This window comes from Streptomyces sp. NPDC059852, assembly GCF_042731455.1.
Lineage (GTDB): Bacteria > Actinomycetota > Actinomycetes > Streptomycetales > Streptomycetaceae > Streptomyces.
In genome coordinates this window covers 114,677-206,283 of the sequence record NZ_JBHWJK010000012.1, presented here as the reverse complement: position 1 = coordinate 206,283, position 91,607 = coordinate 114,677, and the positions used below count along the sequence as shown (strand labels likewise).

General features: G+C 70.4%; 90 protein-coding genes. 45 read left to right on the top strand and 45 right to left on the bottom strand.

Annotated elements, in window-relative coordinates; genetic code table 11:
• Positions 1 to 48: 48 nt before the first annotated feature.
• On the bottom strand, positions 49 to 834 hold the full coding sequence (gene nagB, locus ACFV46_RS18305; RefSeq protein WP_376729100.1) for a glucosamine-6-phosphate deaminase: 786 nt from the start codon (positions 832 to 834) through the stop codon (positions 49 to 51).
• A gap of 666 nt (positions 835 to 1,500) precedes the next feature.
• On the opposite strand from nagB, the gene ACFV46_RS18300 reads away from it, so the two are divergent.
• Positions 1,501 to 2,967, top strand: a complete 1,467-nt coding sequence (locus ACFV46_RS18300; protein ID WP_361926246.1) for a PAS domain-containing sensor histidine kinase — start codon at positions 1,501 to 1,503, stop codon at positions 2,965 to 2,967.
• Positions 2,968 to 3,201: 234 nt separating this feature from the next.
• Here ACFV46_RS18300 and ACFV46_RS18295 read toward each other — a convergent pair whose 3' ends face one another.
• Positions 3,202 to 3,459, bottom strand: a complete 258-nt coding sequence (locus tag ACFV46_RS18295; protein WP_003992873.1) for a WhiB family transcriptional regulator — start codon at positions 3,457 to 3,459, stop codon at positions 3,202 to 3,204.
• A 317-nt stretch (positions 3,460 to 3,776) separates the two neighbouring features.
• Entirely contained in the window at positions 3,777 to 4,745 is a 969-nt protein-coding gene (locus ACFV46_RS18290; RefSeq protein WP_062668216.1) for a diacylglycerol kinase family protein, read from the bottom strand.
• Between the two features lie 146 nt (positions 4,746 to 4,891).
• Between ACFV46_RS18290 and ACFV46_RS18285 the strand changes: the two genes are divergently transcribed.
• Positions 4,892 to 5,338 (top strand): hypothetical protein, encoded by a 447-nt coding sequence (locus tag ACFV46_RS18285; RefSeq protein ID WP_283286237.1) that lies wholly within the window; start codon positions 4,892 to 4,894, stop codon positions 5,336 to 5,338.
• A gap of 22 nt (positions 5,339 to 5,360) precedes the next feature.
• Here ACFV46_RS18285 and ACFV46_RS18280 read toward each other — a convergent pair whose 3' ends face one another.
• From ACFV46_RS18280 to ACFV46_RS18270, 3 genes are all read right to left on the bottom strand, one after another.
• The gene (locus ACFV46_RS18280; protein ID WP_361925932.1) at positions 5,361 to 6,491 is read right to left on the bottom strand and encodes an RNA polymerase sigma factor SigF; all 1,131 of its coding nucleotides are present in this window, start codon (positions 6,489 to 6,491) and stop codon (positions 5,361 to 5,363) included.
• Between the two features lie 17 nt (positions 6,492 to 6,508).
• Positions 6,509 to 6,922 carry a hypothetical protein gene (locus ACFV46_RS18275; protein ID WP_055624136.1) on the bottom strand — a complete coding sequence of 138 codons (414 nt, stop codon included), beginning with the start codon at positions 6,920 to 6,922 and terminating at the stop codon, positions 6,509 to 6,511.
• A gap of 270 nt (positions 6,923 to 7,192) precedes the next feature.
• Positions 7,193 to 7,453: a UBP-type zinc finger domain-containing protein gene (locus ACFV46_RS18270; RefSeq protein WP_361925934.1), complete on the bottom strand. Its 261-nt coding sequence runs from the start codon at positions 7,451 to 7,453 to the stop codon at positions 7,193 to 7,195.
• Positions 7,454 to 7,587: 134 nt separating this feature from the next.
• Between ACFV46_RS18270 and ACFV46_RS18265 the strand changes: the two genes are divergently transcribed.
• Positions 7,588 to 9,183, top strand: coding sequence for a Na+/H+ antiporter (locus ACFV46_RS18265; protein ID WP_385498867.1), 1,596 nt, complete (start codon positions 7,588 to 7,590; stop codon positions 9,181 to 9,183).
• 48 nt (positions 9,184 to 9,231) lie between these two features.
• Here the strand turns inward: ACFV46_RS18265 and ACFV46_RS18260 are convergent, their stop codons facing one another.
• Positions 9,232 to 10,146, bottom strand: a complete 915-nt coding sequence (locus tag ACFV46_RS18260) for a 1-aminocyclopropane-1-carboxylate deaminase/D-cysteine desulfhydrase (RefSeq protein ID WP_385498866.1) — start codon at positions 10,144 to 10,146, stop codon at positions 9,232 to 9,234.
• Between the two features lie 27 nt (positions 10,147 to 10,173).
• A complete protein-coding gene (locus ACFV46_RS18255) occupies positions 10,174 to 10,764 on the bottom strand; it encodes an N-acetylmuramoyl-L-alanine amidase (RefSeq protein ID WP_376729104.1) in 591 nt (196 codons plus the stop codon).
• A 301-nt stretch (positions 10,765 to 11,065) separates the two neighbouring features.
• On the opposite strand from ACFV46_RS18255, the gene ACFV46_RS18250 reads away from it, so the two are divergent.
• The 3 genes from ACFV46_RS18250 to ACFV46_RS18240 all read left to right on the top strand — a co-directional run bounded on the left by ACFV46_RS18250 (position 11,066) and on the right by ACFV46_RS18240 (position 14,593).
• Positions 11,066 to 12,472, top strand: coding sequence for a family 2B encapsulin nanocompartment shell protein (locus tag ACFV46_RS18250; RefSeq protein ID WP_361925941.1), 1,407 nt, complete (start codon positions 11,066 to 11,068; stop codon positions 12,470 to 12,472).
• Between the two features lie 124 nt (positions 12,473 to 12,596).
• Complete coding sequence (locus ACFV46_RS18245) at positions 12,597 to 13,724, top strand: family 2 encapsulin nanocompartment cargo protein polyprenyl transferase (protein WP_385498865.1); 1,128 nt, start codon at positions 12,597 to 12,599, stop codon at positions 13,722 to 13,724.
• Positions 13,725 to 13,999: 275 nt separating this feature from the next.
• On the top strand, positions 14,000 to 14,593 hold the full coding sequence (locus ACFV46_RS18240) for a GNAT family N-acetyltransferase (RefSeq protein WP_361925945.1): 594 nt from the start codon (positions 14,000 to 14,002) through the stop codon (positions 14,591 to 14,593).
• Positions 14,594 to 14,635: 42 nt separating this feature from the next.
• On the opposite strand, the gene ACFV46_RS18235 is transcribed toward ACFV46_RS18240, so the two are convergent.
• Complete coding sequence (locus ACFV46_RS18235; RefSeq protein ID WP_385498864.1) at positions 14,636 to 15,226, bottom strand: TetR/AcrR family transcriptional regulator; 591 nt, start codon at positions 15,224 to 15,226, stop codon at positions 14,636 to 14,638.
• A 123-nt stretch (positions 15,227 to 15,349) separates the two neighbouring features.
• On the opposite strand from ACFV46_RS18235, the gene ACFV46_RS18230 reads away from it, so the two are divergent.
• Genes ACFV46_RS18230 through ACFV46_RS18215 form a run of 4 tightly spaced genes read left to right on the top strand, consistent with a single transcriptional unit; the run spans position 15,350 to position 16,814 of the window.
• Positions 15,350 to 15,934: a dihydrofolate reductase family protein gene (locus ACFV46_RS18230; RefSeq protein ID WP_385498863.1), complete on the top strand. Its 585-nt coding sequence runs from the start codon at positions 15,350 to 15,352 to the stop codon at positions 15,932 to 15,934.
• A 26-nt stretch (positions 15,935 to 15,960) separates the two neighbouring features.
• Positions 15,961 to 16,224 (top strand): hypothetical protein, encoded by a 264-nt coding sequence (locus tag ACFV46_RS18225; protein ID WP_385498862.1) that lies wholly within the window; start codon positions 15,961 to 15,963, stop codon positions 16,222 to 16,224.
• Between the two features lie 45 nt (positions 16,225 to 16,269).
• Positions 16,270 to 16,602 carry a DUF952 domain-containing protein gene (locus tag ACFV46_RS18220; RefSeq protein WP_361925953.1) on the top strand — a complete coding sequence of 111 codons (333 nt, stop codon included), beginning with the start codon at positions 16,270 to 16,272 and terminating at the stop codon, positions 16,600 to 16,602.
• Positions 16,599 to 16,814, top strand: coding sequence for a hypothetical protein (locus tag ACFV46_RS18215; protein WP_385498861.1), 216 nt, complete (start codon positions 16,599 to 16,601; stop codon positions 16,812 to 16,814). Before ACFV46_RS18220 ends, ACFV46_RS18215 begins: the two co-directional genes overlap by 4 nt.
• Here the strand turns inward: ACFV46_RS18215 and ACFV46_RS18210 are convergent.
• Both ACFV46_RS18210 and sodN read right to left on the bottom strand, forming a co-directional pair.
• The gene (locus ACFV46_RS18210; protein WP_385498860.1) at positions 16,801 to 17,541 is read right to left on the bottom strand and encodes a VOC family protein; all 741 of its coding nucleotides are present in this window, start codon (positions 17,539 to 17,541) and stop codon (positions 16,801 to 16,803) included. The two genes, ACFV46_RS18215 and ACFV46_RS18210, sit on opposite strands and share 14 nt — an antisense overlap.
• Before the next feature lie 245 nt (positions 17,542 to 17,786).
• The gene (sodN, locus tag ACFV46_RS18205) at positions 17,787 to 18,182 is read right to left on the bottom strand and encodes a superoxide dismutase, Ni (RefSeq protein WP_020136639.1); all 396 of its coding nucleotides are present in this window, start codon (positions 18,180 to 18,182) and stop codon (positions 17,787 to 17,789) included.
• Positions 18,183 to 18,327: 145 nt separating this feature from the next.
• On the opposite strand from sodN, the gene sodX reads away from it, so the two are divergent.
• Positions 18,328 to 18,762: a nickel-type superoxide dismutase maturation protease gene (gene sodX / locus ACFV46_RS18200; RefSeq protein ID WP_361926249.1), complete on the top strand. Its 435-nt coding sequence runs from the start codon at positions 18,328 to 18,330 to the stop codon at positions 18,760 to 18,762.
• Here sodX and ACFV46_RS18195 read toward each other — a convergent pair.
• Positions 18,666 to 19,295, bottom strand: coding sequence for a CGNR zinc finger domain-containing protein (locus ACFV46_RS18195; protein ID WP_361925959.1), 630 nt, complete (start codon positions 19,293 to 19,295; stop codon positions 18,666 to 18,668). The genes sodX and ACFV46_RS18195 overlap by 97 nt on opposite strands.
• A gap of 98 nt (positions 19,296 to 19,393) precedes the next feature.
• Here ACFV46_RS18195 and ACFV46_RS18190 point away from each other — a divergent pair, with 98 nt between their 5' ends.
• On the top strand, positions 19,394 to 20,170 hold the full coding sequence (locus ACFV46_RS18190) for a methyltransferase domain-containing protein (RefSeq protein ID WP_376729110.1): 777 nt from the start codon (positions 19,394 to 19,396) through the stop codon (positions 20,168 to 20,170).
• Positions 20,171 to 20,246: 76 nt separating this feature from the next.
• Here ACFV46_RS18190 and ACFV46_RS18185 read toward each other — a convergent pair whose 3' ends face one another.
• The 3 genes from ACFV46_RS18185 to ACFV46_RS18175 are packed head-to-tail and all read right to left on the bottom strand — an operon-like array spanning position 20,247 to position 22,938.
• Entirely contained in the window at positions 20,247 to 21,008 is a 762-nt protein-coding gene (locus ACFV46_RS18185) for an amino acid ABC transporter ATP-binding protein (RefSeq protein WP_361925963.1), read from the bottom strand.
• The gene (locus ACFV46_RS18180; protein WP_361925965.1) at positions 21,005 to 21,949 is read right to left on the bottom strand and encodes an amino acid ABC transporter permease; all 945 of its coding nucleotides are present in this window, start codon (positions 21,947 to 21,949) and stop codon (positions 21,005 to 21,007) included. The genes ACFV46_RS18185 and ACFV46_RS18180 overlap by 4 nt, the downstream gene beginning before the upstream one ends.
• A gap of 35 nt (positions 21,950 to 21,984) precedes the next feature.
• Positions 21,985 to 22,938: an ABC transporter substrate-binding protein gene (locus ACFV46_RS18175; protein WP_376729111.1), complete on the bottom strand. Its 954-nt coding sequence runs from the start codon at positions 22,936 to 22,938 to the stop codon at positions 21,985 to 21,987.
• A 662-nt stretch (positions 22,939 to 23,600) separates the two neighbouring features.
• Here ACFV46_RS18175 and ACFV46_RS18170 point away from each other — a divergent pair.
• The 4 genes from ACFV46_RS18170 (at position 23,601) to ACFV46_RS18155 (ending at position 26,936) form a co-directional block, all read left to right on the top strand.
• On the top strand, positions 23,601 to 24,824 hold the full coding sequence (locus ACFV46_RS18170) for an NADP-dependent malic enzyme (RefSeq protein ID WP_361925969.1): 1,224 nt from the start codon (positions 23,601 to 23,603) through the stop codon (positions 24,822 to 24,824).
• Between the two features lie 251 nt (positions 24,825 to 25,075).
• On the top strand, positions 25,076 to 26,038 hold the full coding sequence (locus ACFV46_RS18165) for a zinc-binding dehydrogenase (protein WP_385498859.1): 963 nt from the start codon (positions 25,076 to 25,078) through the stop codon (positions 26,036 to 26,038).
• A gap of 125 nt (positions 26,039 to 26,163) precedes the next feature.
• Complete coding sequence (locus tag ACFV46_RS18160; protein ID WP_003997975.1) at positions 26,164 to 26,373, top strand: helix-turn-helix domain-containing protein; 210 nt, start codon at positions 26,164 to 26,166, stop codon at positions 26,371 to 26,373.
• Positions 26,373 to 26,936: a Clp protease N-terminal domain-containing protein gene (locus ACFV46_RS18155; RefSeq protein ID WP_385498858.1), complete on the top strand. Its 564-nt coding sequence runs from the start codon at positions 26,373 to 26,375 to the stop codon at positions 26,934 to 26,936. Before ACFV46_RS18160 ends, ACFV46_RS18155 begins: the two co-directional genes overlap by 1 nt.
• Before the next feature lie 78 nt (positions 26,937 to 27,014).
• Here ACFV46_RS18155 and ACFV46_RS18150 read toward each other — a convergent pair whose 3' ends face one another.
• Both ACFV46_RS18150 and ACFV46_RS18145 read right to left on the bottom strand, forming a co-directional pair.
• Positions 27,015 to 28,115, bottom strand: a complete 1,101-nt coding sequence (locus ACFV46_RS18150; RefSeq protein ID WP_385498857.1) for a helix-turn-helix transcriptional regulator — start codon at positions 28,113 to 28,115, stop codon at positions 27,015 to 27,017.
• Between the two features lies 1 nt (position 28,116).
• Positions 28,117 to 29,106: a DUF4097 domain-containing protein gene (locus tag ACFV46_RS18145; RefSeq protein WP_385498856.1), complete on the bottom strand. Its 990-nt coding sequence runs from the start codon at positions 29,104 to 29,106 to the stop codon at positions 28,117 to 28,119.
• Between the two features lie 169 nt (positions 29,107 to 29,275).
• On the opposite strand from ACFV46_RS18145, the gene ACFV46_RS18140 reads away from it, so the two are divergent.
• Entirely contained in the window at positions 29,276 to 30,121 is an 846-nt protein-coding gene (locus tag ACFV46_RS18140) for a hypothetical protein (protein ID WP_361925978.1), read from the top strand.
• A 15-nt stretch (positions 30,122 to 30,136) separates the two neighbouring features.
• Here ACFV46_RS18140 and ACFV46_RS18135 read toward each other — a convergent pair whose 3' ends face one another.
• Entirely contained in the window at positions 30,137 to 30,319 is a 183-nt protein-coding gene (locus ACFV46_RS18135) for a DUF6104 family protein (protein ID WP_055624112.1), read from the bottom strand.
• Between the two features lie 135 nt (positions 30,320 to 30,454).
• Here ACFV46_RS18135 and ACFV46_RS18130 point away from each other — a divergent pair, with 135 nt between their 5' ends.
• Entirely contained in the window at positions 30,455 to 31,444 is a 990-nt protein-coding gene (locus tag ACFV46_RS18130; protein ID WP_385498855.1) for a hypothetical protein, read from the top strand.
• 62 nt (positions 31,445 to 31,506) lie between these two features.
• Here the strand turns inward: ACFV46_RS18130 and ACFV46_RS18125 are convergent, their stop codons facing one another.
• From ACFV46_RS18125 to ACFV46_RS18110, 4 genes are all read right to left on the bottom strand, one after another.
• Complete coding sequence (locus tag ACFV46_RS18125) at positions 31,507 to 35,286, bottom strand: multifunctional oxoglutarate decarboxylase/oxoglutarate dehydrogenase thiamine pyrophosphate-binding subunit/dihydrolipoyllysine-residue succinyltransferase subunit (protein ID WP_385498854.1); 3,780 nt, start codon at positions 35,284 to 35,286, stop codon at positions 31,507 to 31,509.
• A gap of 290 nt (positions 35,287 to 35,576) precedes the next feature.
• A complete protein-coding gene (locus ACFV46_RS18120; RefSeq protein ID WP_376729120.1) occupies positions 35,577 to 36,683 on the bottom strand; it encodes a sensor histidine kinase in 1,107 nt (368 codons plus the stop codon).
• Complete coding sequence (locus tag ACFV46_RS18115; protein ID WP_030956984.1) at positions 36,680 to 37,417, bottom strand: response regulator transcription factor; 738 nt, start codon at positions 37,415 to 37,417, stop codon at positions 36,680 to 36,682. The genes ACFV46_RS18120 and ACFV46_RS18115 overlap by 4 nt, the downstream gene beginning before the upstream one ends.
• Positions 37,418 to 37,549: 132 nt before the next feature.
• Positions 37,550 to 38,227 (bottom strand): spermidine synthase, encoded by a 678-nt coding sequence (locus ACFV46_RS18110; RefSeq protein ID WP_376729121.1) that lies wholly within the window; start codon positions 38,225 to 38,227, stop codon positions 37,550 to 37,552.
• Between the two features lie 266 nt (positions 38,228 to 38,493).
• Here ACFV46_RS18110 and lon point away from each other — a divergent pair, with 266 nt between their 5' ends.
• Positions 38,494 to 40,908 carry an endopeptidase La gene (gene lon / locus ACFV46_RS18105; RefSeq protein WP_361925988.1) on the top strand — a complete coding sequence of 805 codons (2,415 nt, stop codon included), beginning with the start codon at positions 38,494 to 38,496 and terminating at the stop codon, positions 40,906 to 40,908.
• Between the two features lie 69 nt (positions 40,909 to 40,977).
• Here the strand turns inward: lon and ACFV46_RS18100 are convergent, their stop codons facing one another.
• A complete protein-coding gene (locus tag ACFV46_RS18100) occupies positions 40,978 to 41,817 on the bottom strand; it encodes a lysozyme (protein WP_385498853.1) in 840 nt (279 codons plus the stop codon).
• Between the two features lie 226 nt (positions 41,818 to 42,043).
• On the opposite strand from ACFV46_RS18100, the gene ACFV46_RS18095 reads away from it, so the two are divergent.
• Positions 42,044 to 42,535: a MarR family winged helix-turn-helix transcriptional regulator gene (locus ACFV46_RS18095; RefSeq protein ID WP_376729122.1), complete on the top strand. Its 492-nt coding sequence runs from the start codon at positions 42,044 to 42,046 to the stop codon at positions 42,533 to 42,535.
• A 14-nt stretch (positions 42,536 to 42,549) separates the two neighbouring features.
• Here ACFV46_RS18095 and ACFV46_RS18090 read toward each other — a convergent pair whose 3' ends face one another.
• The gene (locus tag ACFV46_RS18090; protein ID WP_376729123.1) at positions 42,550 to 43,320 is read right to left on the bottom strand and encodes a protein phosphatase 2C domain-containing protein; all 771 of its coding nucleotides are present in this window, start codon (positions 43,318 to 43,320) and stop codon (positions 42,550 to 42,552) included.
• A 406-nt stretch (positions 43,321 to 43,726) separates the two neighbouring features.
• Between ACFV46_RS18090 and ACFV46_RS18085 the strand changes: the two genes are divergently transcribed.
• Genes ACFV46_RS18085 through ACFV46_RS18065 form a run of 5 tightly spaced genes read left to right on the top strand, consistent with a single transcriptional unit; the run spans position 43,727 to position 49,330 of the window.
• Positions 43,727 to 46,540 carry a nitrate- and nitrite sensing domain-containing protein gene (locus ACFV46_RS18085; protein ID WP_385498852.1) on the top strand — a complete coding sequence of 938 codons (2,814 nt, stop codon included), beginning with the start codon at positions 43,727 to 43,729 and terminating at the stop codon, positions 46,538 to 46,540.
• Positions 46,537 to 47,040, top strand: coding sequence for a roadblock/LC7 domain-containing protein (locus tag ACFV46_RS18080; protein ID WP_361925997.1), 504 nt, complete (start codon positions 46,537 to 46,539; stop codon positions 47,038 to 47,040). The genes ACFV46_RS18085 and ACFV46_RS18080 overlap by 4 nt, the downstream gene beginning before the upstream one ends.
• On the top strand, positions 47,037 to 47,456 hold the full coding sequence (locus tag ACFV46_RS18075; protein ID WP_062668248.1) for a DUF742 domain-containing protein: 420 nt from the start codon (positions 47,037 to 47,039) through the stop codon (positions 47,454 to 47,456). The genes ACFV46_RS18080 and ACFV46_RS18075 overlap by 4 nt, the downstream gene beginning before the upstream one ends.
• On the top strand, positions 47,437 to 48,051 hold the full coding sequence (locus ACFV46_RS18070) for an ATP/GTP-binding protein (protein ID WP_192806207.1): 615 nt from the start codon (positions 47,437 to 47,439) through the stop codon (positions 48,049 to 48,051). The genes ACFV46_RS18075 and ACFV46_RS18070 overlap by 20 nt, the downstream gene beginning before the upstream one ends.
• 25 nt (positions 48,052 to 48,076) lie before the next feature.
• On the top strand, positions 48,077 to 49,330 hold the full coding sequence (locus tag ACFV46_RS18065) for a styrene monooxygenase/indole monooxygenase family protein (protein ID WP_361926001.1): 1,254 nt from the start codon (positions 48,077 to 48,079) through the stop codon (positions 49,328 to 49,330).
• 24 nt (positions 49,331 to 49,354) lie between these two features.
• Here the strand turns inward: ACFV46_RS18065 and ACFV46_RS18060 are convergent, their stop codons facing one another.
• From ACFV46_RS18060 to ACFV46_RS18045, 4 genes are all read right to left on the bottom strand, one after another.
• Positions 49,355 to 50,398 (bottom strand): NlpC/P60 family protein, encoded by a 1,044-nt coding sequence (locus ACFV46_RS18060; protein WP_385498851.1) that lies wholly within the window; start codon positions 50,396 to 50,398, stop codon positions 49,355 to 49,357.
• Positions 50,399 to 50,499: 101 nt separating this feature from the next.
• Positions 50,500 to 50,802 carry a hypothetical protein gene (locus ACFV46_RS18055; RefSeq protein ID WP_361926005.1) on the bottom strand — a complete coding sequence of 101 codons (303 nt, stop codon included), beginning with the start codon at positions 50,800 to 50,802 and terminating at the stop codon, positions 50,500 to 50,502.
• A gap of 10 nt (positions 50,803 to 50,812) precedes the next feature.
• On the bottom strand, positions 50,813 to 51,457 hold the full coding sequence (locus ACFV46_RS18050; RefSeq protein WP_361926007.1) for a helix-turn-helix domain-containing protein: 645 nt from the start codon (positions 51,455 to 51,457) through the stop codon (positions 50,813 to 50,815).
• A 45-nt stretch (positions 51,458 to 51,502) separates the two neighbouring features.
• Entirely contained in the window at positions 51,503 to 52,441 is a 939-nt protein-coding gene (locus ACFV46_RS18045; RefSeq protein WP_361926009.1) for a diiron oxygenase, read from the bottom strand.
• 126 nt (positions 52,442 to 52,567) lie between these two features.
• Between ACFV46_RS18045 and ACFV46_RS18040 the strand changes: the two genes are divergently transcribed.
• On the top strand, positions 52,568 to 53,671 hold the full coding sequence (locus ACFV46_RS18040) for a ferritin-like domain-containing protein (RefSeq protein WP_385498850.1): 1,104 nt from the start codon (positions 52,568 to 52,570) through the stop codon (positions 53,669 to 53,671).
• 10 nt (positions 53,672 to 53,681) lie between these two features.
• On the opposite strand, the gene ACFV46_RS18035 is transcribed toward ACFV46_RS18040, so the two are convergent.
• From ACFV46_RS18035 to ACFV46_RS18010, 6 genes are all read right to left on the bottom strand, one after another.
• Positions 53,682 to 55,157 carry a penicillin-binding transpeptidase domain-containing protein gene (locus tag ACFV46_RS18035; RefSeq protein WP_361926012.1) on the bottom strand — a complete coding sequence of 492 codons (1,476 nt, stop codon included), beginning with the start codon at positions 55,155 to 55,157 and terminating at the stop codon, positions 53,682 to 53,684.
• Positions 55,154 to 56,575 (bottom strand): FtsW/RodA/SpoVE family cell cycle protein, encoded by a 1,422-nt coding sequence (locus tag ACFV46_RS18030; RefSeq protein ID WP_361926014.1) that lies wholly within the window; start codon positions 56,573 to 56,575, stop codon positions 55,154 to 55,156. The genes ACFV46_RS18035 and ACFV46_RS18030 overlap by 4 nt, the downstream gene beginning before the upstream one ends.
• Positions 56,576 to 56,618: 43 nt before the next feature.
• A complete protein-coding gene (locus ACFV46_RS18025; RefSeq protein ID WP_385498849.1) occupies positions 56,619 to 57,137 on the bottom strand; it encodes an SH3 domain-containing protein in 519 nt (172 codons plus the stop codon).
• Between the two features lie 170 nt (positions 57,138 to 57,307).
• Positions 57,308 to 58,543 carry an ATP-binding protein gene (locus ACFV46_RS18020; RefSeq protein ID WP_376729130.1) on the bottom strand — a complete coding sequence of 412 codons (1,236 nt, stop codon included), beginning with the start codon at positions 58,541 to 58,543 and terminating at the stop codon, positions 57,308 to 57,310.
• Entirely contained in the window at positions 58,540 to 59,259 is a 720-nt protein-coding gene (locus ACFV46_RS18015; protein WP_385498848.1) for a hypothetical protein, read from the bottom strand. Before ACFV46_RS18015 ends, ACFV46_RS18020 begins: the two co-directional genes overlap by 4 nt.
• A 94-nt stretch (positions 59,260 to 59,353) precedes the next feature.
• Complete coding sequence (locus ACFV46_RS18010) at positions 59,354 to 59,860, bottom strand: dual specificity protein phosphatase (protein ID WP_361926022.1); 507 nt, start codon at positions 59,858 to 59,860, stop codon at positions 59,354 to 59,356.
• Between the two features lie 114 nt (positions 59,861 to 59,974).
• Here ACFV46_RS18010 and ACFV46_RS18005 point away from each other — a divergent pair, with 114 nt between their 5' ends.
• On the top strand, positions 59,975 to 60,781 hold the full coding sequence (locus tag ACFV46_RS18005; RefSeq protein ID WP_376729132.1) for an NERD domain-containing protein: 807 nt from the start codon (positions 59,975 to 59,977) through the stop codon (positions 60,779 to 60,781).
• A 27-nt stretch (positions 60,782 to 60,808) separates the two neighbouring features.
• Here the strand turns inward: ACFV46_RS18005 and ligD are convergent, their stop codons facing one another.
• A complete protein-coding gene (ligD, locus tag ACFV46_RS18000) occupies positions 60,809 to 61,690 on the bottom strand; it encodes a non-homologous end-joining DNA ligase (RefSeq protein ID WP_376729133.1) in 882 nt (293 codons plus the stop codon).
• Between the two features lie 70 nt (positions 61,691 to 61,760).
• Between ligD and ACFV46_RS17995 the strand changes: the two genes are divergently transcribed.
• Positions 61,761 to 62,837, top strand: a complete 1,077-nt coding sequence (locus ACFV46_RS17995) for a Ku protein (RefSeq protein ID WP_376729134.1) — start codon at positions 61,761 to 61,763, stop codon at positions 62,835 to 62,837.
• Positions 62,838 to 62,852: 15 nt separating this feature from the next.
• Here ACFV46_RS17995 and ACFV46_RS17990 read toward each other — a convergent pair whose 3' ends face one another.
• Positions 62,853 to 63,602, bottom strand: coding sequence for a thioesterase II family protein (locus ACFV46_RS17990; protein WP_385498847.1), 750 nt, complete (start codon positions 63,600 to 63,602; stop codon positions 62,853 to 62,855).
• Between the two features lie 466 nt (positions 63,603 to 64,068).
• Here ACFV46_RS17990 and ACFV46_RS17985 point away from each other — a divergent pair, with 466 nt between their 5' ends.
• On the top strand, positions 64,069 to 64,887 hold the full coding sequence (locus tag ACFV46_RS17985; protein ID WP_361926031.1) for an SAM-dependent methyltransferase: 819 nt from the start codon (positions 64,069 to 64,071) through the stop codon (positions 64,885 to 64,887).
• A gap of 208 nt (positions 64,888 to 65,095) precedes the next feature.
• On the opposite strand, the gene ACFV46_RS17980 is transcribed toward ACFV46_RS17985, so the two are convergent.
• On the bottom strand, positions 65,096 to 66,007 hold the full coding sequence (locus ACFV46_RS17980) for a helix-turn-helix domain-containing protein (RefSeq protein ID WP_385498846.1): 912 nt from the start codon (positions 66,005 to 66,007) through the stop codon (positions 65,096 to 65,098).
• A gap of 275 nt (positions 66,008 to 66,282) precedes the next feature.
• Positions 66,283 to 66,513, bottom strand: a complete 231-nt coding sequence (locus ACFV46_RS17975) for a DUF397 domain-containing protein (RefSeq protein WP_055624080.1) — start codon at positions 66,511 to 66,513, stop codon at positions 66,283 to 66,285.
• Positions 66,514 to 66,710: 197 nt separating this feature from the next.
• Here ACFV46_RS17975 and ACFV46_RS17970 point away from each other — a divergent pair, with 197 nt between their 5' ends.
• Together ACFV46_RS17970 and ACFV46_RS17965 are read left to right on the top strand one after the other, a co-directional pair.
• A complete protein-coding gene (locus tag ACFV46_RS17970) occupies positions 66,711 to 67,292 on the top strand; it encodes an ATP-binding protein (protein ID WP_385498845.1) in 582 nt (193 codons plus the stop codon).
• 10 nt (positions 67,293 to 67,302) lie between these two features.
• Positions 67,303 to 67,641 carry a YciI family protein gene (locus ACFV46_RS17965; RefSeq protein WP_385498844.1) on the top strand — a complete coding sequence of 113 codons (339 nt, stop codon included), beginning with the start codon at positions 67,303 to 67,305 and terminating at the stop codon, positions 67,639 to 67,641.
• A gap of 128 nt (positions 67,642 to 67,769) precedes the next feature.
• Here ACFV46_RS17965 and ACFV46_RS17960 read toward each other — a convergent pair whose 3' ends face one another.
• Positions 67,770 to 70,172 (bottom strand): hypothetical protein, encoded by a 2,403-nt coding sequence (locus ACFV46_RS17960; RefSeq protein ID WP_385498843.1) that lies wholly within the window; start codon positions 70,170 to 70,172, stop codon positions 67,770 to 67,772.
• A 797-nt stretch (positions 70,173 to 70,969) separates the two neighbouring features.
• Between ACFV46_RS17960 and ACFV46_RS17955 the strand changes: the two genes are divergently transcribed.
• The gene (locus ACFV46_RS17955; RefSeq protein WP_385498868.1) at positions 70,970 to 73,000 is read left to right on the top strand and encodes a TerD family protein; all 2,031 of its coding nucleotides are present in this window, start codon (positions 70,970 to 70,972) and stop codon (positions 72,998 to 73,000) included.
• Between the two features lie 936 nt (positions 73,001 to 73,936).
• On the opposite strand, the gene ACFV46_RS17950 is transcribed toward ACFV46_RS17955, so the two are convergent.
• The 6 genes from ACFV46_RS17950 to ACFV46_RS17925 all read right to left on the bottom strand — a co-directional run bounded on the left by ACFV46_RS17950 (position 73,937) and on the right by ACFV46_RS17925 (position 82,727).
• Positions 73,937 to 77,053, bottom strand: a complete 3,117-nt coding sequence (locus ACFV46_RS17950) for a type I restriction endonuclease subunit R (RefSeq protein WP_385498842.1) — start codon at positions 77,051 to 77,053, stop codon at positions 73,937 to 73,939.
• On the bottom strand, positions 77,050 to 78,243 hold the full coding sequence (locus ACFV46_RS17945) for a restriction endonuclease subunit S (RefSeq protein WP_385498841.1): 1,194 nt from the start codon (positions 78,241 to 78,243) through the stop codon (positions 77,050 to 77,052). The genes ACFV46_RS17950 and ACFV46_RS17945 overlap by 4 nt, the downstream gene beginning before the upstream one ends.
• On the bottom strand, positions 78,240 to 79,013 hold the full coding sequence (locus tag ACFV46_RS17940) for a hypothetical protein (RefSeq protein WP_385498840.1): 774 nt from the start codon (positions 79,011 to 79,013) through the stop codon (positions 78,240 to 78,242). Before ACFV46_RS17940 ends, ACFV46_RS17945 begins: the two co-directional genes overlap by 4 nt.
• A gap of 22 nt (positions 79,014 to 79,035) precedes the next feature.
• Entirely contained in the window at positions 79,036 to 80,616 is a 1,581-nt protein-coding gene (locus ACFV46_RS17935; RefSeq protein ID WP_385498839.1) for a type I restriction-modification system subunit M, read from the bottom strand.
• A gap of 789 nt (positions 80,617 to 81,405) precedes the next feature.
• A complete protein-coding gene (locus ACFV46_RS17930) occupies positions 81,406 to 81,642 on the bottom strand; it encodes a hypothetical protein (RefSeq protein ID WP_385498838.1) in 237 nt (78 codons plus the stop codon).
• Entirely contained in the window at positions 81,639 to 82,727 is a 1,089-nt protein-coding gene (locus ACFV46_RS17925) for a DUF1152 domain-containing protein (protein ID WP_385498837.1), read from the bottom strand. The genes ACFV46_RS17930 and ACFV46_RS17925 overlap by 4 nt, the downstream gene beginning before the upstream one ends.
• 84 nt (positions 82,728 to 82,811) lie before the next feature.
• Here ACFV46_RS17925 and ACFV46_RS17920 point away from each other — a divergent pair, with 84 nt between their 5' ends.
• From ACFV46_RS17920 to ACFV46_RS17860, 13 genes are all read left to right on the top strand, one after another.
• Entirely contained in the window at positions 82,812 to 83,552 is a 741-nt protein-coding gene (locus ACFV46_RS17920; RefSeq protein WP_385498836.1) for a GntR family transcriptional regulator, read from the top strand.
• A 277-nt stretch (positions 83,553 to 83,829) separates the two neighbouring features.
• Positions 83,830 to 84,267: an ATP-binding protein gene (locus tag ACFV46_RS17915; protein WP_385498835.1), complete on the top strand. Its 438-nt coding sequence runs from the start codon at positions 83,830 to 83,832 to the stop codon at positions 84,265 to 84,267.
• An 89-nt stretch (positions 84,268 to 84,356) separates the two neighbouring features.
• Entirely contained in the window at positions 84,357 to 85,085 is a 729-nt protein-coding gene (locus tag ACFV46_RS17910; RefSeq protein WP_385498834.1) for a GntR family transcriptional regulator, read from the top strand.
• Between the two features lie 130 nt (positions 85,086 to 85,215).
• Positions 85,216 to 85,566, top strand: coding sequence for a hypothetical protein (locus ACFV46_RS17905; protein ID WP_384602806.1), 351 nt, complete (start codon positions 85,216 to 85,218; stop codon positions 85,564 to 85,566).
• A 5-nt stretch (positions 85,567 to 85,571) separates the two neighbouring features.
• Positions 85,572 to 86,945: an FtsK/SpoIIIE domain-containing protein gene (locus tag ACFV46_RS17900; protein WP_385498833.1), complete on the top strand. Its 1,374-nt coding sequence runs from the start codon at positions 85,572 to 85,574 to the stop codon at positions 86,943 to 86,945.
• An 81-nt stretch (positions 86,946 to 87,026) separates the two neighbouring features.
• On the top strand, positions 87,027 to 87,656 hold the full coding sequence (locus ACFV46_RS17895) for a DUF2637 domain-containing protein (RefSeq protein ID WP_385221548.1): 630 nt from the start codon (positions 87,027 to 87,029) through the stop codon (positions 87,654 to 87,656).
• A gap of 18 nt (positions 87,657 to 87,674) precedes the next feature.
• Complete coding sequence (locus ACFV46_RS17890; RefSeq protein WP_283286110.1) at positions 87,675 to 87,866, top strand: hypothetical protein; 192 nt, start codon at positions 87,675 to 87,677, stop codon at positions 87,864 to 87,866.
• Positions 87,866 to 88,057, top strand: a complete 192-nt coding sequence (locus tag ACFV46_RS17885; RefSeq protein ID WP_385498832.1) for a mobile element transfer protein — start codon at positions 87,866 to 87,868, stop codon at positions 88,055 to 88,057. Before ACFV46_RS17890 ends, ACFV46_RS17885 begins: the two co-directional genes overlap by 1 nt.
• Positions 88,058 to 88,067: 10 nt before the next feature.
• Positions 88,068 to 88,262 (top strand): hypothetical protein, encoded by a 195-nt coding sequence (locus tag ACFV46_RS17880; protein WP_062674447.1) that lies wholly within the window; start codon positions 88,068 to 88,070, stop codon positions 88,260 to 88,262.
• Between the two features lie 14 nt (positions 88,263 to 88,276).
• Positions 88,277 to 88,534: a hypothetical protein gene (locus tag ACFV46_RS17875; RefSeq protein ID WP_062674445.1), complete on the top strand. Its 258-nt coding sequence runs from the start codon at positions 88,277 to 88,279 to the stop codon at positions 88,532 to 88,534.
• A gap of 132 nt (positions 88,535 to 88,666) precedes the next feature.
• Positions 88,667 to 89,989: a replication initiator gene (locus ACFV46_RS17870; RefSeq protein ID WP_385498831.1), complete on the top strand. Its 1,323-nt coding sequence runs from the start codon at positions 88,667 to 88,669 to the stop codon at positions 89,987 to 89,989.
• On the top strand, positions 89,962 to 90,156 hold the full coding sequence (locus ACFV46_RS17865) for a helix-turn-helix transcriptional regulator (protein ID WP_381808415.1): 195 nt from the start codon (positions 89,962 to 89,964) through the stop codon (positions 90,154 to 90,156). Before ACFV46_RS17870 ends, ACFV46_RS17865 begins: the two co-directional genes overlap by 28 nt.
• Positions 90,153 to 91,526, top strand: a complete 1,374-nt coding sequence (locus ACFV46_RS17860) for a tyrosine-type recombinase/integrase (protein ID WP_385498830.1) — start codon at positions 90,153 to 90,155, stop codon at positions 91,524 to 91,526. The genes ACFV46_RS17865 and ACFV46_RS17860 overlap by 4 nt, the downstream gene beginning before the upstream one ends.
• Positions 91,527 to 91,607: the final 81 nt, after the last annotated feature.

Here is a 91,607-nt window from a genome sequence, read left to right as displayed (position 1 = left end):
CGCCGGCCCCCTCCGAGGGGGCCGGCGCCTTCGTCATGGGCGACGGGCTCAGATGCCCTGCCAGTCCGGCTTGTCGGCGTACGTGTGCCGGAAGTAGTCCGCCAGCTTCAGCTTCGAGGCGGCCGCCTCGTCGACGACGACCGTGGCGTGCGGGTGCAGCTGCAGCGCCGACGCCGGGCACACCGCGGCGACCGGCCCCTCGACGGTCGCGGCGACCGCGTCCGCCTTGCCCTCGCCGGTGGCCAGCAGCACCAGGTGCCGCGCCTCCAGGATCGTCCCGATGCCCTGGGTGATCACGTGGTGCGGGACCTGCTCGATGTCGCCGTCGAAGAAGCGCGCGTTGTCCACCCGGGTCTGCTCGGTGAGCGTCTTGATCCGGGTCCGCGAGGCCAGTGACGAGCAGGGCTCGTTGAAGCCGATGTGGCCGTCCGTGCCGATCCCGAGCAGCTGGAGGTCGACCCCGCCGGCCGCCGCCAGGGCCTTGTCGTACGCCTCGCACGCGGCCTGCACGTCCTCGGCCGTGCCGTCCGGGCCCATGAACGCGTCCATGCCGACGCCCAGCGGCTCCAGCACCTCGCGGCGCAGCACCGAACGGTAGGACTCCGGGTGCTCGGCCGGGAGCCCCACGTATTCGTCGAGCTGGGCGACGCGCGCCCGGGAGGCGTCGACGGCGCCGGAGCGCACCTTGGCCGCGAGCGCCGTGTAGATGGGCAGCGGTGTCGACCCGGTGGCCACACCGAGCAGGGCGTCGGGCTTGCGTCGGAGCAGCTGGGCCATGGCCTCGGCTATCAGCTCGCCACCCGCCTGGGCGTCCGGAACGATGACAACTTCCACGCTGGGCCTGCCGATCTCAGGAGGGACTCGAAGGGCACCCTGAAGGGAGCATGTGGTTTAGACCAATCTAACAGAGCGGGGCCCTCCGGCCCAGGTGGGCGCGGCCCGCGGGTCGCCGTTCCGGCACCCCTGTCCAGGGTCCTCCCGCAAGCCGTGTGACCCGGTACGACCACCCCGAACCGGGCATGCCGGGACGAACCGGCGGTCGCCCGCTGGAATTGCCCCGGTCGACCCGCCCCGACATGAACCCACACGGGTTAGGCTGCGTGATGTATGCCAGGGCGACCGACCGGCTCGCGCCGGTCCGAGAGCCCGCCCAGAAGCGCCAACAGCGAACAAGCTCCCACGCATGGACACACCCGAGTGGTCTAGTCCACAATGCCAGGGAGTGCGTAGAACGACATACGCACCGACTTCCGTCTTCCCCGCACAGGAAGGCGGACCGAGGAACCGGAGCTCTCTGCCCTGACTGCCCCGGGTCCTCATCCTCGGCCGACCGGGACCGCACACCCCACGGCCGATATTGCTCCGGGCTGCGGTGCCGGGAGGGTTGAGGGTCCCTCTCAGGCGCCGCGGCCCGCGGGTGTCTCCGGGGCCGTACGGCCTCCCGAGGGCGGCATGCCGGCCCCGTCCGTAACCCCAGGTACGCTCGGCCTCGTGCCCTCCATGAACGAACTCGTACGCCAGCACACGGCCCTCGACGACACCGACCTCGAGTGGCTCCATCTGCTGGTCTCGGAGTGGCAGCTGCTCTCCGACCTCTCCTTCGCCGACCTCGTGCTGTGGGTGCCCACCAGCGACGGCACCCGGTACGTCTCCGTGGCGCAGATGCGGCCCAACACCGGCCCCACCTCCTACCAGGACGACATGGTCGGCCACCTCGTCCCGCGGGGCCGCCGCCCGATGCTGGACGCCGCGCTCGACGAGGGGCGCATCGTGCGCGAGGGCGACCCGGAGTGGCGCGAGGAGGTCCCGGTCCGCGTCGAGTCGATCCCGGTGCGCCGGGAGGGCCGCGTCCTCGGCGTCATCGCCCGCAACACCAACCTGCTCACCGTCCGCACCCCGAGCCGTCTCGAGCTCACCTATCTGCAGAGCGCCTCGGACCTCGCGCAGATGATCGCGGCCGGCTCGTTCCCGTTCGCCAACCAGCAGGTCGACATGGACGCCTCGCCGCGGGTCGGCGACGGCCTGATCCGCGTGGACGCCGACGGCGTCGTCCAGTACGCCTCCCCGAACGCCCTCTCCGCCTACCACCGCCTCGGCCTCGCCGCCGACCTGGTCGGCCACCACCTGGGCCGCACCACCGCCGAACTCGCCCCGACCCACGGGCCGGTGGACGAGGCGCTCGCCAAGGTCGCCAGCGGCTGGGCGCCCCGCGAGTTCGAGATCGAGTCCGACGACGGCGTCATCCAGTTCCGGGCGATCCCGCTCAAACCCAAGGGCATCCGCATCGGTTCGCTGGTACTGCTGCGGGACGTCACCGAACTGCGCCGCCGCGAGCGTGAGTTGATCACCAAGGACGCGACGATCCGGGAGATCCACCACCGGGTCAAGAACAACCTCCAGACGGTGGCCGCCCTGCTGCGCCTCCAGGCCCGGCGCATCGAGTCCGACCGCGGCCGCGAGGCCCTGGAGGAGGCGGTCCGCCGGGTCGGCTCGATCGCCATCGTGCACGAGACGCTCAGCCAGAACCTCGACGAACGCGTCGAGTTCGACGAGATCGCCGACCGGGTGCTCGCGATGGTCGCCGAGATCTCGCCCGGCAAGGTGACCGGCCGGCGCACGGGCCGCTTCGGCATCCTGGACGCCGAGGTCGCCACCCCGCTGTCGATGGTCCTGACCGAGGTCCTGCAGAACGCGCTGGAGCACGGGTTCCGCGACGGCGACACCGGCACCGTCGAGGTGTCGGCGGTCCGCGGCGGGACGACCAAGCAGGCGCGCCTCCTGGTCACCGTCCAGGACGACGGCGTCGGCCTGCCCGAGGGCTTCGACCCGCACACCGCGGGCAACCTCGGCCTGCAGATCGTACGGACGCTCGTCGAGGGCGAGTTGGGCGGCTCCTTCGACATGGTCCCCGCGCCCGAGCGCGGCACCCGGGTGATCCTCGACATCCCGGTGCGGGCGACCAAGTAGCCCCGGCCGGGGGAGCGGCCGGCGGGGGAGCGCGGACAGCAAAGAGCCCCGGACCAGAAGGTCCGGGGCCAGTGCTCATTGCTGCTCGTCAGCAAGGCGATGGGTACCCCCTGCTCGACCGGGGCCGAGGGACGGGGGAGCATCGGGGGTACTGCGCGCTGCGGCTCGGGGGCGGGAGATGCGTACGCGCTGTACGCGCCGCCAAGCTCAGGCTGTTGCTGCGGGGTGGGAGTGTCAGGCGGAGGCCTGACGAGCCCGGTTGCGGGCGGCGCGGCGCTTCATGGCACGGCGCTCGTCCTCGCTGAGACCACCCCAGACGCCGGAGTCCTGACCGGACTCGAGCGCCCACTGCAGGCACTGCTCGATAACCGGGCAGCGACGGCAGACGGCCTTGGCTTCCTCGATCTGCAGCAGCGCAGGACCGGTGTTGCCGATGGGGAAGAAGAGCTCGGGGTCTTCCTCGCGGCAAACGGCGTTGTGACGCCAGTCCATGGCTGCTACCTCTCCTTGATTACATGCGGGTTGCTTGTGAATGTGAACGCTTTCACGAATCCCTCAACAAGTGAAGGGCCTACCGCCAGGTTTCCCGGCGTGGGTCCTGTGAGTTGAAGGGGATTCTGGTGATCAGTGGAGGCCGGTCTTGCGGGCCGTCCCGATCGCCATGTAGAGACTCGCAAACCTCGGCGGCGGATACAACCCCTTCCGGAAAGTTTTTTTTGATTCCTCGGTGTCGACTAGGTCACAGCCGTACTTCCATGGGGTGGATCCTGGCCTAAACGTTCGAGTGAAAGGACTTTCGCCCGTTCCGCTCACACAATCACACGCAGTGCACGGCGTACGCCTGTGAACGTCACGCTCGTACGCAGCCCCAGATGGTCGCCGTCCATCTGAAGGGGCAGGGGGACCTTCGAATGCAAGGTGAACCGGTCCAGATCGTGCAGGGAGACCGCGTGCTTGCCATGGGGTCCCCGCTCGGGGGACGAAGTGAGCAACTGCGTCGCATACCGGGCAACCGCGACCGTGGACATCCGGCTGAGACCGAGTACGTCGAGACCGGTATCGAACGAGGCCTTAGGTGCCGCGTACACGGGGCGATTGAGCAGATACGTCCACGGAGCGGTGTTGCAGACGATGGACAGCACCAAATCGGTCACCGGGTCCTCGCCCGGCCGCTCCAGCGTGATCGTGCCGTGCCGGCGGTTGGGCTCCTGGAGGAACTGGCGCGCCACCTGGCGCAGATACAGGGCGTGCGTGGACCTCCTGCCCTGCTCGCGCTGCTGCTCGACCCGGCCGACGACCCCCGCGTCGAAGCCGAGCCCCGCGCAGAAGGTGAACCACCGGCCCGGCACCGCCTCGTCGGCGGTCCCCGGGGTGCCGGCGGCTATCCCCATGCCGACCGTGCGCTCGCTGCCCTCGCGCAGGGCGTCCAGCAGGGCGCCGGTCGCCTCGACGGCGTCGTTCGGCAGCCCGAGGGCGCGGGCGAAGACGTTCGTGGAACCGCCGGGGACCACCGCGAGACGCGGCAGTCTCTCCGGATCGGGGCCCTTGTGCAGCAGACCGTTGACGACCTCGTTCACCGTGCCGTCGCCGCCGAGGGCGACCACGAGGTCGATGTCGTCGCTGTCCGCCGCCTGCCGGCCCAGGTCGCGCGCGTGTCCGCGGTACTCGGTGGTGACCGCCTCCAGCTTCATCTCGCTGGCGAGCGCATGGATCAGGACATCGCGCGTACGTGCGCTTGTGGTGGTTGCCGCCGGATTGACCACGAGAAGTGCACGCATGACTGGCAGGGTACCTACTGGGGGGTACCGGGCACAGGCCGAGGTGGCGATCGACCGGGGCGACCCGCGTGAGCCTCGCCACGGGGAACCGGGGAGAAGGCACCTCGGCCGGAAAGGGGCCCCGCCCGGACGGCTACCCTTCAAGGGTGACCAAGCAGCAGACCCCCGCTCCCGAGGAAACCGCCGGTCCGCGCCCGCGGCGGCTGACCTACGCCGCCGTGCTCACCGCCCTGGAGGGGCTGGGACTGGCCGTCGGCGGTGTCTGGGTGCTGGTGCTGGGACTGACGGGGGACCCCGACGACCGTCAGCAGGCCGTCACTCTCGGTGTCACGCTCGTCGTCCTCGCCCTGCTGCCGCTGCTCGCCGCGCGCGGACTGCTCGCCCTGCGCAGCTGGAGCCGGGGACCGTCCGTGATCACCCAGATCCTGGCGCTGCCGGTGGCCTACAGCCTGCTGCAGGCCGACAGCATCGCCATCCCGGTGGGCATCGCCGTCGCCGCCGCCGCGATCGCCACGCTGGTCTTCCTGCTCAGCCCGTCGACCACGCAGGCCCTCGGCATCCGGCGGCCCGGCGCCGAACCGGGCGAGCGGTAACCGGCCCGCCCGGAACCGGCCGTCACTCCTCCACGAGGAGCTTCTCCCGAAGCTGCGCCAGCGTGCGCGCCAGCAGACGCGAGACGTGCATCTGGGAGATGCCGACCTCCTGCGCGATCTGCGACTGGGTCATGTTGCCGAAGAAGCGCAGCAGCAGGATGCGCTTCTCGCGCGGCGGAAGGTCCTCCAGCAGCGGCTTGAGCGACTCGCGGTACTCGACGCCCTCCAGCGCCTCGTCCTCCGCGCCCAGGGTGTCCGCGACCGCCGGGGACTCGTCGTCGGTGTCGGGGACGTCCAGGGACAGCGTGGAGTAGGCGTTGGCCGACTCCAGGCCCTCCAGGACCTCCTCCTCCGAGATCGCCAGCTTCTCGGCGAGCTCGTGGACCGTGGGCGAGCGGCCGTGCAGCTGGGACAGCTCCGCGGTGGCCGTCGTCAGCGCGAGGCGCAGCTCCTGCAGCCTGCGCGGGACGCGGACCGCCCAGCCCTTGTCGCGGAAGTGCCGCTTGATCTCGCCGACGACCGTCGGCGTCGCGTACGTCGAGAACTCCACGCCGCGGTCCGGGTCGAAGCGGTCGACCGACTTGATCAGCCCGATGGTGGCGACCTGGGTGAGATCGTCGAGCGGCTCGCCGCGGTTGCGGAAGCGGCGCGCGAGGTGCTCCACGAGCGGCAGATGCATCCGGACCAGCCGGTTGCGCAGCTCCGCGTACTCCGGGGTGCCGTCCTGCAGCCCGCGCAGCTCGATGAACAGGGCGCGCGCCCCGCTGCGGTCCTGCGGGTCGTGGCGTGTGGCCTGCGCGCCGCGCGCGCCGGCCGCCCGGTCCTCGGCGTATCGCTCGTGCTCGCTCATCGTCCCGCCCGTCGCCCTCTCCCGAGCCCTCGCCGCCGGCCGGGCCGGGGAGACCCCGTTGCGCCCGGGTGCGGGCGCGCCCTGCACGGCACCCTCGTCATCCCGCCCGTCGTCCAGGAGGCCGGTCGCCACGGAGTCGTCCTCCGGGTGCGGCCGGGCCTGCTCGGGGATGCCGTCGATGCCGTCCGCCATGCGGCGGGAACCGCTCGGGCCGCTCGGGCCCGCCCCCAGGCTCCCGGCTCCGTCGGAGCAGGGGGAGGTGCCGTCCGGCAGCTCCCGTGTGCCGCGCTCTTCGTCCCGCACCGGCCCGTCCCCGTCCCTCACGCCGGCCCGGGTCCCGCGCCGCGCTGTTTGTAGAGGCTGATCGACACGGTCTTGTCCTCGTCCACCGCCGAGGAGACCTTGCCGGCCAGGGCCGACAGGACGGTCCAGGCGAAGGTGTCCCGCGACGGGGCGTGGCCGTCCGTCGTCGGGGCCGAGACGGTGACCTCCAGCGAGTCGTCGACGAGCCGGAACACGCAGCTGAGCACCGAGCCGGGCACGGCCTGCTGGAGCAGGATCGCGCAGGCCTCGTCCACCGCGATGCGAAGGTCCTCGATCTCGTCGAGGGTGAAGTCCAAACGGGCGGCGAGGCCGGCAGTCGCCGTACGCAGCACCGACAGGTAGGCACCCGCAGCCGGCAGCCGGACTTCCACGAAGTCCTGGGTCACGGGCTCGCCTGCGATCTGGGACACCCTCACCTCCAAGGTGGTACAAGCTTCTCGGGGCCGAGGGTCGCCCCCCGGGGTAACGCGATCTGTGGTTCAGCGGTGACGCTACCGCGCTTCGAAGTTTCCTGTCCCCAGGACCCCAACCCCTTGCTGTCACTCATAGTAAACACACGGATACGCTCCGTGGCTAGGGGGTCTGCGGGCCCAATTGGGAAGAGCGCGCGCCGGTTTGACGTACCCAGACGTCAGACGGTCGAACCGTCCGGTTCCGGCGCCGTCCAGCCTACGTCCCCGTCACACGAGAACATGGTCCACGAAGCACCAGCGCCAGTTCTCCCCGGGCTCGAAGGTCCGCATGACCGGATGCCCGGTCTCCTTGTGGTGCGCGGTGGCGTGCCGCCTGGGGGAGGAGTCGCAGCAGCCGACGTGACCGCAGGTCAGGCAGATCCGCAGCTGTACCGGATGCGTGCCCTCCGCCAGACACTCCGGACACGTCTCGCTCAGCGGCTCGGGTTCCGGGTGCGGCAGCCCGTCGGCGTGCGTGCACTGTTTCATGATTGCCAGGTTACGACGGCCGCGCGGGGCCCCGCGCGCGAGAATCATGGCCGGGGAGCGCGGGTGGCGCCGTCCCCGGGCACGGCGAGCGGGCACGCGCGAGCGTGGGCGACGGACGAGGGTGGGCGAGAAGCATGGACGTGATGCCGCTGCTGCTGCTGGTGGCGGGAAGCGCGGCGGTGGCCGCCCTCGCCCGGCGGGTCCCCGTCCCGGCGCCCCTGCTGCTGGTCGCGGCCGGGCTCATGGTGTCGTACGTGCCCGGCGTGCCCGACTACACCCTCGACCCGCACATCGTGCTGCCCCTGATCCTGCCGCCGCTGCTCTACACGGCGGCCACCGACAGCTCCTACCTCGACCTGCGCGCGCAGCTGCGTCCCGTGGCGCTGCTGTCCGTGGGCTACGTCCTGTTCGCGACCCTCGTCGTGGGCTACGCCGCCTACCTGCTGGTCCCCGGGCTGCCGCTGACCGCGGCGCTGGTGCTGGGCGCGGTCGTGGCGCCGCCCGACGCGGTCGCGGCGACGGCCGTCGCCCGCCGGGTGGGCCTGCCGTCGCGGATCACCACGATCCTCCAGGGCGAGTCCCTGGTGAACGACGCCACCGCCATCACCGCCTACCGGGTCGCCGTCGCCGCGGCGGTCGGCGAGGGCGCCACCTGGGCCGGCGGCATTCGCGAGTTCCTGCTGGCCGCCGTCGGGGGCGTCGTCGCCGGACTGGTGCTGATGGTGCCCATCCACTGGCTGCGCACCCACCTGAAGGAGGCGCTGCTGCAGAACACACTGTCGCTGCTGACCCCGTTCGTGGCGTACGCGGTCGCCGAGCAGGTGCACGCCTCCGGAGTGCTCGCCGTCGTGGTGGTCGCGCTCTACCTCGGGCATCGCGCGTGGGAGGTCGACTTCGCGACGCGGCTCCAGGAGGAGGCCGTGTGGAAGATGGTCGCGTTCGTGCTGGAGTCGGCGGTGTTCGCCCTGATCGGCCTGCAACTGCCGGTCGTCCTCCGAGGCCTCGGGGAGTTCGAGGGCTCCACCGCCGCCTGGTACGCGACCGCCCTGTTCACCGTCGTCGTCGCCTCGCGGTTCCTGTGGGTGTATCCGGCGACCTTCCTGCCACGGATGTTCTCGGCCCGGATCAGGGAGCGCGAGGAGAACCCGACCTGGAAGGCGCCGTTCGTCATCTCCTGGGCGGGGATGCGCGGCGTGGTCTCCCTCGCCATCGCGTTCTCCATCCCGCTGACGATGCAGGAGGGCGAGCCGTTCCCCGAGCGCAACCTCATCCTCTTCCTGACCTTCACCACGGTGATCGGCACCCTCGTCGTGCAGGGCGTGACGCTGCCGCCGCTGATCCGCCTGCTGAAGCTGCCCGGGCGCGACCCCCAGGCCGAGACCCTCGCCGAGGCCAACGCCCAGGCGCAGGCGTCCCGGGCCGCCGACAAACGCCTGCGGGAACTCCTCGCCGACGAACGCAACACCCTCCCCGAGCCCCTGGTCGAGCGCCTGCGAGCGGTCCTGGAACGCCGGCGCAACTCCGTCTGGGAGCGCCTCGGCCAGGCCAACCCGATCACCGGAGAGTCTGTCGACGACACCTACCGGCGGCTGTCCCGGGAGGTGATCGGCGCCGAACGCGCCGTCTTCGTCAAGCTGCGCGACGGCCGCTACATCGACGACGAGATGCTGCGGACCCTGCTGCGCAGGCTGGACCTGGAGGAGGCGGCGGCCTACCGCGAGGCGGACTGACCCGGCCGCCGGGTCGGCTAAGGTCGCGGACTCATCCGGCTCCCGGACTCACCCGGTGAACGGCGCCCCCGTGACGACGGCCGCGACCGTCGTCCCGCGCGCGAAGGCGCCCTCCTCGGCGAGGGCCACGAGCGCGTACAGCATTTTGGCGACATAAAGACGCTCGACGGGTATCCCGTGCCGGTCCTCGAAGTCGGCCGCGAAGGACTCCAGAGCGGGCGTCGTACGCGCGTACCCGCCGAAGTGGAAGCGCTCCTCCAGCGACCAGTCCCCGCGCGGGCCCCCGAACGCCGCGGACTGCAGGGCGCGCACCTCGGTACCGAGGAATCCGCCCCGGAGCACCGGCACGCCCAGTGCCCGCGCGCCCGGCCCCAGCCCGGCGGCCAGACCCGCCAGGGTCCCGCCCGTGCCGCACGCCACCGCGACCACGTCGGCCCGCCCGCGCAGCTCCTCGCCGAGCGCCCGGCACCCCTGGACGGCGAGGGCGTTGCTGCCGCCCTCCGGGACCACATGGGCGTCCTGGGCGCCCGCCGCGCGCAGCACGGCGGCGAGCGTCGAGGGCTCGCTCTTGCGGCGGTACGTCGACCGGTCGACGAAGTGCAGCCGCATCCCGTCGGCCACGCACCGGGCCAGCGACGGGTTGAGGGGACGTTCCGCCAGCTCCTGGCCGCGCACCACGCCGACCGTGGGCAGGCCGAGGAGCCGGCCCGCCGCCGCCGTGGCCCGCAGATGGTTGGAATAGGCGCCGCCGAAGGTGACGACCGTGCGTCCGGCCGCGGCCGTCAGGTTCGGCGCGAGCTTGCGCCACTTGTTGCCGATCAGCTCCGGGTGGATCAGGTCGTCCCGTTTGAGCAGCAGCCGCACCCCGCGCCGCTCCAGCCGCCCGTCCGCCGACTCGCACAGCGGCGAGGGCAGCAGGGGCCGCAGGGCGGCGAGGTCGGGTACGGCGTCACGGCTGGTCACCCGGCCATTGTGACCGGCGCGGCGCCGCTACTTCAGCCGCTCCTTGATACGCCCGCGCATGGACGCCATCGTGAACCCGCGCGGGTCCACCTTCCCGGGCTGCCACTCCAGGTGCCCGATCACCGAGCGCTCGTTCCAGCCGTGATGCCGGCAGATGGCGGCCGACACCCGCTCGATCGCCTCCAGCTGCGCCTCGGGCCAGGGGTCCTTGCCGTCGCCCAGGTTCTCGCACTCGAAGCCGTAGAAGTGGCGGTTGCCGTCGGTGTTGGCCTCGTTGTCGGGCGGCAGCGCCTTCTCCGCGATGACCGCGCGCAGCACGTCGTCGTCGCCGAGCCCGGCGTGGTTGGCGCGGCCGTAGCCGACCAGGTGGACCTTGCCGTCCTTGGTGATCACTCCGTGGCAGAGCGGGCCGGGCAGCCCTTCGTAGCCCTTGCGGCACAGCTCCACGGTGTGCGCGCTGCCCTTGGTCACCGAGTGGTGGATCATCACCCCGTGCACGGGGCCCCAGGGCCCCACGTGGTCGCGGTTGTGGTGCTCCCAGTCGCCGACCTCGACGACCGTCACGCCCTCCGCGCGCAGCCTCTGCAGGAATCTGCTCGCGGACATGGGAGTGGCCATGTACGCCTCCTCGCGCCGTGGGGCGGCCGCCGGATGCGGCCGCCTCGTACCGGTGCTTTACCGGAAACGGAGGAAAGGACTCCTTCTCGCTTCCCCGCTCGCACGGTGAGCGAGCCGTTTCGGCCAGTCCGCGGGCCGGTACGGATCGACAGAAGACCGCCATCTGCCCAGCGAGCCCGTGATCCATTCCCCCTCGTTCGTGTAATAGCACCAACACGTTCCGTGATGAAAGCCTGGTCAGGCAGATCGCTACGCGTGGCGCCACGACGGCGCCGGTGCACGACCGGGAGGGCAATTCCATATGTCGGTAGGCGAAGAGGTCCGTACGGAGCAGGCCAAGTCGCAGCAGAGTCTCGGCACGGCGGCCGCACGGAACCTGGCCACCACGACCAAGTCAGCACCTCAGATGCAGGAGATCAGCTCCCGCTGGCTGCTGCGCATGCTGCCCTGGGTCAACGTGCAGGGCGGCACGTACCGGGTCAACCGGCGTCTGACGTACGCCGTGGGGGACGGCCGCGTCACGTTCGTGAAGACCGGCGACCGGGTCGAGGTCATCCCCGCCGAGCTGGGCGAACTCCCGGTGCTGCGGGACTTCGAGGACGAGGACGTGCTCTCCGAGCTGGCCCAGCGCTGTGTGCAGCGGGAGTTCGCGGCCGGCCAGGTCATCGCCTCGTTCGGCAGCCCGGCCGACGCGGTGTACCTGCTGGCGCACGGCAGGGTGGAGAAGATCGGCCCCGGCCCCTACGGGGAGGACGAGCTGCTGGGCGTCCTCGCCGACGGCGCCTACCTCGGCGAGCAGGCGCTGCTCGACCCGGACGCCATCTGGGAGTACACGGCCCGCACGGTCACCGCCTGCACCGTCCTGGTCCTGGACCGGCGGGACTTCGAGCAGATCGCGGAGCGCGCCGAGTCGCTCCAGGGGCATCTGGAGCAGCTGCGGTCGATCCCCGCGCAGCGCACCAACAAGTACGGCGAGAAGGCGCTCGACCTGGCGGCCGGCCACAGCGGCGAGCCGGACATCCCGCACACCTTCGTGGACTACGAGGCCCGGCCCCGCGAGTACGAACTGAGCATCGCCCAGACCGTGCTGCGCATCCACACACGCGTGGCCGACCTGTACAACCAGCCGATGAACCAGACCGAGCAGCAGTTGCGGCTCACCGTGGAGGCCCTGAAGGAGCGCCAGGAGCACGAACTCGTCAACAACCGCGAGTTCGGCCTGCTCCACAACTGCGAGTACGACCAGCGGCTCCAGCCGCACGACGGCGTGCCCAGCCCCGACGACATGGACGAGCTGCTGAGCCGGCGGCGCGGCACCAAGATGTTCCTCGCCCACCCGCGCGCGATCTCCGCGTTCGGACGCGAGTTGAACAAGCGCGGACTGGTCCCGGAGACCATCGAGATGGGCGGCAACCGCATCCCGACCTGGCGGGGCGTGCCCATCTTCCCGTGCAACAAGATCCCGGTCACCGAGGCCCGGACGACCTCGATCATCGCGCTGCGCACCGGCGAGGCGGAGCAGGGCGTCATCGGGCTCCAGCAGGCGGGCATCCCGGACGAGATCGAGCCGAGTCTGTCGTGCCGCTTCATGGGCATCAACGAACAGGCCGTCATCAACTACCTGGTCACGGCGTACTACTCGGCCGCGGTCCTCGTCCCGGACGCCCTCGGTGTCCTGGAGAACGTCGAGATCGGCCGATGGCGATGACCTCCGCCGGCGGTACGCCGTGTTCCGCGCAGTCCGCGTGGGTAGACCCACGGCGTAGGCGTCCCAGCTGGAGCGGAAGGGTCACCGTGGGCCGACTCATCGAGGCGAGGCCGTGGGTGAGTTCATGACGGAGACACAGCACCGCCCCGCGGGGGTACCGCGTGCGACCGAGCCGCCCGAGGGGCGCGGGCCCGTCCTGACCGGTCGGCCGGACCGCCCAGGACCGGCCGACCCGCCCGAGGCGGCGGCGATCCTGGAGGGCACCCGGGCGTCCGTCGACCCCGAGATGCGCGCCGCGATCGAGTCGCTGCCCCCCTCCATGCGCAGGATCGCGCTCTACCACTTCGGCTGGACCGACCCGGACGGCACCCCGGCGACGGGCGGCGCGGGCAAGGCCATCCGGCCCGCCCTCGTCCTCACCGCCGCGGCGGCGCTCGGCGGCCCACGGGCCCGGGCGGCGGCCCTGCGGGCGGCGGTCGCGGTGGAACTGGTCCACAACTTCACGCTGTTGCACGACGACGTGATGGACCGGGACACCACCCGCCGGCACCGGCCCACCGCGTGGACCGTGTTCGGCGACGCCGACGCGATCCTCGCCGGGGACGCCCTGCAGGCGCTGGCCCTGCGTCTGCTCGCCGAGGACCCGCATCCGGCGTCCTCCGCGGCCGCCTCCCGGCTCGCCGACTGCGTGGTCGAGCTGTGCGCGGGCCAGCACACCGACACCGCGCTGGAGAAGCGGCACCCCGGCGAGGTCTCCCTCGACGAGGTGCTCGCCATGGCCGAGGCCAAGACCGGCGCGCTCCTCGGCTGCGCCTGCGCGCTCGGGGCGCTGTACGCGGGCGCCGGCGACGACGAGGTCCGGGCGCTGGACGCGTTCGGCCGTGAGGCCGGGCTCGCGTTCCAGCTCATCGACGACGTGATCGGCATATGGGGAGACCCGAGCCGTACCGGCAAGCCGGTCGGCGCGGACCTCGCCGCCCGCAAGAAGTCGCTGCCCGTCGTCGCGGCGCTCACCTCGGGCGGCCCGGCGGCCCGGGAGCTGGCCGCGCTGTACGAGGTGCCCTACGACCAGGAGGACCTTCAGCGCACCGCGCTCGCCGTGGAACGGGCGGGCGGCCGTGACTGGGCGCAGGCCCAGGCCGCGGACCGGATGGCCCGTGCCGTTCAGGCGCTCGCCCGCGCGGTGCCCGACCCGGAGGAGGCGGGTGGACTGCTGGCGCTGGCCGAGTTCGTGACCCGGCGCAGCGCCTGAACGACGGCCGCGGGCAGGGCGCCGCGGCCATGAGGACCCCGGAGCCACCGGGGCCGTACGGCTCCTGACCCCGTACGGCGCCATCGTGGCTCCGGCCCGGCGGGTCCCGCACATCCCCACGGTGTGCGGGGCCCGTCCCCCGTCCCCCTCCGTACGCGGGTGCCCCTCTCCGCCTCCTCGAGGCGAACGGATCACGTCAAAGTCGTCCCCGGTACGGCAGCGCACGGTCAACCGACCTACGATCAAGGCCGGTTGAGACGAAGGGGCGCGGACTCATGGGCGTGGCGATCCGGACGGCGGGCGAGGCGGACCGGGAGCTGGTGGTGGGGTTGCTGGACGCGGCCTTCCAGGACGACCCGGTCAGCAGCTGGGTCTTCCCCGGCGAGGAGCACCGCCGCACCACCCACCCGAAGCTGATGGCCGCGTTCACCGATGTCGTCCTGGCCCACGGCCGGATCGACGTCACCGAGGACGGCACGGCCTGCGCGCTGTGGATGTCCGTCCCCGCCGACGCGCCCGAGCAGGACGACGAGGGTCCCGCCGAGCTGCGCGCGGCCGTCGACCCGGACAACGAGCGCGTCGAACTGATCGGCCGGCTGACCGCCGGTGCACATCCGGCCGGGCGGGCCCACGAGTACCTGTGGATGATCGGCGCGGCCCCGGAGCGGCAGGGGCAGGGCCTGGGCACGGCCCTCATCACCTCCGTCCTCGACCGCTGCGACCGGGAGGGCCTCGGCGCCTATCTGGAGGCGAGCAGCGCCCGCAGCCGTGTGCTGTACGAGCGCCTCGGCTTCACCCTGGAAGGACGCCCCCTCGACCTGCCGGACGGCCCGCGGATGTGGCCGATGTGGCGCGACCCGCGCGCCTGAGCCCCGCCACCCATCCAGCCGCCCGCCCCTGGCCGTCCGGGTCTACTCCTGCGGCACCACCATCGCCGTGATGGTTTCCACCAGCCCGTCCGGGACGGTCACGCCGGGCAGGACGCCGTCCAGGACGTCCGGCAGGGTCAGGTGCTCCACGAGCAGGCCGAGCATCGCCAGATAGAGCACGGTGACGACCGCGTCGCCGCCGGGCAGCTCGGCGGAGCGGTGGAAGGCGAGGCCCTCCTCGAGATCGCCGCGCACCGACTTGGTGAACGAGGCGCGCAGTTCGGGGCGCCGTGTCGCCTCCAGGCGCATCTCCAGCAGCGCCAGATAGCCCGTGCGGTCGCGGGTCGCGCGGCCCATCAGGTCGTGCATGAACGCGGTGACGAGCGAGCGGTCCTTCGGCCGTTCGAGCAGCCCGGCCAGGACCTGCGGGTCCGGCGCGAGCCGCACATGCAGCCGGGCGTCGATCTGCCGGAGCAGATCCGCGCGCCCGGTGAAGTAGTTGGAGGCGGTGCCGACCGGCACCCCGGCCTCGGCGTCCACCGCCCGGAAGGTCAGCCCCCGCGCCCCCTCGCGCGCCAGCACCTCGACACCCGCGTCGACGAGAGCCGCCCGCCGCTCCGGATTCCCCGCCATGCGGAATCCCCTCTCTCAGTTGAAGTCCTCAGGGAAAAACCCTTGCGACCACTACAGTCGGAGTACTACAACTGAAGCACTACAACCGAAGTGGTTGAGGTCAGCCTACGAAAAGAGACCGGCTTGCGAAAGCTCACGTACTTCATCGCCTGCTCCCTCGACGGCTTCATCGGGGACACGGCCGGCGACGCCTCGGACATGTTCCGCTTCGTGGACGAGGAGTTCCTGGCGTACCTCGCGGAGCAGTACCCGGAGACGGTGGCGACCCAGGGCCGCCGGGCCCTCGGCCTCGACCACCTGGAGAACAAGCGGTTCGACACGGTGATCCAGGGCCGCGGCAGCTACGACGAAGCCCTGAAGGTCGGCATCACGAGCCCGTACGCCCACCTGCGCCAGTACGTCGCGACGCGCTCCCTGCCCGAGTCGCCCGACCCCGAGGTCGAGTTGATCAGGGACGACGTCGTCGGCAGGGTCCGGGCGCTGAAGGCGGAGGAGGGCGGCCTGGGCATCTACCTGTGTGGCGGCTCGCAGCTCGCCGGTGTCCTGTTCGACGAGATCGACGAACTGGTCATCAAGAGCTACCCGGTCGTCTACGGCACGGGCATGCCGATGTTCGGCTCGGATCTCTCCGTCACCGAGTTCGCCCTCGACGAGGTCCGCGCCTTCGGCAACGGGACCGTGGTCCGTACGTACAGCAGGAAGCGCTGAGCCCCGAGCCGCCCTACCCTGGGCACATGGGCAGCGAAGAGCACGTCTGTCCCGACTGCGGACAGCCCGTCGAAACGGTCGTCCGGCGTCACAAGACGCTGGGCGCATGGGTCCCGACCTGGGTCGCCGGCCCCTGCCGGAACCCCGATTGCTCCGGGCACTCGGAGGAGCCGGCCGAGCAGCGGCATCACGACCGGCCCGCCCCGCCCGGACAGCCCTCTCCATCCGCCCCGCCCGGACAGCCCGCTCCGGCCGGCCGGCCCGAGAAGACCACCGCGACCGAATCCTGACCTCCGACGGGGAAGCCGGTCCGCCCCGGACCGTAGGGTCGCCGTATGTCCGAACGCACGTACATCCTCCACCTCACGGAGCGCTCGCTCTGGGAGGCCGCCCGCGAGCGCGGGGCCTACGAGATCTCCACCCGTGGCCGCACGCTCCAGGAGGAGGGCTTCATCCACTGCTCGACCCGCGCCCAGCTCCCGGCCGTCGCCGCCTTCCTCTACGGCTCCTACGACGGCCCCGACGACCTGGTCGTACTGGTCGTCGACCCGGAGCGGCTGGACGTGCCACTGCGCTACGAGGCGGTGAAGCCGGGCGGCGAGGAGTTCCCGCATGTGTACGGGCCCCTGCCGGTGAGCGCCGTGGTCGACGTGGAGCGGTGGGCGTGACGGGGCGGACGAGCCGCCGGTCATGGCGGTGGATCGTGGCGGTGTGGCTGGTCCTGGTGGCCGTCGCGGGCGGCGTGACGCTGTGGCTGCGGGACGCGACCGAGTCGCCGGGGCCGTACCGCTGGGAGAACGCGACGACCCCGGCACTCCCGCCGGAGTGCACGCCGCCCGCGCCGGGCGAGGACGCCCTCTGCTTCGTCAGGTCCCGCTGAGCGCGCCCGTGCCCGGATCGCGAGCCGTCAGGCAGTAGACGCCGCCCGCCGGGTCCCGCATCACCGTCCAGTGCGCGCCCTCCGCGACGAAGGAGGCGCCCAGCTCCTCGTGCCGGGCCCGGGCCGCGGCCACGTCCGCGCAGGCGAGGTCCACATGGGCCGAGGCCGGGCGCTCCTCGCCGAGCCGCTGGATCAGGACGCGGACCGGCAGCCCGGCCGGGGGACGCAGCACATGGAAGCCGGGGCGCGAGCCGGGCCGGGACTCCCAGCCGTCCAACAGCACGGTGAAGAAGGCGACTTCGGCGTCGAACGCGGAGGGCGGGACGTCCAGGCAGACCTGGTCGAGACGGCTCCCGTGCACGACGGGCGGCCGGACCGCCTCCCCGGCCCACGGCACCACGCAGAACGGCACCCCCGCGGGCGTGCGCAGCACGGCCCACCCGTCGTGCTCGGCGACCGGACCGGCCCCGCGCTCCGACGCGCCGTCCACGAAGGCCCGTACGTCCTCGACGGCGAAGTCGAAATGCGCGCCCCCGGCCCCGGATCCGACCCCCTGCACCTTGACGCAGGGGTCCGCCCCGTCGCCGGGCAGCAGGGTGACGAACTCGTCCCCATCGCCCCGGAAGGCCGACAGACGGCTCTCCGTCACCGCCGCCCAGAAGCTGTGGGCCGGCTCGAAGACGGCGGCGGGCCGGTCCACGAAGGCGTACGTCCAGCGGATGCTCATGGGGTGATCGTAGGCCGGGCCGCCGCACCTCCCCCGGGCGGCCGCCGCCCGCGCAAGGGCCAGTGCGGCCGGCACCCTCGGCCGGAGCGCCCGGACGGCCGCGCCCGGCGCGGTGCCGATCAGCGGCGCGGGACCCTGACACGCATGGACGGCCCGTCGCCCGCCCCGACCGACACCGAAGGGGCCCGCCCGGCGAACCGGCCGAGCCCCTTCGGGCGTCGGGAGAACGACGAACAGACCTGGGTTCAGGCCTTCTTGGTCTCCCAGAAGATCTTGTCGATCTGGGCGATGTAGTCCAGAGCCTTCTGGCCCGTCGCCGGGTCCGTCGACGCCTTGGCGGCCGAGAGGGCCTTCAGGGTGTCGTTGACCAGCTGGTGCAGCTCCGGGTACTTCTCGAAGTGCGGGGGCTTGAAGTAGTCGCTCCAGAGCACCGAGACGTGGTGCTTGGCCAGCTCGGCGCGCTGCTCCTTGATGACGGTGGCACGCGCCTGGAAGTGCGGGTCGTCGTTGGCGGCCATCTTCTCCTGGACGGCCTTCACCGACTCCGCCTCGATGCGGGCCTGGGCCGGGTCGTACACACCGCAGGGCAGGTCGCAGTGTGCGCTGACCTTGACCTTGGGGGCAAACAGGCGGGAAAGCATGGAGCATTCCTTCCTCGTGATCGTCTTCTCAGGTGGGACATTACTCCCTGCAAGACCGGATTTCGCGAGTGCCCCCGTGGGCTTAGGACAAAAGTCCAGGGTGAGACTGAGACTGGTGGAGGACCGTACCGGGGAGGTGCCGGGGATGCCGGAGTTGTCGCAGGAGACCGAGCGCGGGCGGGCCGGGCGGCCCTTCGGGTGGGCCGAGGTGACCGGTCCGTCCATGGTGCCCACGCTGTACCACGGCGATCTGCTCGTGGTCTCGCACCGGGGCCGCACCCGGCCCGGTGACATCGTCGTCCTGCGCCACCCCTTCCAGCAGGACCTGCTCGTCGTCAAGCGTGCGGCCGAGCGCCGCGAGGGCGGCTGGTGGGTGCTGGCCGACAACGCGTTCGCCGGCGGCGACAGCACCGACTACGGCGTCGTCCCGGACGAGCTGATCCTGGGCCGCGTACGGCTGCGGGTGCGGCCGCGCAAGCCCGGTCAGCGCTCCCCGTGGGCCGTGCTGCGCTGGGCGCTGTCGGCCGTGCGGCCGGTGCTGGCCGACCGGTCGGCCTCCAGGCGCTTGCGGGCCCGGTAGGCGGCGACGTTGGCGCGGGTCGCGCAGCGGTCCGAGCAGTAGCGCCGGGAGCGGTTGGTCGAGGTGTCCAGGTAGGCGTTGCGGCAGGGCGACGCCTCGCACAGCCCCAGCCGGTCGACGCCGTACTCCGTCAGATGGAAGGCCAGGCCCATCGCGGCGATGGCCGCGTAGCCGGCGGTCGCGTTCGACGGATGGTCGGCCAGGTGCATGTGCCACAGCGGGCGCCCGTCCTCGTCCCGGACGTCGTGCCCGGAGATCTGCGGGCTCACCGGGAACTCCAGGAGCAGGGCGTTCAGCAGGTTCACCGCGGTGGACTCGTCGCCCCCGTCCGCCGCCTCGAAGACCGACCGCAGGCGTGCGCGGACCGAGCGGAAGCGGGTCACGTCGGCCTCGGTGGCGCGCCGGGCCGCCTCCTGGCCGCCGCCGAAGAGGTCGCGGACGGCCTCGACCGAGGTCAGCGAGTCCTTGCCCCGGGCCGGGTCCTCGCTGTTGACGAGGCGCACGGCGTAGTCCGAGTAATAGGCCAGTTCCACTTGTAGTCCTTACGGAGACGTTCTATCGTCGTCGTGCGGTCGGGTAATGGGCGATCGTGTATCCAGGGTATTACGCAATCCTGTGACGGAGGGGCCCGATGACGGACTTGGACAGCTCGGCGACCACGGCCACGGCGGACTGGGCCGGCTGGCAGCGCAGCTGGGACCGGCAGCAGGAGTGGTACATGCCCGACCGGGAGGACCGCTTCCGGATCATGCTGGACATGGTCGAGGCCCTCGTCGGCCCGGCCCCGCGCGTGCTCGACCTCGCGTGCGGCACCGGAAGCATCTCGGCCCGGCTGCTCGCTCGGTTCCCGGAGGCCACCAGCACCGGCGTCGACCTCGACCCGGCGCTCCTCGCCATCGCCGAGGGCACCTTCGCGGGCGACGAGCGGATCTCGTTCGTCACGGCCGACCTCAAGGACCCCGACTGGCCGGCCCGGCTGCCGTACGACTCCTACGACGCCGTCCTGACCGCCACGGCCCTGCACTGGCTGCACCGTGAACCCCTCGTGGCCCTCTACGGTCAGGTCGCGGAGCTCGTCCGTGACAGCGGTGTCTTCATGAACGCGGACCACATGATCGACGAATCGACGCCCCGGATCAACGCCGCCGAGCGCGCCCAGCGCCACGCGCGCATGGAGGCGGCCAGGGCGGACGGTGTCCCCGACTGGTCCGAGTGGTGGCGGCTGGCGGCCCAGGACCCGGCCCTCGCCGAGCCGACGGCCCGCCGCTTCGAGATCTACGGCGACCACGCCGACGGCGACACGCCCTCGGCCGCGTGGCACGCGCGCGTCCTGCGCGAGCAGGGCTTCGCGGAGGTTCGGCCGGTCTGGTGCTCCCCGTCGGACACGCTGGTGCTGGCGCTGAAGTAGCGCATGAGAGAGGGGCGGTACGGATCACCCGTACCGCCCCTCCGTCTGTCCTCGGTCCTCGGTTCTCTGTCCTCGGTCAGAGGACCTTGGAAAGGAACGCCTGCGTCCGCTCGTGCTGCGGGTTGGTCAGGACCTCCCGCGGATCGCCGGACTCGACGACCACACCGCCGTCCATGAAGACCAGGCTGTCGCCGACCTCGCGGGCGAAGCCCATCTCATGGGTGACGACGACCATCGTCATGCCGGACTCGGCCAGGTCGCGCATGACGTCCAGGACGTCGCCGACCAGCTCTGGGTCGAGCGCCGAGGTGGGCTCGTCGAAGAGCATCAGCTTCGGGTCCATCGCCAGCGCACGGGCGATCGCCACGCGCTGCTGCTGGCCGCCGGAGAGCTGCGAGGGGTAGTTCCCGGCCTTGTCGGCCAGACCGACCCGGTCGAGGAGCTCGCGCGCCCGCTCCCGGGCCTGGGCCTTCGCGACGCCCTTGACCTGGATCGGCGCCTCGATGACGTTCTCCAGGGCCGTCATGTGCGGGAACAGGTTGAACCGCTGGAACACCATGCCGATGTCCCGGCGCTTCAGCGCGACCTCGCTGTCCTTGAGCTCGTACAGCTTGTCGCCCTTCTGGCGGTAGCCGACCAGCTCGCCGTCGACGTACAGCCGTCCGGCGTTGATCTTCTCCAGGTGGTTGATGCACCTCAGGAAGGTCGACTTGCCGGAGCCCGAGGGACCGATGAGGCAGAACACCTCGCCCTGCTTGACCTCGAGGTCGATGCCCTTGAGGACCTCTACGGGGCCGAAGGACTTGTGGACGCCCTCGGCCTTGACCATGGCCGTCATGCCTTGCCTCCTGTCGGCTTCGCGCGGCTGGACAGGGACAGCACGTTCGCCCTGATCTTCTGGAACGGCGTGGCCGGCAGCGACCGGCTCGAACCGCGCGCGTAGTAGCGCTCCAGGTAGTACTGGCCGATGCTGAAGACCGAGGTCAGCAGCAGGTACCAGGCGGCGGCCAGGAACAGCATCTCGGCCGGGGCGCCGGAGGTCTGGCCGATGTCCTGGGCCGCGCGGAACAGCTCGGGATACTGGACGACCGACACCAGCGAGGTCGTCTTCAGCATGTTGATGACCTCGTTGCCCGTGGGCGGCACGATCACGCGCATGGCCTGCGGGATGACGATGCGGCGCAGCGTCTTGACGTGGCTCATGCCGAGCGCGTGCGAGGCCTCCGTCTGGCCCTCGTCGACCGCGAGCAGACCGGCACGGCAGATCTCCGCCATGTACGCGGCCTCGTTGAGGCCGAGGCCGAGCAGCGCCGTCAGGAACGGGGTCATGAAGTCCGACCACTCGTTCTTGTAGAACGGGCCGAGGTTGATGTACTCGAAGACCAGGCCCAGGTTGAACCAGACGATCAGCTGGACCAGGACCGGGGTGCCGCGGAAGAACCAGATGTAGAACCACGCGATCGACGAGGTCACCGGGTTCTTCGACAGGCGCATCACGGCGAGCAGGACGCCGCCGATGATGCCGATCGCCATGGACAGGATCGTCAGCAGCAGGGTCCTGCCGACGCCGTCGAGGATGCGGTCGTCGAAGAAGTAGTCCGGGATCGCACCCCAGTTGATCTTGCCCTGGGAGAACGCGTACACGACGGCGCCCAGCAGGGCGAGCGCCACGACGGCGGAGACGTACCGTCCGTAGTGGCGGACCGGGATGGCCTTGATGGCCTCCGGACCGGCCGGCGGGGTGCCCGCCGGCCCGTCCTTCTTGTCGATGTCAGTCACAGGTGTTGCCTTTCAGTGCCCGCTGTCCGGCGCGGTCACTTGCCGCCGTTGACGGTGGCTTCCTTCACCGCACCGTCCTCGACGCCCCACTTCTTGACGATCTTCTCGTACTCGCCGTTCTCGATGATCGCGTCGAGGGCCGCCTTGAGGGCGTCGCGCAGCTGGGTGTTGGTCTTGGCGACCGCGATGCCGTACGGGGCGGCCTCGACCTGCTCGCCGACCAGCTGGAAGTCGTTGCCGCCGCCGGAGGTCTTCACGGCGTACGCGGCGACGGGGAAGTCGGACGAACCGGCGGCGGCGCCACCGGCACGCAGGCGGGTCTGGGCCTGCTGGTCGTTGTCGAAGGCCTCGATGGTGATGGTCTTGCCACCGGAGCACTTCTTGGCCTCGGCCTTGGCCAGGTCCTCGGAGACCGTGCCGCGCTGTACGACGATCTTCTTGCCGCACAGGTCCGACCACGTCTTGATGTCGGTGTTCTTGCCCTTCTGGGTGTAGATCGAGACACCGGCCGTGAAGTAGTCGACGAAGTCGACGCCCTCACCGACCTTCTTGCCGGTGTCCGAGTCGATGCCCTCCTGGCGGTCCTTGGTGTCCGTCATCGCCGACATGGCGATGTCGTAGCGCTTGGAGCGCAGACCGGTGATGAGGCTGTCGAAGGTGCCGTTCTCGAACTGGAACGTCACGCCGAGCTGCTTGCCCATGGCGGCGGCCAGGTCGGGGTCGATGCCGACCGTCTTGCCGGAGTCGTCCTTGAACTCGACCGGGGCGTACGCGATGTCCGAGCCGACCTTGATGACGCCCTTGTCGCGGATCGCCTGCGGCAGCTTGTCGGCGAGCGGCGCCGCGCTCTTCGAGCCGGAGCTCTCCGAGCTGCTGTCGGTCTGGTCACCGCAACCGGTGAGAATCAGTGCGCCTGCGACCGCGATCGAGCCGACCACTGCCAACCGGGAGCGAGCGGCGGTCGTACGACGGGTGGTGCGTGCGGTCATGGTGGGTTCCTCCGGCGGATGGGTGGAGTTGCCGATGGGGCGGGCGCCTGCCGGTGACCGGCAGGGGCCTGGAGTTGCTCAGGTCGACGAGAGCACACGCCTTCGAGTGTCGCGACCCTGTGTGATTACGGCATCTTGCCATTCGGACTGCGCCATTCAGGGCGCCCGCCATGTCAAAATCGGATAACGGGTTACCCCCGAACCGCCGCAGGTCGGTCCATCCAGACCGCACCTCTTGCGGGAATCCATCCTTCCGGCCGGAAGATCTTCGGTGTTTCACGGGATACGGGCCGGTCGTGTGCGGGGTACGTGAGGGTCATCGGCCATTCATGATGTTTGGTGATGATTGTCCGCCCATTTCGGCACGATTCACACCGGTGGCGCCCTCGCGTCGTGTCCGATTCGTATCCATGGGTGAGGAAGTCTCCCCATGCGTCATGTGATCTTGCACGTATTGGACTCGTCCCGGCGCGGTCCGTCCGGTAAGAAGGTTCTTTACACCCCTCATCCGGGGCTTCAGGGCGCGTGTGCGGCGCGCCCGTCGCGTATGGGCCGTACGTCGTACGTCGTACGTATCAACGAGCAGGGCCATACGCGTCCCCGCCCACTTCTCACCAGGAGTGGTTCCACCCTCAACCAGAACACCTAAGGGGTCAGACAAAGTGGCAGCGGAGATCGTCAATCCTCGCAGCGGGGGCAATACCGATCAGGACGGCGGGGTCGAACCCCTCGATTCCTTCGATCCGGCATTCGCCCTGCACCGCGGCGGCAAGATGGCCGTGCAGGCCACCGTGCCGATCCGCGACAAGGACGACCTGTCCCTGGCGTACACGCCCGGCGTCGCGAAAGTGTGCAGCGCGATCGCCGAGCAGCCGGACCTCGTCAACGACTACACGTGGAAGTCGTCCGTCGTCGCCGTCGTCACCGACGGCACGGCCGTGCTGGGGCTCGGTGACATCGGCCCCGAAGCCTCCCTCCCGGTCATGGAGGGCAAGGCGATCCTGTTCAAGCAGTTCGGCGGAGTCGACGCGGTCCCGATCGCGCTCGACTGCACCGGCGTCGACGAGATCGTCGAGACCGTGGTGCGCCTCGCGCCGTCCTTCGGCGGGGTGAACCTGGAGGACATCTCGGCGCCCCGGTGCTTCGAGATCGAGCGCAAGCTGCAGGAGCGGCTCGACATCCCGGTCTTCCACGACGACCAGCACGGCACCGCCGTCGTCACACTGGCGGCGCTGCGCAACGCGGCGCGGCTGACCGGCAAGGGCCTCGCGGACCTGCGGGCCGTCATCTCCGGCGCCGGAGCGGCCGGGGTCGCCATCGCCCGGATGCTGGTCGAGGCCGGCATCGGCGATGTCGCGGTGGCCGACCGCAAGGGCGTCGTGTCGGCCGACCGGACCGACCTGACGGACGTCAAGCGGGAGGTGGCCGGTTTCACCAACAAGGCCGGGCTCACCGGCTCGCTGGAGTCGGCCCTGGCCGGCGCGGACGTCTTCATCGGCGTCTCCGGCGGCACGGTGCCCGAGGAGGCCGTCGCCTCCATGGCAAAGGGCGCGTTCGTCTTCGCCATGGCCAACCCGAACCCCGAGGTCCACCCGGAGGTCGCGCACAAGTACGCGGCGGTCGTCGCCACGGGCCGGTCGGACTTCCCGAACCAGATCAACAACGTGCTGGCCTTCCCGGGCATCTTCGCCGGGGCGCTCCAGGTGCGGGCCTCCCGCATCACCGAGGGCATGAAGATCGCCGCCGCCGAGGCGCTCGCCGGTGTCGTCGGTGACGACCTCGCCGCCGACTACGTGATCCCGTCCCCGTTCGACGAGCGGGTGGCTCCCGCGGTCACCGCGGCCGTCGCCGCCGCCGCGCGCGCCGAGGGCGTCGCGCGCCGCTGACCCGGACGTCGCATGGACGGCCCCGCCCGGCTTCCGGGCGGGGCCGTTTCCTTGCTCCGCCGGTGGGTGCCGTCTCTTTACCCGGCCGCTCGCCCGTCCGGGTGAGCGGGGAGGGCGGGGCCGGCGTGTCGCGCGGAGGGGGCGGGGAGGGTGCGGAAGGCCCGCGGGGGTGGTCCGCGGCTTGGCAAGAGGGCGTGTCTCACAACGCCCCACCGTTCCGCCGGCCGGGCGCGGAGCCTATCGTCAAGGTCATGTTCGCTGTCTACGCCGCCCGAATCGACCGCGACCAGCCGCTCTCCGGCCTGGAGTTGGGGGACCGCCCGGTCCCCGAGGCCCGCCCCGGCTGGAGCACCATCGACGTCAGGGCCGCCTCCCTGAACCATCACGACCTCTGGTCCCTGCGGGGCGTGGGCCTCCCCGAGGAACGGCTGCCGATGATCCTCGGCTGCGACGCCGCGGGCGTCGACGAGGACGGCAACGAGGTCGTCCTGCACTCCGTCATCGGCCAGAGCGGGCACGGGGTCGGCCCCCGGGAGCCCCGCTCCATCCTCACCGAGCGGTACCAGGGCACCTTCGCCGAGCGGGTCGCCGTCCCGACCTGGAACGTCCTGCCCAAGCCCAAGGAGCTCTCCTTCGAGGAGGCCGCCTGCCTGCCCACCGCCTGGCTGACCGCGTACCGGATGTTGTTCACCAACGCCGGTGTACGGCCCGGGGACTCGGTGCTGGTGCAGGGAGCCGGCGGCGGTGTCGCCACGGCCGCGATCGTCCTCGGCAAGGCGGCGGGGCTGCGTGTCTTCGCCACCAGCCGGGACGAGGCCAAGCGCAAGCGCGCCCTGGAGCTCGGCGCCGTGGAGGCCGTGGAGTCGGGGGCCCGGCTGCCGCAGCGGGTCGACGCCGTGATCGAGACCGTCGGCGCCGCCACCTGGTCGCACTCCGTGAAGTCGCTGAAGCCCGGCGGCACGCTGGTCATCTCCGGTGCCACCAGCGGCGACCGGCCCTCGCACGCCGAACTCACCCGGATCTTCTTCCTGGAGCTGAAGGTCGTCGGCTCCACCATGGGCACGAAGGACGAGCTGGAGGACCTGCTGTCCTTCTGCGCCGCGACCGGGGTGCGCCCGGTGATCGACGAGGTGCTTCCGATGGACCGGGCCCGTGAGGGCTTCGAGCGGATGGCGTCCGGCGAGCAGTTCGGGAAGATCGTGCTCACCAACTGACCTCACACGTCATGCCGTTCACGGCGGGTCCGGTCCTGACTCCGGGCCCGCCGTTCGCGTTCCCGCGTGCCCACACATGTCAACTGGGGTTGACATGCCGAGGTCTGTCAACCAACATTGACAGCATGACCGAGGCAACGGATCTCGCCGAGCGGGCGGGAGATCGCGATCCACGTGTGGGCCTGCGGGCCGTCGCGGCACTGCGCCGGCTGCTGGAGCAGTTGGAGGCGGTGCAGGTGCGCAGCGCGCGCAACCAAGGGTGGTCGTGGCAGGAGATCGCCGCGGAACTCGGGGTCAGCAGGCAGGCCGTGCACAAGAAATACGGGAGGCGTTGATGTTCGAGCGGTTCACGAAGGACGCCCGCGCGGTGGTGACGGGCGCGGCGGAGCACGCCGAGCGGGACAGGGCGCCGGCCGTCGGAGCCGAGCATCTGCTGCTGGCGCTGCTCGACCGGGAGGGCAGCCGGGCGTCGTTCGCCCTGGCGGCGCTCGGCGGCGGGGAGTGGATCGACTCCGTACGCCGGGCGCTCGGCGACGCCCGGCGGCGGGGCGGGCTGTCGCAGGCCGAGACGGAGGCGCTCGCCGGACTCGGTATCGACGTCACGGAGATCGTCGCCCGCGTCGAGGAGGCACACGGTGTCGGGGCGCTCGCCGGGGACCGCCGGCGCGGAACCGGGTGGTCCGGACACCGCCCGTTCAGCAAGGAGGCCAAGGATGTGCTGACGAGGTCGCTGCGCATGGCCGTCGCCCGCCGGGACCGGCACATCGGCGACGAGCATCTGCTGCTGGCCCTCACCAGCCGCCCCGGAGTGCCCGCCGAGGCCCTCGCCGACCACGGCGTGACCCATGAGTCCGTCACCCGGGTGCTGTACGGCGGCCCGGAGACCAAGGCCGGCTGAGGGGCCGCCGCCGTCCGGGCGCACGCGGGGCCCAGCGCATGACGGGCGGGCGGCACGGCCGTACCGCCCCCGGCTGCCTCAGGGCTTGGGCGCCCGCAGCACGGCCCCGATATGGGCCGCCGCCGTCGACAAGTGGCGCCGGACGTCCCGGAACTGATCCGGTGTCACGCCGTGGTCGCGGGCCGCGTCGCGGATGTCGTCGCGGAACCGGTCGAGCAGTCGGTCCAGATCACGCGCCGGGTCGCCGGTGCCGGTCTCATGGGCCCAGGTGGGCTCGTAGCCGGCCGGGAAGTCGTCGGGGGTCTCGGAGTACTCGGGCGGCCGGGTGTACTCGGCGGCGGGCGCGTGCTCGGCTGCCGGGGCCTGTCCGGCCCGGTCGGTCCCGGGGGAGGAGGCGTCCTGGCGGCCGAAGCCGAAGTCCCGGCCGAACCCCTTGCCGTGCTCCTTGCCGAAGTCGCCGAACTCCTTCGCCAGTTCCGTCAGGCCCTCGCGCAGCCCCGTCGGCCAGTCGCCGCGCGTGAAGTGGTCCTGCACCTGCTCCTGGACCCGGCGGGCGATGCGCTGGACCTCCTCCTGAGCCTGGGCCCGGGCGCGGTCCTGCGCCTCCTTGGCCTGGCGCCGGGCGCGCTGGGCCTCCTCGCGGGCGCGACGGCTCTCGTCCTTGGCGCGGCGGGCCTGCTCCTTCCACTCCTGCTTGGCCCGGCGCATCTCCTCCTTGGCCGCCCGCCACGCCTCCTTGTCGGTGACGTCCGCATGGTCGCCGAAGGAGGTCTCCGACCGGGAGCCGCCCTTGCGGGCCTCGGAGGCGGCGGCCCGCATCTCACGCCGCAGATCCCCGGCCGCGCCGCGCACATCGGCCTGCATCTCGGCGGCCAGCTCGGCGACCGACTCCCGGATCTCCAGCTCCAGGTCGGCCAGTTCACCGCTGCGGTCGGCCAGTTCGGCGCGGCCCGCGTCCGTGATGGCGTAGACCTTGCGGCCGCCCTCGGTGGTGTGGGTGACCAGGCCCTCGGCCTCCAGCTTGGCCAGGCGCGGGTAGACGGTGCCTGCGGACGGCGCGTACAGCCCCTGGAAGCGCTCCTCCAGGAGGCGGATCACCTCGTAGCCGTGGCGGGGAGCCTCGTCCAGCAGCTTCAGCAGATACAGGCGCAGACGGCCGTGGGCGAAGACGGGGGGCATGTCAGAGCACCTTCTTGTCGGTCGTGCCGTCGGCCGGGCGGGGTGTGGGGGCGTCGGACGGGTCGTCGCCCTGGCCGGAGAGGGAATTGTCCCCCGGTGCGCCCGCCGGACCGTCCACCGGGCCGGCGGGCGCACCGGGGGTGGGGCCCGGCTTCTCGCCGGTGCGCCCCTCCCACGGCTCCTCGTCGCGTGGCGGGCGGCGCAGCAGGGCGATCGAGCCGGAGACCGTCGTCGCCCGGAGCTTGCCGGTGCCGGCGCCCAGCCGTCCGGTGATCTTGTGGGCGCCCCACTGGCCGTGCACCCGCAGGTCGTCGAAGGCGTTGGAGATGGTGCCGCTCGCGGTGTTGGCCTCGATGTCCGCGTCCGCCGGGGCCGGCAGACGTATGGCGATCTCGCCGGAGACACTGGTCAGCCGGACGTCCGTCGGGCCCTCCGGGTCGAGGTCGACGATCATGGACCCGCTGACCGAGTCCGCCTTCACCGAGGAGCCGGCCCCCTCGACGACCGTCAGATCGCCGGAGACCGAGTTGAAGCGCAGGTCGCCGGTGACGGCCTGCGCCTCCAGGTTCCCCGAGACGGTGTCCGCGCGGACCGGGCCGGACAGGCCCACGAGTGTGGTGTCGCCGGTGACGCCCTTGATCACGGACGGCCCCCGCAACCCGGAGACGAACGCGCTCGCGCCGACCACGCCCACCTCGACCCGGGTGCCGGCCGGCACCGCCAGGGAGACCACCGCGCTGCGGCGCCAGCCCTTGCGGTCCAGCCACTTGAGGAACCCCTTCCAGGGCAGGTCCTCGTAGGCCACGGTCAGGGTGCCGTGCCGCTGGGTCACCACCAGGGGCGGGCCCTCCAGCTCGGAGACCTCCAGGCGGGCGGAACCCTCCTCGGTGCCCACGACGTTCACCGTTCCGTTGACGACGCGGACGTGCAGGTCGCGCACCGGCTCGTCGAAAGTGAGTTTCCTGGGCTCCGTGACGGACCACTCGGGCATGGTGCGGACCTCCTGGCTGACCGGGCGCGGCTCGCGGGCCGGACCTGAACACGACACGCCATATCGCGTCTTCCGTAAAACACGATATATCGCGGGCAGGGAAAGTCAAGGCACTCGTTCTGGTGATCACAAATCCCGCCGACGGGACAATCCGGCCTAGCGTGGGGACATGTCGACGGAACAGTCCCGGTCCGCCCGCGAGGCCCAGCCGGCCCCGGGCGCCCTGCTCCTGTGCCGGGCGGAACCCGACGCCGTCGCGCCCGTGGCCCGGCTGCTGCGCGCGGACCTGCTGATCGCGCCCGCCGGCGCGGGGTGGAGCGTCCTAGTCCCCGAGGGCAGGCCCTGGCAGGACGGCGGCGAACCGGTCGACCGCGTCCTCTCCGGCTGGGCGCTCGCCCTGGCCGTCGGCGCCCCCTGGCCCGCGCTCGCCCTGTGGTGGGACACCGAACGCGCCGGGTTCTCCCTCGCCTCGGGCTTCCGCCGCCCGGTCGGCTACGAATGGCTCGCCAACGGCACCCCGGCGGGCGTGGACGAGGCGATGCACACCTTCGCGGGGCGGCTCGGCCTCGACCCCGTGCTCGACGTGCAGTCCCTCGACGAACTGACCCGCCCCGACCCCGCCTCCGACGCGCGCTCCCGGCTGCGCGGCCTGCTCGCCGTCCTCCAGCGCGCGGGCGTGGACCTGCCCGACGGTCTCGCCCCGGGCGACAGCGCCGAGCTGCTGTGCGCCACCGCGCGCGCGTGGCCGCGCCCGGGCCCGGCGCAGGGTGGGGACCGGCCGGGAAGCGAAAGCGAGGAACGGCACGGGACACACGAGGACCGCCCCGGCCCCTGGCCGCCCTGGGCCGCCGGGCCGTGGGGCCGCGTCCTCTCCCTGGCCCAGATCGCGGCCGGTCTGCCCCTCACCGCCTGGGGACTGCACCGCCGCAGCGGCGGCTGGACGGCGGCGGGCGCGCTCCTGCTCGCCCACGGCGTGCTCGGCCTCGCCTGGGCGCCGGTCAGGCCGCTGGACTGACGCCCGCAGGCGTCCTCAGATGTCGTCGTCCTCGTCGTCCAGCCGGGCCAGCCACGTCGCCAGCCGCTCCACCGGTACCTCGAAGTCGGGGTTCAGGTCGACGAAGGTGCGCAGCTGCTCGGCCAGCCACTCGAAGGTGATCTCCTCCTCGCCGCGCCGCTTCTCCAGCTCTTCGATGCCTCGGTCGGTGAAGTACATGAGGTGAGGATATGTCCTGTCCGCCACGGCTGCGTCCCGGGCCGGAGCCGTCCCCGCCGGCTCCGTGACCCCGCCCCCCTCCCGGCAGTTCTCGGGACGGCGCGCGGTAGACCCACCCCACGGAGGCGGAACGACATGAGCACCCACTTCGACCCGGTCCCCCTCGTCGGCACGGGAGTTGAACCGGCCGCGGACATCGAGTTCTGGCTGGCCTCCCCGCCGGTCCGCGCACTGGTCGAGGCGTTCGCCCGCACCGGCCAGGACCACGAGCTGGCCCGCGACCTCGCGGCGGGGAAGGGCGACGCGGCGGAGCGGCTGGCCCGGCTCGACGTGTTCACCCGGCGCTGGGACACCCGGCGGGGCAGGGAACGCAACCTCGCCGACGAACTGCCCGTGCGGCCCGAGCAGCAGCAGCTCGTGCTTGCCGCGGCCGAGGCACTCGGCCTGTGCGGCGGCACCCGCCTGCGCTACGCCCACTACGAGCACGTCCTGGTGCTGGGCGGCCTCATCCGGGCCTGCCTGGCGCGCACGGCCTACGCCGCCCAGCTGATCCGCACCGGGCGGGTGACGACCGGCTCCGTCACCGCCCTCGGCGGCCACCGCCCTTTCGTGGGCGACGAGTTCGAGCTCGCGGCGCTCGCCGGGGCACCCGAACTCGGCGAGGAGTACGAGGCCCTGGACTTCGGCACGCGCCGCGCGTTCGGCCTGCAGACGCCGGAGTCCGTGGCGGGTGAGGAGTCCGGACTCCCCGGCGGCACCTGGGCCGTCCGCACCTACCGCACACCCGGCAGGCTGCCCGTCCGGGTGGTCGCCGCCCCGTCGAGCGAGCCGGAGCGGCGCCGCGCGGACACCGCGGACAGCTACGCCTTCTTCGCCGAGCGGATCGCCGAACTGGACCCGGGGGAGCGGCTGCTGCTGGTGACGACCGCGCTGCACGTCCCCGCCCAGCACGCCACCGCCGTACGGATGCTCCAGCTGCCCTTCGCCGTGGAGGTGGACACCGTCGGCATCGAACCGCCGCGGGCGCCGGAGCCGGCCCGGCGCCCGTCCGGCGCGACCGCGTACCTGCTGGAGATCCGGTCGACCGTCCGGGCCCTGGCCCAGCTCCTCGCCGCCCTCACCTGAGAACGCCGGAAGGCCCGGCGCCGAGTCGAGAGGACTCGGAACCGGGCCTTCCGTACGCAGGCTCAGGCCTCGAACACCTCACGCACCAGCTGCTCCTGCTCGGCCTGGTGCCGCTTGGCGGAACCGACGGCCGGGGACGAGGAGTGCGGACGCGAGATGCGGCGCAGGCGCTCGCCGTGCGGGACGTCGGCGCCGACCGCGAGGTCCAGGTGGTCGATCAGGTTGAGCGCGATGAACGGCCACGCACCCTGGTTCGCCGGCTCCTCCTGGGCCCAGAGGTACTTCTCGGCGTTCGGGTACTTCTTGATCTCCGCCTGGAGCTCGGCACCCGGCAGCGGGTACAGGCGCTCGATGCGGATGATCGCCGTGTCGTCCGCGCCGCGCTTCTTCTTCTCGGCGGCCAGGTCGTAGTAGACCTTGCCCGCGCAGAAGACGACCTTCTTCACGGCGGCCGGGTCGACGGTGTCGTCGCCGATGACCGGGCGGAACTGGCCCGTCGTGAACTCCTCCGCCTTCGACGCGGCGGCCTTCAGGCGCAGCATCGACTTCGGGGTGAAGACGACCAGCGGCTTGTGGTGCGGGTTGTGCACCTGCCACCGCAGGAGGTGGAAGTAGTTCGACGGCGAGGTCGGCATCGCGACCGTCATGTTGTTCTGCGCGCACATCTGGAGGAAGCGCTCCGGGCGGGCCGAGGAGTGGTCCGGGCCCTGGCCCTCGTAGCCGTGCGGCAGGAGCAGGACGACACCGGAGGTCTGGGCCCACTTCTGCTCGGCCGACGAGATGAACTCGTCCACGACCGTCTGCGCGCCGTTGACGAAGTCGCCGAACTGCGCCTCCCACATCACGAGCGCCTCGGGGCGGGCCAGCGAGTAGCCGTACTCGAAGCCCATGGCCGCGTATTCGGACAGCAGCGAGTTGTAGACGTTCAGGCGCGCCTGGTCCTCGGAGAGGTACTGCAGCGGCGTGTACTCCTCGCCCGTCTCACGGTCGATGATCACCGCGTGACGCTGGCCGAAGGTGCCGCGCTGCGAGTCCTGGCCGGCCAGCCGGACCGGGACGCCCTCCAGCAGGAGGGAGCCGACCGCGAGGGTCTCGCCCATGCCCCAGTCGATGGTGCCGTCCTCGACCATCGACGCCCGGCGCTGCAGCTGCGGCAGCAGACGCGGGTGGACGGTGATGTGGTCGGGGATGTTGACCTGGGACTCGGCGATCCGCTTGACGACCTCCGAGGTCACGGCGGTGTTCACCGCGACCGGGAACTCGGCCTGCGGGTCCGAGGGCGCGACCGTCGACGGCTGCGAGGTGGCCTCGCGGACCTCCGTGAAGACCTTCTCCAGCTGGCCCTGGTAGTCCTGCAGGGCCTGCTCGGCCTCTTCCAGGGTGATGTCGCCGCGACCGATCAGGGACTCGGTGTAGAGCTTGCGCACCGAGCGCTTCTTGTCGATCAGGTCGTACATCAGCGGCTGGGTGAAGGCCGGGTTGTCCGACTCGTTGTGACCGCGGCGGCGGTAGCAGATGAGGTCGATCACGACGTCCTTGTTGAACGCCTGACGGAACTCGAAGGCGAGCCGCGCGACGCGGACGACGGCCTCGGGGTCGTCGCCGTTCACGTGGAAGATCGGGGCCTCGATCATGCGGGCCACGTCCGTCGCGTACATGGAGGAGCGCGAGGACTCGGGGGCCGCGGTGAAGCCGACCTGGTTGTTGATGACGACGTGCACGGTGCCGCCGGTGCGGTAGCCGCGCAGCTGCGACATGTTCAGGGTCTCGGCCACGACACCCTGGCCCGCGAAGGCCGCGTCGCCGTGCAGGGCGATCGGCAGGACGGTGAAGTCCGTGCCGCCCTTGTTGATGATGTCCTGCTTGGCGCGGGCGACGCCCTCCAGGACCGGGTCCACCGCCTCCAGGTGCGAGGGGTTGGCGGTGAGCGAGACCTTGATCTGCTCGCCGTCCAGGCCGGTGAAGGTGCCCTCGGCGCCCAGGTGGTACTTCACGTCGCCGGAGCCGTGCATCGACTTCGGGTCGAGGTTGCCCTCGAACTCGCGGAAGATCTGCGCGTACGACTTGCCGACGATGTTGGCCAGGACGTTCAGCCGGCCGCGGTGGGCCATGCCGATGACGACCTCGTCCAGGCGGGACTCGGCCGCCGAGTCGATGACCGCGTCCAGCAACGGGATGACGGACTCGCCGCCCTCCAGGGAGAACCGCTTCTGGCCGACGTACTTGGTCTGCAGGAAGGTCTCGAAGGCCTCCGCCGCGTTCAGCCGGCGCAGGATGCGCAGCTGCTCCTCGCGCTCCGGCTTGGTGTGCGGGCGCTCGATGCGGTCCTGGATCCACTTGCGCTGCTTGGGGTCCTGGATGTGCATGAACTCGATGCCGGTGGTGCGGCAGTACGAGTCGCGCAGCACGCCGAGGATGTCGCGCAGCTTCATCAGGGACTTGCCGGAGAAGCCGCCGACGGCGAACTCGCGCTCCAGGTCCCACAGGGTGAGGCCGTGCTCGGTGATGTCCAGGTCGGGGTGCTTGCGCTGGCGGTACTCCAGCGGGTCGGTGTCGGCCATGACGTGGCCGCGGACCCGGTAGGAGTGGATCAGCTCGAAGACCCGGGCGGCCTTGGTGACGTCGTCGTCGTGGCTGGCGTCGATGTCCTTGAGCCAGCGGACCGGCTCGTAGGGGATGCGCAGGGCCTCGAAGATGTCGTCGTAGAAGCCGTTCTCGCCGAGCAGCAGGTTCGCGACCTGGCGCAGGAACTCGCCGGAGGCGGCGCCCTGGATGACCCGGTGGTCGTAGGTCGACGTGAGCGTCATGACCTTGGAGATGCCGAGCTTGTTCAGGGTGTCCTGGGAGGTGCCCTGGAACTCCGCCGGGTAGTCCATGGAGCCGACGCCCATGATCACCGACTGGCCGGGCATCAGACGCGGCACGGAGTGCACGGTGCCGAGGCCGCCGGGGTTGGTCAGGGAGACCGTGACACCGGTGAAGTCGTCCATGGTCAGCTTGTTGTCGCGGGCGCGACGGACGATGTCCTCGTAGGCCTGCCAGAACTCGAAGAAGTTCAGCGTCTCGGCCTTCTTGATCGCCGCGACGACGAGCTGGCGGTCGCCGTTGGGCTTGACCAGGTCGATGGCGAGACCGAGGTTGATGTGCTCCGGCTTGACCAGGGTGGGCTTGCCGTCCTTCTCCGCGAAGGAGTGGTTCATCGACGGCATGGCCTTGATGGCCTGCACCATCGCGTAGCCGATCAGGTGCGTGAAGGAGATCTTCCCGCCCCGGGCCCGCTTGAGGTGGTTGTTGATGACGATGCGGTTGTCGAACAGCAGCTTCACCGGGACCGCGCGGACCGAGGTGGCGGTCGGCAGCTCCAGCGAGGCGTTCATGTTCTTCGCGACGGCGGCGGAGGGGCCGCGCAGCGTCACGAACTCGGGGCCGTCCGCGGAGGCGGCGGCGGGCTCGGCCTTCTTCGGCTGGGCCGGCTTCGCGGCCGGGGCGGGCTTCGCCGCGGGAGCCGCCGGTGCCGCGGGAGCGGCGGGCACGGCGGCCTTGGCCGGAGCCGGCTTCGAGGCCGGGGCGGGAGCCGGGACCGGCGCGGCGGTGGGAGCGGTGGTCTCCGCGGCCCCCGCGGCCGCGGTACCCGCCGCAGCCGGGGCGGCGGCAGCCCCCGGCTTGTAGTCGGCGAAGAAGTCCCACCAGGCGCGGTCTACCGAATTCGGGTCCTGGAGGTACTGCTGATAGATCTCGTCGACGAGCCACTCGTTGGCTCCGAACGCGGCAGCGGGGTTCTTGCCCGCTTGGTCCGCGTCGGTCGAGATGCTCGATGCGTTACTGGGGGACTGTGGCGACACGGCGAGAACCGCCCTCTTCCGCTTCACAAGGTGATGGACAGCGGGAATCAAGGCTACGCCTCCCCGGGCGGGAAGGTCAGGCCGGGCATGGTCATCGTCGTGTAAGTCACATCGCGAAGCGTGTTTCGGGCTCAGAATTGGCGGGAAACAAGCGTGGTTCCGCTTCAGCGGCCCGCAAATGGGATGGCGCGGCCGCGAGCTGACGCTGCGACGGCGCAGGTCTGTACCTGATCACACGGCCTGTCAGGCACGACGCGTGTGGATCTTGGCGCTCCGCTTCGAACTTTACGTCAACTTTGTACGGACGGCTGCCCTGGAAGTGTGACAAGAATCCGGCAACCCCGGTCCGATTCGGCCACACCGATCCGGCCGCCGTGCAGATCCACCGCCCAGCGCGCGATCGCCAGCCCCAGACCCGTGCCGCCGTCGCTGCCCGGCCCGTGCGGCCGGCTCACCGCGCCCCGGTTGAAGCGCTCGAAGACCCGGTGCCAGTCCGAGCGCGGGATGCCCGGACCCTCGTCCAGGACCTCCAGCTCCAGCGACTCCGGGTACGGGCCGCGCCGCGCCTTGACCGTGACCCGGCCGTGCGCCGGGCTGTGCTTGATCGCGTTGTCGATCAGGTTGGCGACGACCTGGTGGATGCGCTCGGGGTCGGCGTGCGCGGTCAGCTCCGGCGGCGACACGTCGAGGTGGAGATGCACGTCGGTGCGGGTGTGGCTGCCGGAGCCCGAGGTCATGCCCGCGCGCGCTGAGGCGACCATGTTGGCCTCCTTCAGCACCCCGGACAGATACGGCCACACCTCGAAGCGGCGCATCCGCAGCGGGACGACGCCGTTGTCCAGGCGGGACAGGTCGAGCAGCGTCTCCACCAGCCGGCCGAGGCGCTCGGTCTGCTTCAGCGCCGTGCGCATCGTCTCCGGGTCGGCCTCGGCGATGCCGTCGACCACGTTCTCCAGCACCGCGCGCAGGCCCGCGATGGGGGTGCGCAGCTCGTGCGAGACGTTCGCGACCAGCTCCTTGCGCTGCTGGTCCTGGGCCTCCAGCTCGTCGGCCATGAGGTTGATCGTCCCGGCCAGGTCGCCCAGCTCGTCGCGGCGGCTCTCGCTGACCCGGCGCGTGTAGTCGCCCTGGGAGATGGACCGGGCCACCTTGTTCATCTCGTCCAGCGGCGCGGTGAGCGAGTGCGCCACGAACTGCGTGATGAGCAGGGTGGCGATCATCGAGAAGACCGTGATGAAGCGCAGCTCCGTCTGGGTGCGCACCGCGATCATCGACAGTCCGGTGGTGATCAGGACCGCGATGACGACGAGTGCGCCCAGCTTGGTCTTGATCGAGAACGGACGAACGCCGCCCCAGGGCTCCCCGGGGCCTCTCCGCACGGCCGGACCGTCGCTCATGGCGTCGGCGTCTCCAGGGCGTAGCCCACGCCGTGCACCGTGCGGATGCGCTCGGCCCCGATCTTCCGCCGCAGCGCCTTGATGTGACTGTCGACGGTCCGGGTGCCGGAGGCGTCCGCCCAGTCCCACACCTCGGCCAGCAGCTGCTCGCGCGAGAGGACCGCGCGCGGGGTGTTCGCCAGGCACACCAGCAGGTCGAACTCGGTCGGCGTGAGGTGCACGTCCTCGCTGCGCACCCGCACGCGCCGCTGCGCGTGGTCGATCTCCAGCTCGCCGAGGCGCAGGATGCCCGAGCGGGGCGTGGTGGCCGCGAGGGCGGCGCGCTCGACGCGGCGCAGCAGCACGTGCACGCGGGCCGCCAGCTCCCGCATGGAGAACGGCTTGGTCATGTAGTCGTCGGCGCCGACGCCGAGCCCGACCAGCATGTCGGTCTCGTCGTCGCGCGCGGTCAGCATCATCACCGGCACCGGCCGCTGGGCCTGCACCCGGCGGCAGACCTCCAGGCCGTCGAAGCCCGGCAGCATGATGTCGAGGATCAGCAGGTCGGGCTGCCAGGCCTCGGCCGTGTCGACGGCCGCCGGGCCGTCTCCCGCGGTCTGCACGAGGAATCCCTCGGCGCGCAGACGGGCCGCGATGGCGTCCACGATGGTCGGATCGTCCTCGACCACCAGGACCCGGCGCTGTGCGCCGGGGGTCGCCGCCGTGCCGTTGTGGGAGGTGTGTGTCTGCTCCATCGCCCGCCCCAAAGTTGCTTTCCGGAATCCGTGGGGTGATCCCGCTTACTGGCTGTGCCTGCGCATGCTTGCGATTGACGCTTGAATGATCCGCGTCAGGAAAGCAGAGTACGGGGAGTCACCGGGCCAGGGCTATCCAGGTCGGACGGCGAGGTGCACGACGTCCGGAACGCCCCGGGCAACGGGGATCTCTTCGGTACGCACCTGCTGGAATCCGGCATTGCGCAAGGTTTCTTCGAATTCCGGAGAGGGCTGCGCGGACCATACGGCCAGTACCCCACCCGGTGTCAACGCCCTTGCGCAGGCGGCCAGTCCGCCCGGTGAGTACAGGCTCTCGTTGTCCTCGGTGACGGTCCAGCCGGGCCCGTTGTCGATGTCGAGGCACAGCGCGTCGTACGTGGCGGATGTCTCATACACATGAGTGACGAGATCGGTCTCCAGGATCGACGTCCGCGGGTCGGCGAGCGCCGCCGCGGAGAGACCGGAGAGCGGCCCGCCGCGATGCCAGTCGATGATCGCGCGCTCGCGCTCCGCGACGGTGATCCTCCCTGGCCGGGGGTCGGCCGCGGCGTGTGCGAGCGAGAACCCGACGCCGAGCCCGCCGATCAGGATGTGCGGCCGTGAACGGTCGCCCAGCGCGTCCAGCGCCACGTCGACCAGCAGCCGCTCGGAGCGGCCGTCGGAGGTGTCCATCAGGAAGCAGCCGTTGGCGATGATCTGGAGCAGGTCACCGTGCCGCCGCAGCACCACCTCCCCGTGGGGGCCTTCGCGACGGTCCAGGACTACAGGGGTGTCGTACGAAGTGGGCACCGGGCCATCCTGCCAGCTCCGCCCCGGCGCGCTCCGGCCCCTGTCGGAGCCTTGTGGATTCCGGTGGCCGGGGGCGGTTTCCGGTGGGCCGGGAGCGGCCGGAATAGCGCTCCGCGTCCTGCGGCTTCCCCTTTCACCGTCCCCTGTTCCAGCACCCCGGGTCGGCATTCGATCGCTGTCAGCGAACGCGTCGGCGGGCCGGGAACAATCAGGGGCCGTCAAGCATTGAGTCGGCGTAACTCAACTTGACTGCCTAAGGGGAGATCATGGCTTCGACGTCCACATCGCTCACCCTGCCCGTGCTGCCGCTCGACGACGAGGTCGTGCTGCCCGGGATGGTGGTCCCCCTGGACTTGAACGACGCCGATGTGCGGGCCGCCGTGGAGGCCGCCCAGGCCGCCGCGCGGTCCACACCCGGCAAGCCCCGGGTGCTGCTCGTGCCGCGTATCGACGGCACCTACGCGAGCACCGGGGTGCTCGGCACCGTGGAGCAGGTCGGCCGGCTGGCCGACGGTGATCCCGGTGCCCTGATCCGCGGCCGCGGCCGGGTGCGCATCGGTGCCGGCACCACCGGGCCGGGTGCGGCGCTGTGGGTCGAGGGCACGCCGGTCGACCAGAGCGTGCCCGAGCCGCTGCCGGGACAGGTGGCGGAGCTGGTGAAGGAGTACAAGGCCCTCGCCACCGCATGGCTGCGCAAGCGCGGCGCCTGGCAGGTCGTGGACCGGGTGCAGGCCATCGACGACGTCTCGCAGCTCGCCGACAACTCCGGATACTCGCCCTTCCTGACCACCGAGCAGAAGGTCGAGCTGCTGGAGACCGCCGACCCGGTCGCCCGGCTCAAGCTCGCCACGCAGCAGCTGCGCGACCACCTCGCCGAGCAGGACGTGGCCGAGACCATCGCCAAGGACGTCCAGGAGGGCGTCGACAAGCAGCAGCGCGAGTTCCTGCTGCGCCGTCAGCTCGAGGCCGTCCGCAAGGAGCTGCGCGAGCTGAACGGCGAGCAGGACGGCGAGGAGTCCGACGACTACCGCGCCCGTGTCGAGGCGGCCGACCTGCCGGAGAAGGTCCGCGAGGCCGCGCTCAAGGAGGTCGACAAGCTCGAGCGCTCCAGCGACCAGTCGCCCGAGGGCTCCTGGATCCGCACCTGGCTGGACACCGTCCTGGAGCTGCCGTGGAACGAGCGCACCGAGGACGCCTACGACATCCAGGGCGCGAAGGACGTGCTGGACGCCGAGCACGCCGGTCTGGAGGACGTGAAGGAGCGGATCACCGAGTACCTGGCGGTCCGCAAGCGGCGCGGTGAGCGCGGGCTCGGTGTCGTCGGCGGCCGGCGCGGCGGTGCCGTGCTGGCGCTCGTGGGCCCGCCCGGCGTCGGCAAGACCTCGCTGGGTGAGTCCGTCGCCCACGCGATGGGCCGCAAGTTCGTGCGCGTCGCCCTCGGCGGTGTGCGCGACGAGGCCGAGATCCGCGGTCACCGCCGTACGTACGTCGGGGCGCTGCCCGGCCGGATCGTGCGGGCGATCAAGGAGGCCGGGTCGATGAACCCGGTGGTCCTGCTCGACGAGATCGACAAGGTCGGCTCCGACTTCCGCGGCGACCCGGCGGCGGCCCTCCTGGAGGTCCTGGACCCGGCGCAGAACCACACCTTCCGCGACCACTACCTGGAGGTTGAGCTCGACCTGTCCGACGTGGTGTTCCTCGCCACGGCCAACGTCCTGGAGGCCATCCCGGAGGCCCTGCTCGACCGTATGGAGCTGGTCCGCCTCGACGGCTACACCGAGGACGAGAAGGTCGTCATCGCCCGTGACCACCTGCTCCCGCGCCAGCTGGAGCGGGCGGGACTGAACGCGGACGAGGTCACCCTCGACGAGGGCGCGCTGCGCAAGCTCGCCGGCGAGTACACGCGCGAGGCGGGTGTGCGCACCCTGGAGCGGTCCATCGCGCGGCTGCTGCGCAAGGTGGCGGCCCAGCACGAACTGGGTGAGCGGAAGCTGCCGTTCACGGTCACCGAGGGCGAGCTGCGCGGGCTGATCGGCCGGCCGCACCACGTGCCCGAATCGGCGCAGGACCCGGCCGAGCGCCGTACGGCGGTGCCGGGCGTGGCGACCGGCCTGGCGGTGACCGGCGCGGGCGGTGACGTCCTGTTCGTCGAGGCGTCGCTGGCCGACCCGGAGACGGGCGCGGCGGGCCTGACGCTGACCGGCCAGCTGGGTGACGTGATGAAGGAGAGCGCGCAGATCGCGCTGAGCTTCCTGCGCAGCCACGGCGCCGAGCTGGAGCTGCCGGTCGCCGACCTGAAGGACCGGGGCGTGCACATCCACTTCCCGGCGGGCGCGGTGCCGAAGGACGGCCCGAGCGCGGGCATCACGATGACGACGGCGCTGGCCTCGCTGCTGTCCGGGCGGCTGGTCCGTACGGACGTGGCGATGACCGGTGAGGTCTCGCTGACCGGCCGGGTGCTGCCGATCGGCGGGGTGAAGCAGAAGCTGCTCGCCGCGCACCGCGCGGGGGTCACGACCGTGATCATCCCCAAGCGGAACGAGCCCGACCTGGACGACGTCCCGGCCGAGGTGCTGGACAAGCTCGACGTCCACGCCGTGACCGACGTCCGCCAGGTCCTGGAGCTTGCCCTGTCGCCGGCCACCAGCGACGCGGCCCGGGAGGTTCCGGCGGCGGCGTGACGGACGCCGCCGGACAGGGCGGGCCCGGGTCCCCTTCGGGGGGCCCGGGCCCTCGTCGTTCGGGGGAGGTCAGCCGTTGGCCAGGGCCACGACCCGGTCGAGGGCGCCGTTGAACCGGTCGTGGTCGCCCACGGTCGGGCCGGTCGACGTGTACTGCCACATCGTGTAGTAGCTCCAGCCGGAGGGCAGTTCGCCGACGGCCGTCGCGTACCGGGCGATCCACAGCGGGTTGGCCGTGGCGAAGGCGCCGGAGTTGCCGGTGCACTGCTTCCACCAGCTGGTCGCCGTGTAGATGACGGCGTCGCGGCCGGTGCGGGCCTTGTAGCGGTTCACGAAGTCGCGGATCCAGGTGACCATCGCGCTCGCGGACTTGCCGTAGCAGGCGTCGCCGTACGGGTTCCACTCGATGTCGAGGACGCCGGGCAGGGTGCGGCCGTCGCGGGACCAGCCGCCGCCGTGGTCGACGAAGTAGTCGGCCTGGGTTGCTCCATTGGTGGTGTCCGGCGTCGCGAAGTGGTACGCGCCGCGGATCATGCCCACGTTGTAGGAGCCGTTGTACTGCTGGGCGAAGTAGGGGTTGGTGTAGTACGTCCCCTCGGTGGCCTTGACGTAGGCCCACTTGACCCCGCTGGACCACAGGGTCGACCAGGCGACGTCGCCCTGGTGGCTGGAGACGTCCACGCCCTCCGTCTGGGCGGCCAGGGTGCCGGCGGGTGTGCCGTCGGTGCCGTCGTGGGCGGCGACGCCGACGCCCATGTACGCGGAGCCGCGCGGCGGTGTGGAGTCGTCCCGCGCGGACGACGGCTGGGCGGCCAGGACGAGCAGGGCCAGGGCGAGGACGAGGGTGAGCAGGAGTCCGGTCGGATACGGGCTGTGGGGGTGGCGCTGTTCGGGTCTGTGCACGGGCATAGCGTGCCTCCGAAGGCTCGGTGACGCATGGTGGGGAACGCGCACGGGTGTGGCGTGAGCATGTCAGCGTCATGCTCCGCCGTACGACGCTAGGCAGCGGAACGGGCTGGTGGAAGGGGGCCTGGCGGCTGCCGTTGGTCTAAGCCTGCGAAATACTGACGGAGCTGCGGCGATGACGCCGGTTGGCGGAAACTTTCACGGCCGGGAAAACGAGGCAGGGGCTGACGTGCACGAAGACGGCAACGGCGACGCGACGGCGCCCGGACCCGGGCCTGTCCGCGGTGGTATGGACCAGCCCGAGTTCCTGGACCTGGAACGCGAGTTGACGGTTCTCTTCCGGCGGGCCCGCGCCAACCAGGGCGAGATGGCCCGCGAGGTCCACCCGGACCTGGAGTCGGCGGCGTACGGACTGCTGGTCCGGCTGGACGAGTCCGGACGGCTGCGCGCCACCGAACTCGCGGCGTTCATCGGCGTCGGCAAGGCCACCATGTCGCGCCAGCTGCGCGCCCTGGAGGACCTGGGGCTCGTCGCCCGGGAGCCGGACCCGGCGGACGGCCGGGCCTGGCTGGTGCACCTCACCGAGGAGGGGCGCCGCCGCGTCGCCAAGGTCCGCGAGGCCCGCCGGGCGCGCTACGTCGCCCAGCTCTCGCACTGGCAACGCGAGGAGGTCGCCGAACTGGCCCGTCTGCTGAACCAGCTGAACCGGGGCATGGACTGAGGCGCCTGCCCGCCTCACAGCTCCACGTACACCACCGTCGCGTCGTCGTGCCGCTTGCCGCGGCCCCGGTGCGTTCGCTCCAGCTCCCGGACCCGCTCCACCAGCGCGCCCGCGCCCTCCTCGCGGATCAGGGCGAGGCAGTCGGCCCAGTCGCCCCGCCCGAAGCGCTCCACCCAGCGGGCCGCACCGTCCGACAGGGCGGCCAGGGCGCGCACCTCTTCGCGCGGCAGCGTCCCCGTCACCGCGCGCGCGGCCACCGCGGGATCGGCGGCCGCCGTGAAGAAGCCGCCCTCCTTGTTGCGCAGACGCGCGTCGATGTGGGCGTCCGTCGCCCGTGCCGAACGCGGCAGCCGGGCCAGCCGGTCGTCCAGGCGGGCCGTCACCGTGCCGTCGGGGGACTCCACGAGGAGCGCCGAGTCGGACAGCACGAGGTACTCCACCGCCCCGGCGGACCACCGCGCGAGGACGACGGTTGCCTGGGGCGTGCGTGGGTGAGAAAGGTCACAGGTGCTCGCGTGGGCCTCGGCCGTACGGGCGATGGCGCGGCCCAGCACGTCCGCGAGCGGAACATCGGGGAGGGAAACGGTCAGTTCGGTCAGTGCCCCGCCCAGGCGCGCGGTGAACCAGTGGACGGAGTGCCGGCACCCCGTCGCGTCCTTCGGCGGCGTCACCCCGTCCAGGACGACGAGGGCCCCTCCCCGCCCCGAAGCGGGCAGGGCGACACTCGCGAAGTCCTCGTTGGCGCGGTCCGGATCGCCCGACTCCGAAACTAGCTCGGTACGCATCCGGCCAGTCTGCACGAGCCCTTCACAAGGTCTCCCAGGAGGGCGCGACTCCCGCTCAATCGTCACGGCCGCGCAGGTCACCCGCCTGATTTGAGAGGAATGCTGGACTCCGGCAAGGCGTGGCGGCGAATACTGCCACCGCCCGCCGCAGACGTCCAACCGGCCCACCGCGCAAGGAGCCCGCACGCGCCAGGGGAACTTGCCCGCCAACTCCCCTCCGGGGTTCACTCCTTCGGGTGGCGGCTCAGGTGATGTGCGGCCGTCGCCCACCCGCACTGGGAGGGTCGGGGACCGGTGAGGGCCACCCCGGGCGCGAACCCAGTCGCGAGCTTGGGGGAGGGGTGTACGTACGGTCGACGCCAGTTGACGACACGTCATCCGGACCCATGGGTACCACGAGTCAGGAATGCGAGCACCGGTGCAGAAGACGCGGCCTCGTCGCTCAGGCAAGCAGACGGCCTCCGCAGGAGGCGACCAGCCCATCCCCGGCACCGCCGACGCCCCCGCCCCGGCGGGCAAGGGACGCCCGACCCACGTACGGAACCGGCTGATCGTGGCCGTGGCCGTCGTGGCCGCCGCCATCGCCGGCGCCGGAGTCCCCTCGGTCGTCGCCGCCTCCGGGCAGCTGCACGACACGCAGAGCACGGTGACCCTCGCCGAGCAGACCCAGAACGCGCTCACCCTCGCGCACTCCCTCGCCGACGAGCGCGACGAGGTCACCTCCTACATCGCCGCCGGCCGCCCCAAGTCCAAGGCGCCCAGCGAACAGCGCAGCGCCCGGGTCGACCGGCAGGTCGAGGAGCTGCGCGCCGACACCGACATCCCCGCCGAGCTCCGCGACGACCTCGAGGGCGTCGCCGCGCTGCGCCGCTCCGCGCTCACCGGCAAGAGCAGCGCCCTGGAGGCGCACGCCGCCTACACGGGCGCCGTCACCGAACTGCACCGGCTCGCCGAGCAGCTGGCCGAGCAGATGCCGTCCCGCGCCGGCACCGGCGCCCACGCGCTGGCCCAACTGGACACCGCCGTGCAGCAGGCCGCCGCCGCGCGCGGACTGCTGCTCGCCGCGCTGAGCGTGCCGACCACCACCCAGACCGTGATCGACCCGCTCACCGGGGCCGCCACCACCCGGAAGACCACCTCGGACGCCGACGCCAAGCAGCGCGACGCGCTCACCACCGCCGCCCAGCAGGCCCGGCTGCGCTCCGACGCGGCCCTCGCCGGTTTCCGCGACACCGCCGCCCCCGCCGCCCGCGCCTCCTACGACTCCACCGTCACCGGCCCCGAGGTCGACACCGCCGAGCGGTACCTGGCCGCCCTCACCGACCAGCCCACGCTCTCCGACCGCGACCTGGCCACCGACACCCGCCGTGCCTCGGCCGCCCTGTCCGCCCGCGTCGACTCGATGCGCGGCGCGGAGTCGGCGCTCTACGACCGCCGCACCAAGGCCCTGGAGGAGCTGCGCGACGACGACGTCACCGCGCTGGAGATCCACATTGCGATCCTCGGCGCGCTGATGCTGCTCGCCGTGGGCGTCGCCACCGGCATGGCCCGCAGCCTCACCCGGCCCCTCGCCGTGCTGCGGCTCGGCTCCGCCCGGCTCGCGGGCGCCACCGACCCGGCCGCCGAGGAACCCGTGCGGTTCACCGGCCGCAAGGACGAGTTCGCCCAGGTCGTCGACTCCGTCAACGCGCTGCACACCCGGGCCGTCACCCTGCACGAGCGCATCGCCACCCTGGAGTCCGACCGCAAGCACCTGGTCGGGCAGCGCCAGAAGATGGCCGACGCCCGCGAGGAACTGCGCGGCGAACTCGCCGAGTCCACCGCCCAGCTGGAGCGCCTGCGCGACAGCATCGGCGGCACGTTCGTCAACCTGGCCCTGCGCACCCTCGGCCTGGTGGAGCGCCAGCTCGGCGTGATCGAGGGCCTGGAGGAGCGCGAGCAGGACCCCGAGCGCCTCGCCACCCTGTTCAAGCTGGACCACTTCGCCACCGTCATGCGGCGGCACAGCGAGAACCTCCTCGTGCTGGCCGGCACCGAGCACGTCCAGCAGCACGCCGGGCCGGTGCCGCTCGTCGACGTCGTCCGCGCCGCCGTCAGCGAGATCGAGCGGTACGAGCGGGTCCGTATCGCCGCGCTGCCGCCGCACGCGCACGTGGCGGGGTTCGCCGCCGACGACCTCTCCCACCTGCTCGCCGAACTCCTGGAGAACGCCACCTCGTTCTCGCCGCCGGACCTGCCCGTCGAGGTGTCCGGCTGGCTGCTGGAGAGCGGCGAGGTCATGCTCTCCGTGCAGGACGAGGGCATCGGCATGGCCGGCGACCGGCTGGCACGGCTCAACGCCCGCCTCGCCGAGTTCGACCCCGAGGCCACCTACGACCAGGAGGCCGAGGACGGCCTGGGCCTCGGCCTGTACGTCGTCGCCCGCCTCGCCCACCGGCACGGCGTCCGCGTCCAGCTGCGCGAGCAGAAGCAGGGCGGTGTCGCGGCCGTCGCGGTCCTGCCCGCGGGCCTGCTGGCCGCCGCCCCCACCGCCGCGGTCCCCACGGACGCGCCGCGCCCCGCCGGCGGCCACACCTTCTCCCTGCCGGGCGCCGACGCCGAGGCCAACTCTAACCACCTGCCGGCCCGGCAGAAGGGCGCCGACCCGCTGGTGGAGCTGGCCGAGAAGGCCGTACAGCGGCAGGAGTCGGAGGCGCCGTCCGAGCCCGGGGACGCCGAGCCCCTCACCGAGCCCGAGACGCCCGCCGAGCCCGAGACGCCCGCCGAGCCCGAGGCACCCGCCGCGCCCTCGCCGTCCGAGACGACGATGGAGCTGCTGATCCCGGAGCCCGCCGCCGCCCCGGCCGAGGAGTCGCTGCCCGAGCGGCCCGACCCGTACGCCATCGGTCCCGACACCCACGAGCGCGCCCGGGACGAGGCCGACGGGGCCGACGGAGCCGTCGAGGACGCAGAGCCCGTCACCGACAAGGGCCTGCCCAAGCGCACCCCCAGGATCACCACACCGTCCGCCCCGCCGCCCCGGCGCGGCGGAACGGTCGACGCCGAGGCCCTGCGCCGCCGGCTCGGAGGCTTCCGCAAGGGAGCCGAGGCCGGCTACCGCGACGTCAAGGCCGAGATCGCCGAGCGCACCGGACAGAACAAGGCACCGGAGACGCCCGCCGAGGCGCGCACCGAATCCGAAGCAGCCACGGGGGGCACAGTCGAGGAGGCAAGCAGTTGACCGCGCCCAGTACCTTCGGACTGAGCAGTGAAGCCCGCAACCTGCACTGGTTGTTGACGAATCTGGTCGAGGAGGTGCCGGGTATCCAGTCGGTCGCCGTCGTCTCCTCCGACGGCCTGCTCCTCCTCTCCTCGGACCAGGCACGCAACGACGAGGCCCGCGAGGCGAGGTCCGCGGACCGCTCCGGCCCGCGCGGGTCCTCCGCCGACCTCGCCACCGTCGTCTCCGGCATCGGCAGCCTCACCGTCGGCGCGGCCCGGCTCATGGAGTTCGGCGGGGTGAAGCACACGATGGTCGCGATGGAGGAGGGCAGCCTCTTCGTCATGTCCATCAGCGACGGCTCGCTGCTCGGCGTGCACGGCTCCGCGGACTGCGACATGAGCGTCGTCGCCTACCACATGGCGCTCTTCGTCGGCCGGGCCGGCCACGTCCTCACCCCCGAACTCCGCAGCGAGCTGCGGAAGTCGCTGGAGCCCGCGTCGGCAGGGAGCACCCGATGAGCAACGCCCCGAGGAACCGGCCACAGCTCCCCGTGCGCGGCGGTGACCGAAAACCGGCCCGTGTGCGGCCCTACTCGCTCACCGGCGGCCGTACCCGCTTCGGTCACGTCCTCCTCGTGGAGACCTTCGTGGCCGCGCTGGAGGCCCCCGAGGAGCGCAAGGAGCTCACGAACGGCTCGCTCAGCACCAAGGTGATGCCGGAGCTGCGGGCCATCGTCGAACTGTGCCGCCGGATGCGTACGGTGGCCGAGATCGCCGCGCTGCTGAAGATGCCGCTCGGCGTGGTCCGCGTGCTCCTCAGCGACCTCGCGGACCAGGGAAAGATCCGTGTGTACGGCACCGGAACCGGTCATGGCACCGGCCGTCCGGACCGGGCTCTGCTCGAAAGGGTGCTGAGTGGACTCCGTCGTCTTTGAGGACACGACCGAGGAAGACCTGAGGTCCTGGCAGACGGACCGCACGCGGGCCCCGATCGCCACGAAGATAGTCGTGGCCGGCGGGTTCGGCGTCGGGAAGACCACGCTGGTCACCGCGGTCTCCGAGATCACGCCGCTGCAGACCGAGGCGCTGATGACCGAGGCGAGCGAGGAGACCGACGACCTCACCGCCACGCCCGGCAAGTCGACCACCACCGTGGCCATGGACTTCGGGCGCATCACGCTCGACGACGACCTGGTGCTGTACCTGTTCGGCACACCGGGCCAGCAGCGGTTCTGGTTCATGTGGGACGACCTGGTGCGCGGCGCGATCGGCGCGGTCGTCATGGCCGACACCCGGCGGCTGAAGGACTGCTTCCCCGCGCTGGACTACTTCGAGAGCTGCGGACTGCCGTACGTCGTCGCGGTCAACCACTTCGACGGCAGCGAGCGGTTCGAACCGGAGGACGTGCGCGAGGCGTTGACGATCCCCGCGCACATACCTGTAATGATCATGGACGCGCGGCGCCGGATCTCGGTGATCGAGACCCTTCTGTCCCTGGTGGGACACGCGCTCGACGTCACCCCCGAGTGAATCGCGGTTAGGAGCCCTCACCCGCATGCGGAAGATACTCGTCGTCGGGGCCGGCCAGTCCGGCCTCCAGCTCGCCCTCGGACTCCAGTCCCACGGGTACGAGGTCACCCTGATGTCCAACCGGACCGCGGACGAGATCCGCTCCGGGCGGGTCATGTCCACCCAGTGCATGTTCCACACCGCACTCCAGCACGAGCGCGACCTCCAGCTGAACTTCTGGGAGTCCCAGGCCCCGAAGATCGAAGGACTCGGCGTCTCGGTCGCCGCCCCCGGCTCCTGGGCCGAGGGCCCGGCGGCCCGCGCGATCGACTGGCTGGGCCGGCTCGACGGATTCGCGCAGTCCGTCGACCAGCGGGTGAAGATGGCCGGCTGGATGGAGACCTTCGCCCAGCGCGGCGGCCAGCTCGTCATCCACGGCGCGGCCGTCGGCGACCTCGACTACTTCTCCCGCACCTACGACCTCGTGCTGGTCTCGGCGGGCAAGGGCGAGCTCGTCCAGATGTTCGGCCGGGACGCGGAGCGCTCCCCGTACAGCGAGCCCCAGCGCGCCCTCGCGGTCGCCTACGTGCACGGCATGGGCCCGCGCCCGGAGCACCCCGGCACCGAGGCCGTCCGCTGCAACCTCGTCCCCGGCGTCGGCGAGCTGTTCGTCATGCCGACCCTGACGACGTCCGGGCGCGCGGACATCCTGTTCTGGGAGGGCATACCCGGCGGCCCGCTCGACGTCTTCGCCGGCGTGAAGGACCCGGCCGAGCACCTCTCCCTGACCCTGGAACTCATGGAGCGGTACGTGCCGTGGGAGTACGCCCGCGCCACCAAGGTGGAGCTGACGGACGCCGGCGGCACACTGAGCGGGCGGTACGCCCCCACGGTCCGCAACCCCGTCGGCCGGCTCCCCGGCGGCGGCCTGGTCCTCGGGGTCGCGGACGTCGTCGTGGCCAACGACCCCATCACCGGGCAGGGCTCCAACTCCGCGTCCAAGTGCGCGGCCGCCTACCTCGCGTCGATCCTGGAGCACGGCGACAAGGAGTTCGACGAGACCTGGATGCGGGCCACGTTCGACCGCTACTGGGCCACCGCCCAGCACGTCACCAAGTGGACGAACGCCATGCTGGCCCCGCCGCCGGAGCACGTCCTCAACCTCATCGGCGCCGCGGGGCAGCTCCAGCCGGCCGCCGACCGCTTCGCCAACGCCTTCGACAACCCGGCCGACTTCGAGGACTTCTTCTACGACCCGGAGAAGACCGAGGCCTACCTGGGCTCACTCGCCGGGGCCTGACCCGCGGAAGACGCGAGGCGTCCGTCAGGCCTTCCTGGTGTCCGGGCGGACCGCGCCCAGGACCGGGTTGGAGGCGATCGGGGAGATCGTGACCTTCTCGCCGGGGCGCGGGGCCTGGACCACCTTGCCCTTGCCGACGTACAGGGCCACGTGCGTGGCGTCCGGGAAGTAGATCACCAGGTCGCCGGGGCGCAGTTCGACCAGCGGGACGCGTTCGAGCCGCGCCCACTGCTCCTGGCTGGTGCGGGGGATGCGGGTGCCGGCGTGCGCCCAGGCCCGCTGGGTCAGCCCCGAGCAGTCGTACGACGTCGGGCCCTCGGCGCCCCACCGGTACGGCTTGCCCAGCTGGCGCTCGGCGAAGCGGATCGCCCGCCGGGCCGGGGCGGACGGCTTGTGGTCGTCCTCGGCGAGGGTGCCCGACGCCAGCAGGTCCTTCTGCGCCTTCGTGACGCCCTTCTTCTCCAGCTCGGCCAGCGCGGCGAGCTGCTCGGCGGTGAGGGAGGCGAGGAGTTCCTCCACCTTCCGCAGCCGCTCGCGCACCGTGTCGCGGTCCTTCTTCTGCCGTTCGGCGAGGGCGAGTTGCCGGTCGAGGGCGGCGCGCGCGGCGCGGGCCAGCCGGTCGGCCGCGCGTTCCGTGCCGGTCAGCCGGCCGACGGTCTCGGCGCGCTCACGCGCCAGCAGCCCGATGACATGGCCCTGGTCCAGGGCGTGCTGCGGGTCCCGGGCCAGCAGCAGCCGGACGTACGGGGAGATCGCCGTGGCGTTCTGGTACTGCTGCCGGGCCAGCCGGCCGGCCGCGCCCCGGCTGTCGTGCAGCCGCAGCCGCGCGCCGGCGAGGGCCTTGTCCAGGCGGGCCACCTCGGCGCGCTGCTCGGCCAGCTTCTCCTCGGTGGCGTTGTACGTCTCGGTCGCGCGCTCCGCCTCCCGGTACAGCCGCTGAAGGTCCGTCAGCAGGGCGGCGGTGGTGCGCTCGGGGGGTTCGGGGGCCGCCGTGGCGGACCCGGGTGCGAGGAGCGCGGCGGACAGCACGGCCGCGGTGCACGCCAGACGCAGCGGCCTTCCTGACATGTCATCACCTCCGGTGCGGACAGGATCTCTGCTCGCACCGAGAGCATCGGGCGGACGCACCGGGGATGCGCGCGGGACGTGCGCGGTTCGGCGTAGGCCGGTCACCCGTGGGGGTCGTCCGGCGTGCCGCGCGGCGTGTCGCCGGGACGCGACCACGGCCAGTTCAGCCGGCGGCCCTGGTCGCCCTCGGGGTCGTAGGCGTACTTCCAGCGCCGGGACAGGCCCGGCCGGGCGCCCTGCCCGCGCGGGACCCTGCGGTAGACGAGGACCGTGGGCGGCCCGCCGTCCGGGTCCGGGACGGGGATGCGGTACGTCTTCGGCGGGTGGCCGGTGATGCCCAGCAGCACCGGCAGCACGCGGCCGTCCATCGGGCCGCCCTCGAACGGGGTGTCTTCGCTCTTCACGGGACCAGTGTCAGCCATCCGCCAGGAGGCGCTCGGCCAGCGCGGCGGTCTGCGGGTCCCGGGCGGCGGTGACCGACAGCACGGCGACGAACTGGTCCACGAGCCAGTCGCGCAGTTCCGCCACGGGCGGCTGCTTGCCCTCGTCGAGCCAGATGAGGGAGGCCGCCTCCACGGCCGTGATCCACATGCGGACGGTCATCCGCAGCCGCAGCCCCGGGTCGCCGACCTCCAGATGCCTCAGGATGTGCTCCGCGGCAGCGCGGCGCACCCCGTCGACGATCGCCGTCGTCCGGGACGTCTCGACGACGCTGCCGCCCTGGAGCAGGGCGCTGAAGCCGGCGTCGTGCTGGTCGACGAAGGCGAGGTACCGGTCGAGCGCGCGGGCGAGCCGGGGGACCAGGGGGCCCTCGCGGGGCTCGTCGAAGCAGGTCCGCAGCTCCTCGGCGGCGGAGCGCAGGGCCGCCTCGTACAGCTGCTGCTTGCCGCCCGGGAAGTACCGGTACACCAGGGGACGGGACACCCCGGCCGCCTCCGCCACGTCGTCGAGGGAGACCTCCTCGGGGGCGCGGTGCGCGAAGAGTCCGAGAGCGGCGTCGAGGAGCTGGGCACGGCGCTCCTCGACGCTCAGGCGGCGGTAGGCGGGAGCGGCTGGCATGGAAGGAAGCCTAACCGCCGGGCCGGAGGGGACCGGGGGTGATGCCTACGCGAGCAGGCCCGACGACTTCCACAGGCGGCGGCCCACTCCGCGCAGGACGCCGATGTCGTCCAGGAAGTCGGTCAGCCGCCTGGCCCCGGTCTGCATGACCTCCCGGCGGTGGCCGCTGGCCTTGACCTGGGCCATGGCCTCCTTCTTGTCGAGGCCGACGTTGGTGTAGACGTCCGGGTTGACGAAGGCGACCGAGAAGACGCGGGCGAACTCGCCCGAGGTGACCCGGGTGAACTCCTGGGACCACCTCGGCGCCGTCATCATCTGCCGGCGCAGCTCCTCACGGGCGTACCGCACATGCCGGGCCTCCTCGACCACGTGGATGCGGGTGACGCCGCGGATGAGGGTCTGGACGCGCTCGTCCGGGAAGGTCAGGCGCTGCATCCAGTCGAGGATCTCCTCGCCGAGCAGGGTGGCCGTGAAGGAGCCCGGGGTGGTGGAGATCGTCTTGAACAGCCGGCCCAGGTTCTGGTGGACGCGGCTGACGGGGTACCAGGGGGTGCCGCCGTGGGAGATCAGGCGGGCGAACATCTTGGAGTGCCGGCACTCGTCCTCGATCTCGGTGAGCGCGTACCGGACGTGGGCGCTCGTCGCGGACTTGTCGTAGATGTGCCGGACCAGCAGCTGCATGAGGATGATCTCGAACCAGATGCCGAGGGAGGCGAGCGCGGCGGCCTCGTGCTGGGAGAGCGCGATGCGCTGCTCCTCGCTCATCCGCTTCCACATCGGGGTGTCGTAGAGCGAGACGAGCTCCGGGGGCCAGAACCACTTGCCCTCCTCGAAGGGCGCGTCCCAGTCGAGCTCCTTGTCGGGGTCGAAGGAGTGCTTCGCGGAAGAGGCGAGGAGGCGTTCGGCCACCTGTTCGCGGTCCTTGAGCAGGCCGAGCGCGTCGCGCAGTCCGTCCAGCGCCTCGGCTTCCGTCAGGGCAGTCATCGGTCCCTCACCTCGTTACCGGTGGTCACATCGTACGTGTCTTATGAGACTGCCTGTCAGCAAGCCCGTCAATCCCCTGTGCCGCACTTGTTGACCCCGCGTCCACCCGGTAGGAGCCTGCGCCCTATGCCGACATACGACGTGTACGCCGACGATCCGGGTGACCCTCTCTGGCAGGTACCGGCGACCGGCGCGGCCCGCTTCAACTGGGAGTACGACGACGGCCGCGCACGGCTCCTCGCCCTCTACCAGAAGGGCAAGGACAAACAGTGGGACGGGCAGCGCAGGATCGACTGGGAGCTGGAGGTCGATCCGTACGACCCGCTCGGCACCCCCGAGGACGCGATGGCCCTGTACGGCACGCCCCACTGGGACCGCATGAACGACCGGGAGAGGGGCGACCTGCGCCGGCACTACGCCTCCTGGCAGTTCAGCCAGTTCCTGCACGGCGAGCAGGGCGCGATGATCTGCGCCGCGCGGATCGTGGAGTCGGTGCCCGACATGGACGCCAAGTTCTACTCGGCGACCCAGACCATGGACGAGGCCCGGCACGCCGAGATCTACGGCCGCTTCCTGCACGAGAAGGTCGGGATGGTCTACCCGATCAACGACAACCTCCAGGCCCTGCTCGGCGACACCCTGCGCGACAGCCGCTGGGACATGCCCTACCTCGGCATGCAGGTGCTCATCGAAGGGCTGGCGCTGGCCGCGTTCGGCATGATCCGCGACACCACCACCAAGCCGCTGCCCCGGCAGATCCTCGCCTACGTCATGCAGGACGAGGCCCGGCACGTCGCCTTCGGGCGGATGGCCCTGCGCGACTACTACAAGCAGCTCACCGACGCCGAGCTCCGCGAACGCGAGGAGTTCGTCATCGAGGGCTGCTACCTCATGCGCGACCGGCTGCGGGGCGTCGAGGTCCTGGAGAACTTCGGCATCCCGAAGGCGGAGGCCGAGGAACTCAGCGAGCGTTCCGAGTTCCTCCAGCTGTTCCGCAGGCTGCTGTTCTCCCGCATCGTGCCCTGCGTCAAGGACATCGGTCTGTGGGGCAGGCGCCTGCAGCAGGCCTACGTCGACATGGGCGTGCTGGAGATGGGCGACCAGAACCTGGACCTGCTCATGTCCCAGGACGAGGAGATCGCCGAGCGGCTGGACGCCGAGCGGTTCGCGCGCGAGGAGCGCGAGCGGGTCGCCGAGGTGACCGACGCGGTGCGCGCGGGCACCGACTGAGCCCCCGAGGTCACCGCCGCGGCTCCGGCGACGACTTCAGCACGGCCTCCATCACCGCCCGCGCGATCGGCGCCGCGTCCCCGCCGCCGCTGATCTCGCCCCGGTCCGCGTCCGCGTCCTCCACGACCACGGCGACCGCGACCTTCGGCTCCAGGTCGCGGTCGCCCTGCGCCCAGGATACGAACCAGGCGTACGGCGTCCCGGAGTTGCCCAGGCCGTGCTGCGCGGTGCCGGTCTTGCCGCCGACCGTCGCGCCCGGGATCCAGGCGTTCGTACCGGTGCCCTCCCGCACCACGTCCACCATCAGCTCCCGCAGCTGGGCGGCCGTCGAGGGCCGCATCGCCTGCCGCATCGGCCGGGACCCGGCCGCCGCCACCGTGCCCCCGCCCGACCGCACCGTGCGCTCCACCAGATACGGCGAGCGCACCTGCCCCCCGTTCGCCACGGCCGCCGCCACCATCGCCATCTGCAACGGCGTGGCCCGCGTGTTGTACTGCCCGATCGACGACAGCGCGAGCTGCGCCCGGTCCACGCGGGTGTCGAACGTGGACCGGGCCACCGAGTAGGGGATCTTCAGATCCGGGTCGTTGAACCCGAACGCGCGCGCCGTCGCCGCCATCCGCTCCACGCCCACCTCGACGCCGAGCTTCGCGAACACCGTGTTGCAGGACCACTCGAACGCCTTGCGCAGCGGCACGTCCTCGCAGCCCTCGGACGCGTTCGTCAGCTTCGTCCGGGTGCCCGGCAGCGTGTACGGGTCCGGGGTGCGGGTGCGGACGTCCAGGTCCTCGACCACCCCCGCGTCCAGTGCGGCGGCGGCCGTCACCACCTTGAAGGTCGACCCCGGGGGATACGTCTTGCGCACCGCCCGGTTCAGCATCGGCTTGTCCGGGTCCCGGTTCAGCGTCGACCAGGACCGCGCCACCGCCGAGCCGTTCCCCGACAGCACCGACGGGTCGTAGGACGGCGAGGACACCAGGGCGAGGACGCGCCCCGTCGACGGCTCGATCGCCGCGACCGCCCCCTTGCGGCCCGCCAGCCCCTCGTACGCGGCCTCCTGCGCGGCCCGCCGCAGCGTGGTGACCACGTCCCCGCCCGGGTACCGGCCCCGTGCGGCGGCCCCCCACAGGGGGAACGGCGACAGCAGCGGATCGGTGCCCGCCAGGACACCGTCCTCGGTGTGCTCCAGCAATGTCGTGCCGTAGACCTGGGAGGCGTAGCCGGTGACCGGGGCGTACATCGGGCCGTTCGTGTACGTCCGCTCGTAGCGCAGATGCTCCCCGGTGTCCTGCGAGCCGGTGACCGGGGCGCCGTCGACCAGGATGTTCCCGCGCGGTTGCCCGTACCGGGCGATGGTGGTGCGCCGGTTCGCGATGTTGTCGCCGTACGCCGGGGCCTCGACGACCTGTACCCGGGCGGCGTTGACCAGCAGCGCGGCCAGCAGCAGCGCGCAGAAGAAGGCGGCGTGCCGGATGTGCCGGGTCATCGGGCGGCCCCCGCATGCTCGTGCCGTCCACTCTCCGGCGCCGCCGCCTCCTCGGCCCGGGGCACGCCGAGGCGGCTGCGCGCACGGTCGCTCAGCCGGATCAGCAGCGCCACGATCGCCCAGTTGGTGACGACCGACGAGCCGCCCTGCGCCAGGAACGGCATCGCCATGCCGGTCAGCGGGATCAGCCCGGTCACCCCGCCCGCGATCACGAACACCTGGAGCGCCACGATGGAGGCGAGCCCCACCGCGAGCAGCCGCCCGAACGGGTCGCGCAGCGCGAGGCCCGTCCGGTAGCCGCGCTCCACGAGCAGGCCGTACAGCAGGAACACCGCGGACAGTCCGGCCAGGCCCAGCTCCTCCCCGGCGGTGGCCAGGATGAAGTCCGACTTGGCCGCGAAGCCGATCAGGATCGAATGGCCGAGGCCGAGACCGGTGCCGAACGTGCCGCCCGCCGCGAAGGCGAACAGCGACTGGGAGAGCTGGTTGGGGCCCTCGCCCGCCTCGATGGAGGCGAACGGGTGCCGCCAGTCCTCCACCCGCGCGTGCACATGCGGCTCCAGCAGGCCCACCGCGACCGCTCCGACGGCGGCGAGCAGCAGGCCGACCGCGATCCAGCCGGTGCGCCCGGTGGCGACGTACAGCAGCACCACGAACAGCCCGAAGAACAACAGCGAGGTGCCCAGGTCCCGTTCGAGGACGAGCACGCCCACGCTGATGAGCCAGATCGCGACGATGGGGCCGAGGACCCGCCCGGTCGGCAGCTGCAGCCGCTCCACCCCGAGGACCCGCCGGCCCGTGTAGGCCAGCGCGCTGCGGTTGGCGGCCAGGTACGCGGCGAAGAACACCGCGAGCAGCACCTTCGCGAACTCGCCGGGCTGGATGGAGAATCCGGCGATGCGGATCCAGATGCGGGCGCCGTTCACCGAGGGGAAGAGGATCGGCACGGTGAGCAGGGCGAGCGCGGCGACGACACAGACGTATGCGTACCGCTGGAGCACCCGGTGGTCGCGCAGCAGCAGCACGACCACGATGAACAGGGCCACCCCCAGCGTGGACCACACGAGTTGGGTGGGCGCCGCCGCGTCGCCCGGCGTCTCCAGGTCGAGCCGGTAGATCAGCACCAGGCCGAGCCCGTTGAGCAGGACGCCGATCGGCAGGAGCAGGGGGTCCGCCGAAGGGGCGCGCAGCCGTACGGCGAGATGCGCGACCAGCGCCAGCACGCCCAGCCCGGCGCCGTAGCCGGCGGCGCCGGGCGGGACGCTGCCCTGCCGGGCGAGGCCGACGGCGCAGTAGCCGTACACGCTGAGCAGGACGGCCACGACGATGAGGGACAGTTCGATGCCACGGCGCCGGGGGAGGGGTGCGGCGGGAGCGGGTGTGTCCGCTGCCGCCAGGGAGGTTCCCGCCTTGATCATGTCCGGAACCTACCCAAATAGTCCGTCTTGCGCGCCTGATGCCTCAGCACCAGCGCGGCGTGTGCCCGAAGGTGTCGATGTAGCGCGCCGAGCCCCAGGCCCAGATGCCGTCCGCGAGGAGGTACCAGTTCCCGTTGCCCTGGACGTTCTCGCCCCGGGTCTTGCAGTAGATACGCACCTGGTCGCCCCGGTGCACGACACGGATGACCTGGCTGCCCCGGTTGGGGGCACTGCGCAGCAGCAACGTGTTCGCGGTCACCCGGCCCCGGGTGAACTGCTGGTTCCCGCCCTGACCGCCACCCCAGTCGCCCTGGGCCGCCCCTTGCGAGGCGCCCTGCGAGGCGCCCTGCGAGGCGCCCTGGGAGGCGCCCTGGGAGGCGCCCTGGGCGTTCTGCTCCCCGCCCCAGTCGCCGCCCTCTCCCTGGGCTCCGCCCCAGTCCCCCTGGGACTCCGTGCCGCTGCCGGACCCCCACTCGTCGTCGGCCAGGGCGGGTGTGGCGGCCGCGGCGGTGGCGAGCAGACCGGCGGCTATGGACAGAGCGAAACGCGAACGCAGGGCCATGAGGCACCTCCGAGGACAGTCCCGGAAAACCCCCGGGACAGGAAAAACCTGACTGATCGCCACGTTAGGAGCGCCCTTCGGACGCCGCGCGCCTGAATGGGCCAACCGAGCGGCCCCCTCCCGGCGGAGAAGCCGCCCCGGCGCACGTCAGCCGCGCCGCCGGCCCGCCCCTACGGCAACGTCAGCCGCGCGACCGCTCCGCCGTCCTCCGCGTTGGTGAAGGTCAGACGGGCGCCCAGGACCTCTGCCTGGCCCAGGGCGATCGTCAGGCCGAGGCCGTGGCCCGTGGTGCCGCCCTCCGTGCGGAATCGTTGCGGACCGTGCGCCACCAGGTAGTCCGGAAAGCCCTCGCCGTGGTCCCGGACCGTCACCACGGTCCCGTCCACCGTCAGCACCACCGGCCCTCGCCCGTGCTTGTGCGCGTTGGCCACCAGATTGCCCAGCACCCGCTCCAGCCGCCGCCGGTCGGTCTCCACGACGGCGTCCCGCACCACGACGACCTCCGTGTCACCGGCAGCGCCCCGCACCACCCGGCCCGCCAGCGCCGCCAGCGACTCGGTGTCCACCTCGGAGCGCTCGCGCCCCGACTCCAGCCGCGAGATCTCCAGCAGGTCCTCGGTCAGCGTCCGCAGCGCGGCCACCCGGTCCCGCACCAGCTCGGTCGGCCGCCCCGGCGGCAGCAGTTCGGCCGCCGCGTGCAGCCCGGTCAGCGGGGTGCGCAACTCGTGCGCCACGTCCGCCGTGAAGCGCTGCTCGGCCAGCAGCTTGGCCTGGAGCGAGGACGCCATGGAGTCCAGGGCGGCCGCGACCACGGCCACCTCGTCCTGCGGCCGGTCCGGGTCCTTCGTCCTCGGGTCGCCGACCCGCGCGTCCAGGTCGCCGACGCTGATCCGCCGGGCCACCCCGGCCGTCGCGTGCAGCCGGCGCGTCACCCGCGTCACCGCGAACGCGCCCGCCAGCACCGTCACCCCGATCGCCGGCGCCGACGACCACAGGATCGCCCGGTCCAGACCGTCTATCGTGCGGGCCTGCTGCGAGTAGTCCACCTCGACGGCGAGGACCCGGCCCCGGTCGACGGGACCCGCCGCCCACATCGTGGGGCGCCCCCGGTGATCGGTGACGACGGTCCCCCGCTCGCCGCCCAGCGCCAGGTCCCGCAGGGAGCGCGGCAGCCCCGGCGGATCGACGCGGGCGCCGGGAGCGAGCCTGTCCCCGGCCTCGAACGCCGTCGTGGCGCCCGCCAGCCGGTCCAGGGCCAGGTCGCGCGCCTTGCCGACGGTCTGGTTGGTCACCGAGACGTGCACCAGCACACCGAGCAGGGCCGCCAGCGCACAGCACATCACCGTGATGAACACAGCGGCCCGCACGGCGAGCGGACCGGCCCACCGGGGCAGCCGGAGCCTCACGGAGTGCCCGCCGAAGGAGACGCCGACGCCCGCGGCGGCTTCGCCGGATGCGGCCCGGTGCGCAGCATCTCGTCGTGGGTGAGCAGCATCGCCTTCTGGTCCGGCTCCCAGGTCCACTGGAGCCGGTACTCGTACCCGGCGACCTCCGACGGCGAGCGGATGATCACCGAGCGCCGGGCCAGCTCCACCCCGCTGACGGCGTCGTCCCAGCTCATCACCTGCACCAGCCGCTGCTTCTCGACCGTGTAGACGCGCACCGCCGTGGTCCGGCCCGGCAGCAGCCGGAAGCCCAGCGTCAGGTCGGCGCGCCCGTCGCCGGTGAGATCCCGGTAGTAGGGCCGCAGCACCGGGCACCGGCCGTGCCCCGCGCCGTCACCGCAGTCGTCGATCAGCCGCCCGGTCTCCCGGTACGGCGCCTTGTCGCCCTCGTAGTCGCCGGGGCTCTTCGCCATCTCCCGGCGTACGACGTCCACCGGGTCCACGGCGCGGATGTCCCCGCCGGGCACGGTGAGGCCCTTGACGATCTCCCGGTTCACCTCGCCGATCACATACGCCGGGCTCGACGCGGGCGTCAGCCGCGGCCAGAGCTTGTCCGGGGCCACCGCGGTCTCGGTCGCGCCCGCGCTCCGCAGGCCCCCCGCGTCACCGCACCCCGCGACGGCCGCCGACAGCAGGGCGACGAGCGCGGCGAGGCGCATGAGGCGGCTGCGGGGCACGGTTCTCCAGGGAAGGGCGGGCGCTGGGCGGGCGCGTACACAGTATTCGTACGGAAGTCCTTTTTGCGCACCCGGGGGCGGAGGGGCGGCACGGTCACTCGGCGAGTTCCTCCAGCAGCCGGGCGACCGGCAGTCCCGCGTGGAGGTAGTCGACGAACAGCTCGTTGTGCAGCGCCCAGGGAGAGCGGCGGGAGCGTATCAGCCGGATCGCCCGGTCGGGCGAGTGCCCATGGCGGATCAGCGCCTGGGCGACGACCAGCCCCGAGCGGTTGTACCCGTGGTAGCAGCGCACCAGCACCCTGCGGCCCGCGTCCAGCGCCTCCGTCACGGCGTCCGCGAGCCGGATCACCCCCGCGAGCTGCGTCCCGTCCAGCGGCCCGTCCGGGATCGGCCACACATGGTGCTCCACGCCCGGGTCGGGCCCGTGCCCGGGCAGCCGCAGCAAGGTCTGGACGAGATCGAACTCGTCCCGCACCACGGCGAACTCCAGTTGCCCGGCCCGGCCGCGGAACTGGTGCCCGCCCATCCACAGACCGGGCACGATCTCGCTCCAGGGACTGTCCGGAGCGGGTACGTCGGGTTGCTTCCTGCGGGTACGCAACGGCGCCTCCCCAGCCGCCCCTCGCGGGGCCCTGCCCAACTCCTCCCCAAGGTAACCGGGTTCTTGCCCGCGCAGCACCCCGCCTGTTCCCATGGTCGGTGGGGTGATGGTGCCATGAGCGAACTGCGCGTCGTACCAGCCTGGCGGCACGGCCAGGAACGGCTGTACGTCTGCCTCCCGGACGGGCGGAACATCGCCTGGTACGACCGGGAGGCGGCCCGCGTCAACCTGCTGGGCCGGGACCGCCGCGAGGAGGTGCTGGAGGCCCTCGGCCCCTTCGTCACCGGCCCGGTCACGGTGGGCCCGCCCCCGGTCCCCACCCCCGCCGACCTGGCCCGGCTCGCCCTCCACCCGGACGACGACCTGGCCCCCAACCGCCCCGGCGAGGCGCTGCTCGTCGCCCTCGACCGGGACCCCGGCCCCGCGCACCGCCTGCGGACCGACCCACGGCGGCGGGCGCTGACCGCCGAGCGCACGGTGGGGGAGGCGCTGGATCTGCTGGAGGGCGCCGGCTGGCGCGTACTGCACTCGGTGCCGCTGCCCGGCGGCGACCGCGTCCACCATCTGCTGATCGGGCCCGGCGGCCTGTTCGCCCTGCACAGCCTGTACGCCCGCAGGCAGAAGGTCACCGTCGCCGATCCGCTGGTCACGCTCGGCCGGCGCACGACGGAGCCGCTGCTGCGGCGCCTGCGGGCCGACGCCGGCCGGGCCGCGCACGCCCTGACCGCCGAGGTCCGCCCGGTCCTCGTCCTCGTCGACCCGGCCGGGGTGGCGGTGCCCACGCCGCCGCGGGAGGTGCGGGTGCTCAGGGACACGGAGATCGCCGGGTTCGCGCGGACGGGCGGGCTGCTGAAGCCGGCGGACGTCGAGGCCCTGTTCGCGCTGGCCCGGGACCGTACGGTGTGGACCGCGGCGCTGTGAGTCGTACGGACCTCGCGGTCGCGGCCGTCAGGGCACCTCGGCCGCGGCCTTCGGATCCAGCAGGGGCGCCAGCAGGTCGCCGTGGTCCTGCAGGCGCGGGGCGAGGTCCGGGGCGAGGAAGGTCAGGGAGCGGGGGGAGCCGCACTGCGCCACCTCCTCCCAGGTGACCGGCGCCGACACCAGGGGCTCGGCGCGGGCGCGCAGGGTGTAGGGGGCGGCCGTCGTCTTGCGGGCGGCGTTCTGGCTCCAGTCGACGAAGACCTTGCCCGGCCGCAGGCTCTTCGTCATCCGGTGCACGACCAGCCGGGGCATCGCCCGCTCGGCCTCGACGGCGAGCTCCTTGGCGTACTCCGTGGCCCGCTCGGAGGACACCGGCCGTACGGCCGCGCTGAGGTGCAGGCCCTTGGAGCCGGAGGTCTTGGCGTACGCCTCGATGCCGTCGGCGGCCAGCCGCTCCCGCAGCCAGAGGGCGACCTCACAGCACTCGACCACCGAGGCGGGCGCCCCGGGGTCCAGGTCGAAGACCAGCCGGTCCGCCTCGCCGGGCGCCTCGATCACCCACTGGGGCGTATGGAACTCGGTGACCAGGTTCGCGGCCCACATCAGGCTCGCCAGATCCTGCACCAGCACCATCCGCGCCGGCCCCTCCATCCGGGGCACCTCGGCGGTGGTGACCCAGTCGGGGGTGCCCGGCGGCACGTTCTTGGCGAAGAACAGCTGTCCGTCCGGCCCGTCCGGGTAGCGCAGGAACGACACCGGCCGGTCGCGCAGATGCGGCAGCAGCACCGGCGCGGTGGTGGCGTAGTAGTGCAGCACCTCGCCCTTGGTGAAGCCGGTCGCCGGATACAGCACCTTCTCCAGGTTGCTCAGCGCGAGCCGTCGCCCCTCCACCTCTGTGATCGGCGTCATACGATGAGGATTCCAGAGAAACAGCTGAATATAGGAACAATCACGGCATATCGACCGAAGGGGTGCGGAAGTGCGATCCATCTGGAACGGCGCCATCTCGTTCGGCCTGGTCAGCATCCCCATCAAACTGGTGAACGCCACCCAGAACCGCTCGATCTCGTTCCGGCAGATCCACACGGAGGACGGCGGCCGGATCCGCTACCGCAAGGTCTGCGAGCTGGAGGACCGCGAGGTCGGCCAGGCCGAGATCGGCAAGGGGTACGAGGACGCGGACGGCACGATCGTCCCGATCACCGACGAGGACCTGTCCCACCTCCCGCTGCCGACCGCCCGGACCATCGAGATCGTCGCCTTCGTCCCGGCCGACCGGATCGACCCGCTCCAGATGGACGCCGCCTACTACCTCGCGGCCGGCGGGGCGCAGGCCGCCAAGCCGTACACCCTGCTGCGCGAGGCGCTCAAGCGCAGCCAGAAGGTGGCCATCGCCAAGTACGCCCTGCGCGGCCGGGAGCGGCTCGGCATGCTGCGGGTCGTCGACGACGCCATCGCCATGCACGGGCTGCTGTGGCCGGACGAGGTCCGGGCCCCCGAGGGCGTCGCGCCGGACACACCCGTCACCGTGAACGACAAGGAACTCGACCTCGCGGACGCCCTGATGGACACCCTCGGCGAGATCGAGCTGGAGGAGCTGCACGACGAGTACCGCGAGGCCCTGGAGGAGGTGGTCGCCGCGAAGGTCTCCGGCGAGGCCCCGCCCGAGACCCCCGAGCCGGCCCGGTCCGGCAAGGTCCTCGACCTGATGGCCGCCCTGGAGAAGAGCGTGCGCGCGGCGAAGGAGTCGCGGGGCGAGGAGCCGGCGGAGCCGGAGGAGGCGTCGGAGGCCTCGGAGGCGGAGGTGCGGACGCTGCCGCAGCGCAAGTCCGCCCGCGCGGCACCGAAGCAGACCTCGGGGAAGAAGTCCGCGGCCGGTGGGAAGACCGCCGCGAAGAAGACGGCGTCGTCCGCGTCGTCCGCGAGGAAGTCGGCGTCCAAGTCCGCCCAGGGCGCGAAGAAGACGACGGCGAAGAGCACCGCCAAGACCACGGCGAAGACCACGGCCAGGAAGTCCGCGGCCAAGAAGACGGCCTCCCGCAAACGGTCGGCGTGAGGCGGCCCCGTCCGCTCAGGCCAGCCGCTCGACGAGCAGGGCCAGCACCTCCCGCTTGCGCGGGGTCAGGTAGAAGTGACCGCCCTCGAAGGCCCGCACCTCCACGTCCCCCGCGGTGACGTCCGACCAGGACGACAGGTTCTCGACCGGGCACACCGGATCGCGGTCCCCGCCGCAGGCGGTCACCGGGACGGCCAGCCGGCGCAGGGGGACCGGGCGGTGGGCCGCCAGCAGCCGGAAGTCCGCGCGCAGCGCCGGCATGATCACGGGCCGCAGCTCGGGACGGTCGTACACGGCGGCACCGGCGGGATCGAGCGCGCGCACCCGCCGCAGGATCTCGTCGTCGTCCGGGGCCGGCCGGGCGGCGACCTCGTGCGGGCCGCGCGGCCGCCCCCGGCCGGACACGATCAGCCGGACCGGGGCGACGCCCGCGTCCTCCAGCCGGCAGGCCACCTCGTACGCCACCGCCGAGCCCATGCTGTGCCCGAACAGAGCCGTCGGTGGCCCGTCCGCCGACTCCCGGAGCAGTGCGTCGGCGATCGCGCCGGCCAGCTCCTCCATCGTGGCGGGGCACGGGTCGTTCAGCCGGTCCTGGCGGCCGGGGTACTGCACCGACAGCACCTCGAGCCAGGGTGGGGTCAGCGCCGTCCAGTCGTGGAAGAAGCCGGCCGCCCCGCCCGCGTGCGGGAAGCACACCAGACGCGTCCGCGCGCCGGGGGAGCGCACGCCCCTGAGCCACCGGGTCCGCGTCCCGGGCACGGTCATGACGAGGCCCCGGTCATGACGTCGCCCCGCGCCCGACGGGCGTGCGGTGGAGCGGGCACGTCCTGGCGGTCACCCGGGCACTCCCGTCGCATAGCGTTTCCGACCGGGAACTCTAGTTCGACCCAGGTGATGTCGTCGCCTCCCGCGCGCAAAGCGGCCGAGAAACCTCCCCACCGGGCGCCCCGCCCGACCCGGCCCCCGGTGATCACCGGCCCGCTGTGCCACCCGGCGGGCCGTCACGGCGACGATCTCGTAGACACCTACGAACGTTTGCGGTCACCGGACCACCCGCCTCCCCCTGACCGGTTCGCACCCTTGCTCCATTTCGCGGCTCCGTGCCCGCCCCGCCGGGCCGGAGTGGCCGTACGGGCTTGCCCGATGGGCTGGCCCGACCAACTCGCCCCTCCCTAGGATGGGTTGTCGGCGAGGTGATCCTCCTCGGCCGGCCCTGCCACTGGGGGAAACGATGGAGCCTGGAAAGCTGTCCACATCGATCGACGCCGCGGTGCCGACAGCGGCGCGCATGTACGACCACTATCTCGGCGGCAAGGACAACTACGCCTCCGACCGAGCGGCCTGCGAGGAACTGGACAAGGTCGTCCCCAGTACCCGGGCCCTCGCGGTGAACAACCGGCGTTTCCTCCAGCGCGCCGTCCGCACCCTCGCCGGTGAGTACGGCATCCGCCAGTTCCTCGACCACGGCTCCGGTCTGCCCACCCAGAACAACGTCCACCAGGTCGCGCAGGAGGTGGACCCCGAGTCGCGCGTCATCTACGTCGACAACGACCCGATGGTCCTGGTCCACGGGCGCGCCCTGCTCGACCAGAACGACCGCACCGCCGTCATCCACGCCGACATGCGCGACACCGACGGCATCTTCGACCACCCCGACACCAAGCGCCTGATCGACTTCTCGCAGCCGGTCGCCGTGCTGTTCAACTCGGTGTTCCACTGCATCCCGGACAGCGACACCGACGGCCCGCTCGCTGTGGCCCGCCGCGTCCGCGAGCGGCTCGCGCCCGGCAGCTTCATGCTGATGTGCCAGCTGGTCAGCGAGGACCCCGAGGTCCGGAAGTTCGTCACCGACTTCATGGACCAGGCGACCCAGGGCCACTGGGGCCGGGTGCGTCAGGAGAAGGACGTCGAGGAGTACTTCGAGGGCCTGGAGATCCTGGAGCCCGGACTGGTCGAGGTCTCCACCTGGCGCCCGGACAACGAGGTGGCGCCCCGTCAGCAGACGCAGGAGTGGATCGAGTTCGGCGGCATCGGCCGGCTGCCGCAGTGACGCGACGGCCCGCACGGCATCCGTCCGGAGCTTCCCCGAGATCCGAGGAAGCTCCGGACGCGTCGTACGGGCCGGGCGGTTCAGCGCGTCACGCGTAGGGCGTCATACGAGCCGGACGGTTCAGCGCGTCACGCGTAGCGCTTCGTACGAGCTGGACGGTTCAGCGCGTCACGCGTAGCGCTTCGTACGAGCTGGACGGTTCAGCGCGTCACGCGTAGCGCTTCATCGTCTCGCGCAGCCGCTCCAGCGACTGCCGCGGGTCGAGGGCCTCGTCGCCCAGGCGGTCCAGCGCGAGCCGGTACTCCTCCGTCTCGTCCTGGTCCTCCAGGAACGCGGCGCTCTTGATGTGCTCCAGGTACACGATGTCCGGCAGGTCCACGCCGCCGAACCGGAGATAGGTGATCGGGATGGCGGGCGCGGACGCGTTCGTCACGTCGAGCGGCACGATCTGCACGGTCACATGCGGCCGCTGCGCCATCTCGACGAGGTACTCCAGCTGCTGGTGCATCACCGCGGAGCTGCCGAGGACCCGCAGCAGCACCGACTCGTCCACGATCGCCCACAGCCGGGGCGCGTCCGACCGGTGCAGCAGCTCACGGCGGCGCATGCGCAGCTCGACCCGCCGCTGCACCTCGCGCGCGGAGGCCGTGGGCAGTCCGCGCTCCACGACCGCCCGCGTGTAGTCCTCGGTCTGCAGCAGCCCGGGCACGTACTGGAGCTCGAAGGTACGGATGGCGGTGGCGGCCTCCTGGAGCCCCACCAGCCGGTCGAACCACTCCGGCATCAGCCGCTTGTCATAGCGCTGCCACCAGCCGGGCTCGTTGGCGCGCTTGAGCAGTTGCAGCAGCATGGAGGCCTCGTACGCCTCGGTGCGGTACAGCTCCAGCAGCGCGCGGACGTCGGCCTCGGTGGGCGGCCGGCGGCCCTTGCCCGACTCGATCCGCGGCAGCTTCGCCGGGCTGAATCCGGCGGCCCGCGCCGCCTGGTCCTGGGAGAGCCCGGCGTCCTCGCGGATACCCGCCAGCTGCACGCCGACCAGCATCTTCAGCAGGGTGGGCGCGGGTTCGGTCCGACTGAGATACGGCTCGAGGCGGGAAATGCGAGGTGACTCGGAGGACATCCTGACTCCCCGTAGACGGGCATACGACAGACTGCATTATCGCATCCCGATGCCTCCCGCCGCCCGGCCCCGTCGGAAGTGGCGGCCTCAACTTCCGTTTCGGGCACGGAACTCGGGGCGCCGACACGCCCCCGGCAGGGGCGCCGCCGCCTCCCCCGAAGAGCCGCGGCGCCCCCTCTGACCGGCACCCCTCACGGAGGGGAACCGGTGTCTGTGACCGGCCGGTGCCTATGCGGGTGACCGGCCGGTGCCTATGCGTCAGAGACCGCCGGTCCTCAGGCCAGGTGGTCGAACTCACCGTCCTTGGCGCCCGCCAGGAACGCGGAGATCTCACCCGGGGTGTACACGAGCGCGGGGCCGTCGGGGTCGCGGGAGTTGCGCAGGGCGACGCGCCCGTCGGCCAGAGCCGCCACTTCGACGCAGTTGCCCTCGGCATTGCTGTGCCGGCTCTTGATCCAACGGACGCCCAACGAGCTGGCCCGTACGCCGTTCGGTGCTGTTGGCACTGCACTCTCCTTGCTCACGTTCCGCCACGCGCACGCCCCTCCGCCTCGCCGGGCCCCGGACACGCCACGTGCTCTGCGATGACATTCCACGCGCAATTTCCCGTGAAATTGCACGAGGAGGCCTTCGTCGTGGATAATAGCCGTGCCGTCAACTGCGGTGCAGACGCCCCGTCATGACCGTGTATCAGGGAGACGTTGTGTCCTTACCTGCGTACGAAGGCCTCCGAGCGCCCGGCAGCGCCGCGTCCCCCACGAGGCCGGCGCGCCCCCTCGGCAACGCCGTACGAAGCCTCGGTACCGGCACCCAGGCGCCCCGCATCGCGCCCCTGCCGCCCGCCGGACCGTCCTCGCCGTACGCGGGCACCCCCCGCCCCGTGGCCCTGCGCCTCACCGGTGCCGAACAGGGCTGCGCCCAGGCCCGCGACCTCGTCCGCCGCACCCTGGACGACTGGTCCCTCGGCCACTGCACCGCCGACGCGCTCACGATCGTCACCGAACTCCTGGCCAACGCCGTCCTGCACGCCGCCCGGCCCACCGGGGGCGACGGCGACATCTGGCTCCGCCTCAGCCTGCGCCGCCCGGCGCACCTGGTCTGCGCGGTCATCGACCCGAGCGACAGCCCGCCGGTCTACCCGCACACGAGCGACCCCTTCGACGAACACGGCCGCGGCCTGCGCATCATCGACGCCCTGTCCGAACACTGGGGCTGGACCCGGCGCCCCCCGGCCGGCAAGACGGTCTGGGCGATGCTGCGCACGGACGCCCCCGACGCGCCCTAGGGGACCCCTGATGACGCACTACCTGATCTCCTTCGACGACGGCACCATGGTGATCCCCGAGGGCGACCTGCCGCAGGTGGCCGCGGCCTCGCTGGAGGTGGTGCGCCAGGCCCGCGAGGCCGGCGTCTGGGTCTACGGCGGCGGACTGGAACGGCAACGGGCGGTCATCGTGACCCCGGACGGCACCGTCACCGACGGCCCCGCCCCGGAGACCAAGGCGGTGATCGGCGGCTTCTCGGTCATCGACGTCCCCTCGCGCGAGGCCGCGCTGGACTGGGCGGCGAAGATCGCCGAGGCGTGCCGGTGCCCCCAGGAGGTCCGCGAGATCATGCCGGACCCGACGGCCTGAGGGCCCCCTGACGCTCTCGCGAGCGCCGGAACACCGACGTGTCCATCCACCCCGACCGGGGCGAACGGTCCCGCCCCTGGGGCATGAGCGCCGCGAAGCTCACACCCCAAGGTGCCGGCCCGGACGGGTCAGTAGTACTCGTCGAAGCTGACGGTCGGACGGGCGCCGGAGAGATCGACGGTGGCGGAGAAGGACGACGTGCAGGTGTCCTCCATCTTCTCCTCCTCGTCGTAACCGACGTCGGTCCAGGTCACCTTCAGATCCAGGTCACCGTTGACGCTCACGGTGCCGTCGTCCGCCAGCTCGGTCAGCAGGACCGGTTCGGACTTCTGCTTCCAGACGACGTCCTCCGCGTCCTCCTCCCAGTAGTAGCCGTCCGGACTGATCGGGCAGTCGCCGGGCTCCAGGGAGGTGCTCCGCTCCACGCACTCCGCCAGCTCGCTGAGCACGGCCTCCTGCGCCGCGCGCTCGCCCTTGCCGGTGAGCCCCGCCCGGAGCTCGTCGGCGGACTCGCTCTCGTCCGGCTCCACGACGACCGTGCCGCCCCCGTTGGCGGCGACATAGCGGCTGCTCACGCCGTCGACGGTCACCGCGCCGGGGAAGACCACGACCTCCGCGGTGCCGTCCTCCAGCGCCACCTCGACCCCGTTCACCTGCGCCTTGCCGAGAGGGGACGCGGCCGTCACCTCGACCTGGCCGAGTCCGCCCAGGACCTTCCAGCGCGGCCACAGCCCGAGGTGCCTGTCCTCGTCGTCGGCGACCAGGTGCAGCACGGTCTCGTACTCCTCACCGTCCACCTTGTACGTCACCGTGACGCCGGCCGCCCCGTCGGACTCGTCCACCGTGCCGACACGGACGTCGGTCAGCGGGGCGTCCTCGCGCTGCCGGTCCAGTACGGCCTGTGTCAGCAGCGGACCGGAGGGCGAGCCTTCGAGGAGGCCCAGGACATCCCCGGCACGCCCGTCCGCGAGGGCGTCGAAGTAGTCCTCGGCGGCCCTCTCGGGGCCGTACACCTGGGATTCCACGACCGCCCAGGCAGCGGTGCCCCCGCCGCCCAGGACCACGGCCGCGATCAGGCCGACGCCGGTGAACCGCGCCCACTTGGCGCCGGTGGCGAGCGGCGGGCAGGCCATCGGCTCGGTCAGCGCCGCCTCCAGCCGCGCCGGCACCGCGCGGCCCTTGCGGCGGGCGGCGTCGGCGAGCAAGGCGGCCCACTGCGGGTGCACGGGCCGGCCCGGCAACCGCAGCACCCGCGCCCCGGCGCCCGGGAAGGCACTCAGCAGCGGCCGCGCCAGGAACTGCGCCGCCACGACCACCGACGCGCCCCACAGGAGGGACAGAAACAGCGTCCCGAAGAAACTCAGCCCGACGGACACGGACCCCTGCGCGCTCCCACTGGCGCCACCGAACCCCCCACCGGAGGAGACGTCCCCGTCGACCGTGGCGCTCAGCGTGGAGACCAGGCTGAGCGGCAACCACACGACGGCCATGGCGACAGCGAACTTCCACAAAGCGCCCAGCAGCCGCTCACGAGGGTCATGGGCGAGGGCGTGCCGCACCGCGACGACGACCACCGTCAGGACTACGGCGGCCGGCAGCAGGTAGGCACCCCAGGGCATCCCGCCCGTCAGCAGCCCCGACTTCGAGTCCTCCAGCGCCCGGGTGCTGCCGCCGCCGAAGAACGAGTCGATGCCCGCGGCACCGTCCAGCGTGCCGCCGATGGTGACGCCCATGCCCACACCGGCCAGCCACACGGCGGCGTTGACGAGCGTGAGCAGGGAGAGGGAGACCACGGCACCGGCGCCGAGGTCGCCGGTGTCGCCGAGAGCGGCGTATCCGACCGCGGTGAGCGCCCCCACCGCGAGCAGCACGACGGTGACGGTGCCCACGGCTCCGAACGGCTCGCGCCAGCCGCGCAGCCGCTCGGCGTACGGGCCCGGCAGCGCGAGGTCGCCGCGGCGCACGGCGGCACGAGCGGCGAGGTCGGCGAGGAAGACGAGGACGAGCGTGTACGGAACGAGCGGCCACAGCGCGAGCCCCAGGTCGACCGAGGTCGACTCGAGTTCGCTGGTGTCCATCCCGAAGACGGCGGAGGCGTGGGTCGCCGACGCCAGCACGGTCATGGCGAGCGCGTAGACGACCGCACCGGTGCCGGACCGGCCGGCCACACGCGCCCAGGTGTCCGCGGCGAGACGCCGCTCACCGCGCCGGGCGAACCACCAGATCGCGAACAGGGCGGTGCCGGTGAACAGCAGCAGCTGGAGGGTGAGCCCGATCTCGCCCTGCCCGGCGACCTGTTCGGCCCCCCAGGACTGCCCTTGCTCCTCGAGCGACAGCCCGAGCGTGCCGCGCAGGGCCAGCCCGGCCACCCAGACGGAGGCGAGCAGCCAGTCCCCGAACGTGCCGGTGTTGTCGTCGGGCAGGAACTGCGCCCCGACGACAAGGACGACGAACAGCAGACCGAGCTGACTGCCCAACGCGGCCAGCGCCCCGACGGCGACGGCCTTGGCGGACGCCCCGTCCGGCCGCACGGCCCTGAACCACAGGGCAGCCCGCCCCGGAGGCGCGAACGGCGGCACAGGCGGCGCGGCCGGAGGGGCCGTGGGGGGAGGCGGCGGCGGGGCAGGCGTCGTGGTGCCGGCGTCGGCCGAACTGCCGGCTGCCGCTGCGACCGCCACCCCACAACGGCTGCAGAAGGCGTGACCTGCGGCTGTCTCCGCACCGCAGGACGGACATGTGCTCATGGGTTTCCCTGAACGACTCACGACCCCGAAAGGGCCGACCGACGGAACCACGCGAACTCCCCCGACGACCCGGCCACGTGAGAACTGACGGCGCCGGGCATCGGCTGGGGGACCGACGAGGGGAGTTCTCCACGATGTGAAGATCATGCGATGATGCGTGGGAGATTGATAGCAGCCCCAGTTGATTCATGCAACGCACATGAATCTCAAGGGAAGCCGGGTGACTCAAGGGGAGCCGGGCGACTGGGGGCAGGCAGGAGAACTGAGCGCCCGCAGGCGGTGGGCCGGAGCCCGAGCTGACGCCCCGCCAGAACCTTCACAAGTGCCGCAAGCGGGGCCCCGTCGCACGTCGAAGCGCAGGGGAGGCGCAGGGGAGAGGTCCCGCGAAGCCCAAGCCTCACCGGTGACCGAGGGTAAGCCCTTGCCGCACAAGCCATTGGACGCATGCGAACGCCCCCGTACTCCCCTGTGTGGGCACTACAGTTACCTGCGCGCGACGCGTCACATTGCGTCGCTTGTCGGGCAACTGGGGCGCGAGCGATCGCGCGCCCAGCTTGCGTTGCTTGGGGGGTTTCGTGCAGGAAATGATCAAGGGCTCGAACGTCGCGTTGTCAGCCCTGAGTGAGAACGTCGGGTCCGTCATCGTCAGTCTGGGCTGGGGGAGCCCGACCGGCGAGGGCGACGCGGACGTGTCGGTCCTGCTGCTGGATCAGAACGGCAAGGTCCGCAGCGACGCCGACTTCTACTTCTACAACAACCCGGTCGCCGCCGACGGGAGCGTCCAGCTCCTGGGGAAGACGCCGACGGCGGACGGGAGCGAGGACCGGATCAGCTTCGACCTGACGGCGGTCCCGGCCGACGTCGACCGCATCGTGGTGGCGGGAAGCCGCTACCACGGCGCGCACTTCGGGGAACTGGAGGACGTGCGGCTCGGCCTGGCCGACGGAGCCGGCGAGGAACTGCTGCGCTTCGCCATCGACGACGTCGACGCGATCAGCGCGATCATCTTCGGCGAGCTCTACCGCCGCGGCAAGGACTGGAAGTTCCGCGCCGTCGGCCAGGGCTACGAGGCCGGACTCGCCGGTCTGGCGACGGACTTCGGCGTCGACATCGACGACGACGCCGAAGCGGCCGAGGCTCAGGAAGCCTCCACGGACGCCGACCCCGAGGACCCGACGGACAAGGCGACGTCGAAGAACGAGCCGACTCCGCAGCGATTCTCGGAGACGGTCCCGCCTCCCCGTAGGCCGGAACGGGAAGAAGGCGGCGAGCAACGGAAACGATCGACTCGCCCCCGTACCGCGAAGAAGAAGATCACCCTGCCCAAGGCGGCCAAGCCGAGCCTGGCCGACCACGAGTCGTGGAGGCAGGCGCGGCTCTTCCCGGTGTCGGCGCTCAAGAGCGACCACGAGCGCGAGATGCGCGCCACCTCCGTGCTCCTGTCGGTGATGGCGCAGGTACCGGAGTTCGGCCGGCGCCTCACCGCCGCGTTCGGCGCGCCTGCGGGCCGCATGGAGACCTTCACCGAGGTCAGCCTGCCGCACGGGGACACACCACGGCGCCCCGACGGGGTCATCCGGGTCGAGCGGGCCGGCAAGCTGTGGACGGCCCTGGTCGAGACGAAGACGAACGGCAACGCCCTCAAGGCCGAGCAGGTGCAGGCGTACATGGACATCGCCGCGCGCCGCGGCTACGAGGCCGTGATCACGCTGTCGAACGACGTGGCGCTGGAGGGCAGCCCGCTCGTCGACGTCAAGATCGACGGACGCCGTAAGCACAAGGTCGCCCTCTGGCACCTCTCCTGGGCGGAGGTCGCCCACCAGGCACAGATGCTGATCCGCCACGAGGGCGTCGGCAACGCGGCGCACGCCTGGCTCCTCCAGGAACTGCTGCACTACCTGCAGCACGACAACTCCGGTTGCCACGGCTTCCAGAACATGGGCCGTGCCTGGGTCCCCGTACGCAACGGCATCGACGACGAGACCCTGTGCCAGGGCGACGCCCGCGCCCTGGAGGTCGTCGAGAGCTGGGAACGCCTCATCCGCCAGGTATGCCTGGGCCTGGGCGGCGAGCTGGGACAGAAGGTCCTCCCGGTACAGCGCACCAAACGAGGCACAGACCCAGGAGCACGCAGAAACCTCCTCGCGGACCAACTCTGCGTCGACGGCCGCCTCCAGGCGGAACTCCGCATCGAGGGCACACCCGGCGTCCTCGGCATCGTGGCGGACCTCCGCACGGGCAAACTGCGCACCTCGATGGAGATCCCGGCCCCCGAGCAGGGCTACCCCCTGTCCTGGGCGAAGCGCCTGATCCGCACCCTCGCGGACGCACCGGCGGCCCTCCACATCGAAACCCTCGTCGACGGAGCGAAGGGCGGCCCGCGAGGCACCCTGGAACGCCTCCGCCCCGAACCGGCGGACCTGCTCCCGAAGGACACCGGCACCCGCATCACCGGCTTCCGCCTGTCCCTGGTCAAGAGCATGGGAAGCGGCCGCGGCAACGCCGAGACGGGCTTCATCCGCAGCGTCGACGAGGCGGTCCACCGCTTCTACACGACGGTGGTGACCCACCTGGACCCCGCAAGGCCCCGCAAGACAACGCCGGCAAGGCCCTGACCCCACACCCACCGACCAGCCCCCATCGCCCGACGGCGACGGGGGCTGGATCCCTGCGCACCAGAACCCTGCATACTCCAACCGTGGACCTGTCAGCGGAAGGCGAAGCACTCGACCGAACACGGTCCGCGCCAGCCAACAAGGTGGCCGTCATCCTGCACGGCTGCCGCGACCCCTGACCCATAGCAGAACGCTTCGTCAAGCCGGCTGGAGATCCAACTCCTCCTCCTGGTACGGCTACGAGGTAGGCACGTCCTGGTGCGAGCTGGAACTGGACCCCACGGACGGCCCGGACGTCCTGCTGAACGGAGTGGCAGCCCCCCACCGCTTCGAAGACCTCGCAGCCCTGCTCAACCGCTTCGGCCTGACGCACACCTTGGAGCTGTACGACGAAAACGGCACGCTGATCCGCGAGCTCCGCCCCTGACCCCCGTCACAGTCGCGCCAGACACCAGGCGCTACGCAGCAGCCGCATTCTGCTGAACGCACTCGAAACGATTCCCGAGGGTTCCGAGGGCGTAGACGCGGCTACCCCGAGCGACACCCGCCTGCACCTAGCGGGGCCCTCAACGCTTCAGCTCGTGCCGACGCCTTCGGGCTCCCGTCGGCAATCTCGGTCGAGTCCAACTTGCGCACACGGCTCCGGAGGCCGCTTCGGTCCCTGGCGTATGCACAGGTCAGCGCTTCCCCACAGCGCGGTGGGTCGGAACTCGTCCACAGATAGTCCACGATCTATGGCTGCGGACGAGTTTGACGACTAGATCAGCTGCCAGCGGTCATGTGTTGGGTCTGCCGTTCGGTCGGCTGGCGACGGTTCGCTTCACAGCGCCCGAAGAGGTAGAAGCCAACGGTTTGCCCTTGATCGCGACGTTCTGGCCAGAGGACATGAACTTGTCACGGCTCTGCTGCCCTTGCTCGACAAAGACGAAAGAGCCGTTACTGATAGTCGTTTCCTCCAGCGCCTAGCCCAAAGAATCGCTCGAAGAACTGTGTCAATGTTTCGATCACACGTTTCTTCTTGTCGCTGTGGCCGCCATCGCGACTGAAACGAGAGACGGGAGGCAGGATCTTTGTAATCTCCGTACCAGTCGTACGGATCTGCCCGTCACGGAACGCGGCCGTGATGAACGCCCGGGTCTGCTCGGGCTTGAGTGTTTGCTCCTCGATGATCGCAGCGAGTTCAGCATCTCGCTTCGCCTCCACGTACGCCTGCCACTGTTCATCGACAGCGCCGTGCACAGACAGCGAGTTCACAAAGTCTTCAACAAGGTCGCGCTTGCTCCGCAGGCTCGGGCTAGCGTCGACCGCACGCGAGATCTGGGCACGAATCTCCTTGTCCTCACCGTCCCCACGCTCGGCCCGCATCTTCTCAACGAGCATCAAGATGTAGTCGACGTTGATCTCAACTTGTTTGACTAGTTCGATCTCGAAGACGACATCCTCGTTGATGCGTTCCTTCTCCGTGGAGGTCTCCGCACGGAGCTCGGCGTACAAGTTGAGGTAGACACTGCGGTAGTCCTGGTGCTGTCGATCTGTCAAAAGGTCCTGGCCGGCGAAGTCGTCAAACTCGGGCAGGATGTTGTGCAGCCGCAGTACGGCACCGAAAAGGTTGATGAAGTCCTTCTGGGCCTGCTCCCCGATGATAGGGGTGCCAAGCGGGAAGGCCTGTAGCAGCTCGGTGACCTTCTCCACGTACTCGCTGTAGTACTCGCTGTAGGACGGCACGATGACGATGCCCTTGGCGTCCTTGTTTCCGAACAGCTCGAGCGCCGCGTTCGTCTCCTCTTCAAGGTCACGGAAGACGACGATATTCCCGTGGCGTTTGACGGAGTTGAGGATCCGATTGGTGCGCGAGTATGCCTGGATCAAACCATGCATCTTCAGATTCTTGTCGACGAACAGCGTGTTGAGCGTGGTCGCGTCGAAGCCGGTGAGGAACATGTTCACCACGATGACCAAGTCGATCTCGCGGTTCTTCAGTCGCTGTGACAGGTCCCTGTAATAGTTCTGGAACTTGTCGGCGCTGGTGTCGTAGCTGGTGCCGAACATCGCATTGTAGTCCCGGATCGCATCTTCCAGGAACGTGCGGGCGTCTCCGCTCAGGGCGTCGGTGTCAAACGCCTCGTCGTCAAGAAGTCCGTCATCGGTGGCCTCGTTCGCGCCGTAGGAGAAGATGATGCCCACCTTCAGTCGCTGATCCGGGGTGAGCGCCTCCTGCTGATGCTTGAACTGCGAGTAATAGCGCTGCGCTGCCTCAACTGAAGCGGTGGCGAGTAGGGCGTTGAAGCCGCGGACTCGCTTCTTCTCGCGAAGCGCCTCTACCTGACGCCTCGTCCGGGTCGATTCCGCAACATTGGCGACAACCGCGTGCTCATAGCTCGTCTGCCGTTTCGTCTTCTGATCGAAGTGCTCCAGGATGTACGTCGTGATCTGGCGGAGTCGGCGCACATCCAACAGAGCGCGCTCCCGATCAATCGCCGAGACCTGCTTATCGTCTGGGTTGCCGACCTTGATCGTGTTGATGTAGTCGATTCGGAATGGCAGGACATTCCTGTCCGTGATCGCGTCTATGATCGTGTACGTGTGCAGCTTGTCGCCGAAAGCCTGCTCAGTGGTCTTCAGCAGCGGGTTTCCGCCGCTCGAGGAGTTGACCGGGAAGATCGGGGTACCGGTGAAACCGAACAGGTTGTACCGCTTGAAGGCTCGCGTGATGTCGGTGTGCATGTCGCCGAACTGCGACCGGTGACACTCGTCGAAGATGATCACGGAGTGGCCCGAGAACACCTCGTGTCCTCGGTTCGCCTTGATGAACGTCGACAGCTTCTGGATCGTCGTGATGATGATGCCTGCATTCGGATCCTCCAGCTGCTTCTTCAAGATCGCCGTGGACGCGTTAGAGTTGGCGGCGCCTTTCTCGAAGCGGTCGTACTCGCGCATCGTCTGGTAGTCGAGGTCCTTGCGGTCGACGACGAACAACACTTTCGCGACATCGGGTAGCTTCGATGCCAGCTGCGCAGCCTTGAACGACGTCAGCGTCTTGCCCGACCCGGTCGTGTGCCAGACGTACCCGCCCGCCTCGACGGTGCCAAGCGTCCTGCGGTTCGTCGAGCACTCGATCTTCCGCAAGATCCGCTCCGTCGCCACGATCTGGTACGGCCGCATCACTAGCAGGTCACGGTCGGCTGTCAGCACGCAGTACTTCGTCAGCACGTTCAACAGCGAGTGCTTGGCGAAGAACGTCTGGACGAACGCGGTCAGCTCCGCGATCGGCTTGTTCCGCGCGTCCGCCCACCACGACGTGAACTCGAATGAGTTGCTTGACTTCTTGCCCTTGCCCGCGCCGGCAGCCCTCTGGTTATCCTTCAAGTGCTTCGAGCGGGTGCTGTTGGAGTAATACTTCGTCAGCGTGCCGTTGCTGATCACGAACAACTGCACATACTCGAACAACCCAGAGCCTGCCCAGAAGCTATCGCGCTGGTACCGGTTGATCTGGTTGAACGCCTCACGGATGTCCACCCCACGGCGCTTGAGCTCGACATGCACCACCGGTAGACCGTTGACTAGCACCGTCACGTCGTACCGGTTCGCGAAGCTCGCATCGCCCTCGCCCCGGTCAACCTCGTACTGGTTGATGACCTGCAGACGATTGTTGTGGACGTTCTTCTTGTCGATGAGAGTGATGTTCTTCGTCGAACCATCGTCACGTTTCAGAATCTGAACGTGGTCTTCCTGGAGCCGCACCGTCTTCTCGACGATGCCCTCGTTCTGTCCGGCAATCCTGGTAGAGAAGAACGACTCCCACTCGGAATCCGAGAACGACACGTGGTTTAGCGCCTCAAGCTGGATCCGCAGGTTAGCGACAAGCTGCACCTCTGATGTGATCGGGAGGTACTCATATGCCTGCGACTCCAGCAGACGGATCATCTCCCGCTCAAGCGCCGCCTCCGATTGATATGCCGCGGCTCCAGAGGCATCGGGGACGTACTCGGCAACAACGGTACTTTCGGCAGAGACGGCGATCGGGTCGTATTTGCGTGCCTGCGCTTCCCTCATGCCGCAGCCTCCTTGAACGTCAAGAGCCGATCGCGGTAGTGCTCGTACTGCTTACGGCGAGCTCGAAGCTCAGTCGGGAGACCATCGCTCAGGTCGTTGACGAGTGCATCGTACTGATCAAGTAGCCCAACGACACGTTCCTTTTCGGCAAGCGGCGGATCCGGGATTGGAATCCGGTTCAGATTCGCCTTGTTCAGCTTCGGCTGAGCGGCCCCTGAGATGAACGGTGAGAGATCGATGGAGTTCAGGTAAATCTCAACGAAACGACGTTCCGCATAGGTCTCGAACTGAAGAACGTGCGCGTGATTATTGACCCAGGTCTTACCAGAAACAGAGAAGGCGATCGGCGTGGATCGCGCGAGCAGGTTCGCACCGTCTTCCGAGACCAGAAGAAGGTCGCCATCGAAGATATAGTCACTCACATAGTCGACGATTCCGGAGGCGCCATAGTACGGGATATCTCCAGCAATGCGAGCGTCTCGAGTGACCGGCTTTCGTCGAGCATCGAGGTTTTTGGCGAGTCCCCCCAACGGCTGCCACGCAACATCAGTGCCGAAATCAAGAAGTCCGCGACGGTAGTGCTTGTACTGGCGGTGGCGCGCCTCCAGCTCCGCCTCCAGCTCCGCCTCCAGCTCCGCCTCCAGCTTAGCGAACTGGTCCAACACCTTCACGATCTCCCGCTGCACCTCAAGAGGCGGGACCGGAATTTTCACCGTTGCGAGCTTATTTGCAGAAACGTCGATAACCTTGGTGCCGGTAGCGCGACGCTGCTTCTCGTAACGGAATGCCGGTGATTGGAACCAGTAGGCAAGATACTTAGAGTCGATGGAGTCGATAGACGGCTTAAGGACAGTTGCATGCCCCCCCGTTACGATGGCCTCGCTACCAAGCCACGCAACAGCTTTACACACGTCATCGAGATTCTCGCTGGTGTTAGTGATGATAACATCGCCAGGATTCACCTTGGCCAGTCTTGCAGCCTTCTCCTCGTGTACGTGCGAAATTACTTCAGTGGCCCAGGTGCCGTAATGCGTATAGATCTGACCATAGTGAATACAGCCGACCCCTTCATCCGTGAAGTCCGACTTCGGCATTCCGTTACCGCGAACCAGCTCTGCAATCGTGCCAAGCTCCTTGAACTTGACCCCGTCCGGGCATAGTTCCTGAACCATTTCATCGATACTGCTCACGCGACGCTTCCTCCTGCGATCTCGCTAATGCTTTTGATATCCCAGCCCAGCTCTTCGATCGCTCGCGCGTATTCGTTGTCGCGACTTACTTCGTCAACGACACCTAGGACCAACTGGAGGCAGGGCTTGTATTTCTGGAGCGCCTCCTCTTCGCTTGACTCGCCATGAATAATATTGCTGAGTTCACGAAATAGCTGGTATCCATCACTTGAGAAACGCCGCGGAATGATATTGCGAACTTCATTCACTTTCTCTAGCACCACAGCAAAGGGAAAATTTTTCCCGTTATTCTTCTTTGTCTCGATCTCGGCGATCTCGGCCACTTCAAACGTAACGAGCTCGAAAATCTTGCGAAGGTAGACAATCGATCCGGCACCAAGTTGGTTTTCATACGCGAGCTGCGCTCGCTTGACCAGATCCGAGAACGGCCCGCGATGACTGTCAACCCGGTCAGCGCGGTCGCGAAGGTTCTCCGTGTAGCGCTCGATACGCACCTCTGGTGCGAATCCAGAGATATCACCATTGCTGCCGATGAGGAACCATACCTCCACTGATGACCGGCATTCGATACATTGTAGTGTGGCGTCGATACTGATTTGATTGTCACCGACACCCAAACATGACAGCTCATCTCCAGAAACGAAAGTTCGCTGAGTGTCACAGGTACGGCAATGAAAATTGCGGAGAACCTTCCCTACTTTGATCCTCTTGTGCTTTCCCCACTTCAGTGCGTGCCCGTCGAGAAAACCATCCACTTGCATGGTTGCCACAGCAGGAGCGTCGGAGAGGAGTTTAGACAGGCGCATTTCCCCCCGCTTCCAGCTCGGAAACGATCGCGTCGATCGACGTGCGCAGCTCCGCCTGCCGCGCCACGATGCGGGCGATCTCGGCGTTCAACTCGACGATGTCGACCTCCGTGCGCGCGTCCTCCGACTCCACATAAGAGGACACAGCGATGTTGTAGTCGTTCGTCGCGATGTCCTCGATGCTGACGAGCGTGGTGAAGTGATCTTCCGATTCACGCGTAGTGAACGCATTGAGGATCCTCGTCTGGTGGTCCTCGAGCAGCTTGTTCTTGTTGCCGACACGCTTGTACTCGGCTGAGGCGTCGATAAAGAGCACGTCGCTGGAGTTTTTCGACTTCTTCAGCACGAGGATGCACGTAGCGATCGTGGTTCCGAAGAACAGGTCGGCAGGCAACTGGATGACCGTGTCGACGTAGTTGTTGTCGATCAGGTACTTACGGATCTTCTTTTCCGCACCCCCGCGGTATAGCACCCCAGGGAACTGGACGATCGCGGCCGTGCCGTTGACGGCGAGCCAGCTGAGCATGTGCATCGTGAAGGCCAGGTCGGCCTTCGCCTTCGGCGCCAGCACGCCCGCCGGCGCAAACCGCTCATCGTTGATTAGCAGCGGGTTCGCGTCACCTTCCCACCTGATCGAGTACGGCGGGTTGGAGACGATCGCCTCGAACGGTTCGTCGTCCCAGTGCGCCGGGTCGATGAGAGTATCGCCGTGCGCGAGGTTGAAGTCTGAGTAGTTCACGTCGTGTAGGAACATATTGATCCGGGCAAGGTTGTACGTGGTCAGGTTGATCTCCTGACCGTAGAAACCCCGGCGGACATTGTTCTTGCCGAGCACCTTGTCGAACTTCAGCAGCAGCGAGCCTGACCCGACCGCCGGGTCATAGACCTTGTTGACCTGCTTCTTGCCGACGACTGTGATGCGCGCCAACAGTTCCGAGACCTCCTGCGGCGTGTAGTATTCGCCACCGGACTTGCCCGCGTTGGCCGCGTACATCTGCATCAGGTATTCGTAGGCGTCGCCGAACAGGTCGATCGAGTTGTCCTCAAACCGCCCCAGCGGCAGATCGCCGATGGCGTTGAGCAACTTCACGAGCTTCTGGTTGCGCTTGGCGACCGTTCCTCCGAGCTTGTTGCTGTTGACGTCAAGATCGTCAAACAGCCCCTTCAGATCGTCCTCGCTGCCGGTTCCCAGCGCCGAGCCCTCGATGTTCTTGAAGACCCGAGCGAGCGTTTCGTTGAGGTTCTCGTCCTGCGCGGCGCGCTCGCGGACATTGGCGAACAGTTCCGACGGCAGAATGTAGAAGCCCTTCTCTGCCACCACCTCGTCACGAGCGAACTCGGCCTGTGTGTCGGGAAGCACCTTGTAATCGAACGACTCATCTCCAGCTTCATGTTCGCCGCGGTTGATGTACGCCGTTAGGTTCTCGGAGATGAAGCGGTAGAAGAGCATGCCCAGCACGTAGCTCTTGAAGTCCCAGCCGTCGACACTGCCGCGCAGGTCGTTCGCGATACGCCAGATCGTCTTGTGCAGCTCTGCCCGCTGGCGTTCTTTGGTGGTCGGTGCCATGTTGCAGCTATTCTCCTCCGCGCCACGGCGCGATCACGTTGCTTCGAAGTGCGCACCTAGGGTACCGGCGACACAGTCACGGGTGACAGGTTCGGGGGCCTGGACGGTGTCCCGTAACTGTTGGTCACGACTGAGATCTTGTCGTGTCTGGTGTGATCACGGCGCTGGCACCAGGCTCGTCACCGCGCTGCGGAGCGAGGGGGCCGATCCGGTCCGCCGGGGTCGGCCGTGGAGCCTGCCGCTTGTTGCTGTGGGCATACGAGCCCATCCGGGCCTATCAGCACATCTCTATATTCTTCACTCCCTGAGGAGCGCCGTGATGGCGTTGGCTCAACCCTCCACTTTCCCCGGCTCCCATCCCGTCCGCCGTCGACCCACACACCGTGGAGCAGGCGTGGTTCATGGCGTCCAGGTGGAGCGCGCCACTGTACGAACGACCTGGACGCCATGGGCCGCGTCTGCTCGGCTCTGCCTGGGTCGACGGCGGACGGGATGGGAGCTCCCCGCGCACGCCACTACGGGCCCGCAGTCAGGAACGGCGCCCCCTCCATCCCGGTGCCGGCCGATCCCCCGCCGGAGGCATTGTCTTGACCGCAGGCCGCTCTATGCGGTGCTCGCCTCATGGCCACCGGCCCTATCCACCAGTGGGCGCGCGTCGGCGCAGCGCGGGCAGAGCGGGCCGGAGGCAGGAGCGTCGCCCGCGGCGGAGCCGGGAAGCGCGCCCGGCGGAGCGGAGCGCAGCCGGGGCTTGAACCCGTAGAGAAGGTTGTAACTCAGTGGGATTCAGGCCTAGGTTGGCGCGTCCGATCGCCCGGCTTCTATGATCTTGCGCGCCTGGTCCGCGGCCCGTTGAAGTGCCTGGGCCACCTGGTCGGCGTGATCGGCGCTTAGCAGGATCTCTTGTGTCCACATGATCGAGAGCCTGACGGTGCCGTCCAGGAGATGTACGGCCACGTCGATTTCTGTGCCGTGGCCTGCTGCGTCCCTGACGTCGTCTAGGCCTGGATCGCTGGCGAACGCGCTCATGCCCTGATATTCCACAGCGGAGCGTCGTATTGGTCAGGCCGACTGGTGATGAGGATTCGGCGTAGCTCATCGCGCTGGGAGCCGTTGAGGCTTAGTGCCTCGGTGAGGTGGCGGAACGTGGTGTGGGTGATGCCGCGGGCGCGGGCATCTGCCTGGAACCGGTCCAGCTGCGAGAACACGACTTCGCGGGTGAGGGGCACTGGTGGCTGGTCCTTCAGCCAGGCTGCCTTGTTGCGCTCGTAATCGATCTCCGAGAAGCCACAGATCTCGCGGCTGTATGCCTCGGCCTCGTCCAGGGTGGCGGTCATCATGATGGCGCGGGCCAAACTGTTGCGACTGACCGCGTCGTCCAGGTCGACCTCGTGAACCGCGGGTCCCTCGTCCGTGAGGGGGACGGGGAGGCCGGCGTCGCGCACCTCGCAGATGCCGCGGGCTCCTCGGGCTGTGGCGGCGAGCATGGCGGTCGCCTCTGAGGGGTGCCATTCCAGGATGCTGCCGATCGTCTCCACGTCCTCAGCCGTGAAGGTGTGGACGAGGTTGCCGAGGAGGGGGCGCAAGTCGTCGGCGGAGATCTCACCGTCCAGTCCGGGGCCTGCGACCAGGAGGCGGATCGGGGCGTTTACCTGGCAGCAGGCGGCGAGGGTGAGGGCGTCGGCGAGCGGGCTCTTGAGGGTGGGTTCGTCGCCCTGAGCGAGGATGTCACCGCCTACGTCGAGCAGATCGATCGATGCCGGGGCCAGGTGAGACACCAGTTCTTCGAGTTGGCGGGTGATCCCCTCGGCGCCGTGGTGTGGATCGAGCAGGGCCAGGGTGTGCGGCAGCTCTGCCGCGAGTCGGGGGAGCGTGGAGCCTGCCGGGGCGATCGGCTGGGCCTCGGCAGGCACCGACCACACGGACTGAGTGACGGGTTCGAGTCCCGCGAAGCGGTCGGCTCCTCGTGGTCCCGGGAGCGGGTCGACCAGGAGGCGGTCCCAGGCGTACGTGAGGATCACCGCCTGGACCTCGTCGCCGTAAAGGGCGGCGTGAAGCATTGCGGCGGCGACTGCGTCGCCCCCTCCTCCTGCTGCGACGATCAACCGCGTCATGCGTTCAGACTACGGGTCCGCAGGTTGGCCACTCACCCTATAGTGGCCAAAGGCCATAGCCACTTGGACGGGAAGGGAGGGGAAATGCCGCAGATCGAGGAAGCTCAGCCGAAGTATCTCCAGATCGCCTATTACATCCGCGATCAGATCCTTCGCGGTGACCTGCGGCCGGGGGACGAGGTTCCCTCGGAACGGCAACTCGCCGCGGACTGGAAGGTGTCCCGGCCCACGGCCGCACGGTCCTTGGAAGCGCTGAGTCATCAAGGCCTGGTGGAGAAGCGCCAGGGCTCGGGGACTTATGTGCGCAGCCTCGAAGTGAACCGGCGTGCGCGGGAGTTGTACGGGCGCGCCCGGCAGACGGGGAAGATCTACACACCCGGCGAGTACGCGGTGATCACCTCAGCCGGGTGGCTGGAGGCTCCGGACCATGTCGCCGAGGCGTTGGGTCTGGTGAAGGATCGCCGAGCCGTCCACCGCCGGCGTGTGACGAACAACCAGGACGGTCCGATCACCTTGTCCACCTCATGGTTCGCGCCGGACGTCGGCCAGCGCGCCCCCAAACTCCTGGAGCCTGAGCGGATTCAGGAGGGGACGCTCATGTACGTCGAGGCGATGACGGGGCGTCAAGGCAGCTATGCGGAGGACCGCATGTGTGCCCGGGCTGCCACGGAGGAGGAGGCGGCCGATCTGCGGTTGGAGTCGGAGTCCGCTGTCCTCATCGTCCATCACGTCGTCTTCGACCTCCAGGATCGGCCCCTGGAGTTCGCCGAGGCCACCTATCCGCCGCACCGTTGGGCGTTCGAGCAGGGCTACCCGCTCACCTGAACACTCGCCAGTTCCGGCGAACCGCTTGCACTCCAAAGTGGCTAATGCCACTATCCACAAAGTGGCTAAGGCCACTTGATGGAGAAGGGGGCACGACGTGACGAGTCGACGGCCAGTGCGGGACGCGCGATTAGCTTGCCGGGGGTGTCGGGGGCGCGGATGGAAGCGCGTCGGCTCCCGAACGGTGCTGGCGTTCTCCACGGCCAACGACCGCAGCCGTGCCACGTCGAAGCGGCGCTGCCTCGACTGCGACGGCAGTGGCAAGGAGTGAGTACGCATGGCCTACACGATCGATCGTTACCCCTGCGAGGACTCACCGCGGCTCGGAGCGATGACCTTGCATCCTGTACCGGAGTCCGTGCCCCGCGCCCGACGCTGGTTCAGGAAGTTCATCGCTCCGTTCAACCCGGCCTGTTCGGTGGACGACTGCCTGCTCATGATCTCGGAGCTGGTGACCAACGCCATCCGTTACGGAAGGGCGGACGAGTCTTGGCTGGTGCGGGTCGAGTGGTTCCGACAAGGGCCCTCGCTCCGCATCGAGGTGCACAACCCGGGTTTCCCGGCGAACGTGCGGCTCCGGCACCCGGAAGCCAATGACGCGCATGGGCGGGGTCTGCTCCTCGTCGATTCCATCGCCGATTCCTGGCACTCTGGTCCGAGTCACCTCGGCGGCACGGTCGTCTCCTTCGTGATGGCTGATGCCTGGCCGGCGTGACGGAATAACCCACCCCTTCTACTGCGGGTGTGCAAGTGTCGCTAGTCTGGTTGACCAGTTGACTTGGCCAATCCCGACAGGCGGCGCTCATGGCGTATGAAGTGGAGCCACCGAAGTACGTGCGCCTCGCGCAGACTCTTCAGCGTCGCATCGAGGACGGCACGTACGCGCCGGGCACCCGCGTACCGAGCGAGAACCAGCTGGTGCAGGCCTTCGGTATGTCGCGGCCCACCGTGGTGCGAGCGCTGGAACTGCTGAAGCGGGATGGCTGGCTCGAGTCCCGGCAGGGTTTCGGCACGATCGTCCGGGGCCGGCCGGAGGTCATCGAGCAGCAGGACCGGCGGGGTCGTGAGGCGCTTGAGCGCGACGAGTCGCAGGGCGGGGGCCGCCTGATCGAGGTCGTACGCGTGTCCGTTCCGGCTCGGGTTGCTTCGGCCCTTGGCCTTCCGAAGAGGGCTGAGGTCCTGATGCGTCGCTTCCTGGTCGAGGAGGACGGTGAAGCCGTCGAGTTGGTGTCGTCGTACTTCCCCGCCGGCCTGGTCGAGGGAACTGACCTGGAGGTCGGAGAACCTCTGAGTGGGAGCACGCGCGAACATCTCGAAGCTCGGAAGAAGGTGCGCTTCGACCATGTGACCGAGCGGGTCTCTGCTCGGCTGCCCGAGGCGCGTGAGGCCGAGCTGCTGGATCTGTCGGACGGCGTTCCCGTGCTCAGCGTCCTGGTTGTCGCCTGCGATGCCTCCGGTCGAGCCTTGCAGGTCTCTGACGTGCTTCTACCTGCCGATCGGCAGGAACTCGAAGACACCTATCGCCTGAGCTGACCTCGCCCGACGGCGGCGGGATTTGCAGGGGACAACGACTTGACAAGTCAACTTGGCATCCCTTGCGTCGGACTTGCTAAGTCAACCTGTCAGGTGTCAGGTTGATGGTCTCTCAGAAGGAGTAATCCCTGTGCGTGTGATCCGCGTTGACGCATCGGCAGCCACGATTCTGCTCACCGAGGCTCCGGCCCCGAAGGTGCGTGACCGGCAGACCGGTGAGATCGCCAAGGACGCGATGACCGGCGAGACGCTGATGACCGTAGGCGTCGTCTACATCGACGAGGACGACTCGTCGCTGATCCAGGTCACCGTTCCCGAGAACGGGGTGACCGAAGGTCTGACGGTTGGTGCTCCGGTGTCGCTGCCGGGTCTGGTGGCACGGCCGTGGCAGAGCGTGTTCAACGGCCAGGAGCGACACGGCATCGCCTACCGGGCGACCGCCATTACTCCGGGGGCCTTCCCGATGGCCCAGGCGGGCTGATCCAGATGACGGACCTGGTGACGTTGGCCGAGGTGGGCGGCTCCCTCGCGGCATTAGGCGGCGCTGCCTACGCTCGGCACGCTCACCCAGCGGCGTACTGGTCCACGGTAGGGCTGCCGCTCTCGGTGGCCCGGCTGCTGGCCTCGTACACCTCGACCATGGACGCGTGCGGCCTGACCGTCCAGCCGGCCCGCTGGCGCGCACTGGCCGTCCGTGCGACCACCCGCCGTGAGGTCCGGCCGGTGCCTCCGCGGCGGGGCATCATCCGGCCGACCACGACCGGGCTGCGTATGCGACTGCGGCTGGCTGCGGGTCAGGAACCGGCGGACGTGGCCGCCTCGGCCGAACGGCTCCGGCACGCGTGGGGCGTCCACGCGGTCCACGTGCGGGACATCAAGCCGGGCGTCGTCGAACTCCGGCTTGTCGGCTTCGACGTTCTGCGCAAAGTGCGAATGCCCCGTCGCCTCGACGTCGGCCCGCTGCGCGTCCCGGTGGCCTTGCGGGAGGACGCGACCGCCTTCGTGCGGGACTACCGGGCCGTTCCGCATGAGCTGGTGCTCGGAGCCACGCTCTCGGGCAAGTCCATGTACCTGCGGAACCTGCTGACCGGGCTGGCTGCCCAACCGGTGGTCCTGGTCGGGATCGACTGCAAGCGCGGCGTGGAGCTGGCGCCCTTTACGCCCCGGCTTTCCGCGCTGGCGACCGACCCGGACCAGGCAGCCGAGCTGCTTCCCGCGCTCGTGAGGGAAATGGAGGACCGATACGACCTGATCAAGACCCGGCAGGGCATCGCGCCCGGCACTCCGGAAGAGCTGATCACCTCGGACATCTGGGGACTGCCAGAGCACGAACGTCCCGCTCCGATCGTGCTCTTCATCGACGAGGTGGCAGAACTCTTCCTCGTGGCCACACGGAAGGAAGAGGAACGGCGCGACCAGATGGTCACCCACCTCATCCGCCTTGCCCAACTCGGCAGGGCCGCTGGCATCTACCTGGAGGTCTGCGGACAGCGCTTCGGCGCCGAGCTGGGGAAGGGGGCGACCATGCTCCGCGCTCAGCTCACCGGCCGCGTCTGCCACCGCGTGAACGACGAGGCCTCGGCCAAGATGGCTCTCGGCGACATTGCACCAGAGGCTGTGCTCGCGGCCTGCGCCATCGCTCCCGAACTGCCTGGCCTCGCCGTCGTCGGAGACACCTCCGGCGGCTGGTCCCGCATTCGTACGCCCTGCCTCTCCCTCGCTGACGCTGCGGCCACCTGCCGCGCGACGGCTCACCTCGCTCCCGACGTACCGGCGCTCGAGCCCTTCCGGCCGTATGTCCCACCGCAGTCGACGCAGCCGTCCGGGCCCGTGGCCACGGCTCGCCCGGTCACGGAGTAGGCGCACCCGTCCACAGCCGGCACGGCCGTTCCCGTGCCACGTCCCTACCCCTCCGTGCCTGGAACCGGAAGGAGCTGCGCCGTGCGTGCCCTGCCTGTCCGCATCGACGCCGTACTCATCCAAGCGGTGATCGCCGCCGCGCTGTCCTTCGCCCACCTGCACGACCTGGCCTCGGCTGCGGGCCAGCACGGATGGAAGGCATGGGCCTACCCCGTCTCCGTCGACCTGCTGCTTGTGGCGGCCTGGCGACGGCTCCGCTCCGGTGGGGCGAAAGCGGCCGGGTGGTGCTGGTTCCTTGTCGCCCTGACCGCCTCGCTCGGTGCCAATGTCGCCACGGCCGGGCTCCTCGACCTGGGTGCCGTGCCGGGCTGGCTGCGCATCCTCGTCGCGGGATGGCCCGCAGTCGCCTTCCTGGGTGGGACGCTGCTCGCCCACGGAGCAACCGCGGGCGCTCCAACGGTGGACCGCGAGCCGGCCGCGAGCCCCATGACGCCCGAAGTGCCCGCATCAGCAACCGAGTTGTCCGCTGCCGAGCCGGAAAAGGCTGCGGCCTCCGCATCCTCGGTTCCGCCGGCGCTCGTCGCTCTCGCCCGCAAGGTCGCCGACGAACACCGTGCCCGGACCGGTGCCCCCATCGACACCTCGACCCTTCGCGCCCGGCTCGGCGTTCCGCTGCCGCTGGCCGAAGCCATCGCCACCCAACTCACCTGACCCGGAGGACTCTCCACCGTGCGCCCGTCCACGCTCCGCGCGCTGCAACGCGCCGCAGAGCTCACCCGACAGAACCGCCTCACCGAAGCCGTGCTCATTGCCGAGCCCGTGATCCTCACCGCCGACAGCTACGAGGGTGACGAGATCTTGCGCTGGCTGGCCGAGCACGTCACCGACTTCACCGGCGAAAGCCCGAAGGAGACCCGCTGATGACCGCCAATCGCCGCTTCCGCAACGTCACCCGCATAGGGCCTGTCCAGGTCGCCACCTACTACGACGGCCGGGGCCGCGAGAAGCACACCGCAGCCTGCACGGCTCCTCGCTGCGGCCTCGCCACGGACTACGACAGCCGTGCCGCCGCCGAACTGGCCGCCCGGACTCACCGCTGCGCCGTCCGCTGAGGGAGCTCCCGTGACCGTCTCACTGCCCCTCGTCTTCGTCCTGGGCGTCATCACCTGGGCCGCGATCAAGTTCCTCGGCATCCGGCTCTGGGTCGCTGTCGTGATCGCGCTCTTCGGCTTCTGGCTCTCGCACACCTTCCTCGCCCCCGCCATCGAGTCCGGCACCCGCTCCGGGGTCGACGTCGTCAACGGCACCCAAAAGTGACAAGGAGATCCACCGTGTTCCGTCCCAAACTGCCCGACATCCCGACTCTGCCGACGCCGACCGTCACGCCTCAGCAGATGCAACCTCCAGCTGCCTCGGCCGGTCGTCCGGTCGCCCCGTACGTGGGCATCGGTGCCGGTGCGGTCGCCGCCGTGGTCGTCGTCGGGATCGTGCTCACCGCGCTCCTGGCGGCGGTCGCCGTCTCGGCCGTGTCCGTGGCCATCGCCGCCGTGGTCCTGCGTTCGCTCGTCAACGGCGCACACAAGCGCTGACCGGCCGCCGGGGCGGCAACAAGCCGCCAAGCATCCCGCCGCCCCGGGGCCGCCCCTTCCGAACCGTCACGACAGCCGAAAGGAACTCCCATCATCACCCGGCAGACTCCGCCCCCGCTGGCGGAACTCTCCATGCTGGCCTCCCTCGGCACCCTGCCCGAGCTGGGCCACCAACTGTCCGGCCTGGGCGGCTGCACCCGCCCCGTACGCCTCGACGGCCACCGCACCGAATACGCGGTGGACCGGACAACCGGCGAGATCGGCCGCGTCGTGCACCACCTGGATTCATCGGCCCTCCCGGCCGGCCAGCTCCTCGTCCGCTGCAACAACCGCCGCGCCACCCGGTGCGCGGCCTGCGCCGAGACCTACCGCCGCGACACCTACCACCTGATCACCGCCGGACTCCGCGGCGGCAAAGGCACCTCCGAACGGGTCGCCACCCACCCGCGCGTCTTCGCCACCTTCACCGCCCCTGGCTTCGGCCCGGTCCACAACCGCCCCTCCGGTGATCGCCCCTGCCGCTGCGGCATCCGCCACGACGACCAGGACCCGGCCCTCGGCACGCCCCTCGACCCGGACACGTACGACTACGAAGCGGCCGTGCTGTGGAACGCGCACGCCGGGGCCCTCTGGCAACGCTTCTCGATCTACCTCCGCCGGGAGGTCGCCAAGCGAGCCGGCCTCACCCAGCGGGCCTTCCGCGACCATGCCCGGGTCTCCTTCGCCAAAGTGGCCGAGTACCAGAAGCGGGGTGCCGTCCACTTCCACGCGGTCATCCGCCTCGACGGCCCGGAAGGCGGCGAGACCGCGCCCCCGGCCCGGGCAACGGCCGAGCTGCTGACCGACGCCATCCGCGCCGCCGCTGCTGCCGCTCGCGTCGACGGCCCGGATGTCGAGGGTCGGCCGCACACCTTCGTCTTCGGCCGACAGCTCGACGTCCGAACGATCCGGTCCACCGACTTCAATGACGGCCAGGACCTGACCGAACGGGCCGTAGCGGCGTACGTCGCCAAGTACGCCACCAAAGGCGCCGAGACGGCGACCGGCACCCTCGACCGGCCGATCCGCTTCCTCGCCGAGCTTGCCCAAGCAAAAATCACCGACCACGCCCGGCGCATGATCCGCACCGCCTGGACCCTCGGAGCACGCCCCGAGCTGGCAGACCTCCGACTTCGTGCCTGGGCGCACATGCTCGGCTTCCGCGGCCACTTCTCCACCAAGTCCCGCCGCTACTCCACCACCCTCGGCGCCCTCCGCGACGCCCGCGCCGAATGGCGCCGCGCCCAAGCCGCTCCGGCCGTCGACACCAGTCAGGAAACGACTCTCGTCCTCGCGCACTGGGTCTTCGCCGGAACCGGCCTCTCCAGTGCCGAAAGCTGGCTCGCCGCCACCCTCGAACCCGCTCCCGGAACGGAAGGAGAACCGACATGGACCGCCGACGCGACGAACTCATGACCGTTCCGCAGGTCCTTGCCGAGCTGGGTGGGGTGTCCCGGCGCACCTTCTACCGCTGGCGCGAATTGGGCCAGGGCCCTGCTGCGTTCAAGTTGCCCAACGGGGAGCTCCGAGTGTGGCGGAGTGACTTCACCACGTGGCTGCGGCAGTTGGAGGCGGCGGCGTGAAGTCTCTCGACGTGAAGGTCTGGAGTGTCCGTAAGCGGGACACCAAGACGCCCTCGTACGGGGTCCGCTGGTCTGTTGCGGGCAACGTCTTCTCGGAGTCCTTCCGGACGAAGGCGCTCGCAGACCACTACCGCACGAAGCTGATGCGGGCGATGCGTGATGGCGAGGAGTTCGACACGGAGTCGGGCCTTCCGGCCTCGATGGAAGAGAAGAAGTCAGCCATGTCCTGGTACGCCTTCGCCCTTAGGTACCTCGCGATGAAATGGCCCCACGCGGCCCCGAATACGCGGGACAGCATCAATGAATCCCTCACCAGCGTCACGGTGGAACTGCTTGACGATCGCGCCGGACGTCCCTCCGATGAAGTGATCCGCAGAGCACTTCGCAACTGGGCCTTCGTCTTACCGGGGCCTGACGATCGCGAAGTCCCGGACGACGTGCGGAATGTTCTCCACTGGGTGTCCAAGGCCTCTCGACCGCTCGCCGACCTCGCCGAGCCCGCCACGGCCCGCGCGGTCCTCGACTCGCTGAAGCTCAAGCTCGACGGCACGGCGGCAGCGGCGGAGACCGTGCGGCGGAAGCGTCGGACGCTCGTCAACGCCGCGAACTACGCGGTCGACCTGGGGGAGCTGCGTGAGAACCCCATCACGGCTGTCCGCTGGCAGAAGCCGAAGGTGTCCAACCAGGTCGATCCGCGGGTTGTCGCGAACCCGGAGCAGGCGCGGAACCTCCTGGCGGCGGCTTCCTACGTGGGCGGCTACCGGCGAGCCCGTGGTCGTCGGCTTGTGGGTTTGTTCGCCGCCATGTACTTCGGTGGCCTCCGGCCGGCGGAAGCGGTCGGCCTTGCCGAGACGGATCTGAACCTTCCCGAGCACGGCTGGGGGTCGGCCCTGCTCCATCGGACCCGTCCGTCCGTCGGCAAGCAGTGGACCGACTCGGGGGAGACCCATGACGACCGCGGACTGAAGAACCGACCCACCGAGGATGTGCGGCGGGTGCCGATCCCGCCTCACCTCGTGGCCGTGCTTCGCGAGCACCTGGCCACCTTCGGCACGGCGGACGACGGGCGGCTGTTCTTCAGCGAGAAGGGCTCGGTCGTCCCGTCCTCGACCTACTACCGCGTGTGGCAGGAGGCCCGGCTCCTCGCGCTTCCGCCGGCCGTCGCGGCCTCGCCGCTCGCTAGTCGGCCGTACGACCTCCGGCACTCGGCTCTGTCGACCTGGCTCAATGCAGGGGTCGACCCGACCGAGGTGGCTGAGAGGGCCGGCAACAGCGTGGAGGTCCTGCTGACCCGCTACGCGAAGTGCCTGGACGGACGGCAGGACGTTGCCAACCGGCGTATCGAGGAATTGCTCCGCGAGTACGAGTGAGACAACGTGCATCGACAATGAGGCCTCAGGCATGCCGCCTGGGGCCTCCCTTGTTTCGGCCCTTCCCGCGCCGGTGCTTCG

Coding starts and splice junctions, on each gene's coding strand:
- sodX (WP_361926249.1), top strand. CDS start 18,328: ATGCCGGAGTTGTCGCAGGAGACCGAGCGCGGGCGGGCCGGGCGGCCC.
- ACFV46_RS18270 (WP_361925934.1), bottom strand. CDS start 7,453: ATGAAACAGTGCACGCACGCCGACGGGCTGCCGCACCCGGAACCCGAG.
- ACFV46_RS18150 (WP_385498857.1), bottom strand. CDS start 28,115: ATGCCCCCCGTCTTCGCCCACGGCCGTCTGCGCCTGTATCTGCTGAAG.
- ACFV46_RS17955 (WP_385498868.1), top strand. CDS start 70,970: ATGATCAAGGGCTCGAACGTCGCGTTGTCAGCCCTGAGTGAGAACGTC.
- ACFV46_RS17935 (WP_385498839.1), bottom strand. CDS start 80,616: ATGGCACCGACCACCAAAGAACGCCAGCGGGCAGAGCTGCACAAGACG.
- ACFV46_RS17930 (WP_385498838.1), bottom strand. CDS start 81,642: ATGAGCGCGTTCGCCAGCGATCCAGGCCTAGACGACGTCAGGGACGCA.
- ACFV46_RS18240 (WP_361925945.1), top strand. CDS start 14,000: ATGGGCGTGGCGATCCGGACGGCGGGCGAGGCGGACCGGGAGCTGGTG.
- ACFV46_RS18225 (WP_385498862.1), top strand. CDS start 15,961: ATGGGCAGCGAAGAGCACGTCTGTCCCGACTGCGGACAGCCCGTCGAA.
- ACFV46_RS18210 (WP_385498860.1), bottom strand. CDS start 17,541: ATGAGCATCCGCTGGACGTACGCCTTCGTGGACCGGCCCGCCGCCGTC.
- ACFV46_RS18245 (WP_385498865.1), top strand. CDS start 12,597: ATGACGGAGACACAGCACCGCCCCGCGGGGGTACCGCGTGCGACCGAG.
- ACFV46_RS18155 (WP_385498858.1), top strand. CDS start 26,373: ATGTTCGAGCGGTTCACGAAGGACGCCCGCGCGGTGGTGACGGGCGCG.
- ACFV46_RS17990 (WP_385498847.1), bottom strand. CDS start 63,602: ATGACCGTGCCCGGGACGCGGACCCGGTGGCTCAGGGGCGTGCGCTCC.
- ACFV46_RS17950 (WP_385498842.1), bottom strand. CDS start 77,053: ATGAGGGAAGCGCAGGCACGCAAATACGACCCGATCGCCGTCTCTGCC.
- ACFV46_RS18175 (WP_376729111.1), bottom strand. CDS start 22,938: ATGACCGCACGCACCACCCGTCGTACGACCGCCGCTCGCTCCCGGTTG.
- ACFV46_RS17865 (WP_381808415.1), top strand. CDS start 89,962: ATGGACCGCCGACGCGACGAACTCATGACCGTTCCGCAGGTCCTTGCC.
- ACFV46_RS18235 (WP_385498864.1), bottom strand. CDS start 15,226: ATGGCGGGGAATCCGGAGCGGCGGGCGGCTCTCGTCGACGCGGGTGTC.
- ACFV46_RS18130 (WP_385498855.1), top strand. CDS start 30,455: ATGAGCACCCACTTCGACCCGGTCCCCCTCGTCGGCACGGGAGTTGAA.
- ACFV46_RS18300 (WP_361926246.1), top strand. CDS start 1,501: ATGAACGAACTCGTACGCCAGCACACGGCCCTCGACGACACCGACCTC.
- ACFV46_RS18030 (WP_361926014.1), bottom strand. CDS start 56,575: ATGATCAAGGCGGGAACCTCCCTGGCGGCAGCGGACACACCCGCTCCC.
- ACFV46_RS18255 (WP_376729104.1), bottom strand. CDS start 10,764: ATGGCCACTCCCATGTCCGCGAGCAGATTCCTGCAGAGGCTGCGCGCG.
- ACFV46_RS18115 (WP_030956984.1), bottom strand. CDS start 37,417: ATGGAGCAGACACACACCTCCCACAACGGCACGGCGGCGACCCCCGGC.
- ACFV46_RS18120 (WP_376729120.1), bottom strand. CDS start 36,683: ATGAGCGACGGTCCGGCCGTGCGGAGAGGCCCCGGGGAGCCCTGGGGC.
- ACFV46_RS18075 (WP_062668248.1), top strand. CDS start 47,037: ATGAGCAACGCCCCGAGGAACCGGCCACAGCTCCCCGTGCGCGGCGGT.
- ACFV46_RS18185 (WP_361925963.1), bottom strand. CDS start 21,008: ATGACGGCCATGGTCAAGGCCGAGGGCGTCCACAAGTCCTTCGGCCCC.
- lon (WP_361925988.1), top strand. CDS start 38,494: ATGGCTTCGACGTCCACATCGCTCACCCTGCCCGTGCTGCCGCTCGAC.
- ACFV46_RS18190 (WP_376729110.1), top strand. CDS start 19,394: ATGACGGACTTGGACAGCTCGGCGACCACGGCCACGGCGGACTGGGCC.
- ACFV46_RS18220 (WP_361925953.1), top strand. CDS start 16,270: ATGTCCGAACGCACGTACATCCTCCACCTCACGGAGCGCTCGCTCTGG.
- ACFV46_RS18250 (WP_361925941.1), top strand. CDS start 11,066: ATGTCGGTAGGCGAAGAGGTCCGTACGGAGCAGGCCAAGTCGCAGCAG.
- ligD (WP_376729133.1), bottom strand. CDS start 61,690: ATGACGCCGATCACAGAGGTGGAGGGGCGACGGCTCGCGCTGAGCAAC.
- ACFV46_RS18025 (WP_385498849.1), bottom strand. CDS start 57,137: ATGGCCCTGCGTTCGCGTTTCGCTCTGTCCATAGCCGCCGGTCTGCTC.
- ACFV46_RS18035 (WP_361926012.1), bottom strand. CDS start 55,157: ATGACCCGGCACATCCGGCACGCCGCCTTCTTCTGCGCGCTGCTGCTG.
- ACFV46_RS18160 (WP_003997975.1), top strand. CDS start 26,164: ATGACCGAGGCAACGGATCTCGCCGAGCGGGCGGGAGATCGCGATCCA.
- sodN (WP_020136639.1), bottom strand. CDS start 18,182: ATGCTTTCCCGCCTGTTTGCCCCCAAGGTCAAGGTCAGCGCACACTGC.
- ACFV46_RS18065 (WP_361926001.1), top strand. CDS start 48,077: ATGCGGAAGATACTCGTCGTCGGGGCCGGCCAGTCCGGCCTCCAGCTC.
- ACFV46_RS18165 (WP_385498859.1), top strand. CDS start 25,076: ATGTTCGCTGTCTACGCCGCCCGAATCGACCGCGACCAGCCGCTCTCC.
- ACFV46_RS18045 (WP_361926009.1), bottom strand. CDS start 52,441: ATGACTGCCCTGACGGAAGCCGAGGCGCTGGACGGACTGCGCGACGCG.
- ACFV46_RS18140 (WP_361925978.1), top strand. CDS start 29,276: ATGTCGACGGAACAGTCCCGGTCCGCCCGCGAGGCCCAGCCGGCCCCG.
- ACFV46_RS17870 (WP_385498831.1), top strand. CDS start 88,667: ATGCTGGCCTCCCTCGGCACCCTGCCCGAGCTGGGCCACCAACTGTCC.
- ACFV46_RS18040 (WP_385498850.1), top strand. CDS start 52,568: ATGCCGACATACGACGTGTACGCCGACGATCCGGGTGACCCTCTCTGG.
- ACFV46_RS18090 (WP_376729123.1), bottom strand. CDS start 43,320: ATGCGTACCGAGCTAGTTTCGGAGTCGGGCGATCCGGACCGCGCCAAC.
- ACFV46_RS17900 (WP_385498833.1), top strand. CDS start 85,572: ATGACGGACCTGGTGACGTTGGCCGAGGTGGGCGGCTCCCTCGCGGCA.
- ACFV46_RS17985 (WP_361926031.1), top strand. CDS start 64,069: ATGGAGCCTGGAAAGCTGTCCACATCGATCGACGCCGCGGTGCCGACA.
- ACFV46_RS18005 (WP_376729132.1), top strand. CDS start 59,975: ATGAGCGAACTGCGCGTCGTACCAGCCTGGCGGCACGGCCAGGAACGG.
- ACFV46_RS18295 (WP_003992873.1), bottom strand. CDS start 3,459: ATGGACTGGCGTCACAACGCCGTTTGCCGCGAGGAAGACCCCGAGCTC.
- ACFV46_RS18145 (WP_385498856.1), bottom strand. CDS start 29,106: ATGCCCGAGTGGTCCGTCACGGAGCCCAGGAAACTCACTTTCGACGAG.
- ACFV46_RS18265 (WP_385498867.1), top strand. CDS start 7,588: ATGGACGTGATGCCGCTGCTGCTGCTGGTGGCGGGAAGCGCGGCGGTG.
- ACFV46_RS17925 (WP_385498837.1), bottom strand. CDS start 82,727: ATGACGCGGTTGATCGTCGCAGCAGGAGGAGGGGGCGACGCAGTCGCC.
- ACFV46_RS18060 (WP_385498851.1), bottom strand. CDS start 50,398: ATGTCAGGAAGGCCGCTGCGTCTGGCGTGCACCGCGGCCGTGCTGTCC.
- ACFV46_RS18050 (WP_361926007.1), bottom strand. CDS start 51,457: ATGCCAGCCGCTCCCGCCTACCGCCGCCTGAGCGTCGAGGAGCGCCGT.
- ACFV46_RS17980 (WP_385498846.1), bottom strand. CDS start 66,007: ATGTCCTCCGAGTCACCTCGCATTTCCCGCCTCGAGCCGTATCTCAGT.
- ACFV46_RS18290 (WP_062668216.1), bottom strand. CDS start 4,745: ATGCGTGCACTTCTCGTGGTCAATCCGGCGGCAACCACCACAAGCGCA.
- ACFV46_RS17885 (WP_385498832.1), top strand. CDS start 87,866: ATGACCGCCAATCGCCGCTTCCGCAACGTCACCCGCATAGGGCCTGTC.
- ACFV46_RS18100 (WP_385498853.1), bottom strand. CDS start 41,817: ATGCCCGTGCACAGACCCGAACAGCGCCACCCCCACAGCCCGTATCCG.
- ACFV46_RS18135 (WP_055624112.1), bottom strand. CDS start 30,319: ATGTACTTCACCGACCGAGGCATCGAAGAGCTGGAGAAGCGGCGCGGC.
- ACFV46_RS17920 (WP_385498836.1), top strand. CDS start 82,812: ATGCCGCAGATCGAGGAAGCTCAGCCGAAGTATCTCCAGATCGCCTAT.
- ACFV46_RS18085 (WP_385498852.1), top strand. CDS start 43,727: ATGCGAGCACCGGTGCAGAAGACGCGGCCTCGTCGCTCAGGCAAGCAG.
- ACFV46_RS17915 (WP_385498835.1), top strand. CDS start 83,830: ATGGCCTACACGATCGATCGTTACCCCTGCGAGGACTCACCGCGGCTC.
- ACFV46_RS17910 (WP_385498834.1), top strand. CDS start 84,357: ATGGCGTATGAAGTGGAGCCACCGAAGTACGTGCGCCTCGCGCAGACT.
- ACFV46_RS17965 (WP_385498844.1), top strand. CDS start 67,303: ATGACGCACTACCTGATCTCCTTCGACGACGGCACCATGGTGATCCCC.